Annotated in this window: 91 protein-coding genes and 2 tRNA genes (1 of these 93 running past the window's edge); 40 read left to right on the top strand and 53 right to left on the bottom strand. The window is 43.7% G+C overall.

Annotated features, from left to right (window positions below; translation table 11 throughout):
- Positions 1 to 29: 29 nt before the first annotated feature.
- Genes AC1DCV_RS28040 through AC1DCV_RS28030 form a run of 3 tightly spaced genes read left to right on the top strand, consistent with a single transcriptional unit; the run spans position 30 to position 1,184 of the window.
- Positions 30 to 599 (top strand): transposase, encoded by a 570-nt coding sequence (locus AC1DCV_RS28040; protein ID WP_477026280.1) that lies wholly within the window; start codon positions 30 to 32, stop codon positions 597 to 599.
- Positions 494 to 1,099 (top strand): IS3 family transposase, encoded by a 606-nt coding sequence (locus AC1DCV_RS28035; RefSeq protein WP_477026279.1) that lies wholly within the window; start codon positions 494 to 496, stop codon positions 1,097 to 1,099. Before AC1DCV_RS28040 ends, AC1DCV_RS28035 begins: the two co-directional genes overlap by 106 nt.
- A complete protein-coding gene (locus AC1DCV_RS28030) occupies positions 1,092 to 1,184 on the top strand; it encodes an IS3 family transposase (protein ID WP_477026283.1) in 93 nt (30 codons plus the stop codon). The genes AC1DCV_RS28035 and AC1DCV_RS28030 overlap by 8 nt, the downstream gene beginning before the upstream one ends.
- A gap of 36 nt (positions 1,185 to 1,220) precedes the next feature.
- Here AC1DCV_RS28030 and AC1DCV_RS28025 read toward each other — a convergent pair whose 3' ends face one another.
- Positions 1,221 to 1,835, bottom strand: a complete 615-nt coding sequence (locus tag AC1DCV_RS28025) for a hypothetical protein (protein WP_477026278.1) — start codon at positions 1,833 to 1,835, stop codon at positions 1,221 to 1,223.
- Positions 1,836 to 2,317: 482 nt separating this feature from the next.
- On the opposite strand from AC1DCV_RS28025, the gene AC1DCV_RS28020 reads away from it, so the two are divergent.
- The gene (locus AC1DCV_RS28020; RefSeq protein WP_477026277.1) at positions 2,318 to 2,923 is read left to right on the top strand and encodes a hypothetical protein; all 606 of its coding nucleotides are present in this window, start codon (positions 2,318 to 2,320) and stop codon (positions 2,921 to 2,923) included.
- Positions 2,924 to 3,011: 88 nt separating this feature from the next.
- Here the strand turns inward: AC1DCV_RS28020 and AC1DCV_RS28015 are convergent.
- From AC1DCV_RS28015 to AC1DCV_RS27990, 6 genes are all read right to left on the bottom strand, one after another.
- Positions 3,012 to 3,096 (bottom strand) — tRNA-Ser (locus AC1DCV_RS28015).
- A 320-nt stretch (positions 3,097 to 3,416) separates the two neighbouring features.
- A complete protein-coding gene (locus AC1DCV_RS28010) occupies positions 3,417 to 4,829 on the bottom strand; it encodes an efflux transporter outer membrane subunit (protein WP_477026276.1) in 1,413 nt (470 codons plus the stop codon).
- 41 nt (positions 4,830 to 4,870) lie between these two features.
- On the bottom strand, positions 4,871 to 8,029 hold the full coding sequence (locus tag AC1DCV_RS28005; RefSeq protein WP_477026275.1) for an efflux RND transporter permease subunit: 3,159 nt from the start codon (positions 8,027 to 8,029) through the stop codon (positions 4,871 to 4,873).
- Between the two features lie 137 nt (positions 8,030 to 8,166).
- Positions 8,167 to 9,360 (bottom strand): efflux RND transporter periplasmic adaptor subunit, encoded by a 1,194-nt coding sequence (locus AC1DCV_RS28000; protein WP_477026274.1) that lies wholly within the window; start codon positions 9,358 to 9,360, stop codon positions 8,167 to 8,169.
- A 344-nt stretch (positions 9,361 to 9,704) separates the two neighbouring features.
- Positions 9,705 to 10,592, bottom strand: coding sequence for a helix-turn-helix domain-containing protein (locus AC1DCV_RS27995; protein ID WP_477026273.1), 888 nt, complete (start codon positions 10,590 to 10,592; stop codon positions 9,705 to 9,707).
- A gap of 101 nt (positions 10,593 to 10,693) precedes the next feature.
- Positions 10,694 to 12,814: an endonuclease MutS2 gene (locus AC1DCV_RS27990; RefSeq protein ID WP_477026272.1), complete on the bottom strand. Its 2,121-nt coding sequence runs from the start codon at positions 12,812 to 12,814 to the stop codon at positions 10,694 to 10,696.
- A gap of 431 nt (positions 12,815 to 13,245) precedes the next feature.
- Between AC1DCV_RS27990 and msrA the strand changes: the two genes are divergently transcribed.
- The 4 genes from msrA to ygiD all read left to right on the top strand — a co-directional run bounded on the left by msrA (position 13,246) and on the right by ygiD (position 15,891).
- Positions 13,246 to 13,890, top strand: coding sequence for a peptide-methionine (S)-S-oxide reductase MsrA (gene msrA, locus AC1DCV_RS27985; RefSeq protein WP_477026271.1), 645 nt, complete (start codon positions 13,246 to 13,248; stop codon positions 13,888 to 13,890).
- Positions 13,891 to 14,135: 245 nt separating this feature from the next.
- Entirely contained in the window at positions 14,136 to 14,561 is a 426-nt protein-coding gene (locus tag AC1DCV_RS27980) for a hypothetical protein (protein ID WP_477026270.1), read from the top strand.
- Between the two features lie 60 nt (positions 14,562 to 14,621).
- Positions 14,622 to 15,032 (top strand): RrF2 family transcriptional regulator, encoded by a 411-nt coding sequence (locus tag AC1DCV_RS27975; RefSeq protein ID WP_477026269.1) that lies wholly within the window; start codon positions 14,622 to 14,624, stop codon positions 15,030 to 15,032.
- A gap of 37 nt (positions 15,033 to 15,069) precedes the next feature.
- Positions 15,070 to 15,891, top strand: coding sequence for a 4,5-DOPA-extradiol-dioxygenase (gene ygiD / locus AC1DCV_RS27970; RefSeq protein WP_477026268.1), 822 nt, complete (start codon positions 15,070 to 15,072; stop codon positions 15,889 to 15,891).
- Positions 15,892 to 15,980: 89 nt separating this feature from the next.
- Here ygiD and AC1DCV_RS27965 read toward each other — a convergent pair whose 3' ends face one another.
- Both AC1DCV_RS27965 and AC1DCV_RS27960 read right to left on the bottom strand, forming a co-directional pair.
- Entirely contained in the window at positions 15,981 to 18,374 is a 2,394-nt protein-coding gene (locus tag AC1DCV_RS27965; RefSeq protein ID WP_477026267.1) for an ABC transporter permease, read from the bottom strand.
- Positions 18,375 to 18,531: 157 nt separating this feature from the next.
- Positions 18,532 to 23,163: a DUF3320 domain-containing protein gene (locus AC1DCV_RS27960; RefSeq protein WP_477026266.1), complete on the bottom strand. Its 4,632-nt coding sequence runs from the start codon at positions 23,161 to 23,163 to the stop codon at positions 18,532 to 18,534.
- A gap of 191 nt (positions 23,164 to 23,354) precedes the next feature.
- On the opposite strand from AC1DCV_RS27960, the gene AC1DCV_RS27955 reads away from it, so the two are divergent.
- Positions 23,355 to 23,768 carry a hypothetical protein gene (locus AC1DCV_RS27955; RefSeq protein ID WP_477026265.1) on the top strand — a complete coding sequence of 138 codons (414 nt, stop codon included), beginning with the start codon at positions 23,355 to 23,357 and terminating at the stop codon, positions 23,766 to 23,768.
- Between the two features lie 95 nt (positions 23,769 to 23,863).
- Here AC1DCV_RS27955 and AC1DCV_RS27950 read toward each other — a convergent pair whose 3' ends face one another.
- The 5 genes from AC1DCV_RS27950 to AC1DCV_RS27930 form a co-directional block, all read right to left on the bottom strand.
- Positions 23,864 to 25,720, bottom strand: a complete 1,857-nt coding sequence (locus tag AC1DCV_RS27950; protein ID WP_477026264.1) for an outer membrane protein assembly factor BamB family protein — start codon at positions 25,718 to 25,720, stop codon at positions 23,864 to 23,866.
- 39 nt (positions 25,721 to 25,759) lie between these two features.
- Positions 25,760 to 26,002, bottom strand: a complete 243-nt coding sequence (locus AC1DCV_RS27945) for a hypothetical protein (RefSeq protein WP_477026263.1) — start codon at positions 26,000 to 26,002, stop codon at positions 25,760 to 25,762.
- A 147-nt stretch (positions 26,003 to 26,149) separates the two neighbouring features.
- Entirely contained in the window at positions 26,150 to 27,715 is a 1,566-nt protein-coding gene (locus AC1DCV_RS27940) for an FAD-dependent monooxygenase (protein ID WP_477026262.1), read from the bottom strand.
- 40 nt (positions 27,716 to 27,755) lie between these two features.
- Positions 27,756 to 28,574: a DUF6597 domain-containing transcriptional factor gene (locus AC1DCV_RS27935; protein WP_477026261.1), complete on the bottom strand. Its 819-nt coding sequence runs from the start codon at positions 28,572 to 28,574 to the stop codon at positions 27,756 to 27,758.
- A gap of 296 nt (positions 28,575 to 28,870) precedes the next feature.
- Positions 28,871 to 28,944, bottom strand: a tRNA-Arg gene (locus AC1DCV_RS27930).
- A 135-nt stretch (positions 28,945 to 29,079) separates the two neighbouring features.
- Here AC1DCV_RS27930 and ung point away from each other — a divergent pair.
- Both ung and AC1DCV_RS27920 read left to right on the top strand, forming a co-directional pair.
- The gene (gene ung / locus AC1DCV_RS27925; RefSeq protein WP_441571744.1) at positions 29,080 to 29,751 is read left to right on the top strand and encodes a uracil-DNA glycosylase; all 672 of its coding nucleotides are present in this window, start codon (positions 29,080 to 29,082) and stop codon (positions 29,749 to 29,751) included.
- An 11-nt stretch (positions 29,752 to 29,762) separates the two neighbouring features.
- Positions 29,763 to 30,509, top strand: a complete 747-nt coding sequence (locus AC1DCV_RS27920) for a lysophospholipid acyltransferase family protein (protein WP_477026260.1) — start codon at positions 29,763 to 29,765, stop codon at positions 30,507 to 30,509.
- Positions 30,510 to 30,623: 114 nt separating this feature from the next.
- On the opposite strand, the gene AC1DCV_RS27915 is transcribed toward AC1DCV_RS27920, so the two are convergent.
- Complete coding sequence (locus AC1DCV_RS27915) at positions 30,624 to 33,254, bottom strand: putative LPS assembly protein LptD (RefSeq protein ID WP_477026259.1); 2,631 nt, start codon at positions 33,252 to 33,254, stop codon at positions 30,624 to 30,626.
- Positions 33,255 to 33,583: 329 nt separating this feature from the next.
- On the opposite strand from AC1DCV_RS27915, the gene AC1DCV_RS27910 reads away from it, so the two are divergent.
- The 8 genes from AC1DCV_RS27910 (at position 33,584) to AC1DCV_RS27875 (ending at position 44,780) form a co-directional block, all read left to right on the top strand.
- Positions 33,584 to 34,816, top strand: a complete 1,233-nt coding sequence (locus tag AC1DCV_RS27910) for an N-acetylmuramoyl-L-alanine amidase family protein (protein WP_477026258.1) — start codon at positions 33,584 to 33,586, stop codon at positions 34,814 to 34,816.
- Positions 34,817 to 34,942: 126 nt separating this feature from the next.
- Positions 34,943 to 35,941: an MlaD family protein gene (locus AC1DCV_RS27905; RefSeq protein WP_477026257.1), complete on the top strand. Its 999-nt coding sequence runs from the start codon at positions 34,943 to 34,945 to the stop codon at positions 35,939 to 35,941.
- Between the two features lie 9 nt (positions 35,942 to 35,950).
- Positions 35,951 to 37,837, top strand: a complete 1,887-nt coding sequence (locus tag AC1DCV_RS27900; protein ID WP_477026256.1) for an OstA-like protein — start codon at positions 35,951 to 35,953, stop codon at positions 37,835 to 37,837.
- A 132-nt stretch (positions 37,838 to 37,969) separates the two neighbouring features.
- A complete protein-coding gene (nhaA, locus tag AC1DCV_RS27895) occupies positions 37,970 to 39,181 on the top strand; it encodes a Na+/H+ antiporter NhaA (RefSeq protein ID WP_477026255.1) in 1,212 nt (403 codons plus the stop codon).
- An 88-nt stretch (positions 39,182 to 39,269) separates the two neighbouring features.
- Positions 39,270 to 39,803 (top strand): hypothetical protein, encoded by a 534-nt coding sequence (locus tag AC1DCV_RS27890; protein ID WP_477026254.1) that lies wholly within the window; start codon positions 39,270 to 39,272, stop codon positions 39,801 to 39,803.
- Between the two features lie 100 nt (positions 39,804 to 39,903).
- Positions 39,904 to 41,421, top strand: coding sequence for an NAD(P)H-hydrate dehydratase (locus AC1DCV_RS27885; RefSeq protein WP_477026253.1), 1,518 nt, complete (start codon positions 39,904 to 39,906; stop codon positions 41,419 to 41,421).
- A gap of 183 nt (positions 41,422 to 41,604) precedes the next feature.
- Complete coding sequence (locus AC1DCV_RS27880) at positions 41,605 to 43,818, top strand: sodium-translocating pyrophosphatase (RefSeq protein ID WP_477026252.1); 2,214 nt, start codon at positions 41,605 to 41,607, stop codon at positions 43,816 to 43,818.
- Positions 43,819 to 44,150: 332 nt separating this feature from the next.
- Positions 44,151 to 44,780, top strand: coding sequence for an NAD(P)-dependent oxidoreductase (locus AC1DCV_RS27875; protein ID WP_477026251.1), 630 nt, complete (start codon positions 44,151 to 44,153; stop codon positions 44,778 to 44,780).
- A 51-nt stretch (positions 44,781 to 44,831) separates the two neighbouring features.
- Here AC1DCV_RS27875 and AC1DCV_RS27870 read toward each other — a convergent pair whose 3' ends face one another.
- The gene (locus AC1DCV_RS27870; RefSeq protein ID WP_441571755.1) at positions 44,832 to 45,830 is read right to left on the bottom strand and encodes a helix-turn-helix transcriptional regulator; all 999 of its coding nucleotides are present in this window, start codon (positions 45,828 to 45,830) and stop codon (positions 44,832 to 44,834) included.
- Positions 45,831 to 45,937: 107 nt separating this feature from the next.
- Here AC1DCV_RS27870 and AC1DCV_RS27865 point away from each other — a divergent pair, with 107 nt between their 5' ends.
- The 7 genes from AC1DCV_RS27865 (at position 45,938) to AC1DCV_RS27835 (ending at position 54,674) form a co-directional block, all read left to right on the top strand.
- Positions 45,938 to 46,150, top strand: a complete 213-nt coding sequence (locus tag AC1DCV_RS27865) for a hypothetical protein (protein WP_441571756.1) — start codon at positions 45,938 to 45,940, stop codon at positions 46,148 to 46,150.
- Positions 46,151 to 46,351: 201 nt separating this feature from the next.
- Entirely contained in the window at positions 46,352 to 48,733 is a 2,382-nt protein-coding gene (locus tag AC1DCV_RS27860; RefSeq protein WP_477026250.1) for a TonB-dependent receptor, read from the top strand.
- Between the two features lie 21 nt (positions 48,734 to 48,754).
- Positions 48,755 to 49,621: a DUF4249 domain-containing protein gene (locus tag AC1DCV_RS27855; protein ID WP_477026249.1), complete on the top strand. Its 867-nt coding sequence runs from the start codon at positions 48,755 to 48,757 to the stop codon at positions 49,619 to 49,621.
- 24 nt (positions 49,622 to 49,645) lie between these two features.
- Positions 49,646 to 50,611 (top strand): sterol desaturase family protein, encoded by a 966-nt coding sequence (locus tag AC1DCV_RS27850; protein ID WP_477026248.1) that lies wholly within the window; start codon positions 49,646 to 49,648, stop codon positions 50,609 to 50,611.
- A gap of 100 nt (positions 50,612 to 50,711) precedes the next feature.
- On the top strand, positions 50,712 to 51,101 hold the full coding sequence (locus AC1DCV_RS27845; RefSeq protein ID WP_477026247.1) for a BlaI/MecI/CopY family transcriptional regulator: 390 nt from the start codon (positions 50,712 to 50,714) through the stop codon (positions 51,099 to 51,101).
- Positions 51,102 to 51,111: 10 nt separating this feature from the next.
- Positions 51,112 to 53,433 (top strand): M56 family metallopeptidase, encoded by a 2,322-nt coding sequence (locus AC1DCV_RS27840; RefSeq protein ID WP_477026246.1) that lies wholly within the window; start codon positions 51,112 to 51,114, stop codon positions 53,431 to 53,433.
- 113 nt (positions 53,434 to 53,546) lie between these two features.
- Positions 53,547 to 54,674, top strand: a complete 1,128-nt coding sequence (locus AC1DCV_RS27835; protein WP_477026245.1) for a C1 family peptidase — start codon at positions 53,547 to 53,549, stop codon at positions 54,672 to 54,674.
- 346 nt (positions 54,675 to 55,020) lie between these two features.
- Here the strand turns inward: AC1DCV_RS27835 and AC1DCV_RS27830 are convergent, their stop codons facing one another.
- From AC1DCV_RS27830 to AC1DCV_RS27760, 15 genes are all read right to left on the bottom strand, one after another.
- Entirely contained in the window at positions 55,021 to 55,308 is a 288-nt protein-coding gene (locus tag AC1DCV_RS27830) for an acylphosphatase (protein ID WP_331961360.1), read from the bottom strand.
- A gap of 451 nt (positions 55,309 to 55,759) precedes the next feature.
- Positions 55,760 to 56,356 carry a 2'-5' RNA ligase family protein gene (locus AC1DCV_RS27825; RefSeq protein WP_477026244.1) on the bottom strand — a complete coding sequence of 199 codons (597 nt, stop codon included), beginning with the start codon at positions 56,354 to 56,356 and terminating at the stop codon, positions 55,760 to 55,762.
- A 135-nt stretch (positions 56,357 to 56,491) separates the two neighbouring features.
- The gene (tpiA, locus tag AC1DCV_RS27820; RefSeq protein ID WP_477026243.1) at positions 56,492 to 57,253 is read right to left on the bottom strand and encodes a triose-phosphate isomerase; all 762 of its coding nucleotides are present in this window, start codon (positions 57,251 to 57,253) and stop codon (positions 56,492 to 56,494) included.
- A gap of 13 nt (positions 57,254 to 57,266) precedes the next feature.
- On the bottom strand, positions 57,267 to 58,445 hold the full coding sequence (locus AC1DCV_RS27815) for a putative sugar nucleotidyl transferase (RefSeq protein ID WP_477026242.1): 1,179 nt from the start codon (positions 58,443 to 58,445) through the stop codon (positions 57,267 to 57,269).
- A 70-nt stretch (positions 58,446 to 58,515) separates the two neighbouring features.
- Positions 58,516 to 58,767, bottom strand: coding sequence for a type B 50S ribosomal protein L31 (locus AC1DCV_RS27810; protein WP_079473370.1), 252 nt, complete (start codon positions 58,765 to 58,767; stop codon positions 58,516 to 58,518).
- Between the two features lie 74 nt (positions 58,768 to 58,841).
- Positions 58,842 to 59,333 carry a YajQ family cyclic di-GMP-binding protein gene (locus tag AC1DCV_RS27805; RefSeq protein WP_477026241.1) on the bottom strand — a complete coding sequence of 164 codons (492 nt, stop codon included), beginning with the start codon at positions 59,331 to 59,333 and terminating at the stop codon, positions 58,842 to 58,844.
- A gap of 93 nt (positions 59,334 to 59,426) precedes the next feature.
- Positions 59,427 to 60,161 (bottom strand): head GIN domain-containing protein, encoded by a 735-nt coding sequence (locus tag AC1DCV_RS27800; RefSeq protein ID WP_477026240.1) that lies wholly within the window; start codon positions 60,159 to 60,161, stop codon positions 59,427 to 59,429.
- A 41-nt stretch (positions 60,162 to 60,202) separates the two neighbouring features.
- A complete protein-coding gene (locus AC1DCV_RS27795; protein WP_477026239.1) occupies positions 60,203 to 61,288 on the bottom strand; it encodes a hypothetical protein in 1,086 nt (361 codons plus the stop codon).
- On the bottom strand, positions 61,272 to 61,829 hold the full coding sequence (locus AC1DCV_RS27790) for a hypothetical protein (protein WP_477026238.1): 558 nt from the start codon (positions 61,827 to 61,829) through the stop codon (positions 61,272 to 61,274). Before AC1DCV_RS27790 ends, AC1DCV_RS27795 begins: the two co-directional genes overlap by 17 nt.
- On the bottom strand, positions 61,829 to 62,395 hold the full coding sequence (locus AC1DCV_RS27785) for an RNA polymerase sigma factor (RefSeq protein WP_441571769.1): 567 nt from the start codon (positions 62,393 to 62,395) through the stop codon (positions 61,829 to 61,831). The genes AC1DCV_RS27790 and AC1DCV_RS27785 overlap by 1 nt, the downstream gene beginning before the upstream one ends.
- A 337-nt stretch (positions 62,396 to 62,732) precedes the next feature.
- Positions 62,733 to 65,210, bottom strand: a complete 2,478-nt coding sequence (locus tag AC1DCV_RS27780; RefSeq protein ID WP_477026237.1) for a TonB-dependent receptor domain-containing protein — start codon at positions 65,208 to 65,210, stop codon at positions 62,733 to 62,735.
- A gap of 333 nt (positions 65,211 to 65,543) precedes the next feature.
- Positions 65,544 to 66,479, bottom strand: a complete 936-nt coding sequence (locus AC1DCV_RS27775; RefSeq protein ID WP_477026236.1) for a DUF2167 domain-containing protein — start codon at positions 66,477 to 66,479, stop codon at positions 65,544 to 65,546.
- A gap of 169 nt (positions 66,480 to 66,648) precedes the next feature.
- On the bottom strand, positions 66,649 to 67,080 hold the full coding sequence (locus tag AC1DCV_RS27770; RefSeq protein ID WP_477026235.1) for a hemerythrin domain-containing protein: 432 nt from the start codon (positions 67,078 to 67,080) through the stop codon (positions 66,649 to 66,651).
- Positions 67,081 to 67,089: 9 nt separating this feature from the next.
- Positions 67,090 to 68,412 (bottom strand): prolipoprotein diacylglyceryl transferase, encoded by a 1,323-nt coding sequence (locus tag AC1DCV_RS27765; RefSeq protein WP_477026234.1) that lies wholly within the window; start codon positions 68,410 to 68,412, stop codon positions 67,090 to 67,092.
- A 127-nt stretch (positions 68,413 to 68,539) separates the two neighbouring features.
- A complete protein-coding gene (locus AC1DCV_RS27760; protein WP_133811681.1) occupies positions 68,540 to 68,953 on the bottom strand; it encodes a BrxA/BrxB family bacilliredoxin in 414 nt (137 codons plus the stop codon).
- Positions 68,954 to 69,190: 237 nt separating this feature from the next.
- Between AC1DCV_RS27760 and AC1DCV_RS27755 the strand changes: the two genes are divergently transcribed.
- Positions 69,191 to 69,643, top strand: coding sequence for an Hsp20/alpha crystallin family protein (locus tag AC1DCV_RS27755; RefSeq protein ID WP_477026233.1), 453 nt, complete (start codon positions 69,191 to 69,193; stop codon positions 69,641 to 69,643).
- A gap of 341 nt (positions 69,644 to 69,984) precedes the next feature.
- Positions 69,985 to 70,818 (top strand): hypothetical protein, encoded by an 834-nt coding sequence (locus AC1DCV_RS27750; RefSeq protein ID WP_477026232.1) that lies wholly within the window; start codon positions 69,985 to 69,987, stop codon positions 70,816 to 70,818.
- 379 nt (positions 70,819 to 71,197) lie between these two features.
- On the opposite strand, the gene AC1DCV_RS27745 is transcribed toward AC1DCV_RS27750, so the two are convergent.
- Together AC1DCV_RS27745 and AC1DCV_RS27740 are read right to left on the bottom strand one after the other, a co-directional pair.
- On the bottom strand, positions 71,198 to 72,598 hold the full coding sequence (locus AC1DCV_RS27745; protein ID WP_477026231.1) for a type III PLP-dependent enzyme domain-containing protein: 1,401 nt from the start codon (positions 72,596 to 72,598) through the stop codon (positions 71,198 to 71,200).
- Positions 72,599 to 72,859: 261 nt separating this feature from the next.
- Positions 72,860 to 73,489 carry a WbqC family protein gene (locus tag AC1DCV_RS27740; RefSeq protein WP_477026230.1) on the bottom strand — a complete coding sequence of 210 codons (630 nt, stop codon included), beginning with the start codon at positions 73,487 to 73,489 and terminating at the stop codon, positions 72,860 to 72,862.
- A 415-nt stretch (positions 73,490 to 73,904) separates the two neighbouring features.
- Between AC1DCV_RS27740 and AC1DCV_RS27735 the strand changes: the two genes are divergently transcribed.
- Positions 73,905 to 74,360 carry an LEA/WHy family protein gene (locus tag AC1DCV_RS27735; protein WP_477026229.1) on the top strand — a complete coding sequence of 152 codons (456 nt, stop codon included), beginning with the start codon at positions 73,905 to 73,907 and terminating at the stop codon, positions 74,358 to 74,360.
- 4 nt (positions 74,361 to 74,364) lie between these two features.
- Here AC1DCV_RS27735 and AC1DCV_RS27730 read toward each other — a convergent pair whose 3' ends face one another.
- The 3 genes from AC1DCV_RS27730 to pyrE all read right to left on the bottom strand — a co-directional run bounded on the left by AC1DCV_RS27730 (position 74,365) and on the right by pyrE (position 76,045).
- Entirely contained in the window at positions 74,365 to 74,778 is a 414-nt protein-coding gene (locus tag AC1DCV_RS27730; protein WP_477026228.1) for a hypothetical protein, read from the bottom strand.
- Positions 74,779 to 74,979: 201 nt separating this feature from the next.
- Positions 74,980 to 75,357: a heavy-metal-associated domain-containing protein gene (locus AC1DCV_RS27725; protein ID WP_441571780.1), complete on the bottom strand. Its 378-nt coding sequence runs from the start codon at positions 75,355 to 75,357 to the stop codon at positions 74,980 to 74,982.
- A gap of 52 nt (positions 75,358 to 75,409) precedes the next feature.
- The gene (gene pyrE / locus AC1DCV_RS27720; RefSeq protein ID WP_477026227.1) at positions 75,410 to 76,045 is read right to left on the bottom strand and encodes an orotate phosphoribosyltransferase; all 636 of its coding nucleotides are present in this window, start codon (positions 76,043 to 76,045) and stop codon (positions 75,410 to 75,412) included.
- Between the two features lie 187 nt (positions 76,046 to 76,232).
- On the opposite strand from pyrE, the gene AC1DCV_RS27715 reads away from it, so the two are divergent.
- The gene (locus tag AC1DCV_RS27715) at positions 76,233 to 76,853 is read left to right on the top strand and encodes an NUDIX hydrolase (RefSeq protein WP_477026226.1); all 621 of its coding nucleotides are present in this window, start codon (positions 76,233 to 76,235) and stop codon (positions 76,851 to 76,853) included.
- A 90-nt stretch (positions 76,854 to 76,943) separates the two neighbouring features.
- On the opposite strand, the gene AC1DCV_RS27710 is transcribed toward AC1DCV_RS27715, so the two are convergent.
- From AC1DCV_RS27710 to AC1DCV_RS27695, 4 genes are read right to left on the bottom strand one after another with little or no spacing between them, the layout of a single operon-like run.
- Positions 76,944 to 77,375, bottom strand: a complete 432-nt coding sequence (locus tag AC1DCV_RS27710; protein ID WP_441571783.1) for a hotdog fold thioesterase — start codon at positions 77,373 to 77,375, stop codon at positions 76,944 to 76,946.
- An 18-nt stretch (positions 77,376 to 77,393) separates the two neighbouring features.
- Positions 77,394 to 77,870 (bottom strand): pantetheine-phosphate adenylyltransferase, encoded by a 477-nt coding sequence (coaD, locus tag AC1DCV_RS27705; RefSeq protein WP_477026225.1) that lies wholly within the window; start codon positions 77,868 to 77,870, stop codon positions 77,394 to 77,396.
- A 17-nt stretch (positions 77,871 to 77,887) separates the two neighbouring features.
- On the bottom strand, positions 77,888 to 78,442 hold the full coding sequence (locus AC1DCV_RS27700; protein WP_477026224.1) for an RsmD family RNA methyltransferase: 555 nt from the start codon (positions 78,440 to 78,442) through the stop codon (positions 77,888 to 77,890).
- A complete protein-coding gene (locus AC1DCV_RS27695; protein WP_477026223.1) occupies positions 78,433 to 79,302 on the bottom strand; it encodes a DUF3822 family protein in 870 nt (289 codons plus the stop codon). Before AC1DCV_RS27695 ends, AC1DCV_RS27700 begins: the two co-directional genes overlap by 10 nt.
- A gap of 140 nt (positions 79,303 to 79,442) precedes the next feature.
- Between AC1DCV_RS27695 and AC1DCV_RS27690 the strand changes: the two genes are divergently transcribed.
- On the top strand, positions 79,443 to 80,774 hold the full coding sequence (locus AC1DCV_RS27690; protein ID WP_477026222.1) for an MATE family efflux transporter: 1,332 nt from the start codon (positions 79,443 to 79,445) through the stop codon (positions 80,772 to 80,774).
- 116 nt (positions 80,775 to 80,890) lie between these two features.
- On the opposite strand, the gene AC1DCV_RS27685 is transcribed toward AC1DCV_RS27690, so the two are convergent.
- From AC1DCV_RS27685 to AC1DCV_RS27665, 5 genes are all read right to left on the bottom strand, one after another.
- Positions 80,891 to 81,646, bottom strand: a complete 756-nt coding sequence (locus AC1DCV_RS27685; protein ID WP_477026221.1) for a hypothetical protein — start codon at positions 81,644 to 81,646, stop codon at positions 80,891 to 80,893.
- A 101-nt stretch (positions 81,647 to 81,747) separates the two neighbouring features.
- Positions 81,748 to 82,098 (bottom strand): dihydroneopterin aldolase, encoded by a 351-nt coding sequence (locus AC1DCV_RS27680; protein ID WP_477026220.1) that lies wholly within the window; start codon positions 82,096 to 82,098, stop codon positions 81,748 to 81,750.
- A gap of 104 nt (positions 82,099 to 82,202) precedes the next feature.
- The gene (trxB, locus tag AC1DCV_RS27675) at positions 82,203 to 83,153 is read right to left on the bottom strand and encodes a thioredoxin-disulfide reductase (protein ID WP_477026219.1); all 951 of its coding nucleotides are present in this window, start codon (positions 83,151 to 83,153) and stop codon (positions 82,203 to 82,205) included.
- Positions 83,154 to 83,170: 17 nt separating this feature from the next.
- Positions 83,171 to 84,049 carry a DUF4249 domain-containing protein gene (locus AC1DCV_RS27670; RefSeq protein ID WP_477026218.1) on the bottom strand — a complete coding sequence of 293 codons (879 nt, stop codon included), beginning with the start codon at positions 84,047 to 84,049 and terminating at the stop codon, positions 83,171 to 83,173.
- 158 nt (positions 84,050 to 84,207) lie between these two features.
- Complete coding sequence (locus AC1DCV_RS27665; protein WP_012793808.1) at positions 84,208 to 85,065, bottom strand: sigma-70 family RNA polymerase sigma factor; 858 nt, start codon at positions 85,063 to 85,065, stop codon at positions 84,208 to 84,210.
- Between the two features lie 328 nt (positions 85,066 to 85,393).
- On the opposite strand from AC1DCV_RS27665, the gene AC1DCV_RS27660 reads away from it, so the two are divergent.
- Positions 85,394 to 86,410: a threonine aldolase family protein gene (locus AC1DCV_RS27660; protein WP_477026217.1), complete on the top strand. Its 1,017-nt coding sequence runs from the start codon at positions 85,394 to 85,396 to the stop codon at positions 86,408 to 86,410.
- A 59-nt stretch (positions 86,411 to 86,469) separates the two neighbouring features.
- Here AC1DCV_RS27660 and AC1DCV_RS27655 read toward each other — a convergent pair whose 3' ends face one another.
- Positions 86,470 to 87,120 (bottom strand): collagen-like triple helix repeat-containing protein, encoded by a 651-nt coding sequence (locus AC1DCV_RS27655; protein ID WP_477026216.1) that lies wholly within the window; start codon positions 87,118 to 87,120, stop codon positions 86,470 to 86,472.
- 213 nt (positions 87,121 to 87,333) lie between these two features.
- On the opposite strand from AC1DCV_RS27655, the gene AC1DCV_RS27650 reads away from it, so the two are divergent.
- On the top strand, positions 87,334 to 89,985 hold the full coding sequence (locus tag AC1DCV_RS27650; RefSeq protein ID WP_477026215.1) for a valine--tRNA ligase: 2,652 nt from the start codon (positions 87,334 to 87,336) through the stop codon (positions 89,983 to 89,985).
- A 59-nt stretch (positions 89,986 to 90,044) separates the two neighbouring features.
- Complete coding sequence (locus AC1DCV_RS27645) at positions 90,045 to 90,521, top strand: hypothetical protein (RefSeq protein ID WP_477026214.1); 477 nt, start codon at positions 90,045 to 90,047, stop codon at positions 90,519 to 90,521.
- Position 90,522: 1 nt separating this feature from the next.
- Here AC1DCV_RS27645 and AC1DCV_RS27640 read toward each other — a convergent pair whose 3' ends face one another.
- The 6 genes from AC1DCV_RS27640 to AC1DCV_RS27615 all read right to left on the bottom strand — a co-directional run bounded on the left by AC1DCV_RS27640 (position 90,523) and on the right by AC1DCV_RS27615 (position 98,146).
- The gene (locus tag AC1DCV_RS27640; protein WP_477026213.1) at positions 90,523 to 93,327 is read right to left on the bottom strand and encodes a hypothetical protein; all 2,805 of its coding nucleotides are present in this window, start codon (positions 93,325 to 93,327) and stop codon (positions 90,523 to 90,525) included.
- Positions 93,328 to 93,476: 149 nt separating this feature from the next.
- Positions 93,477 to 94,904, bottom strand: a complete 1,428-nt coding sequence (locus tag AC1DCV_RS27635; protein ID WP_477026212.1) for an L-serine ammonia-lyase — start codon at positions 94,902 to 94,904, stop codon at positions 93,477 to 93,479.
- A gap of 109 nt (positions 94,905 to 95,013) precedes the next feature.
- Positions 95,014 to 95,493, bottom strand: coding sequence for an FKBP-type peptidyl-prolyl cis-trans isomerase (locus tag AC1DCV_RS27630; protein WP_477026211.1), 480 nt, complete (start codon positions 95,491 to 95,493; stop codon positions 95,014 to 95,016).
- Between the two features lie 68 nt (positions 95,494 to 95,561).
- Positions 95,562 to 96,044 carry an FKBP-type peptidyl-prolyl cis-trans isomerase gene (locus AC1DCV_RS27625; RefSeq protein ID WP_477026210.1) on the bottom strand — a complete coding sequence of 161 codons (483 nt, stop codon included), beginning with the start codon at positions 96,042 to 96,044 and terminating at the stop codon, positions 95,562 to 95,564.
- A 129-nt stretch (positions 96,045 to 96,173) separates the two neighbouring features.
- The gene (groL, locus tag AC1DCV_RS27620) at positions 96,174 to 97,811 is read right to left on the bottom strand and encodes a chaperonin GroEL (protein WP_477026209.1); all 1,638 of its coding nucleotides are present in this window, start codon (positions 97,809 to 97,811) and stop codon (positions 96,174 to 96,176) included.
- A 53-nt stretch (positions 97,812 to 97,864) separates the two neighbouring features.
- Positions 97,865 to 98,146, bottom strand: a complete 282-nt coding sequence (locus AC1DCV_RS27615; RefSeq protein WP_079473337.1) for a co-chaperone GroES — start codon at positions 98,144 to 98,146, stop codon at positions 97,865 to 97,867.
- Positions 98,147 to 98,460: 314 nt separating this feature from the next.
- On the opposite strand from AC1DCV_RS27615, the gene nusB reads away from it, so the two are divergent.
- The 5 genes from nusB (at position 98,461) to AC1DCV_RS27590 (ending at position 101,309) form a co-directional block, all read left to right on the top strand.
- Positions 98,461 to 99,390 (top strand): transcription antitermination factor NusB, encoded by a 930-nt coding sequence (gene nusB / locus AC1DCV_RS27610; protein WP_477026208.1) that lies wholly within the window; start codon positions 98,461 to 98,463, stop codon positions 99,388 to 99,390.
- Positions 99,391 to 99,428: 38 nt separating this feature from the next.
- Entirely contained in the window at positions 99,429 to 99,872 is a 444-nt protein-coding gene (locus AC1DCV_RS27605) for a DUF1573 domain-containing protein (protein ID WP_441571802.1), read from the top strand.
- Positions 99,873 to 99,901: 29 nt separating this feature from the next.
- A complete protein-coding gene (yajC, locus tag AC1DCV_RS27600) occupies positions 99,902 to 100,246 on the top strand; it encodes a preprotein translocase subunit YajC (RefSeq protein WP_441571803.1) in 345 nt (114 codons plus the stop codon).
- A gap of 101 nt (positions 100,247 to 100,347) precedes the next feature.
- Positions 100,348 to 100,944 (top strand): dephospho-CoA kinase, encoded by a 597-nt coding sequence (gene coaE, locus AC1DCV_RS27595; protein ID WP_477026207.1) that lies wholly within the window; start codon positions 100,348 to 100,350, stop codon positions 100,942 to 100,944.
- Positions 100,945 to 101,012: 68 nt separating this feature from the next.
- A complete protein-coding gene (locus AC1DCV_RS27590; RefSeq protein WP_477026206.1) occupies positions 101,013 to 101,309 on the top strand; it encodes a HesB/IscA family protein in 297 nt (98 codons plus the stop codon).
- 419 nt (positions 101,310 to 101,728) lie between these two features.
- Here AC1DCV_RS27590 and secDF read toward each other — a convergent pair whose 3' ends face one another.
- Positions 101,729 to 104,884, bottom strand: coding sequence for a protein translocase subunit SecDF (gene secDF / locus AC1DCV_RS27585; protein ID WP_477026205.1), 3,156 nt, complete (start codon positions 104,882 to 104,884; stop codon positions 101,729 to 101,731).
- Positions 104,885 to 105,098: 214 nt separating this feature from the next.
- On the opposite strand from secDF, the gene AC1DCV_RS27580 reads away from it, so the two are divergent.
- Positions 105,099 to 106,286, top strand: partial view of a serine hydrolase gene (locus AC1DCV_RS27580; protein ID WP_477026204.1) — the 5' portion only. Its footprint extends 30 nt past the window's final position; only the first 1,188 of its 1,218 coding nucleotides appear in the window; its start codon is at positions 105,099 to 105,101; its stop codon lies beyond the right edge, outside the window.

The following is a 106,286-nucleotide window of genomic DNA, read 5'->3' as shown; positions in this document are numbered from 1 at the left end:
TGTAGTGCCCCCCAAAAGTTAGACACTTCTTGGGGGCATTTTTTATGAATAAAAGGATAAAATACAGCTTAAAGCAAAAGTTAGCTGCAATCATCGCCGTAGAAAAGGGGAATGAATCTATACGTTCAGCAGCTAGCCGTCTTGGTTGCTCTCCATCCAATGTTCGACAATGGATTGGTCACTACAAACAACATGGAAAAGCGGGCTTGAACTTACATATTGGGACCTATTCAGGAGATTTTAAAGTAGATGTTGTGCAACATATGTTGAATAACAGGTTATCTTTGATGAAAACATCGATCCTCTTCGGCATCCCTAATATCAGTACTGTTTACAGCTGGTTAAAGATCTATGAGGATAAGGGAATCTCAGCTTTGATGCATGAGAGTAGAGGAAGGAAAAAGTTATCTATGGGCAGAAAGAAACAAAGAATAGATACGAACTTAACAACAACTGAAGCACAGGAACTTGCTGCCCTGAAGGCAGAGGTGGAGTGGCTACGTGCCGAAAATGCTCTTTTAAAAAAGTTAGAGGCCTTAATCCAGGAAGAAGAAGCCCGAGTACAAGGAGGCATACAGCAGAAGCCATCAAGGAATTAAGGCACAGTCACTCTCAGGAACTACTCCTGAAAATATCAAAGATGGCAAGAAGCACATTTTATTACTATCTCAAGCAGTTGAAACAAGTGGATAAATGGGCAACGTTAAGAGCAAAAATTAAATTGATTTATCATCAACATAAAGGCAGATATGGCTATAGGCGTATTACACTTGCTATAAGGCAACAGGGGCAGATTATTAATCATAAGACGATACTACGAATCATGAATGAATGTGGGTTGAAATCTTTGGTTAAAATAAAGAAGTATAAGTCTTACAAAGGGGAACAAGGAAAGGTCGCACCTAATTTTCTTCAGCGTAATTTTTATGCGGCAAAGCCTTATAAGAAATGGGTTACTGATGTGACTGAATTTTCTGTGGGAGGCAAAAAACTCTATCTGTCGCCCATAATGGATCTATACAACAGTGAGATTGTAAGTTATAGTCTCTCAGATCGTCCAACTTCAAATCTAACCATGTTTAAAAAGAGATATTATTAAATATATCTATTATTACAATAACGACAGAATCAAATTAAAACTAAACGGCTTTAGTCCAGTACAATACCGAACTAAAGCCGCTTAAATTAGTAATCATTTTTTGTCCAAACTTTTGGGTGCACTACATTTTTGGTGACTTGTTTAATTTTGACGCATAAAAAGCAACGTCATGATGTTTGAGGAAGTAGGAGTCGACCAGATAATTAAATTCCCTGACGATATCTAGTTGTTTTTTCTCCAGGTTTTGTAAATAGGTCGATTTACTTATAATCCTGACAGAGAGAATTAGCATTCTCTTAAGCATAGTTTCTAACATTTCTTTCTTCAGGAGATTTTCCTTAAGCATTTCTTTAGAGAAAATTTTCCATGAGATCTCAAAATCCTCGGCTTCACTTGCATTTAAAACCAAACTTGGGACGTGTGTTGCACTATAAAACAACAAGCCTTTGCTCCCCACCTGACTATCTTGATCAATCATGCAAAAAAAAGATTTATTGAACCGAATCATGCGGGCACTACAGAGTCTTACATCATCGATTTTGTGAAATTCGGTTAAAAAGATAATCTCATTTCTTGAAAGTTGATAGGGAACCTTATCAATTGTTATTGCTAAACTGTCTGCTGTATTCCAGATAAAAGTCTTGTCCATTTTCTGAGCATGAAAAACACTATCCTGATTCTCACTATCAAGTTCAGTAAGGCTGAGAAACTCCTTCAAGTCGTTTTCGAAAACCATGGTTACAAATATAACTCCGTTTTTGAAACCGTCAAGTATCCTAAGGTAATTGACTTCTTCTGAAAAAACTGGAACTGCTGCTACCTTTGAGTGGGGTTCGAACCCCTTACACCTATTGCTTTTTGGTCAATTCGCAACTGATTGACGAATTTATAGCCCCCTTCCAAATCGAAACCACCAGACACACCCTCTTAAAAATGAAAAAGCGAAACAAAATCCAATATTGAATTCTGTTTCGCTCTTAGCGGAGAGTCAGGGATCTCAGTCGAACACCTGATACCGCTTTTAACTTTTCTAAAAAGGTTTAAAAATCAGGCCAATAACTAACAACCCGTAATTTGTGATTTTTTTAKATTTTAGCTTTTATAAATCCTTCTACTTAATTCTATTATTTTAAAGATTTATATTTATTGGGGGTATCACTCACCCGTTGAAAATAACGGTAAATTAAAGTTGAATGTAAATAAAGAAAAATTATATAAATGAGTAACATACCTCATAAGATACAAAAGAATATTGATAACATTGAAGTGTTAAAAAAACAAATATCTCAGTGGAGAAAACTCAGTATCGAGGATCTTTTTCAAAGTGTAAAGGAATTTGAAAAGACCCCAAGACTAGAAGTATCGATTTATTATAACGACCTTTTTAATGATGTAAAGTTTTCTGAAATACTTTTACATATTTATAAAAGCAATGCTGATAATGCCAAAATGGTGCTCCTTCTTATTTCTGCAATAGGAAATATGATTCAAAGATACAACTTGCCGGAATCACAGGATATGTATGAGTTTATGGTCGAAAATGCTTACAAAAAAAATGTAGGGCCTTATGTGGCGATATTTTTTCCAAGACTGGAGCATTTTAAAAATTACAGCAAAAAATGGCAGTATTTTATGAATGTGAAGGAAATGTCTCCTAAAAAAGTAGCAGAAAGCTCTTTCGAGGCCATTATGGATTTGCATGGTAATGAGATACCTGAGGAAAATAAAGAAGAGGTAGTCCATTATTTCAAGAAAAAATCTGAAAAATCAAACAATGAATATGGCAGACAACACTATCTAGATTTAGCAAATAAATTTAAATAATGCTGATCCGCGATCAAACAAAATTTTGAAAATCAATTTATTGACCGCATAAAAAAAGGAGACGATCAATATTGATCGTCTCCTTAAGCGGAGAGTCAGGGATTCGAACCCCGGGACCTGTTACAGTCAACAGTTTTCAAGACTGCCGCAATCGACCGCTCTGCCAACTCTCCGTGTGGGACGCAAAAGTATAAAAGGAATTGAAAATAAAAAAATTTTTTGCAAAAAATTTTTAAATCAGCCACCAGGGCGGGGCCGATAAATTTCAAATGACGAACTACGGACCGAAAGCGCTGTTTATTGTTCTTTTATTGATTCAAAAATTCGTCTGTCAGTCTTTCGCTTTGCTCCGTAATTCGTCATTAATTATTCCTACTATTTCCGTCTACCTGTTAAAAGGTAGTGTTGTAACTTATTCCAGCTACCATAAAGGCAGTATTGTAACTATTTCCAGCTATCCCCGGGGGGATAATATCGTTATGATCGTTATGGCTTATTTCCAGCCACCACCAAGGGAACGGTACAAATCTACCATTGCGCTTAAACGCTGACGGTCGATGTCTGCCTGCGCCAGTTCTGCCTGCAGGGAACGTCCCTGTGCAGTAATGACTTCCAGGTAGTTGGCCATACCGCTGCGGAACAACATTTGGGCTTGTTGTACTGCCAGCTGTGATGTATTTACCTGCCGTTGGGCAATTTCCTGTTGTACTTTCACTTTGTCCAGCTTTACCAGGGCATCGCTCACCTCTCCTACTGCATTCAAGGCAGATTGCTTGAATTGGATCACGGCCTGTTCACGCTGTATTTTCGCTACTTCCAACTGTGTTTTTAACGCACGGCGCTGGAAAATAGGTTGGGTTAAGCCACCCGCTACGGTACCAAACAAAGAGGCAGGCAGGTTAAACCAGGTGCTGGCTTTGAAGGCATTCACACCACCGCTGCCGGTGATGGTCAATGTAGGATACATGTTACCCTGTGCAGCGCCTACCAGTGCATTAGCTGCTACCAGTCCCATTTCGCTGGCACGTACATCCGGGCGACGGCTGATCATCGTTGCAGGAATACCTGTTGGCAATGAATCCGCTACCTGGAAATTACTCAGTTGACTACTACGTGTAATCGTTGACGGTAGTTCACCTGTTAAAATACGCAACGCGTTTTCCTGGATAGCGATACCCTGTTCCAGCTGTGGTATCAGCAGTTCTGCTGTCTGTTGCTGTGAAATAGCCTGTTGTACACCCAGCTCGGTTACTTCACCTGCAGCTTTCTGTAAACGGATCATTTTTACAATGGTATCACTGAGTTGCAGGTTTTTACGGGCAATACTTAACTGGTTGTCCAGCATCAGCAGGTTGAAATAGCTGTTGGCTACTGCTGCTACCAGTCCTGTTTGTACGGCATGCTCTCCTTCATACGACTGCAGGTAATTAGCCAGTGCGGCTTCTTTCTGACGGCGTATTTTGCCCCAGATATCGATTTCCCATGACATCCCTACTCCAAGGTTAAAGTCTTCGATATGATCTCCCAGGTTATTCACGGAAAGGTTCAAACCATTGAAACTATTTTTGGAAGGAAAGTTGGTACTTGCGGATGCGGTGGCGTTAAAAGCCGGCAACCAGGCAACTTTCGCCTGCTTGAGGTAGGCTTGTGCTGATTCCACTTTTTTCACGGCCAGTTGCAGGTCATAGTTGCCGGTAATGGCTTTATCTATCAACTGCTGTAAGGTGGCATCTGTAAAAAACTTCTTCCATTCTATTTCTGCTATGCTGCTATCTGATGGAGCAACGTTTCCAAACTGCTGGGGAAGCGCCACCGGGGGCCGCTCGTAATTGCGGCCAACCCGGCATGCTGCTAACCCTACAACTAAGGACAACAGAATTAAAAATGAGCTATAACTTGTTTTCATTTGTCTTTTTTCTGATTCTGATAATAGATAATGCTAATATTTTAGTGTACCAGCTTTGCCTCATGTTCTGCTTCCACTATCGGCTTACGGCTGATTTTCTCTTGCAGGAACTGGAAAATTACAAACAACACAGGTATGATGAATACCCCCAGGACCACCCCGGTAAACATGCCGCCTACAGTACTCCAGCCGATCGAATGATTGCCTTTGGCAGATGCACCTTGTGTAAAGATTAATGGCATCATACCAACAATAAAGGCAAAGGAAGTCATCAATATTGGACGAAGACGAAGCTGTGCTGCTTCCAAAGCCGCCTCAACAAGCTTATAGCCCGCCCTTCGCCGTTGTAGGGCAAACTCCACAATCAGGATCGCATTTTTAGCCAATAATCCTATCAGCATGATCATACCTATTTGTACGTAGATATTGCCCTCTATGCCGCTAAAACCAATGAAACTATATACACCTAATATACCCGTAGGCACAGTAAGGATTACTGCCAGTGGCAGGATATAGCTTTCATACTGTGCAGCCAGCAGGAAGAATACGAACAATACACTCAATAAAAACACGAACGCAGTTTGGTTCCCTGCTCTTATCTCTTCCCTCGTAATACCCGTAAACTCATAGGCATATCCTTGTGGCAATGCCTTTTTCGATACTTCTCCAATGGCTTTAATTACATCACCGGTACTATAACCTGGTTTGGGGGTAGCATTAATGGTAACAGCACTATACAGGTTGTTTCTTGTAACTGTTTCCGGGCCATATACACGTGTGAATTTGGCCACTGTACTTACCGGTACCATCGTACCCAGGTTGTTCTTTACATAAATAGCATCCAACGAACTTTTATCCATCCGGTATGAAATATCAGCCTGCGCCATTACGCGGCTATATTTCCCGAAACGGTTAAAGTCTGAAACGAAACTACTACCATAATATGTTTGCAGCGTACTCAACAAATCACCAACAGATACACCCAATTGTTTCACTTTTATATCATCTATATCAATTGTGTATTGTGGATTCCCCGTATTAAAAGTAGTGAACGCACTTGCCACTTCTGGCCGCTGACTTAATGCACCAATAAAACCCCATGCCGTTCCTGCTAATTTCTCCAGTGATCCGTTTGTTCTGTCCTGCAACATCATTTCTACTCCGCTCACATTACCGAAACCCTGTATTGTTGGAAAACCAACAAAAAAAGTTAAGGCATCATGTACTTGCATTGACTTGCCTAACAAACCGCCTGCAATAGCATTCGGGTCTTTTACAACACCTCTCTCCTTACGATCTTTTAACCTTACAAATACCGCAGCATTAGGGGAAGCGTTCGCATTTGTTACGAAGTTCATCCCATTTGCAGCCCATACGTCACTCACACCCTCATCTTTCATCACAATTTTACTAATCTGGCTCGTTGCATTCTCCGTTCTGCTAAGTGAACTACCAGGAGGTGTTTGGGTTATACCAACTACGAACCCTTGATCCTCATCCGGAATAAACCCGGTAGGTGTTGTTTTGATCAGCCAAACTGTTGCAACCACCACAAGCAATAATCCGGTAATGGCCACCCATCTGTTCTTCATCAGGAATTTGATGCTCCGTATATATCTTGCCGTCATTGCATTAAAAGCGGTATTAAACGCATCGAAGAAGCGGGCTCCAAAACCTTTTTTCTTTCCACCTTCGCCTATATGCTGGTTCTTTAAGAATAAAGCACACAACGCCGGACTTAACGTTAATGCATTCACCGCAGAAATAACGATAGCAATGGCCAGTGTAAAGGCGAATTGTTTATAGAATACACCTGCAGGACCTTGTACAAAGCTCACCGGTACAAACACTGCTGCCATTACCAATGTGATCGAAACAATCGCACCGGATATCTCATTCATCGTTTTAACTGTTGCCTCTCTTGCCGGTAAATGCTCACGTTCCATCGTTGAGTGTACGGCCTCTACAACCACAATGGCATCATCCACCACAATACCAATAGCCAGTACCAATGCGAACAATGTAAGCAGGTTAATACTAAAGCCGAATAATTGTAAGAAGAAGAAGGTACCTATAATCGAAACAGGAACTGCAATGACCGGGATCAATGTAGAACGCACATCTTGCAGGAAAATGAAAACCACGATGGCCACAAGAATGAATGCAATGATCAGTGTTTCTTTTACCTGGTCGATAGATGCATCCAAAAATTCCTTCGAGTTGTACATTATCTTAAACTTCATACCACCGGGTAACGCCTTATCAAATTCTCTAATCTGTCGTTCCAGTTCGGTAAGAATTTCATTGGCATTGGAGCCCGGTGTCTGCACAATACCAAAACCAGTAGCCGGTTTGCCATCAAGCAAATTCGAGGCAGTATAAGTATAGCCACCAAGTTCAACCCTGGCTAAATCTTTAAGACGAAGAACAGAACCATCGTTGTTTGCCTTAATCACCATATTCTCATACTCTTCAGGCTTATTTAACTTTCCCTTGTATTTAATAATATACTCGAAAGATTCTTTACTACTTTGTCCCAAACGCCCTGGTGCAGCTTCTACGTTCTGATCTCTGATCGCATTCATCACTTCTGCTGTAGAAAGATTATTAGCAACAAGCCTGTCGGGTTTCAACCAGATACGCATCGAATAATCTTTTGAACCAAATGGCTGTACCTGTGCCACCCCTGGTATACGTTGTAACTGAGGGATGATATTAATTCTTGCATAGTTATTTAAGAACAGTTCGTTATACTTAACGCTATCCTCGCTATATAACGCCACAAACATCAGGAAGCTGCTCTGTACTTTCTGTGTAGAAAGCCCAGCTTGTAATACTTCGGGAGGTAGCTGGCTATTAGCTTTAGATACGCGGTTTTGTACGTTTACCGCCGCAATATCAGGATCTGTTCCTTGTTTGAAATAAACTGTCAAGATGTAGCTACCATCGTTGTTGGAATTGGAGGTCATGTACGTCATGTTCTCCACACCGTTTACCGATTCTTCAATCGGGGTAGCAACTGTACGGGCTATCACCTCCCCGTTGGCGCCAGGGTAATTGGCAATAACCTGTACAGATGGCGGCGCAATCTCAGGAAATAAAGCCGTAGGCAGGGTGAATAAAGACAACCCTCCCAGTATAACCAATATGATAGAAATAACCGTAGATAACACCGGCCTTTCAATAAATCGTTTTAACATAAATAACAATTATGGGTTGCGGTATGTCCGCACGAACACAAACAGTGCATGTGTGTAACAACACTGCCTGCGTCGCAATTTGAATAATGTTTTGTGTAAACGTTCTTAACACCAGCGTGCTTTCACGCTCAATTATTTTAAAGCAGCGGCTTTACTTTCAACAAACTATCTATAGATACCATCTGTGGCTGAATAACAACGCCATCTCTTAAACCGCCCATCATCAGGGTAGATTGAGAAGATAATACAATCTTATCCCCCTCCTTTACGCCATCAGTAACAAAATAATAATTAGACGTTTTGCCAGAAATGGTGAGTGGTTTTGTAACGATTTTATTACTATCGGCCACTGTATAAACCAACACTTTGTCCTGCAATTCAAACGTGGCTTCCTGAGGAATTACCAATGCAGAAGCATGTAAAGTAGGTACCCTGACTTTACCGGTACTACCACTTCTAAGTACTCCCTGTGCATTAGGAAAGCTGGCACGTAAACTAATTGCACCAATAGTTTTGTCAAACTGCCCTTCCACTATTTCAACTTTTCCTTTTTCAGGATAAACACTTCCATCTGCCAGGATTAATTCTACCGCTGGCATTCCTTTTACTTTTTCAGCAACACTATTACCTGGATATTTCTCCTTGAATTTGAGGAAATCGGTTTCACTCAAAGAAAAATAAACACGCATATCCTTTACTTCGGAAATAATAGTCAATGCGCCCGCCATTCCCCTGCTAATAAGGCTTCCCGTTTTAAAGGGAATACTACCTACATAACCATCGCTGGGTGCGCTGATATTTGTGAACCCAAGATTGATACGGGCGGTTTCTACCTGGGCCTGTGCCTGGGCAACATTAGCTTTCGCTGAATTGTAACTTGCTTCGGCCGATTTTAATTGAACATCCGATACCACATTATTACTAAGTAGCGGTTTCAATTTATCAACGTTGATTTGTGCATTCGCTAATGCCGCTGTTGCAGCCTGTAAATTTGCAGTGGCATTGTTGAGTTGCTCTACATATGGTCTTCTGTCGATCGTGAAAAGCGTTTGACCTTTTCTAACGTAAGCACCTTCATCTACTGAAATATTCGTCAGATAACCGTCTACCTGTGGTCTTATTTCCACATCACGGGTTCCTTCTACCGAAGCAGGGAAATCCTGAAATGTTGTAGCAGGTAATGTAACTGCTTTAATTACCGGTAAAGATGCTGGTGGCGGTGCCTCATTTTTTGCCTGCGATGCACTACAGGCAGACAATACCGAAAGAACAAAAAAACTATAAAGTAAGCCTGCCGGCAAATTTGTAAATGTTGATTTCAATGGTTTCATACTACATTTTTTTTAACGACTAAAAATAAAATCCCCCGGCGCGACTCAGGCCAATAAAAAGCAGCCTTGCTTCGCAGCAATCAATATCAATGACAGCAATCGGGTTGTGGTTATACAGGTAGATAGTCCCGCAATACTCAAGGACATATAATGTTACAGCACATTATACGTTTGAGTACAGCAATATGTTACTACTGTAAAAAAGAAAATGAAGGTTTGCGGTTGGCCGCTAAAAAATTCTCATCGGTTTTCAAATTTTGAATGATGCACGGGCGACATCATTATTTTAAACACTCTGCAAAAATAGATATTTAATGTTAACGGGCGTTTAAATTATTACGGGTTTAATTGTACTTTTCACGGATACTCTTTTGAAAAGAAGCCGGAGTGAATCCGGAATGCTTCTTAAAAAAGCGATTGAAATAGGCATCATCCTCAAAATTCAACTGTGCTGCAATCTGCTTTATTGAGTGCTCACCCCAATACAGTAGCCGTTTTGCTTCCATAATGCGCTTTTCATCAATGATGAATTTTGCATTTCTTCCCAGCAATGCCTTCACCGTGTCATTTAAATGCCCCGGTGAAACGTACAACATCTCTGCATAGTCAGATACCTGGGCTTTCTCATGAAAATGCTGATCTACCAGTATCTTAAACTGTCTGGCCATATTATATTGTGAACTCTCTGCATTCATCCAGTTACCGGTTGGTTCAGAGATACGTCCACAGGCAATCACAAAAGCATTCAACAGATTACGGATAATCGCTTCCTTACGCAACTTACTGCTGTTATATTCCTTCCGGATCAGATCTGCATAAGCCAGCACCTCTTCCATTTGCTCATGATTCAACGGTACCATCCCCGAACTGAATACACAACGCCAACAACTAACGACTCCCTGCATTTCCGGTACCAGGAAGTCGTTAGTGAAGTAAATATTTATCAGCTCGGCATCCTCACTCATCTCATGCTGATGCACCTGGTTAGGCTCCATCAACATCAGGGCCGGCGCTTCCATATCATAATGCTTAAAATCAATAGACTGCCGGATGCGGCCCTTGATTAATATATCTATACTATATCCGTTATGCCGGTGAGGCACATTCATATCTCCTACACAAACTTCGGAACCATTCCACTCTCCCATGAAAAAGTTAGCACCATCCGCATAATCACAGTTATAAACCGGTACATCCGAAATTCGTGTTACAACACGTTCTAATACTTCCATTGGTTTAATACTTTATCGGTAATCCACTTTTATTTTGAATAGATAAAGATAGATGATTCTGATTTGTTTGTCCATCTATACGGGTATAGATATTAAATATATCATTTCCCCTCATCTACCTTTTCAGCCGGCTTTTCCTGTACCAGCACCAGATCACTCAGCTTCACGTTGATAGGAATATTTCCAATCTTCACGATAGCGCGCTTATCACGGATCTCCAGCACTTTGCCTACCTGTCGGTTAGTCACAATTTTCACCTGCATACCTACTTCTACCTGTCCTTTTATTTCCAGGAATTTGTCCTGCACCTTTTTATTGAGCTGCTCGGTATGCTGTTTTTCACGGCGGCGGAACAGGAGTATTTCGGCCTGCTTCATCACTTTCTCTTTGTCATCTGCACGTTTCCACTCTATCACAATCTGCTTCAGCTTGCGCTCCATATCTTTCAGATACTGCAGGTCATCTTCCTTTATCTGGTTCTGTAATTTTAACAGGGTATACTGCTGCTGTTTGCGTTCTTTATCTGCCAGTATCTCATACTCCTTCTTCAAACGCTCATTTTCCTTCAGTAATTTCTGCAGGTCTTTTTCCTTATTTTCTACTTTCTGCAGATCCTGTTCGGCCTTATTCAGCAATTTATCCAGCTGGAAATGACCTTCATCTACCAGGCTCTTGGCCCGGGCAATCAGCGAAGGATGCAGCCCGATACGCTCCGCAATGGAGAATGTATACGAGCTTCCCGGCTTACCAACCATGAGTTTATACATGGGCAGCAACGTTTCCTCATCAAAGCCCATCGCACCGTTAATGATACCCTTTACCTTATTGGCCATCACTTTCAGGTTAAGATAGTGTGTGGTCACTACGCCATAAGCATGTTTCTTGGCCAGTTCCTCCATAATCACTTCGGCAAAAGCACCACCCAGGTTAGGATCGGATCCACTACCCAGTTCATCTATAAAGAACAGCGTTTTACCATTGGCGTTTTCCATGAAATACTTCATGTTCTTCAGATGAGAACTATAGGTACTCAGCTCAAACTCCAGCGACTGCGTGTCTCCGATATGGATCATCAGTTGTTTGAAGATGCCCATCTGGGAGGATGGATGCACCGGCACCAGTAATCCCGATTGCAACATCAGCTGTATCAGTCCGATGGTTTTCAGGGTAACGGTTTTACCGCCGGCATTCGGTCCGCTGATCACAAGGATATGCGCATCCTTATCCAGGTTAATATTGACAGGTATTGTCGGCTTCTTGTTTTTCCGGTTATAGAGCAACAGCAACGGGTGGTACGCCTGTATCAGGTTTAGCTGGGCATGCGGCAGTAACATGGGGTAATTGGCATCCATGTCCAGTGCCAGCTTGGCTTTACCCCTGATAAAATCGAAGGTGCCCAGTATTTCGTGATAGCTGTTCAGTAACCCGGAATAGCCACTCAGCGCCGATGTCATGGCTTTGAGGATACGATATACCTCCCGGCCTTCTTCTCTTTCGAGCGATTGTATATCGTTATTGAGTTCTATGGTTTCTTCCGGCTCCAGGAAGGACGTTTTACGGGTATCTGATTCCCCGTGAATGAGTCCTTTTACCATCCGCTTATTTTCCGCATAGATGGCCACTACCCTACGTCCGTTCAGGAAAGCTTCCTCCTGGTCCGCCAGGTAATTGAGTTTCTGCAGCTTCTGGAGAATACGGTCAAATACCCGGCGCAGTTCCGTGCGTTTGCGAAACAACGACATCCGGATTTTGGCCAGTTCCTGGGAAGCATTATCCCTTACCTGTCCCAGTTCATCCAGCACCTCATCAATGGTGGCGGTGATCTTCTTTTCGTAATGGGTGTCTTTGATCACCTCAAAAAGCCCTCCGTACTGGATACGGCGGTCGTGATCGAAAAAGCGAACAATGCTGTGCATGCTTTCTGCCAGCTTACGCAGCAGCATGGCCTGTTCCCCGGTAAGTACGGCGCCTTCGATAGACAGCAGCCGCAATTCCCTCTTCAGGTTCAGGATGAAATCGTTCGGGAAATTCTCTTGCAACAGGGTAAGTTGCTTATATTCATGTGCCTGTTGGAGGGCAGATTTAACGTAATCTATATGCGTGTGCAGGCGCAGTTCTGAGGCCATTTCCTTGCCTAGTTCTGTTTTACAATGCTCTTGCAGCAATGCCTGTACTTTGTCGAATTCCAACTGCATTAACGCAGATTCAGGAAAATATTTCAAGTGTTATTTATTTAAAGTAAGAAGGCACAAACAATCGTCCGTTGTTTGTGTCTGCGTAAAAGGTTTACGATCAGGGCGCGTAAATGCGCTGCCATCATGGTGGCGGGGAAAGCGTTATCCGGGAAATCTTAATTCTTGTTCATCGTATTTGTCATTATGCTATCAAACGTATCCGGTTAATGCCGGCTTATTATATCTATTCCTGCTGCTGCTGCTGACGTATGTTTATATGGCATCCATGAAGCCCCACGGGTTCCTGGAAACTCCAAAAGAATGTTAAAGTTACTTAACTTGTCGTACTCCTGCATCATATATTACGTAAATTATAATGGCTGCAGGCAATATAAAGATGCTCAGATAGACTGCAATCCCTCTACAGTGCTGATTTTGAGTCATATAAAGAAAAGCTGCATCTTTAAAATTTTATTTTTATGAGAAAATATTCAATCTTCATTTGTCTGATCGCACTGGCGCTTTTTGCCTGTGCCCAAAACAAAGACAAAGTACCCGGTGATATGGAGGTAAGCAAAAATCAAAAAACGGCCACCGCTACCTTTGGAGGCGGCTGCTTCTGGTGTACAGAAGCACAATTTCAGGAACTGGAAGGGGTTATCAAAGTGGAATCCGGCTTTGCCGGTGGAACAGTACCTAATCCAACCTACGAACAGGTATGCACGGGTACTACCGGTCATGCAGAAGTGATCAGGGTTACCTACGACCCTGCCAAAATCAGCTATGAAGAGCTGCTGCAGGCGTTCTGGCTCAGTCACGATCCTACCCAGCTGAACAGGCAGGGCAATGACGTCGGTACCCAGTACCGCAGCGTGATCTTTTATAATAGTGATGAGCAGAAAGAAAAAGCGGAGTTATACAAGAAAAAACTGCAGGATTCCGGTGCGTACGACAAACCTATTGTGACGGAAATAGCCGCCATGGGCACTTTCTACGAAGCGGAAGACTACCACCAGAACTACTATAATCAAAATGGTTCTCAGCCTTACTGTACCTTTGTGATCAAACCCAAACTGGAAAAATTCAGAAAGGCATTTGCAGGACACCTGAAAAAAGGACTGTAAACCTAAAGAAATACCTGACTGCCGCGGGGAGCATACCATATGCTTCCCGCGGCATTTTTATTACCTTTTACCGCCATACTGCCATAAAAGCCGCTAAAAAGGCTTAAATGTATTACTAACGGCTACTGCCTACTCGTAAAAAGCCTATATTACACCCTCTGTTACATTTTGCCAGCAGCCAAAAGATAAAAGCTAAAAAACTTTTATTAACTTATACAATAGTAAAATAAAAAGTTCCACCATTAATGAGCACTGAACTAACCTGTCCCTGGTGTGGGAGTCCTGATGTCATACGTACTATTCCAGAAAAAGACCCATTCCATGTAATGATGGTCTGCCAACAATGCCAGCGGGTAATTTCCGGTTCCGACACGGACCACAGTTCTATCCAGAGAAATAAGACTGCCAAACGTAACATCGAGGAAAAAGTGCTGCAGCTTTGTATGAATGCCGGCAAAATAATGGGGATAAAATACTACCTGGGAGAAATGAATAAGCTGCCTGGTAATAAAATAGGGCTCCAGGAAGCCAAAGAGGCCGTAGAGGCCCTGCTGAACGCCCGCGGCCTTAGCAGCGCAGTAAAAAAACCTAACAGAAACGGCTGCGTCATCGCACTGATTGTGCTGGTACTTATTATTGCCAGTATTGTTTACTTCTACACCAGCCGCTGAGAAATTTTTCCATTTGCGCTGATTATCGTACTTTTGTACTGTAATAAAGACAATTACAGAATGAATAACGGCAGATTTCCCATTTCAATGCATATACTTACACTGCTCGCCAGTGCGAACGGGGAACTGTTGTCGTCTGACTTTATTGCCGGCAGCATTAACATCAATCCCGTACTGGTACGCAAGGAAATCAGTAACCTGCGCAACCACGGACTCATAGAAAGTAAAGAGGGGAAAAACGGCGGAGCTACCCTGGCCAAACCAGCGGATAAAATTCAGCTCTCAGAAGTATTCCATGCCGTACAACAAGCTTCACTACTGGGAAACAGTAAAAACAGCCCCAACCCGGACTGCCTGGTGGGCAAACAAATCAAACAACACCTCGATCACCTCTATATAGAAATTGAAGGCGCCCTGCTGCACAAATTAGAAAAAATGAGCCTGGCCGACTTCTTAGGTCAGTTCCAATAATTTTATCATCAAAGGCATTGCTGCCAGGAGGAATAGCATGCAACTCAACGATCTCAGGAATATTACCAGCGAATTTAAAAGTACCAGCCAGATGCCCGTCATGTTCATAGGTCATGGTAATCCTATGAATGGCATCAGCGACAACGCTTTTACCCGTAGCCTGGGGAAAATGGGACAGGATTTGCCCCAGAAACCCAGCGCCATCCTCGTCATTTCCGCACATTGGCTGACCAAAGGCACACATGTACTGGTAGCCCCGCACCCGGAAACCATCCACGATTTTGGTGGCTTCCCGGAAGCATTGTACGCTGTACAATACCCCGCTCCGGGCGCACCGGAACTGGCCAGGGAAACAAAACAACTGATCACATCCACCAATGTAACGGAAGATGACCAGTGGGGCCTGGACCATGGCTCCTGGACGGTATTGAAACATATGTATCCCATGGCGGATATCCCGGTATATCAGTTAAGTATCGACTATCACCAGCCACCGGAATATCATTTCAAACTGGCCGCGGAACTGAAAGCCTTACGCAACAAAGGCGTATTGATCATGGGTAGCGGCAACATTGTACACAATCTCCGGCAGATCTCATTTTCCGAAAATGCCAGGCCATTTGACTGGGCAGTTTCTTTTGATGCAACCGTAAAACAAAAGCTGGAACAGGGCGCGTTCAACGACCTCGTAAATTACCACACCCTGGGCAGGGAAGCACAATTGTCTATCCCTACCAATGATCATTATCTTCCTATGATCTATACTCTCGGCCTGGTAAATAAAAATGAAGAAATACAATTTACTTACGAAGAAATACAGAACGGCAGTATTAGTATGCGCTGTTTTAAAACAGCGTAAGGCTAAAGGCATAAAGCAAAAAGCTATTGTAGCGGGTAATCATCCGCCACAATAGCTTTTTGCTTTATATCATTAGTTTTATATCACTCTTACTCCGCCCGCAAACTCTTTACAGGATTAGCCATGGCAGCTTTTAACGCATGAAAACTTACGGTTGCCAGCGCAATCACTACAATAGCGCCTCCGGTCAGCACAAATACCCATATACTGATACCTACATGATAGGCAAAATGACTAAGCCAACGATCCATGATCCACCAGGTAATCGGGAAAGCCAGGACAGCCGCTATTAACAACAACTGAAGAAAATCTTTCGATAACATACTAACGATGCTGCCGGCAGAAGCGCCCAACGTTTTACGTACCCCAATTTCCTTGGTGCGTTGTACTGCCGTGAAAGCCGCCAGCCCAAAGAGTCCCAGGCAGGCAATAAATAATGCCAGCATGGCAAACAACATAAAAATAACTTCCTGTTTCTGCTCTCCGGCATATTGCTTCGCAAAATTCTGATCAATAAAACTATAACTGAAATTATGCGCAGGGTCAAAAGTATGAAACACCTTTTCTATATATGCAACGGTAGCAGGAACACTGGTTTTACTGACTTTTACATACACGTTATCCTGGTCCCCCGCCCTGGCAGGCATCTGTAGCACCAGTGGCGCTATTTTATGCTGCAGGGAGTAAATATGAAAGTCTTTCATAATGCCCACCACTACACGCTCTTCACGTGCACCGGAAGCATCCTTCAATAACTGCACCCGCTTTCCCAAAGGCTGATCCCAATGCTGCGCCTTCACCAGCGTTTCATTTACCAGTACTGCATGAAGCTGATCAGATTCACCCGTGTCTGAAAAATTACGCCCGCTCTGCAATGTAATGCCCATTGTTTTCAGATAATCTGCATCTACCATATAATTCTGGGCCATATAGGTAGATGTCTGCATACCATTATTACCTTCGAAAAAGTAACCATGTCCGCCAATATTATTTCCGCCAATCGGGTTGCTTGCCGCCGAAACCTGCTGTACCATAGGATTACGGAGTAACTGCTCTTTCAACGCCGGCAGCCTGTTACGCATCTGCTGATCAGGCACATGAAAAGACAATACCTGATCTTTATTAAAGCCCAGATTTTTCTGCATCACATATTGCAGCTGATCATACGCCACCATAGTACTGGCGGTTAATACAATCGCAATAACAAACTGGAATGTCACCAGCCCTTTACGGAAACCAGCATGGCTACTGCCTCCCAGCTTACCTTTTAAAGAATTGATGATCCTGAAACCTGACATAAATACCGCCGGATAAATACCCGCCAGCAAACCGGTTAATACAGACAACATCGCCATCACACCCAATGTTTTAGCGACGCCAAACTGCCAGAGTATTATATGAGAATTGGTAAAAGTATTGAACCAGGGCAGTAACAAAGCTACCAGTCCGGTAGCCACCATCGCGGAGAAGAAGGTGAGCAGCATAGATTCTACCAGGAACATCCGTGCAATATCTTCTCTGCCGGAACCCATACTCTTACGCACCCCTACCTCTTTAATACGACCACTGGCCCGGGCGGTGGCGAGGTTCATATAATTGATGCAGGCAATCAACAGCGTAAGTAATCCAATACAAAGAAAAATATAGATGTAAAGAATATTTCCATTGGAAGACATTTCATAATCAAGATGGGAATACAAGTGAATGTCCTCTACCGGTTGTAACTCCATTTTATAAGTGGCATTACCCATGCGTGCCTTCAGATACCGCTCAAAAAACGTTGGTAGCTTGGCTTCCAGCTTTTTCACGTCTGCGCCTTGCTGTAATAACAGGTACGTGTATACGTTAAAATCCTGCCAGCCATTTTCATTATAGTGAGGTGGTAATAACCGTAATGCACTGAATGAAAAATGTGAATTACCAGGAACATCCTCCATCACTGCAGTGACGGCATAAACAGTACTGTCTTCTGTTAACACCGTTTTTCCAATCGCATCAGATGCATTGCCCAATAGCTTTTCCGCCAGACTGCGTGTTAACACCAATGAATTAGGCTGGGATAAAGCACTGATAGCATCACCAGCCACGAAAGGAAAATCAAATACGTCGAAAAAAGTGCTGTCCACAAAAAGCATATCCCCTACCTCCAGTTTCTTTTCGCCATACTTTAATGCAGCCCCCCCTTCCGGATCTACCCTCGTGGTTTGTTCTATTTCCGGATAATCCTTCTTTAATACGGCGGCAAAAGGTGCGGAAGTGGTAGCCAGGTTGAGGTTCCCGCCAGACCAGGTAGCACGGTTAACAGCCCGGTATATGCGATCGGCATTCGGATAAAAATTATCGTAACTGGTTTCCCGATGTACATACAACAGCAACAACCAGCACGCAGCTAAACCAATAGCCAGACCAGCTATATTGATCAGTGAATAATATTTATAACGAAGCAGGTTGCGCCAGGCAATAAGGAGATGATTACGAAACATCCTGATAAATTTAATGATGAATCCAACCCCACAAATCTTTCTTCCCGAACACATGGAAAGAAAAAACATGCCATGCCTGCCAACCTTTCAATACCAGGATTAAATAAATATAAATTTATTAGTACGTGTTCGGTTTTGATACAGCCCCTGTACGATATTATGGTTTCAGCAGCTCTCCTTCCAGTTGCACCCCTTTATTTTCCACACTCATATCAATAGCTTTCAGGATTTCTTCTTTCATTTCTTCTGTCACCCGGCTATAGCCAAACATTTTAGCGATAAAAGGCACGGCATCTTCCCGCTGGATAGCAACGGCATCTTTTACTACCTTCTCCAGCGCTACGCCGATTTCTTCCGCCGCAATGTAATTGATCTTACGGGCGGCAGCCGGCAAATGGCTACGGTTACGCACCACAGGTGTACTAAGCGCAGTATCCCAAAGGAACTGCCCCTTTATTTTTATTCTTTTACTGGCATCAGAATGCCGGACCGCATGACGTAATATCTCCCGGATACGGGGACCTACCCTTGTAATGCCGGCCGCTTCTACCATACGCCTGGCTACTTCGTCAAAATGCACGGGGCTTTCCACTACCACTACCTGCTCTATCCAGTTACATAGCTGGCCAATGGGAGAAAGATGGAATTCCTGCGCCCTGATTTCCTCTGGCAGCACCGCCGTTTCATATACCGGTATGGTGGCTTCTGTTGTTGCCACGGCTTCCCGCGTCAGGGCCGGCGCCGTTTCCCTGATCACATCTGCGGCCACCTGATCATCAATCGCCACGGCGGCCTTCACTTTTTCAATAGCCGCTACCAGCCGGTTCAATTCCCGCTCCGGATTCCGGAACCAGTCCGTACTCCACACCCGGTATATCTTCCAGCCGATTGCTTCCAGCACCTGCTGCCGCAAACGATCACGGTCACGGGCAGAACGGGCAGAATGATAAGCAGCACCGTCACATTCAATGCCCAGTAAATAACGACCCGGATTTTCCGCATCTACAATAGCGAGATCAATAAAAAACCCTTTTGATCCTACCTGTTTACGTACAATATATCCTAACGCTTCCAGCTTGGCAGCTACGTTTTCCTCAAAGGGACTATCCGCCGGCAAACCCGTTTCCGCCGTCATATACAGCTTACCATGCTGTGCGAAATAGAGGAAGTTCTTCAACGACTGAATACCATAGCTCTTGGTTTTGCTTACATCAATATCATCTGCGGTGATATTGGTAAACACTTCACAACGCGTTTTCGCCCGCGTAATCAGTACATTGAGCCTTCTTTCCCCCCCTTCATTATTCAGCGGTCCGAAAGACATGGCTACATATCCTTCCTCCGTACGTCCGTAACCGATAGAAATAAAAATCACATCCCGCTCATCTCCCTGCACATTTTCAAGGTTCTTTACAAAGAAAGGTTCGTCCTGATGCCCGCTGAAAAAGGATTCCAGCTCCGGCGATTTCCTGCGGCGTAATTCCAGCGCATCACTGATGGCTTGTCTTTGTGAAGTGCTAAACGCCACCACACCTAAACTCAGCCCCGGATTTTTGCGGGCATGTTCCATCACCGCATCCGCTACTATCTCCGCTTCCTTAGGATTGGTGCGTGTTTTACCGCGATCATAGGCCGTATCTTTCAGATGATGAAAAACCAGTCCTTTCTGTTCTTTAGAGCCGGGGCTGGGGAATATGACTAACTTATTTTCGTAAAATTCATGATTGGATAAGGTGATCAGTGATTCATGTCTGCTCCTGTAATGCCAGCGCAGCATACGTTGCGGAGCGCCTTGTGCATCGCATAATCCGAGAATGCTCTGCATATCTGCAGTTACATTTTCTTCATCATCTACCTCTTTGGTCAGTGAATCAAAGAAACTGGTAGGTGGTAATTGTTTGTTATCGCCTACTACTACTAATTGTTTGCCGCGCAGTATAGCGCCCAAAGCTTCTACAGGCTTCACCTGGCTGGCCTCATCAAAAATGACGAGATCAAATTCCAGTGTTGCCGGAGGTAAAAAATTAGCGATAGACAAAGGGCTCATCATAAATACCGGCTTAATGGCCTGTATGGCCAAACCCGCTTCCTGCATGAGTTTGCGGATAGGCATATGACGCGCTTTCTTATTAAATTCTGTGCGGAGCATATTTACCTGTCCGCCGGCATCTACACGTGGCATTTGTTCCCAGTGCTGCAAAGCCGCACGGGCACGGTTATATTGCAGGTTCAGCACATCTAATTTGCGGAACTGCTGTACCATTTCCTCATGACCACCGCGTTCAAATTTACGCAGGGCAGGCTGCGACTTCACCGCTGTTTCTACCAGGTATTCATACCAGGTTTTCAGCAGGGCAGTTTTTAGCAGCAGATGCGCACCATTCCAGTCCTTCACCGGTGTAATCAGGCATTCCAGGTTTTCCTGTATAGCCGTATCCGTTATATTGTTCCAGGAAATAAGGTGATGTATTTCCGGTAATTTATCTGTCCATGTTTGCAGCGTAGTTTGTTGTTCGGTAAACAGTACCGGGTAATGGCCGCTGTTCATTTCCAGTTTTTGTAAGACAGCTCCGCTGCGTTGCTGCTGCTCCTGCAATAAGCGTAACAATTGCTCTTTGTCTGCCAATGCCTCGGCCGCATCCCGGTTACCTTGCAGGTAAGTGGCTACTGCAGTCGGGCAACTACCTGCTGCAATACGTTTATGCATATCCGTGAGATATGCCGTAGCAGTCTGCAATGCTTCCCAATCGGTCTGCGATTTCTGCCAACGACTGCCGAACAGCGTTTTACCCAGTGCAGCATGTTCTTTCAGCAAGGCATCCTGTCTCCGGAATTCCATGATGGCATCTACATACTGTAGCTTTTCTTCATTATCGCCAGGAAGCGGATGTTTACACAATGCGGCGAGTTGGCGATTGCTCCTTTTATAGGCGCCAATCAGGAATTTATACCACTTACCACCATGCGCCAGCAGATCCTGCCGGATCTCCATCATATTTTGGTCCCAGGCTTCCGGAATAAAAATATCCTGGTATTGCTGTTGTACCGCTGTAGCCGCCACACCTGCTGTCAGCCACTCTGCAATATCCTGCTGATGCAACAGCCAGGCATTATTGGTGATATCAATCTCGTGCAGATCCGGCTGTTGTGACAGCAGCTCACATATGTTTATCAGCGCTGTAGTAGCTGGAACATCTTCCGGAGATGGAATCCCTATTTTTTGAGCGATCGCAGTGGTCGCCTGCAGGAGTGCTGCTAGCGCAGCCGATGCAGCTGTGAGTAAATTGGATAAAGCCACCTGCTCGTGCGGCAACAGCACCGTCAGTTCACTACCACGGAACGTTAATGCGGCAGGTACTCCAATTTCCTGGAGACAGGCCTGTATGCGTAATGCCATAGCGGTAGCCTTATTCATCGCCACAGCGTCCCAGTCTCCAATTTGCGTCAAGGATATAGCCGGTAATGTGATACCGGCAGTTTCTTCGTTTAACCGTAACAGGTAGCCTATTACCTGGTGAACCGTCAATCCGCTTTTTTCAATGGCACCATTCACAGACAGGCAATAGTCATTCAATTCTTTTTTATAACCATCTAACAGTAATACTTCTTCCTGTAATTTCTGGATAGAAGGGCGGCCCAGTTCCAGCACCCGCCGCAACTCCTGATGTAGTTCTTTTTTATTGGCTTTATGGCTATGTAATTCCAGGCAGGCTTCTCCCAGTTGAATGTTATCCAGTCTGCGTTTCACCACTTCCAACGCTGCCATTTTCTCCGCCACAAACAGCACTTTCTTACCCCGCCCAATGGCATCAGCGATAATGTTGGTAATTGTTTGAGATTTCCCGGTGCCGGGGGGACCCTGTATCACCAGGTTACGTCCCTCCTGCACAGCCAGCATGGCCATGATCTGGGAACTGTCGGCATCTACTACCTGGAACAGTTCATGAGCTTTGGTATCATGATCAATAAAGGCATCTTCCGGTATTTGCGGGGTATCATCTGAAAAGCCGCCACCAAAAAGACTTTGAATAATCGGGTGTGTGAGTATATCATCATCCTGTTGCCATTTGGAGGCGTCCAGGTCATTGTAAATCATAAACTTACCAAAAGAGAAAAAGCCCAGCTCAATGGCATCGGGCGCTACTTTCCATTTGGGCATCACATCTACTGCTTCGGCTACTGCCGCCAGGTAAGCATTAACATCAAAATCTTCTGTATCCGGCAGGTCCGGTATGTGAATATTAAAATCTGCCTTCATTTTTGCCTGCAGGGAAATGTTGGCGCCTACTTCTTCCAGAGAATATTTCAAACGGAAACGTTCCCTCGCACTAGACCTGTCCAGCGACACCGGCACCATGATTAATGGCGCCAACCGGGCTTCCTCACTACCTGCTTCTTCATACCATTGCAGCATGCCGAGGGAAATATAGAGGATATTCACCCCTTGCTCTTCCATGCTCATGCGCGCAGCATAATATGTATTCAGCAATTTAGCATGCAGATTCACCTGGTTTTCATTCGTCTGCAAACGGGTATCACTATACGCTTCTTTAGACACCGGTTCATTGTATTCCACTACTTCTTCGTCCTGCTTTTTTTCAGGCCGTCCGAGGAAGGACATAGTTTTATTTTCCCTCACCAGTATATCATAAATGGCGGCGGATTGTTCCTCTACAATATGTAAACCTTTGCCTACGGGCAACTTGTAATTCAACAATGGATTCCTGAGACCTAAATCCAGTAATTCCTTGCGGGAAGATTCAAGCCTGGTTAATATGGATGCGATCATAATAGCAATAATGAAAAACGCTACAAATATAATTTTAATAAACGGTGAACATGGGTAAGAAGTATATAAATGCAGAAAATCCTGCTTTTTATTATGCCGGAAGAATTTCCGGCGATTATTCACTAAGTGGAATATAATTATATTTGGTTCTGAAACCAAACCCCGTCCTGCGGTTCAGGACATTTACCTATATGAATACAAAATCTGTTATCTCGTTATCCAGCTTTGTACTTTTAGTTTTCATCGGATTAGTAATACTTGGATTATGGGGATGCCCTAAATACAAAGTATACTCCCAGCGTATGGAAGGAGAAGCATTGCTGGCACATGCGCAGGCATCCAAAGAAGTGGCGGTAGCGGAAGCCCGCGCCAAAATGGAAAGTGCGGCCATGCTGGCAGCTGCAGACACCATCCGCGCCCATGGTGTAGCCCGTTCCAATCAGATCATAGGTGAATCACTGCGCAACAATGAAGCTTATCTGCATTGGTTGTGGATTGACAACATCGAGAAAAATCCCCAGGCAGTTATCTATGTACCTACAGAAGCGAATTTGCCCATTCTGGAAGCAGGTCGCAGACCATGGCTGAAGGACACCGCCAGATAAAGCGGGCGAAAAAATGATATCACTGAAATTAAACATAGAAAAAGGATCAGTTCTTACGCTGATCCTTTCTATTTTTTTGTTCTTTGATAAGCGGTTTAATACCGGAGTAGCGCCAGTTTCCCATCCATGGTGCTCACCAGCACCTGCTTATCTCCTGCCGGCAATACCGCATTTACCAGGCAGTTAGATAATTTGAATTTCCATAACAGGGAATGGTCTTTGGCATTTATCGCATACACCACACCTGAGTGAGTAGGTACATAAATCACCTGGTCCCGCTCTACCGGTGCGGCCGGATCCAGCTCGTAGTCCATTTMCACAGGCGACTGCCACAACAACTGCAAACTATCTGTCCTGGTAGAAACGCCGTACAGACGCCCCTCCATCGTTTTAATGAACACTTCACTACTATCGGCGGAGAGCCCCAACGATTCCCGCATTCGTACATCAGGTCTGGATTTGCGCCATATCACTTCACCGGTAGCAGCATTAAATGCTGTCATAAACCTATCAGGCGCCACTATAAACACTTTATTATCTGCTCCTACCGGCCAGCAGGCTGCCGGAGAAAACATCCGGTTAGAAGCACCATTATTCCATTTCCATTTTAATGCACCGGTATGCCCATCCAGGGCATAGAAGTCATTGCCCCAGCTGCCAAAGTAAATATTACCCTGGTAAAAAAGCGGCTTATCTTCCACAAACCCATTCACTTCTGCATATTCCCATATCAGTTTACCTGTATTCAAATCAATAGCCCTGAAATGCCCGTCTGATGAGCCGGTGTAAGTAATACCATCCACAATCCGGGTACTGGCTACCAATGGTTTACCCGTCTCAAACTGCCATAGCAATTTACCATTGGAAGCATTCAGGCAATAAATAAAATGATCGGAAGACCCTACTACCACTTTATTACCGGCGACTACCGGAGTCGCATATATTTTTCCTTTGGTAGAAAAAGTCCATTTCTTCCTGCCACTCTTTTGCTGCAATGCATAAATTTCACCAGCGGTATTGGTAGAAATAATAAGATCTCTGTAGAGTGTCATGCCCCCGCCGATATCACTGTTGTCCTGGTAAACCCAGGCCGTTTTTACATTTGGAAAGGAATCATTCATCGCAAAAGACGGCCGGAAAAATGCCCCCTTACCCGTTCCTGCTGCGTGGCTGGACAAAGATACTTCTGCCCATGCCCTGTTCCTGGCAGCTACGGGAGTTCTTTCTTCAAAAGCGGCTTTGCCGTTGGCAATGGTGACGATATTATAACCCCCAATACTGTCTTTCGCACGGAGATTAGAACGGCACATCACACCAGGTATCTCCTCGAAATCAAATACACGGTTAGCATGTCCATGACCGCAAAGTATCAGCTGGATATTGTATTGTTTCAGCCTATCTATGGCTTCATACCAGTTATTGAGGTCTTCATTCTGTGGATAATGATTAATGTAGATGATGGGCGTGGTTTTATCTTTCCTTTTCAGAATATCATCCAGCCACACGATATTTTCACGTGGCACCTGCCCCGGTCCCATCCGCATATTAGGGCCACTGTTGGTACCAATAAAATGATAACCTCCATAGCTAAACGAAAACGTTTCGTTGCCAAATACTTTACGGAAAGTATTCCCCCCACTTTCAGACCATTTGGTATCGTGATTACCGGGAATGATATACCAGGGTTTATGCAATTCATCCAGCACAGCTTTCGCCTGTCGTAGTTCTGCATCTGCACCAAATTCGGTGATATCACCTGATATAATCACAAAAGCCAGATCGGGTTGACTGTTAATGTCGTTCACTGTACGTTGCAGGTCTTCCAATGCATGATCACTGCCTACGTGTGTATCAGATACCTCAGCAAATTTAAAAGTTGTCTGTGCCTTTACTGCGGGCAAAACGCCGGTTAACAGTAGCATCCCTGCCAATAACTTCGGATAAAATTTCATGTACTCAATTTATGTTAGTACAGTAAGCGATGATGCCCCTCAATCATTCGCCATTCTGAAGCCACTCTGCCGGGTTCTATACTTATCGGAGCTGCGGTGTTTGATTAAGTTCAAATCATCTTCCAGTTGCTTTTCATCTTCATATTTCCATTCCACGCTTTTGTCTTTGGAATAATGAAACTGAATGGATTTTTTATCTGCTGCAATTTCTATGTCGGTTACAAATTCCAGGTTGATGAAAATATGTGACTGCGGGGCGCATGATTTTATAAAGTCTGCCATGGTTATTATTTTACTTTAAATATAATCAGAAAATATTAGGGTTACTCATCACCATATCCGCTTAGTAAATAACCTCCTTGACAAAAAAAGAAAAGACCCGCACTGATGCGGGTCTTTAATCGTACCGGACAAATAGTTTTAAATGTCCTATGACTGTTTGATCACTGAATTACAGGCAAACCAACGATCGATGGCCTCCTGGAATTCGCTGCCATCCGGAGCATTGTCAGAAGCCCAGGCGATCATCCCATCAGGGCGTATCAATAAGGCGCTTACACCTAACCGGTCTTTTACACTGCCTGAAATATATTTGATTTGGTCACCGTATTCACCCGCCAAAGTTTTAAGTGAATCATTTCTATCAAAATCAAGCAGTATTCCCCTGCCATCGTGCATTAATTCGCCAATGGTTGTGCCGTCTTCGAACTCAAAGTTGGGAACGCTGTAACCCAGCAGGGGGTGGTCACCACCGAGATTATAGTGGGTGAAAATCCCCCATACCCTTCCTGCAAAATAGGTAGCGCCATCGCGTGTATTCATAAGATCGCTGATGATGGCATGCAGTGCGCGGGCTTCCGGACGTGGCATCATGATGGCTACCTGGGCACGCGACCAATCCAGCACCTGTGCACCAACCGGATACCGTTCTGTATAATAGCTGTCCAATAAGCCCTCCGGTGCTGTGTCATGGATGGTTGCAGCCAGCTTCCAGCCAAGATTCATGGCATCACCTAATCCAAGGTTAAGTCCCTGGCCGCCCAATGGCGCGTGAATATGCGCGGCATCACCGGCTAAAAGTACACGTCCGTTGCGATAGGCGGTGGCCTGCCGTGCCCGGTCAGTCCAGGTAGTTACGATATGGAGGGCGCTGATGGTAACATCAGTGTTCGATACGCGGCGTAGCACCTCCTGCACGTGTTCAAGCGTAATTGGCTTTTTTGAATGATGCGCTGCACCACCATCAAACTCTTGTATCACCAGGTAACCTGGCTGGGATTGGAGATACATGCCTGTTGGTGTCACGTTTCGGCCCGGGTTGAGCTTTTCCGGGTCGGCAATATCCGCCAGGGCAGAGTAGCCGGTGAATTCCGGCTCAGTACCAGCGAATTCAAAACCACCCAGCTTGCGAACAGCACTACGGCTTCCATCGCAACCTACGAGCCATTTACCTTTAAAAGATTGGGCGCCTGAATAAACAGTTACCTCGTCCTCCGTTTGATGAAAATCAGTAATGGCAAGCCCGCGCCTGATGACTACACCCAGGGCTTCAGCGCGACGGACCAACATCGTTTCCATCTCCTCCATTGAAGATAACAAACTGGTGTCTGTAGCGCCTGGCAGGCGATACCTCCACTGTGAGGTATCTACATCGCCCGCATGGAATGGAATGCCGGCAAAGTGCCCTAACTGACGACGGGGGCCTTGTTGGGCTTTCTGGTGAGGATTTTTAAGGACTTTATGAAGCACAAGCTCTTTTAGCAGTCCACGACGATAAAGCGTTTCGATAGTCGGCGCCGAAAGTCCCCGCATCCCGAAAGGAAGTTGTTTCAGTTGCGAATGAGGATCTTCCATTTTTTCCAGTATGAGCACTGAACATTTGGCCAGGGCAAGCTCAGAGGCGAGGAACAGGCCCACAGGGCCTCCGCCGGATATAATTACATCGTAAATAGGATGATGTTGTTCGGATTTGTTGCTGTTAAGTGTTATTGTCATATCGAATGATTGAGACACAAAATTCCGGAATGCTCCTGTCTCAATCTTGTACAAACGCGACAAAATCATTGCTTACCGCCTTTTTCCCTTTCCTGGCTTTTCGTGCAAATGCTGCAGGCGTAGTGCCGCTATAGCGCTTGAATTCCCTGCTCAGATGCGCCTGATCTGTATAGCCCAGCTCATGAGCCAGGCCGGCGATATTGGCATCCGGATAAAGCCATAGGTGATTTCTTACCTGCTCAAAGCGTATCAGACCAGACACATCTTTAACTGTATATCCGGAAGATTGTTTAAAGTTCCGCTCCAATGTGCGAACCGTTGCATGAGCCGCCGCCGCTACCTGGCTTACCGGCATAGTGCCGTTTGCCTCTCTCATAGCGACACCCGCTTTGAATAGCATACTGTTGGCAGCAACATGCGACCGTGCATCCAGGAAATACTGTTTTACCTGATCCACTGCTTCATCTATCCTGCCAGCCTGCATGCACTGATTCAAGGCAGACTGAAGCCGTGCAATAGGATGCTCAAAGATGCGCACGCCGTCTTTACCGGATGGTAGTCCGAGCAAATCGAACACGGTCCAGGGAAAGCACCTGACAGCAATAATTTCGAAGCGATTCTTAGTGTAAAAACGAACCGGCTGGTTGAGTAGCCCCATCATAAACGGTGATGGCAATGGCTGCAGGCTTCCATTGTAAGAAGTACTACAGCCGCTTCCAAAATGAAAGATAATTTCAGCGTAGCCGTCTGGCAATACCTCAAAACTCGTTGATTGTTCTCCGAAGTCTTCCCTGTTGTACCAAAAGCACTTGATGGTATCTCTCAGCTCTTCAGGAGGGTCAAATTCTTGATGCAGCATTTTTTAAAGTTAGCATAAATCTCTTCAGCATCCGCTTTATGGTCACCCATTTTATACCTTCCGGGAGAGACACCTCAACTATGATTACATGATGTAACTGATGGTATTGACTACAAAAAAATAAAAGCCGGTAATGAAAAAAAATCGATTAATAATTGGGTCATTTTCCTCGGAAAATTTCGTTTTTGACGAGGCCAATTTTTGAATTAATAGCGTAACCGAAGCCGTCAGGCTGACAGATGTTGGAGGAAATAAAAAAGGACAAACCGATGATTAAACCGATTTGTCCCAAACTGTGTCCTGGATTGGATTCGAACCAATGGCCTACTGCTTAGAAGGCAGTTGCTCTATCCAGCTGAGCTACCAAGACTTATGTATTCCTTTTCCCTTGTAATGTGAAATAAATTGTTATATTTATCTCGCGTTTTGGGAGTGCAAATTTATGTAAATTTCTCTCAATAAATCAAATTTAATTTATTTTTCTTTAAATATAGTTGTGAATACCATGGATGTACAAATAGAATCAAGCTGGAAGGAAGCGCTAAAAGATGAATTTCATAAGGCCTATTTCGATCAGATCGTCATGTTCCTTAAACATGAAAAAGCGTTGAATAAAGTGATTTATCCCGCTGGTAACCTGATCTTTAATGCATTTGACAAAACGCCGCTGGACAAGGTAAAAGTGGTCATTCTGGGTCAGGACCCGTATCACGGTGCCGGACAGGCGCATGGACTCAGTTTTTCTGTGCCTGATGGTATAAAGCCACCTCCTTCACTGGTGAACATTTACAAGGAAATGAAAACGGACCTTGGACTGGAAATTCCTACCAGTGGCAATCTTACTAAATGGGCAGAACATGGCGTATTATTATTAAATGCGTTTTTAACAGTAAGAGCCGGAGAACCTGCCTCACATAGTAAAATAGGCTGGGGCGACTTTACAGATGCTGTTATCAGAACTATTTCTGAACGACGCACAGACGTAGTATTTTTGCTCTGGGGAAGGTTTGCACAGGATAAACAATATTTGATAGACGCAACAAAACATCATATTTTGCAGGCAGCGCATCCTTCACCATTCAGTGCAGATAAAGGATTTTTCGGATGCAGGCATTTTTCAAGAACCAACGAAATACTCGGTAAAGCTGGGATTGCACCGGTAGACTGGAGACTATAAAAGTAAAAGCTATGTTGAAAAATATCCTTGGTAGAATATTCGCAGCCTGGATGTTGTTGTTATTTGCAGGCACCATGCTGATCGTATTTATTCCTATCTGGATTATCTCCTTCTGGCCGGATCCTACAAAGTCTAAAGGCTTCCTCGCTATCGGCAGGATATGGATGATTGTATATATGCCGCTGATTGGCTGCCCTGTCAGAAGAAAAGGAACCGGATATTTTGCACCAGGACAAACCTATGTGGTAGTATGCAATCACAACTCATTAATAGATGTACCAGTTACCACCGCCAAAATACCAGGCGCCAATAAAACACTCGCAAAAGCTTCATTGGGTAAAATTCCGCTCTTTGGTGTGCTGTATAAAATAGGTGGTATTATGGTTGACCGCAGTAGTGAAGCCAGCAGAAAGCAAAGTGTAACAGATATGAAAGAGGCACTGAAACAGGGCTTACATATCCTGCTTTATCCCGAAGGCACCCGCAACCGCACAGAAGAGCCCTTAAAAGCCTTCTACGATGGCGCTTTCGCGTTGGCCATTGATACACAATTACCGCTGATTCCTTCCCTGTTATTTCATACTAAAAAGATATTACCGGTAGGAAGAAAATTCTTTGCATGGCCTCATCATATCGACTATCATTTTCTGCCGCCTGTGCCTACAGCAGGCCTTACCAGGGATGATGTACCGGCACTGAAAGAAAAAGTATTTAACCAGATGTGGACATACTACTTAGCGCACAATACAAAAAATTAATACCCGGTTATAAAAAGAAAAGCCCGTTTGATAAAAATATCAAACGGGCTTTTCTTTTTATAATAAAATATTTTTTTACATCAGGATACTATTAAAATCATATATCCATCACCGTTATAAATCGTAAAACTGTCTCGATCGGTTTATTCGCAGATCACGCAGGATACCTGCTTTCGGATTAATAGTAATGCTGAACTGCCGGAAAGTACCAAACGGTATCAGGTTAATAGACATCTGCCAACAGTGCATATCCCGCGAGATATACATATTCGTATAGGCAATCTGCATATTGGTAAAATCAAAACCACTGTTTAACCCAATCTTCCATTTCGGCGTAAGACTAAAATCACCGTTGAAGCTGACATATTGTGTGATACGCTTTACAACACCACCGGAATCCGGTATAATAGTATTGGTATAAGATAAGCTGTACGAGAGATCCACACGCCATGGAATATCAAAATCCACATATTCACCCGGGTTGTTACGTACCATTGCCAACTGCCGCTGTTGCGCAGCAAAGGCAGCATCCGTGCTCTGTGCATTCTGTATAGAATCTATTGTCTGTTCTTTTGCCTTGCTCTTTTTATCCTTCGACTGGAATGAAGTACTCATGGAGATACTTGCGTTGGTTAAACGGCCCAGGCTGATCTTCCCCTGCTGCCAGACATATTTATCAAGGCGACGGCCACGGGCATCTGTCTGATAAGGATCCAGGTTACCACTGGCGGAGATATTTAATTTATCAAACAAATTGGTACGTGCGTATAAACTGAAAGTGGAAAGTTTGAAGGAATCTGCCACCAGGTTATAACTACCGTTGATACCAAAACCATCCAGCAATTTTATTTTTCGTTCATGGTTCCCCGTAGTATCCTTTTTCGAGAACACTTTCATTTCCAGGTTATTGTCCAAACCGAAGTTCAACCCTCCAAACGAACCAGGAGAAGGTACACCGATAATAGCACCATCATATACAGACACCATGGACTTGTCACCCGCATTGTTATATTGTAATTCCCTGTAGAGGTTCGGATTCAGATCCGGCCGGTAGCTGGCGCTCAAAGTAGGACGCATCACGTGACGGATGGCTTTAATCTTGGAGTGCTTGCTGAACGCATACATACCGTATAAGGCGGTAGACAAAGACATACTGGCACTAACATCACGTGCCGTAAAGAAACCAGCCTGGTAGGCAGTGTCAATAGCGCCATTGGTCCCTGTTCCCGGGTTGGGCTTACTGGGATTCCAGGTACGGTTAAATTTCTTGGTATACCAGTATTCTGTATAGTTAATACCCGGAGATAAAGTAAAGGTTTTAAATACCGGGATGGAGAAGGAGATCGGAATATTATGCTGCATGCCCGTTTGCATCGCATCAAACATGGCCTGTTTACCAAACAGGGAATCTTTGAAGTTAGCCTGGTTACGCAGAACGGTATTATAAGAAATCCCTATTTTTTCAAACCATTTGGGACTACCTATCATTTCTTTCCGTTGGAAAGGATAGATGGTATTTACCGTGAAAGTTCCATCCGGGAAGGATATCGACACATCGCGGGTACTTAAGTTCTGAGAATGGTTTAATCCCAATGTCAGGTTATAAGGCTTTCCTATCCAGGTTTTTGAAAAGGTGATGGAAGATCCGATGTTATTATTTACACGGGTATTATAATCATACACGTTGTATTTATTATAGGACGAGGTACCAAAGTTTACGGCAGCCCCGAAGTTCACACCCGGACGGGCCTTACTGTCCATACTGTGATTCCAGGTGATCCGGAAATCTTTGGAGGTGCTGAATTCAGATTTTACCGCCGGATCACCGAAGCGGGTATTGGCAAAACTCAGGTTGAGGCCTCCGTTATATTTATACCGCTTGCGGTAAGTAGGGCTTCCCGTGAGGCTCCAGCTACCATAGGAATATACGTCTCCCCGCATCGTCAGGTCAAAATTGTCGCCCAAACCTATATAGTACCCACCATTTTCAAGTCCGATCCCTTTCTGCTGGTTCACCACATACTGCGGAGGCAGAATACCCGACCGTTGACCCTGGGTGATAGGGAAAATGGCGAAAGGTATAAACAAGGGAGTAGGAATTCCTTCAATTTCCAGGTTAGCCGGACCGGAAATAACCAGTTTATCAGGTATAACCTTTATTTTGCGGGCCCGGAAGCTGAAATGGGGAGTATCCAGGTTACAGGTAGTATAGCCATTTTTAAAGCCGAAAATGGTATTATCCGCCGCTTTTTTGGTTTGTGCACTATGAATGTAGCCTTCTCCGTACTGGGACCGGGTATTATAGATCTTTGCCTTCTGGGATGTAAAGTTATAGCGGAGGGTATCCGATTCGAAGCTTTGGCCGCCGTCATTCATCACCGGGCCACCAAACAATTTACCAGCGGTATCTTTCGCGTTGGTCGCTTCCAGGATACCGGTTTCCTGGTCGAAATTCATTTTTTCGGCCGAAAGATCAATGGTTTTGTACTTTGTGTTGGCCGTACCGTATAAATAGAAGCGTTTGTCAGGCACCATCAGGATAATAGAATCCTTCGCTTTATAATTAACTGGCGCATCCAGCGTGTCTTTTGATATCTTTGGAACAAAGAGGGTATCGACAGTCACTGTTCCGCTGGTATCCGTCCCTTTTGACAGTACATTCGTGTCTGTCGCAGCAGGAGGAATCACAGCAGGTCGTTTGATTTTGCCAGTATCTTTCCTGGTCAAAGGGGCTGTATCTGCCAAACTTTTGTTAAAAAACGATACAGCGTGTGGCCTGGACCCTGCAACTGCATCTATAATAAAGGGAATGGCAATGAACATACCGGCAAAAACCAGGTATGTATGTCGAAAAAACTTTTTATAATTATTTTTGTAGCTAGCGTTCATGTGTTACGGCGGCCACAAACCTACAAGATTTTATACAATTTATTACAAATGGTAACTTGTAATGTTTGATAGACGATGTATAGAAAGGTGGTTTAAAGTCGCATGGAGCATGACAATGATTAATTTAACAGATAAACTTATTTTTTTATTTTTTGTGATAAACAGCACCCATTAAAATGAGAATCATGCGCTGGAACCGATTTTGGATTTTAGGACTGGGAACACTATTCACCTGTACCTTTTTTATTCAGGCCAAAAATGATCCTGTTCCTACTAAACAGGATAAGCCTATAAGAACGATTGTTATTGATGCCGGCCACGGCGGTACAGATCCCGGCGCCAAAGGCAGCTACTCTACCGAAAAACAAGTAACCCTCGAAGTAGCACTGAAACTGGGAAAGATCCTGGAAGAAAACATGCCTGATGTAAAGGTAGTGTATACACGAAAAAGTGACCGGTTTGACGATCCCCGCGTAAAAGCCCAGATTGCCAATGACAACAAAGGAGAACTGTTCGTGTCTATCCACTGTAACTCAACTGGTAAGATCCGTAAAGTAGTAGACTATAAAACCGTATACCGTAAAAAAGGAAGAAAGAAAATAGCCGTTAAACAACCGGTATATGCCTACTACCCCAGCAACGCCAAAGGCACGGAAACATATATATGGGCTACCAGTAAGAACAACGCCAAAATGGAATCCCTTAAACAAAATTCCGTTATCGTACTGGATGACAACTCAGAAGAAAGCAAACAACTGCTGGGTGATGACCCGGAAACATTCATCCTGCTGAATACCCTGAGAAACTCCTATTTCGATCAAAGCCTTCGCCTCTCTACCCTTATTGAGGACGAATTTACCCGGGTAGGACGTATCAGCCGCGGAGCAAGACAACGAAATGAAAAAGGTATCTGGGTACTATCTGCCACTGCAATGCCAAGTGTACTGGTGGAACTCGGATTCATCAGCAACCCTGAAGAAGAAGATTACCTCAACTCCAGCAATGGACAACAGGAACTGGCCAACTGTATCTATAAAGCGATTAAGCGTTACCGTGATGAACTCGACAGGTTCACCAACAACCGCAATTCACAGCCAGCTACCACCAGCACCTCCTCTAAAAACAACAATACACACGCTTTCCTGAAACCTGGTAAAACCTCCAATGGCAAGCCAGGAACACCGCAACAGGAAGACCGCTATTGCGTACAACTGCTAATTACAGATAAATTTTATAAACCAGGAGCTTCCATTTTCAGGAAGCTCCATGGTGATATCAACCGCCAACAGGTCGTGATGAATAAAAAAAAACTAAACAAATATATGTGGGGGCGTTTCAAAACAGATCAACAAGCCTCCGGTGCCCTGCGTAAGGCCCGTAAACTGGGATTCAAAGACGCTTTTGTTACCTCCTGCTAGACTGCCCCACTCCCCCCATCCCCCTCTATAGTTTCCCCCTTTCCTCTTTTTTATTACTAACATTTTTACACGAGCACTTCCCGTGCATGCTTTTTGATTATTTTTGCGTGAACGTATACGAATCTCATGCTCAAATTATCTAATGAAACCAAAGTTGGTATATTAACGGTGCTGGGTATAACCTTACTTGTGCTGGGCTTTAATTTACTGAAGGGAAAGAGCCTTTTTTCACATAATAAAACCATTTATGCTGTTTGTAAGCAGGTAAACGGTTTACAACCCGCCAACGCTGTACAGGTAAATGGTTTGGTGGTAGGTAGTGTATCTAACCTGGAAGTTATGGATAAAGATGCCTCCAGGATCCTGGTATCCATCACCATTACCAAAAAGATTGACATTCCCCGCAACTCTGTAGCCCGCATCAGCAGCGACCTGTTAGGCACCAAAACAGTACAGATGGAACTGGGTAACGCCAGCGAATATCTGAAAAGCGGTGATACCATCTACGCAGCTGTAGATGGCTCCATGACTGATGCACTGAAAGCACAGCTTAGCCCTCTGGTAAAAAAACTGGAAGGTACCCTCACCAATATTGACTCTGTATTAATGTCTGTGAACGCCATCCTGGATACTACCGCAAAAGGTAACCTGCAGGATGCTATCCGCAGCCTCAATACTACCATGCGTAACTTCACGCACACCTCTGCATCCCTGAATGGTATGCTGGATCCAAACACAGGTAATATCCAGAAAACATTCAACAACCTGGCTGCAGTAACCGGTAACCTGAAAGATAATAACGCAAAAATTACCGGTATCCTCGACAATGCACAGAAAGCAACAGATGCACTGGCAAAAGGTAACATCGACAAAACACTGGCGCAATTACAGCAAACAGCCACTAACCTGAATGCCACCATTGCCAAACTGAATACTACAGATGGCACTGCCGGCATGCTGCTGAACGACAAAAAAGTGTATAACAATCTTCAGTATTCATTGGGAAATCTGAATAAGCTGCTGGAAGACCTCCGCGTCAATCCAAAACGCTACGTACACTTCTCCCTGTTTGGCAAAAAAGATAAAACGAAGCCGTTACCTTCTGATACAGCAGCGGCACAATAATAAGAATCAATGCATCGATACATAAAATCAGGGATTTTTCTGGCCGTAATATGCCTGCTGGCATTTACGGCCAGCGCCCAGTTTCCGGATAAACCAGCTCCGAAAACAGGGTCTGTTATTGAAATTATTCATGCGGACTCACTTATCATGAACCAACGTGATTCTGTTGACGTAACCCGCTTCCTTGGTCACACCATCTTTAAACAGGGCACCACCCTGTTTAACTGTGACAGCGCCGTGAAGAACAACAAAACCAATATTATCGACGCCTATGGCAATATTCATATTAACCAGGCTGATAGTGTACACATCTACGGTAATTACCTTAACTATGATGCCAACACCCGCATCGCCCTGCTAAGAGACAATGCCCGGCTTACAGATGGTAAGGTAACCATCACCGGCCCCGAACTGCAGTATGATATGAACGCTAAAATTGGTTCCTATGTGAAAAGCGGAAGACTGGTAAATGGCAAAAGTGTACTCACCAGCGATGAAGGCTACTATTATACAGAAACAAAAGAAATGCATTTCATGCGGAATGTATTACTCGTAGATCCGGAATACACCCTAAGCACCAGTGAACTGCTATATAATACCGATACTAAAATAGCCACCATCATAGCCCCAACCACTATCAACAATAACGATAAAAGCACCATGTATGCTACCAGTGGTTATTATGATACAGAAAAAGGCTACGGCAATTTTGGTAACCGGCCTACCATTGAAGACAGCACCGGTACCATCACCGCCGACAATATTGAAATGGACAAATTAACCGGTATGGCTTATGCCACCGGCAATATGGTATACAAGGATACCGCCCGCAAAATGTCACTGCTGGCCAACAAAGGTGTGGTTAATCAACGTGAGAAAACCATCCTCGCCACGCAGAAACCACTGCTGATCATGGAAAAAAATAAGGATACCCTGTATATGGCCGCCGATACCCTGTTTTCAGGTGTGATCCGTCCGGACGACAGCTTATCTATTCCATCTGTAGCAGGACTGAAGCGCGTTCCGGATTCTCCCACCAAAAACCTGCGGGCACTCAAAACCATACGACCGCCGGAGAGATTCACTGCCACTATTTCCCCCATCACCAAAGGCGACTCCATTGCCCGGAAACAACAGGATAGTATAGCCGGCAACGTTATGATGTTCATGGCCGACAGCGCCCTGGCTAAAACCAGGCAAAAACTCGATACCTCCCTGGTGAAAAATGTGAAAATAGCTGCCATCCCCACTGTAGTGATCCAGGATTCCCTGCCGGGTATCAAACATCATGCAGACAGCATGGCGCTGCAAGCACCTAAAGACACCGCAGAACAACGTTATATACTGGCTTATCACCACGTAAGGGTGTTTTCGGATTCCCTGCAGGCAGTGGCAGACAGCGTATTCTATTCTTCCAAAGATTCCATCTTCCGCTTCTACCGCAACCCGGTGATCTGGTCCAACAATACCACACAACTCAGTGGCGACACCATTCTGATGTTTACCAAGAACCAGACCGCTGATAAAATGCTGCTGAAAAATAATGGCTTTATTATCAATGAAGCAGGACCAGGCATGTTTAACCAGATCAAAGGTAACCTCATCACCGGCTACGTGGCAGGTGAAACCCTCGACTGGATGCACGTGGAAGGAAATGCGGAAACAATTAATTATATCAAAGATCAGGGGGGCGCCTATATGAGCGTCAACAAAGCACAATGCGCCATCATCAATATCTTTTTCAAAAAAGGAGAAGTAGATAAAGTAGTGCTGATCAAAGATCCGGAAGGCGTGGTTTATCCGTTTACACAACGTCCTAAAGACCAGCTACAACTGGAAAATTTCAAATGGGACATCAAACGACAACCGAAAAGTAAGTACGAGTTAATGCAATAATTTTTGGGATTCCCAGCAGTTGGAATTTGATCCGGTAAATAAAGACTATTTGAAATACGGATAGTATATTTTACCCGAACAAATTCCAACTTCATTTAATCCCATCCCATCTTCTCACCAAAACCGACAACTGTGATTCAGAACTCTATTAACATTATCCGGAAAACACTGATTTCTCCTATCCACCAATTCCTGAAAGATAGCCGTGCGGTAGGTATTGTACTCATCGTATGCACACTTGTGTCTATGATACTGGCCAATTCAGCTGTTCAAACGGATTATGTGGGATTCTGGAATACCCTGTTCGATCCGGCTGGCGGACATCATTATCAATACCGGGCTTTGCACCTTCCCAACTCCTACCTGTTATGGATAAACGATGGCATGATGGTACTGTTCTTTTTCCTGGTAGGTATGGAAATAAAACGGGAACTGACTGTAGGAGAACTTTCCTCTGTCAGAAAATCTATCTTACCCGTGCTGGCAGCCGTTGGTGGCATGCTGTTTCCCGCACTCATCTTCGCCCTCTTTAATAAAAACACCCCATATGCACATGGCTGGGGCATCCCCATGGCCACTGACATTGCTTTCTCCCTGGGCATTTTATCCTTACTGGGCAAAAGAGTACCGGTAGGTCTAAAAATATTCCTGATGGCCCTGGCCATCATCGATGATCTGGGGGCAATATTAACCATTGCAGTATTTTATACCCCGCATCTGGATGTAAAATACCTGCTGATTGGCGGCGCTGTATTATTAATACCCTTGTTACTGAATTATTTTAAAGTACAACGACTCATATTCTATTATATCCCCGGGCTGGTATTATGGTACTGCCTTTTTAATTCCGGTGTACATGCCACTATTGCAGGTGTGCTGCTGGCATTCTGCATTCCACAGGACCGGATTGCCCACCTGGTGCATAGTTTACACGACCCGGTAAATTTTGTCATCATGCCCGTTTTTGCATTGGCCAATACTGCCATACAGTTGCCTTCAGATATTGCCGGCGCACTGCACAATAATATCAGTTATGGCATCATAGCCGGACTGGTACTTGGCAAACCATTGGGAATTTTTACACTTTCTTTTCTCGCAGTAAAATTAAAACTGGCCGCACTTCCTTCAAAAGCGGGCTGGCTACAGCTGATAGGCGTTGGACTTATTGCCGGGATAGGATTTACCATGTCTATATTTATTTCTTCACTAGCTTATCAAGAGCGGGAATTACAGATCATTGCTATCATTTCTGTAATAGCCGCCTCCCTGCTGGCTGGTGTTGCAGGATTTATTTTTCTTCGCTTACTAAAGCCGGTTGGCATTGTTATTGCAAGGCAACCGTGATTTAAATTTCGTCGTGCATATATACTTTAGAGAAAAAGCCAACGTTTCTTAACGTGTATTTTTAAGTTTCAATTCAAACAACACATCTATGAAAAAAGTCGTGTTACTTTTCAGTCTGATCGCTATGCTCGCAATTCAGGCCAACGCGCAGAAGAAAAAGAGTTACAAGAACAGCGATCCGTCCAACTACAGCACTGCGCTGGGCGTACGTTTAAACCCATGGATAGTAGGCTTCACCATCAAGCATTTTATCCAGGGCCCTCATGCTATTGAAGGACTGGTAACCACCAATCACTCTCACAGAAATAACCTTACTATTACCGGATTATATGAATACAACTGGAATATAGGTTTACCTGAACTGAACATGTATGTTGGTGGTGGTGCACATCTGGGCTTCTACGACCGCCGGGATTATGACTGGAGTCGTTATGAAGACCACCACTATAAAAATGGCACTTACGTATCTCCAGGTCTGGACGGTATCATTGGTGTTGAATATACTTTCAAGAAATTTCCTTTAAATATCAGTGCCGATCTGAAACCTTACGTACAGTTTGTTGGACCCACCAACTATATGGGTGAGGAGATTGGCGGTGTGTCTGCCAGGTATACTTTTTAAGCCGGGCGACCACTTCATTTACAAACGGATCATGAGGCAAGCATGGTCCGTTTTTTTATGTTCCTTATTTTGAAGTATTTTTAATGTTCAACTATCGGACATGAAAATCTTCACAGCAGCACAAATCAGGGAGGCAGATGCTTTCACGATCGCTCACGAACCCATCAGCAGCCCCAACCTGATGGAAAGAGCTGCAGGCAAATGTGCTGCATGGCTGGAAGATCATTATTCCTCCCGACACCCCATTTATATTTTTTGCGGAAAAGGAAATAACGGAGGAGATGGATTGGTCATCGCCCGTTTACTGCTCGATCATGGCTACAAGGTTAGTGCCGGCATATTGCAACATAGCAGCAGAGCCAGTGCAGACCAGCAACTCAAGCTACAGGCCTTGCAGGAACATTATCCCTCGGTGATCTATGAAATTGGAGATGTATCTGACTTTCCTGTTTTACCTGCCGATGCTGTAATTATAGATGCCATTTTTGGTACAGGTATGAGCCGGCCAATAGAAGGATGGGTAGCCGGCGTGGTACATCACCTCAATGACCAGCGACAAAAGCATACCATTGTAGCAATAGATATGCCTTCCGGTTTGATAGCAGACGACAGCAACCGACATGCCGCCGTGGTTCGGGCACATCATACCCTTAGTTTTGAATTTTACAAACTGGCTTTCCTGCTACCTGAAAATGCCCCTTATGCAGGCGAGGTACATATTTTACCCATTGGCCTTCATCCGGATTATATAACACAAACGCCTGCACGGTATCACCTGTCTGATAAAGAAATCATGCGGACAATTTACCGTCCCCGTGACCCGTTTGCCCATAAGGGCACCTATGGTCATGCGTTGCTGATTGCCGGTAGTCATGGTAAAATGGGTGCTGCTGTATTAAGTGCCAAAGCCTGTTTACGCGCGGGTGTGGGGCTACTCTCCTGTCATATTCCGCAATGTGGCTACAATATTATGCAGATCAGTGAGCCTTGCGCCATGTGTATTACAGATGAAGATACCCACTACAACACGAACTTTCATCCGGATATTAACACCGCTTCCTATAAAACAATCGGTATCGGCCCGGGCCTGGATACACAACCAGGTACCGCTAAATCGCTGGAGTTGTTGCTGGATAGCTGGCAGCGCCCTATGGTTATTGATGCAGATGCCCTCAATTTACTTTCCGTATATCCATACCTGTTATATAAGGTACCCGCAGGTTCTATACTCACACCGCATCCAAAAGAATTTGAACGACTTTTCGGCACCAGTGCAAACGATACTGCGCGACTGGAATTATTATCAAAGCAGGCCGTAAGTCTGCAGATTTATATTATATTGAAAGGCCGGTATACCGCCATTGCCTGTCCTGATGGCGCTGTATATTTTAATAACACCGGCAATCCCGGTATGGCTACCGGCGGCAGCGGAGATGTACTAACGGGTATATTAACCGGCCTGCTGGCCCAGGATTATTCCCCCAAAGCGGCGGCGCTGCTGGGTGTATGGCTACATGGCTATGCAGGAGATCTGGCCGCTGCCCATCTTTCGCAGGAAGCAATGACAGCGGCCGATATCATCAGTTGGCTGGGTAAAGCATTCCAGGAAGGTATCTGACAGTGCATGTTATTTTTTTTTGCCCGAAACACTTACTCATGGGGCATGTGTGCAATAATTTTATTTATTACGTACACAATTAATAATTTATGTTTTATATTCATTTGAATATTTTTTTTGGAATCCTATTTTTATTCATTATTAAACTTTTTTGTCAACCACGTATTTATAAATTTCGCTTACATGAATATAGTTTACCTCGTACCGTGTTTTGGATTATTGGCTTTGTTATATACGGCCGTCAAGAGTTCCTGGGTTACAAAACAGGATGCTGGCAACGACAAGATGAAAGAGATAGCTCAGCACATTGCTGAAGGCGCTATGGCATTTCTTAAAGCTGAGTATAAAGTCCTTATTTACTTTGTTATTATTGCCGCCTTGCTACTAGGTTATATGGGGGCAACACATGAAAATTCCCATTGGTCTATTGCATTGGCCTTTGTGATAGGTGCTGTATTTTCAGCAACCGCAGGTTTTATAGGCATGAAAATCGCCACCAAAGCCAATGTACGCACTGCACATGCCGCACGTACCAGTCTCGCGAAAGCATTGCAGGTATCTTTCACCGGCGGTTCTGTTATGGGGATGGGTGTTGCCGGTCTCGCGGTACTCGGACTCGGATCGTTGTTCATTATATTGAAATCATATTTCGGAGCGGAAGCCAATACAGCGGAGATGATTAAGACCATTGAGGTACTCACTGGTTTTTCATTGGGTGCTGAAAGTATTGCCTTATTTGCCCGTGTGGGTGGTGGTATTTATACCAAAGCCGCCGATGTGGGTGCTGACCTGGTAGGTAAAGTAGAAGCCGGTATTCCGGAAGATGATCCCCGTAACCCTGCCACCATTGCGGATAACGTAGGAGACAATGTGGGTGACGTTGCCGGTATGGGCGCCGATTTGTTCGGTTCCTATGTAGCTACTGTATTAGCCACCATGGTACTGGGCTCTGAAACTGTATCACACGATACTTTCGGAGGCATTGCGCCAATCCTGCTGCCGATGATCATTGCAGGTGCAGGTATCATCTTTTCCATGATCGGAACTTTATTTGTAAGGATCAGCGATACCGCAGGTTTAAGCACTGCGGTGGTACAAAGAGCTCTGAACATGGGAAACTGGGGTTCCATTATTTTAACCGCTGTTGTTTCTTTCTTCCTGGTAAACTGGATACTGCCGGATAATACCATGGTTTTACGTGGCCATGAATTTACCCGCGGACAGGTATTTGGTGCGATCATGGTGGGCCTGGCCGTAGGTACCCTGATCAGTATTATTACAGAATATTACACCGCTATGGGCAAACGCCCGGTGAAATCCATTATCCGTCAGTCAGCCACCGGTGCTGCTACCAATATCATTGGTGGTTTATCTGTAGGGATGGAGTCCACTACCTTACCTATACTGGTACTGGCAGGGGGTATTGCAGGTTCATTCCACCTGGCAGGATTATACGGAGTAGCTATTGCTGCTGCCGGTATGATGGCCACTACTGCTATGCAGCTGGCGATTGACGCCTTTGGCCCTATTGCCGATAATGCCGGTGGTATTGCCGAAATGAGCGAACTGCCCAAAGAAGTAAGAGAAAAAACCGATATCCTCGACGCCGTGGGTAACACTACTGCCGCTACCGGTAAAGGTTTTGCCATTGCTTCTGCTGCTTTAACTGCACTGGCACTCTTTGCGGCCTTTGTTGGTGTAGCGGGTATTCAGGGCATCGATATTTATAAAGCAAATGTACTCGCCGGTTTATTTGTAGGCGGTATGATTCCATTCATATTTTCCTCTCTCGCCATTGCGGCGGTAGGTCGTGCTGCCATGGCCATGGTAGAAGAAGTTCGCCGTCAGTTCCGCGAAATACCAGGCATTATGGAAGGTACCGGCAAACCAGAATACGACAAATGTGTGGCCATCTCCACCCAGGCATCTATCCGTGAAATGATGCTGCCTGGCGCTATTGCCCTGATCTCCCCTTTACTGGTAGGCTTTATAGCCGGTCCGGAAGTACTGGGCGGATTCCTGGCAGGAGCTACTGTAACTGGTGTATTAATGGGGATCTTCCAGAATAACGCTGGTGGCGCCTGGGATAACGCAAAAAAATCATTCGAAAAAGGCGTGGAAATTAATGGCGAAACCTACTATAAAAAGTCTGAGCCACATAAAGCATCTGTAACTGGTGATACCGTTGGTGATCCGTTTAAAGATACTTCCGGTCCTTCTATGAACATCCTCATCAAGCTGATGTCTATCGTATCATTGGTGATTGCGCCTACCCTGGCGGAGATGTTCCATACCAAACAACCACCGGTGCCGCCTACTGCTAAAACAGAAATCGTACAGCCTGCAGCCAAAACAGTTAGCAGCAAGGCAACCGCCTACCTCCTTGAAAAAAAGTAATAGCTTTTTTATAAAATCAAAAATCCCGTCAGGTTTGTTCCCTGACGGGATTTTTTGTTTTAAGGCATCGTTAATAGAAGCTGAGCACAGGTTTAGCCCTGGCGGACAGCTGTCTTCCCATAATAACCATCTTCTTTCTCCCCTTCTGCAATAAAAAATTATAATTCCTTTTGGTGTTTAAAATAACTTTCCTACATTTGTACTGTAATTAAAATTATTACAGATTAATTATCTGTATTTTTTTACTTCAAAACTGTAATAAATATTGTAACAATTAAAACAATCAGCACGGGCACGCTGTATTATTATTAATTACCATAAAAACTAAAAAAATGAAAGTAGCTATCATCGGAGCATCAGGATTTATAGGATCAGCCATTTTAAACGAAGCACTCAACAGAGGTCATGAGGTAACCGCTATTGTTCGTAACCCGGAAAAGATAACTGTTCAAAACCCCCATCTGACCATAAAAAAAGGGGATGTGACCAATGAAGCAGAAGTGGCGGCGCTGGTAGCGGGCAATGAAGCAGTGATCAGCTCTTATAGTGCTCACGATAAAGTTACCTACCTCAAAGCCATACACGCCATTATTAATGGAACAAAAAAAGCAGGTATTAAAAGACTGATTGCTGTAAGTGGTGCTGGTAGCCTGGAAATCGCTCCTGGCGTACAACTACTGGATACACCAGAATTTCCGGCAGAATGGAAAGAAGGTGCTTCCGCTACCCGTGACGCTTTTCACGTGATTAAAGCAACCAATGATCTGGACTGGACCGTATTAAGCCCGGCTATGATGATCCAACCCGGCGAACGTACCGGCAAATTCCGTTTGGGTAAAGATCAGGTAGTATTTAATGATAAAGGTGAAAGTAAGATCTCCACTGCAGATTATGCCATCGCGTTAATTGATGAACTGGAACAGCCTAAACATATTAAGCAACGTTTCACGCTGGCTTATTAATATAACTTATTGTACGTACAGGATTAGCAACAACGCTAGTCCTGTACTTTTTTAATTTCTCATTTTTCCCGGACTCGTACCAAATTTCTTACGGAATGCCGTACTGAAGTGTTGTGGAGATGAATACCCCGCCTCTTCCGCAATCATCGCCATACTTTGATGTCCACTCAAAATCATCTCCCGCGCCAGCTCCAGCCGGTGATCATTCAGGAAACCAAATACCGTATTATCAAAAACAGCCTTAAAACCGGACTTCAGCTTAAACTCATTCAATCCTGCTTTCCTTGACAACTGCTCCAGACTCAACGGCTGTTGTACATGCTGCAGCAACAGGTCACGGGCAAAATATAATTTCTCCACATCACTGGCGGAGATCTTATGTTTTGCAGGGGCAGCAGAAAGATGGTCTGTTTCCATCTGATCACATTGCAAGGCCAGCAGCTCTATGGCTTTTGACTGCAGGAAAAGCTTTTTAAGGCCTCCCTGAAACTTACACTGACGTACTTCTTCGATCACCATCCGCATACGGGGCGTAATACGGGGGTTGAACTTTGTTGCCAACGCCGCAGTGCGGTTTCCTGCCACATTATCAGCCAGATCGCCCAGCACCTTACCATTGTTTTCCGCCAGTTCAAGGAAACGACCAGGCATAAAATTCAATCCAAAAAACTGGATGTCCCGCTGCTTCTTTACTCCTGCGGTCTCTGATTCGTAAGGATTGAACAGGAGGTTATGTTCCAGGGTGCTGAACTTAAAATGGTCGCTCACCCCTTCCAGGGAAGTACTAACATCTCCCTGCTCCATAAACATCATGAATACCCTGGGTTCCTGAAAGTCTGTGTGGATATGAATATTTTCATACACATCGGCCTTACAACAGGCGATACTGATACCATCAAAACAATATTCCCGGAAACTGGCCTCCCCGAAATCATGTTTCATTTCCTGGGTTTCCTCAATAATAGCCCGGGACCGGATTTTCTGATAGTCAAAAGGCGTGTCCTCCGTCAGCAGTACATGGTTGGCATCATTTGTAATAACTATGCCCATAAAAAAATCCGTTTCGTATAAGTGTTAATCCGTTTCGTGTAACAGTTATATGGGATAACAGCAGCAAATTTGCATAAAAATATTCCGAATACTAAATTAATTACGCCATGATGGGAATATTCCGTACCAATATTACAACTGTTAAGGATAGAAACAATGTCATAAACGCAATTTCCGCACAATTTACCGTGAACGCCTGTAGTGTAGATCTGGAAGACTGTGACAAAGTATTGCGTGTTGTCAGCCCTCAATCGTTAGCTGAACAAACAATCATAGAATTTGTGACCCGGCTGGGGTTCAACTGTGATATTCTGGACTAAATAAATATACTGCACAACATATAAAGCTACCTAATGGAAGAAATAACAACGGTTTAGCCCTGTTATTTCTTCCATTAGGTAGCTTTATTCTATTTATAAAAAAAATAATTTATTCGCGTAGGGGTATAATATTTTTGCCACGTCTTATATGCACATGCTCGAAAAAGCAATGGAAATTATAATAAAAAGGACTTAATTTTTATGAAAACTAAGGCAACCATGTTGCTGTCTCTGCTCCTTCTCCTCCTAGCAGGACAAACAACAACCGCACAGCAGCAACGATATACCGTAAGCGGCTATGTAAAAGACAAACAAAACGGAGAAAGCCTGGTGGGTATCTCTATTGGAAAAAGCGGCACCTCCGTTGGTACCGTGAGCAACCAATACGGATTTTACTCCCTCACGCTTCCGGCAGGCGAACACGAACTGCAGTTTTCTTATATGGGCTACGGAACTTATAAAACAACTGTCAACCTAAAAAAGAATGCAACTGTAGACGTCAGCCTGGAAGCTACCAGCAGCCAACTGAATGTTGTAACGGTAAACGGTCAGAAACAGGAAAGGACCGTAAATACCCTCAATACCAGTATCAATAAACTGGATATTGCCCAGATGAAAAAAATGCCCACCTTCATGGGTGAAGTAGACGTACTGCGTGCTATTCAGACCCTCCCCGGAGTAAACACCGTAGGTGAAGGTGCTTCCGGCTTTAATGTACGCGGTGGTAACAGCGATGAAAACCTCATCCTCCTGGATGAAGCTCCCGTATACAACTCCACCCACATGCTCGGCTTCTTTTCTGTGTTCAATCCGGACGCCGTAAAAAGCCTGAACCTGATTAAAGGTGGATTCCCCGCTGAATATGGTGGCCGTACCTCTTCTGTACTGGATATACGTATGAAAGATGGTAACAACCAAAACTTCGCCGTAAACGGTGGTATCGGTAATATTTTCAGTCGCCTGTCTGTAGAAGGACCACTGGTAAAAGATAAAGCCTCTTTCATTGTGGCTGCGAGAAGATCCTATATAGATCTGCTGATGAAGCCTTTTGTAAAGGGAGATATGAAAGATACCAAACTCAATTTCTACGACATCACTGCCAAGGCCAATTACAAATTCAATAAAAACAACTCCCTCTTCGTAAGTGGCTACTTCGGAAGGGATGTATTCGGATTCGGAAAAGACGTGAACATGAACTGGGGTAATAGTACTGCCACCGTTCGCTGGAACCACGTTTTTACCAACCGCCTGTTCCTGAACCTGACTACTTATTATAGTAAGTATGATTACAGTCTCGCCTTCAGCAACGACTCCAAGAGAAAGGCCAATGAAGAATCCCAGGCCTACGACTGGACTTCCAATATCATTAACTACGGCTTAAAACCATCTTTCACCTATTATATCAACTCTTCCAACAGCCTCCACTTTGGTGTACAGGGTATCTACTATACCTTCAAACCCGGAACTGGTACCAGCACGAATGGTGATGTCAAACATGTAAAAGAACTGAATGATCAACATGCACTCGAGTCTGCGGTGTATATTGATCATGAGTACAAGCCCTCTAAAAAATTCGGTATTCAGTACGGCGGCCGCCTTTCTGCTTACCAGTTTCTTGGCAAAAGCACCGCTTACTTCTATGCTGACACCACCCCTGGTATCCGCAAAAGGCTGACCGGAACGAAAGACTATAGTGACAATGATCTGATTAAGGGATATTACTACTTTGAACCAAGAATCAGCGCCCGTTATGCTTTTACAGACGAACATGCGGTGAAAATAGCTTACAGCAGAACTACCCAGTTCATGCACCAGTTGTCTAATACTGCTTCTCCTACCCCACTGGATATCTGGACACCCAGCACCAACAACATCAAGCCAATGGTGTCGGATCAGTATACAGCAGGTTATTTTTATAATGCTCCTAACGATGCTTATGAATTATCTGCCGAAGTATTTTATAAAACAACCGATAACCAGGTGGATTATATAGATAATGCCAACCTGCAGCTGAACCCCTTGATCGAAGCAGATTTATTGCCTTCACAGGGACGCGCTTACGGATTGGAATTGTATGTTAAAAAAGATATCGGCAAAACTACCGGCTGGGTAAGTTACACCCTGTCACGTACAGAAAGAAAAACACCAGGTATTAGTATGAATGAGTGGTTCCTGAACCGCTACGATCGCACCCACAACCTGAACCTTGTATTAACACATACCTTCACGAAACGTACCTCTCTGTCTGCCAACTGGGTATTTGCATCAGGCACACCAGGTACTTTCGCGGATAACAGACTGGAGTTCCAGGATTGGGACATCCCTTATAACAGTACTGAAAAGCGTAATAACTATCGTTTACCAGCTTATCACCGCCTGGATCTGTCTATGACCCTGAAAGGCAAACAACTCAAGCGCTGGAAGGGAGAATGGGTATTTTCATTGTACAACGTATATGGTCGCAGAAATGCCTACACCATCTACTTTAAACAAAATGAAGATGATCCAACCCAACGTGAAGCAACCCGCCTGTCTATCATAGGTTCTATTATCCCGGGTATCACGTACAACTTTAAGTTCTAATTGTCCAAAATTCAAGATCAGATGAAAAAATCATTCTTTCTCATATTATTTGCTGCCATTGCGGGTTTAACCGCCTGCGAAGACAAGATAGACCTGAACATTGCGAAAGGCACCTCTTTTCCTGTACTGGATGCATGGATTACCAACGAGCCCGGATTGCAGAAAATAAAGTTCACCATGTCTGTACCATATACGGATAACAACCCGGCTCCCATCATTGATGATGCCCAGATCACGTTATATGACCTGACCACCGGTGCTACCTATCCGTTTTTGTTTAAAGACAAAATGTATAGTTACGATGCAACAGCAAAGCCCATTGGTGTGATAGGACATGCGTACAAACTGCGGATTTTATACAAAGGAGAAACCTTCGAAGCATTAGACAGTATCAAAAGAGTACCCCGTATTGATTCTATCTCTTATGAATTCAAAACAAAAGAAGAATCGATCAGTAATAAAGAAGGCTACTATGCCAGGTTTTATGCCCGGGATCTCAAGGATACCGTAGATTATTACTGGATCCGCTCTTATCGCAATGATACCATTAAACGTTTAGAAGATAACTTCTCAATAGATGGTTCTTATGATGCCGGTGTTTCTGATGGAGATCCGTTTATTTTACCGATAGAAGAAGGAATAACCAACTACAGTAAGCCTTTCCTGAAAGGAGAAAAGGTGATTGTAAAATTGATGTCAGTAACCTATCCTGCTCATGATTTCCTGACCCAGGTAGATGCCCAGGTAAATGCCGGTGGGTTATTTGCCAAAGTGCTGGAAAACGTGAAGAGTAATGTAAAGAACACCACCCCGAAAGGACAAATAAGGATATTAGGTTGGTTCGGCACTTCTGCGGTCAGCAGGGCGGAACAAAGCTTTGGTAAGTAAGTTTTAGGTATAGTTTTAGTGAAAATGCAGCGGAAATTTCCGCTGCATTTTTTTATTAAGCCGATTCCATCCAATGGCTCCAAAAAATCGTTAACTTCAGTAGCAGAAAGTTACAACGATATGCCTCCCGACCTGATTACATATGCCATTCCCGGATTTGTGCTGCTCTTATTGCTGGAGATCATCTTCACCACTATCGATAAGAAGAATATGTATGAGCCCAAAGATGCCCTCAGCAGCATTGCGATGGGGCTGGGCAATGTATTCATCGGTATTTTTACCAAAGCCGTCATTTTCGGGATTTATCTTTTCCTTTACCAGTTCCGGTTGTTTACATTAGGCTTTACCTGGTGGGCATGGGTTTTATGTTTTTTTGCAGATGATTTCAGTTACTACTGGTTTCATCGCAGCAGTCATACCATCCGGTTTTTCTGGGCTTCTCATGTCATCCATCATTCCTCTGAAAAATATAACCTGGCCACTGCCCTGCGGCAAAACTGGACAGGAAACTTAACCGGCACATTTACGTTCTGGCTCTGGATGCCATTGCTGGGATTTCATCCGGTAATGGTGATGAGTATGCAGGCTATCAGCCTGATTTACCAGTTCTGGATCCATACAGAAGTCATCAACAAATTGCCGGCGCCCATAGAATACGTTTTCAATACGCCTTCCCATCACCGGGTACATCATGGTTCTGACCTGGATTACCTGGATCGCAACCACGCGGGTATACTGATCATATGGGATCGCCTGTTCGGAACTTTCACACCGGAAAAACAACGGCCGGTATATGGTCTTACTAAAAATATACATAGCTATAATCCCTTCCGTATAGCCACCCACGAATGGGTAGATATATGGCAGGACGTGCGGCATTCCCATTCCCTTCGGGAAGCATGGCATTACATTTTTGATGCACCAGGCTGGAGTGCGGATGGTAGCAGGAAAACGACCAGGCAGCTGCGGCAGGAGCAAAATCGCATCTGAAAGAAATAATCCTTCAAATTATTTGGCAATTACGAAAACTATCGTACATTCGTTTACGAAGATATTCGTACAACAATAATCATCATTAATACACATTGTTTTGAAACAGATCCGGCCTACAGAAAGTGAATTGGAAATTTTGGGTGTACTCTGGGAAAAAGGCCCCAGCACCGTTCGTGAGGTACATGATATCTTATCTCAAACGAAAGATGCCGGTTATACCACTACACTTAAGCTAATGCAGATTATGCATGAGAAAGCGCTGTTGCAACGCGATACCAGCAGCAAAACCCATGTGTATACCGCCGCCGTTTCACAGCAAAAAACACAGGAACAGTTACTCAATAAAATGATAGACACGGTTTTTGGTGGTTCAGCTTCTCAGCTGGTCATGCAGGCCCTTGGCCATCATCAGTCATCAGACGAGGAATTGGAAAAGATCCGTGAGTATTTGTCAGCAATAGAAAAACAACAAAAGAACAACAGGTAAATCTGGTACCATGAACTTATTACCTATTACGGGCGACTTTGTACGCGCCCTGGGATGGACGATCCTTCATTCCATGTGGCAGGCATTCTTTATCTATGCCTGTTTGCGGATAGTATTAAAACTTTGGCCGCTGGCTGGTGCGAGAATCAGATATAACTTATCGCTCTTATCACTCTCCGGCATTTTTACCTGGTTTCTCGCTACGTTGTATATGCATGTACAGCGGCTGCAGGAAGCAAGAGAAACCATTATTCAGATTCGCGGCAATATTCCACTGCAGGGTCCTGTACCCATGCAGGCGGTATATCCCAGCCAGGATCCGTTGATATGGCTGTTTCCCAATCTGGAGTTGTGTTTTCCTTTGCTGGTAACGCTTTACATAGTGGGCATGACAGGTATGACCATTAAACTGTTCTCCGATCTGTTTCAGCTTCACCAGATTCGCACTACCAGGATAGAGCCTATGGGCGCCGCATGGGATAAACACCTGGATAAACTGGCGGCTCAACTTCAAATTCCCCGCAAGGTGAAACTGTTGATCTCCAGACATGTACAGGTACCCGTTATGCTGGGCTTTTTAAAACCACTCATCCTGTTGCCGGTGGCGATGGTCAACAATCTTACTGAAGAACAGCTGGAAGCCGTGTTACTACACGAACTGGCGCATATCAAACGCAATGATTATCTGTTGAATATCTTCCAATCAATTGTTGAAACAATTCTTTTCTTTAATCCCTTTGTATGGCTGATTTCCAAAACCATCCGTATAGAAAGAGAACACTGCTGCGATGACCTGGTAATAGCGAATACCGTACAACCGCTGCAATATGCGCATGCACTGGTAGCGCTGGAACAATACCGGTTGACCGCCAACCGGCTTACCATGGCTGCTGCAGATAGTAAACAACATCTGTTTCACCGCATTAAACGCATCATGGAAATGAAAACTAAACACCTTAATTATAGTCAGAAATTTTTAGCAGTATTAATCATTGCCACCGGCCTGGTATCCATCGCCTGGTTAAACCCTGCCAAAGGGAAGAGCAATGAAACTGAACAAAAGAAAATAGCAGAAAAACAATATATCGATTCCGTACCACGCAAAAATGTTACTACTGCTATAGATTATGTTGTGGAGCCATCCAGCGCCGGAACCGATCGTTTCAAACAACAGTTGGATAACGTGATCATCGATACTGCAGATCCCGCTATTCCGGTACCACGCACACCTGCAAAACCGGATATTATGCCGGCAGCAGCTCCTGCGGCAGCCCCTGGTCCAGCTCCGATGAAGCCATTGGCACCGATAGCTCCTTTAGACGGAGCATTGTCTGCCGACTTCACGCCGATAGCACCACAGACCTACAGTTATAATTATAGTTTCCATAAAATCGGAGACAGCACACCTGTTGTGGTATCTTCAAAAGTAAATGTCAATACAAACACCAATGTACACACGGACGTGTATAGTACCAATGATGTGCAGGTTAATAAAGAAGAGATCCGTAAACAAATCAGGGAAGCACAACGCAGCGTTCAACAGGCTATGAAGCAGTTGAAAGAAGTGGATATGAAGAAAGTACAGGCGGAAATCCAGGCAGCTACTAAAAACATCGACTGGCAAAGTCTATCTGCTGAAACCCGCAAAGCACAGGCTGAAAGCGTGGCCGCCCTTAAAAATATTGACTGGAACCAGATCAATAAAGCCCAGGCTGAAGCAGCAGCTGCACTGAAAAATATTGACTTCGCTTCCATCAGTAAAAATCTGGCCCAGGCTTATACCAGCCTGAATGTAAGTGAACAGGTGCGGAAAGAACTGGACGAAGCCCGCAAAATGGCTGGCAATGCACAGGAATACACGTCTAATCAATTGGAGGAAGTACGCAGACAAAGAGCAGAAGCCCTGGCAGATGCCGCCAGAACAAGACGGGAAGCCGGCAAAACAAGAGAAGAAAATGGTCGGTCAAGAGAAGATCTCAAAAAAGAAGCCGCTGAACAAGCCAGGAAAGTAGCCGCTGAACAAAGGGATGTTGCAGACAAAGCCAGGAAGACAGCCGCTGAACATAGAGATGTTGCAGACAAAGCCCGGAAAATAGCAGATGAACAACGAGTAGTCGCTGACAGCTACCGGGAAATGCTACGCAGAATGGAGGCCGACAACCTGCTGGATACAAAGAAGGATTACAGTGTGGAAAAAAATGATAAAGGCTTATTTATCAATGGTGTAAAGCAATCCGATAAAGTAGCTGATAAATACAGCAAATACCTGAAAGCAAAGCGTGTAAATATAAAAGGATCTTCAAACACTTATAATACCGATATAGAAAACTAATTACTGCCATTCTATTGCAGATTGCATCCGTACCATTACCGTTCATACGGTAATGGTATTTTTTATTATAGCGGTTCACTTATCTTTAGGTTAATTATTTAACGATATAGTATATGAAAGCATTTTGTATTACACTTGCCATGTTTACCGCCATCATGGCGAATGCACAGGAAAAAAGCGTAGTGATCAACAACCTGGTAAATGGGAAAATCAACGCAACTACCCCAGTAAAAAATCAGGGAATGACCGGCACCTGTTGGTCATTTTCATCTACTTCTATGGTAGAATCGGAATGTTTGCGCAAAGGTATGCCAGAGCTGGATCTCTCTGAAATGTTTACCGCCCGTAATGTTTATATAGAAAAAGCAAAAAACTATGTACGGCGGCAGGGCTTCGCACGTTTTGACGAAGGCGGTCTGGCACATGATGTAATTCAATCTATTGCTGCCTACGGCATAGAACCTGAAAGCGTGTACAGTGGGCTGAAAGGCAACGCCACTACCCACAACCACGGAGAGATGGTGGTTGCCATGAAGAAATACCTGGATAGTATCATTAAGGTTTCACCGGTGCCTGATAACTGGGTGACACAATTTACCGGTATACTGGACAATTACATGGGACAGCCCCCTGCTTCGTTTGAGTACAATGGCAAAACCTATACACCACAAACCTTTGCGAAAGAAGTAGTGAAGTTCAATGCGGATGATTACGTATTTCTCACTTCCTTTACGCATCACCCTTTCTACAAATCTTTCATCATAGAAGTACCGGATAACTTCTCAAACGGCGCCTATTACAATGTACCGTTAAAAGAACTCACCGGTATTACCGAAACTGCATTGCAAAAAGGTTATACAGTGTTGTGGGACGCAGATGTGAGCAACAGAGGATTCGCTTCCAGCAAAGGCTTCGCGTTACTACCTGAACCAGGTGCTTCGCCGAAGAAAGATAGCATCGATCCCGATATGGCGGAACCTTCCTATACACAGGACTCACGCCAACAGCTATACGAAGAACTGATTACGCAGGATGATCACCTGATGCATATTACGGGGATTGAGAAAACTCCCAAGGGTAAAACCTTCTTCCTGGTAAAAAATTCATGGGGTGCTAATTCCAGTCCATTTGGTGGTTATGTAAATGTTTCAGAGGCTTATTTTGCCGTGAATACAATTACAATAGTAGTACCTAAAGCTGCACTGGACAAGTCTTTACAGAAGAAGTACAGTATTAATTAATACTTATTACAGAATATACTTTGCAGTATTATCACTCATGCAGTATCCGCTGCCTGGGTCGCAACAGCTTTCAATTGATGTTTTACAGCAAACGCTTGTTACACATGACGAAAGCGTTGTATTTTACAGCAAACACTTATTATATCACCCGATGATAGTGCAGCATTTCATAGCAAGCACCTACTATATCACATGACGAAAGCGCAAAGAAATTTATACGGTCGTATTCAGTTGCATTGCCCCGTTAAATTTCTTTGCGCCTGTTGTCAACAGGTCACGGTTAACTTTTTCTCTGCGATTGATTGACATAGGTATCTGAACACCCGCTGTAAACCGGACCAGGGATTTATGAATAAAGGATAGTAAAGCCTTTAATATGTTGTACGTCGCCAGTTGTAATTTCCAGCTCTTTTACTGCTGCCATAGCAGGCCCTGATTTGCACCAGTCAATAAAATCTTCCATTGCCTGTTCTTCTGCTTCTGCCAGGATCCAGACGTTTCCATCCAGCAGATTTTTTACTTGTCCCTGTACATTCATTGAATCGGCTACACGTTTTGCATTAGCCCTGAATCCTACTCCCTGCACACGGCCTTTCACAATAATTTCCTTGTGTACAATTGTCTTAGTTGTCATAAATTTTATTCGATTAACGCGGTAATTGCCCAATTCCTGACTGCATATTATACACAAATGGAGAAGGACACTCTCAAAAAACATTCTAAATTTCCGCTAAGATACAAACAACTAAAAACTTATTACAAAAGGGAATGAATGGAATAAAGATGAGGAAAGTATTCATTCATACAAACATTAATCTGAACCAGGGTTTACCGGATAATGGATACGCAGCATTACATGAAATTGGGGTACTAACGGATCAATAACGGCTGCAGCTGGCTACCATCCTAGGATAGCAGCTAAGGACTGCAACGCAACGGTATGAAAGGATGGTTAACTTGAGAGAAACAAACACTGATGAACATTGATATAGGGAAGGGATAACAAATTATTTATCCGTCCCAAGTCCATCAATTCTGCGAATCTACCACCCGGCAATCCCTGAATCAGACAATTTTATGGTTGCTTATGCAGCATAATTAAACAACGAACCAACCATGTGTTCAATATCTCCAAATACAAAATCTTTTACGCGTTCGTATTTACCACCGGCAGCAGGCCTTTTCAGCAAACTAAAACAATGACAATTAAAGCTGCGTACAAATATTTGCTGCGCCAGTAATGGCATGACCATATTGACTTCTGCATCATGTAATCCTCTTGCCAGCATAATATGTGGCTTGAAAGTCTGCGGCTTCAATTCAAAAGCCTGCAAAATACTACGGTGCAACTCAATCAGAGGCTTGGGGTTAGCTACATTGATGAAAACACTGTTGTGTCCATCTGCATGTCTGAACGCATCCATTTTAGACGTGTAAATGGCAAAACCTGCCTGTTTACGCGCTACCTCTTCCAGCATGGTAACAAAATCTTCCTGAAAACGCTCCGGGAAGGCTGATCTGAACAATGCCACATGAACTGGTGCTCCCGACATTCCTGTATCGTTTAACTCCGCAGCTACAAACTGCCGGATACGGGTCACGTCTTTAGATACCAAAGCATCCGGATTCACTACCAATAAATAATCAAATAACTCTTCCGAAATTTCATAATTCGTATTCATAACCTGATATTTTAATTCTCCCTGTTAGAATGACAATACGAATATACAACCTTTTTTCAGAATTACTAATTTTTTTAGCATTTTTTACTAAAAAAATACGCAGCTTTACTAACTGCGTATTTCTCAATTATTTATTTATGACAGCTTTTCTATAATCGCCACAAAATCAGCGGCCACCAAAGAAGCGCCACCAATAAGGCCCCCGTCTACGTCAGGGCAGGAAAACAGCTCTGCTGCATTGCCTGGCTTCGCACTGCCTCCGTATAAAATAGAAGTATGTAAAGCGGCTTCACGGCCAAATTTATTAGCAATCTGCGAACGAATGAATGCGTGCATGTCCTGTGCCTGGGCAGAACTGGCCGTAAGACCCGTACCAATAGCCCAGATAGGTTCGTAAGCAATCACCACCTGCTTCAGTTGTTCTTCTGTCAGATGAAACAGGCTCTCTTCCAGCTGCTTCGCTACATAGTCATTCTGTGTTTCCGCCTGTCTTATTTCCAGGGGTTCACCACAGCAGAAAATCGGTTTCAGTCCATTGGCCAGTACCTGGTCGATCTTCTTTGCCAGCACTGCATTACTTTCCTGGAAATATTCTCTTCTTTCAGAGTGACCCAGAATCACATAATCCACTCCTATTGATTGCAGCATTTCAGCAGATACTTCACCTGTATAAGCGCCTGACTTTTCACTCGCGCAATTCTGTGCAGCTACGTAAAAACCAGGATAGTTTTTCAGTAATGCCTTTGCTTTCAGCAAATAAGGAAAAGGGGTAGCCACTACTACTTCCTGTCCTTCTTTCAATGTCAGTCCTGCCTGCAGAATGTCATTGATCAGCTGCTCGCCCTGTGCCAGCGTAAGATTCATTTTCCAGTTACCTGCAACAATTTTCTTTCTCATAAATACTGTGATATTAAGTTTTAAGGTCTTTCTGTTTTACTAATTCATATACCGCTTTCAATACCTCACTATCCTTTTCTGATAAGGCTTGTCCTTTTAAAACCATCCAGTTACCGGCATCTTTCAGGGCTTCTTCCAAACGGTAAGTATCGTTGCCGCCCCAACTGAAAGAAGGCACAAATTTAGGCGGGAAATGCCCTCCAAATACGTTGCTGGACACACCTATCACCGTCCCGGTATTCAACATCGTATTAATGCCGCAACGGCTGTAATCCCCCATCAGCACCCCACATTTCATGCCTGCTGATACCGCCTCTCCATGCGCCTCCATCCATACTTTTACAGTGGATACATTGTTTTTCAGATTGGAACAGGAAGTATTAGCCCCCAGGTTGCACCACTCTCCTATTACAGCATCTCCCAGGTAACCATCATGCCCCTTGTTGGAATAGCCAAACAGCACACTGTTTTTGATTTCACCACCACCGGTCGAAAAGGGTCCCAGGGTAGTAGCCCCGTATATTTTTGTACCCATTTTCAACACCGCCCCTTCTCCCAGTGCAAAAGGTCCGCGGATAAGACAACCTTCCATCACTTCCGCATTCTTCCCGATATAAATAGGCCCTGTGCTGGCATTGAGTACACTGCACTCTACTTTAGCGCCTGGCTCCAGGAAAATATCCGTATGATTGATTTGTTGATTGGTGTGTGATAAGATAGCCGATGTCCGGCCTGCTGTCAGTAGCTTATAATCTGCCCTGATTGCTTTGTCGTTGAGCGCAAAGATATCCCAAGGCTTATAAATTCCCAGTACTTCTCCCGGATAATTTTTCCGGTCGCCTGCCAATAACGTAGGCCCCCCTGGTCCCAACACCGCTTTGGCCAGTAACTGGTGATCTTTATACAGCTCCTGATCCGGTTGCAGCGCCGCAATGGCTGCTACCAACCCGGCATCCGGCAATATATGTCCACTCAATAATATGTTTACAGTCTGGCTGTCTTTGTGCAGCAAAGGATATTTATCCTGTAAGTGCGGTACAGTAAAATGACTAACTCCCGTACCCAGCCAGAGTTCCCATTTCTCCTGTATCGTGAGTATTCCTACTCTGCAGGCGGCGATGGGTCTTGTATGTGTAAAAGGGTATAACAGTTCACGTACGGGCGTGTCAAAAAGAATATAATTACGCTCCATAAGGGGCTAAAATAGAAAATCCCATCGATAAGCCGATGGGATTTCCCTAAAAAAATATTTTACTTAGAAACTATGCTTTCTTAGCGTAGCGCTTGTTGAATTTGTCAATACGTCCTGCAGTATCCACCAATACGTTCTTACCAGTATAAAAAGGGTGAGAAGTATTGGAAATTTCCAACTTGATCAACGGATACTCATTGCCGTCTTCCCACTTTGCAGTTTCTTTGGAAGGAGCAGTAGAGCGGCTTAAAAAGCTCTCACCGTTTGACATATCTTTAAATATCACAAATCTGTAACTTTCTGGATGGATTCCCTGTTTCATATCAAAATTATTGTAAATACAGGGTGCAAAGTTAACTAATTTTCTTTAACACCCAAAGATTATTCGTAAAAAAATCAGGATTTCATGTTTATATACTGCAAAGGTATGCCCAGATTGGATTCCTTCGCTTTCTGTATAACTTCCTGTAAGTCATCAATTTTTTTGCCGGTTACCCGTACAATATCGTCCATAATGGCCGCCTGTACCTTCAACCCGGCATCTTTAATCATTTTCACTATCTTCTTGGCATCTTCCTGTTTGATCCCGTTACGCACAGGTATCTCCTTTTTAAATACCTTCCCACTCTGATAAGGCTCCTTGCTGAGATCGTAAATAGAAGCATCCAGCCCCTGACGCATTGTGCGACTCACCAATACGTCCAGCACCTGCCCCAGCTTCATGTCACTATCTACTTCTATATTAAGCACCAGTTCTTTCTTATTCAGCTCTATTTCCACATGTGAACCCTTGAAATCAAACCTGTTGGTAATTTCTTTCTTCACCGTGTTAATCGCATTATCCAGTGTCTGTAAATCTACTTTGCTAACAATATCAAAGGACGGCATAACTAAAAATTTTATATTCGAACAGCAAATATAAAAAAGAAAAAGCAGGTAGAGAACTACCTGCCGCATATATACTCTAAATCTAACTTGTTATTAAATCTTACTGATCCGGCCCATGCCTGATATGGCCTTTGTTACGCCCGGATCACCTTTATATTTTACGTTACCCATACCGGAAATGCTTACATCCAGTTTCTTCTGGGCAAACACCTTTGCTTTACCGGTACCGGAAATGCCGATTTTTACATCATTGACAGAGAAATCCAGTGCCTCGATGTCTGCTGAACCAGAAATACCATATTCGGCACTTTCCGAACTCCCTTTCAGTTTTACATTACTGGCGCCGGATAATCCTACTTTCAGCGATTGCACTTTGATATCCAGATTGGCATCTGCAGCGCCGCTGAATTGCAGCCGAATCTGATCGCTGCTTAAAACACCAGTACTGGTAAACCCACCCGCACCACTGGCAGACAACTTATCAACCTTCTGCAAGGTTACATATACCTTAATCTCTTTGGTAGGTTGAATATTATATCCCTTTTTAGAATGGATACTCAGCTCACCACCGGAAATATCTGTAATAATATAAGGCAGCAGGTTTTCTTCTGCTTCTATTTTAATACTATGTGTGTTTCCCTGTGTGATGATTACTTTATATACACCGGAAGTACCGATATCTGTAAAGGCAGATGCATCCCTCGATTCCTGTTTCACATTTCCATTACCCCTGATCCTTTCCTCTGTAATATGTTTAAAGGAAGCAAATACACCGGCGGCCAACAGCAATGGCAGCGCGATCATCAAATACGTGGCTAATCGTTTCATAGTGTAACTGTATTTTTAAGATTTTAGAATGATGCTATATTTTAAAAAATATCAAGATTAACATCGGAGTTTGTTCCCTGTATTTTTATATAAGGAGATGACTCACTCCCACCCCCTGCCTGTGCTGAAAAATTCAGCGTGGAGCCTCTCTTGTTAGATACGGTATTCTTCAGCTCCAGTCCGCCTGTATCCAGGTCCCCATTGACCAGGTTTGCGTGAATACTCAGTGGTTGCCTGCGGGAAAAAGCCATTTTTAAGTCAGAATAGGTCAGCTGGAAATCAGCCTGTTTAAAGCCACTCCCCACTTTCAGCACCTTCACATCTCCATACGTCATTCTCATGTTCATCCCCTGCTGCAGTTCGGCTACCCTTACATCAGAGTAGGTACAACGGCCCTCTACCCAATCTGCCGATTCTACTTTATAATCATCATAGTTAGCGGCTATCTTCAGACTTCCCAGTTTGCCCACCGTATATTCGCTGTAGTTAGAGCTGGTTTCGAGTGCATCCAGCTTATCGGCACGTATTGTAGAATAATTGCCTTTCACATTCACTTTACCGGCTTTCCCGATTTTGCCTTTATCACAGTAATTGATTCTAAAGGTGAGGTCTTCGGCTTCCCGGATATCAAACGTACAATAGTTCATATCCAGCATGGCAGGGAAGGTGAACTTGTCTGCTATCACATCTCCGAACTGATTCTCTACTACCAGTTTTTGCAGACTTTGCGGAATATATATATCGTAGTCAATATTCACATAATCTTTGGAATCCATTTTACCACCCCAGGAAAACCAGCTGGAACCTCCTTTGCTAGGGCTGTAAGCGGTACGCATAGATATTGCCGTGCTACTGCTTTTATCAGTGTCAATATCTACCAGTTCTGCGATAGACCGGGCCTGCTCATCTGTTTTGCCGAAGCCGGTAATGGTAATGGTAGCTTTAATTTCATTCTTGTTCCAGGCATGAAAAATAATCTTACCATATTTATTCGCAATGCTTAAAGTAGCATTGTCGCTTACTGTAAAATCTTTAACGATTGTTTTCTTGTAAGCCGTTCCTCCATTGTGAGCCTGTGCCAGTAACGGAAGCAACAGGAATAACAAGCATTTAAATCTCAGCTTCATATTGCTTTTTTGTGTGAGCGGGAGTTACACGTTTGTGCTGCAACTCTTCCAATATTTTGTCAAGTAAATCCAGCTTCAGCTGGTAGTAGCGTACAAGTGCAGCGCGGATTCTTTCATTGCCGGGATTGTTCTTTAATTCTTTTTCCAGCGCTTTATAAGTATCGTTGCGAAGTTCAAGTTCCTTACGGGCGGCACTGTCCAGTCCCAGTTCATTCACCGGATAGGCATTGATCAGCTGCAGCTTTTCGTTTATACGTGAGGTATAGTATGCTTTTGCTTCCTGCATCTCAGGCGCTATTACTGCCAGTTCCTGCTGCTGATGCTGTTTATGTTTGGCAAAATAAAACAAGGCACCGGCATTTACCAGTAATACTAATATGACAGCTGCTTTAAACCAGTTTTTCTGTAAAAGCTGTACTACCCTACCTTTGCGTTGATTATTCAGTTCTTTCTCCATTGCATCCCAAACCCTTGGTGAAGGTCCGGGCACCTCAAATTCTTCACGGTGCTGTTGGATAAAACTTTCAAAATTGTCTGGCATTAACGAGTTACATTTTGCTGTTTTACAATTTGCCTTACTTTCTCTTTGGCACGCATATACTGCGTTTTCACGGTAGACTCGGTGATACCCAGCATTTCTGCTATTTCCCGGTGTGAATACTCTTCAAAAAGATAGAGATTCAATACGGTACGATATCCCTGCGGTAAACCATGGATGGCAGATTTTACAGCAGCAACGGTCCAGGTAAACTGGGCTTCGTCTACTCCCTCTTCTGTCATCACTTCCACTTCGTCTACATCTTCAAAATACACTTTCTTTTTACGAAGTGTATTCAGGCAATGATTTACCACGATCCGCTTAATCCAGGCACTAACGCTGTTATCACGTTCCAGTTTATGAATGTGCTTGTGCACCTGGATGAAAGCCTCTTGCAAGGTGTCTTCCGCATCGCTCACATTATTTGTCATCCGCAGACAGATATTATACATAGCAGCAGCGTACGCGTCGTACAATTCACGGAATGCGCGAACATCCCCCTTTTTGCAGCGGTCTACTACATTCTCTGCTATTTGCGTTTGATTCAAGTTAGTGGCTGATGCTTTCATTATAAAGACAGTAATTGTAAAAAAGGTTGCATGTCGTTGAAAGGATTTTCCGGCTTATTGTGACTTTAGCCCGTCTCCAAAACAGCTATGACTCTCTTATCTATTTAATTATTAATTATTTATAGAGATGGATGAAAATTATATCTGGTATAAAATATTTTCCAAAATTATACTAATGCCCTGTCCGTTGCTATCAAATTACACCAAAGACCTCTTTTCTGTGACGAAACCAACATATCCCAGGTCCGGAAGTTTGAAAGGAAAACGCAGCCCAATGAGAGGCTACGTTTTTCCATCCTTTATATACCTAAAAAACCATCTTTAGGACAGGGGGCTGTTAGTTACCACCCTGTTTTACACGATTTTGTTCTGCTTCCAATCCTGTCTGACGGGTACGGGCGGCCTTTACGTTTGTGTTTCCAAAACGATAGTTAAAGGTCAGTCTCACCTGCCGGCTATCCCGGCCACTGGATACAGAAGTGTATTTACCGGCATTTTCAAAAGATCCCCGGAAGTAATTGGTTTTGAAAACATCGGCTACATTCAGTTTCAGGGAGCCTTTACCTTTCAATACTTTCTTTGATACACCCAGATCCAGTGAAGACATAGATTTCATTCTAAATAATCCTTCATTGGTTACCTGCGGCGAAACATAGAAGTAAGTGACTTCAGCTGCCATATCTTTATTAATGGTAAATGTTTGTTGTGTGCGACCAAAGAACCCACCGGAAGAGAGTTTTACCGGATTATTATTTACTACCGTTTCATATTTTCCGTAGGAAACAGATACCGTGGTAAAACTCATCCACCATTTGGTAATAGGCATTGGCAAAGAGATATTCAGGTTAAAATTATCCGCATTGGCCACATTCATGTATTTATACCGGAGAATGGAAGTATCTCCTGTTGACTTATCCACGTCCGCTTCCAGGATCCTGGTCATCATATCTTTTGTACGTGAATAGCCTATAGAGGTGATCAGGAATTCCTTGAAAGTATGTGTGATTTCAAAGTTGTTGGAGTATTGTGGTTTCAGATTTGGATTACCTGCTTCCTTGGTATACCTGTCCAGGTAGAATTCAAATGGATTAAGATCCTCGTAGCTTGGACGCTCAATACGACGGCTATAGCTGAATCCAAGGGTATTGCTTTTGTTCAGGGTGTATGTCAGCGCTGCACTTGGGAACAGGTTAAAATAAGAGGAGTCATTTTTCACCACCTTATTTTCCTTGCCCTGCATGGAGGTGGAGTTACCGGTAATATGTGTTTGTTCTCCCCGCAAACCTAACTGCACATTCAATTTCTTATACTGTTTGTTGAAGTTGATATAGGCAGCATTCACATTCTCCTTATATATAAAATGATTGGAGCGGTTTTCATCCAGTATCCAGTTTCCGCTTTTTAATGAATCAAAACGTGCATCGTTATCTGTAGTCACAAAACTCACTTTCACACCTGCTTCCAGCTTGGCCTGGTTTTTCAGGGGGTGTACGTAATCAATCTTGGCAGTTTTTATTTCTATGCTGGAAGGCTGGTTATTACGGGAAGTATCCGCACCCAGTATTCTTTTTCCCTCTACATCACGGGAAATTGCATAGATACCATTAAACTGTTTGTCAGTGTTCCTTGCATAGTCCAGATCCACGTTCAGTTCTTTACCAGTGCTATCCAGGATACCACGATAGTTCACGTTGTAAGCGCCTCTTCTCCATTTAGCATCGTAGTTGGTGTTGGTATATAAAATAGAATCTACGGTTTTACCATTACCTATTTTGGTGGCGGAATAAGAAGGAAATTCACGGGTTCTGTCTGCCAGATCCACCATTACGCCAATGGTATGTCCCTTGCTGATGAAATAATCCACTCCGATTTTACCACCATGATAATCAGATGTTTGCTTCATGTTGTTTATCTGGTCGTAAACGCTGAATCCTTTATTATCCTGAATAGAGCGATAAAGGCCCAGATCCTGCTGTTGCTCACGGTGACTATAGTTATAAGAACCGAATATGTTAAACTTTTCGTTGCGGTGATTCAGGTTTAGTCCACCGTTCATGCGGGGCCATTTACCGATAGCGGCACCCAGGGTAACATTGCCATTAGTACCGTAGCTGGTGTTCTTTTTTAATTTCAGATTAATGATCCCTGCATTACCGGCTGCATCATATTTGGCGGAAGGATTGGCAATCAATTCGATCTGATCAATATTCGTAGCTGGCATACTTTTCAGCAATTCGGCCACATCTTCCGGTGTCATGTTGGTCGGTTTGCCATCTATCATAATAACCACGCCGCCTTTACCTTTCATGGAAATATTACCATCCTTATCTACATTAATAGTCGGCGATTTTTCCAGCACTTCCATTGCAGAGCCACCGGAAGCGGTGATGCTGCTTTCCACGTTTACCACCATTTTATCTGCTTTCTGCTCTACAAATGGCCTGCGTGCGGTTACATCAATTCCTTTCAATGCTTTGGAAGCAACTTCCAGCGACAGGGCGGGTACCCGAACAGCGCTGCCGGCAACATCAAATACTTTGCTATATGCTTTGGACATACCAACGGACACAGCCGCTATCAGGTATTGACCTTGTTTTACCTGTTCAAATTCATACTTACCATTGATATCTGCGATCGCCCCTTTCACCAGGGAAGAATCTTTTGCTTTTAATAAGGTTACAGTAGCAAACTCTACTGGTTTATTACCTGCCTGGTTAACTTGTCCTGCTACACCGGAGGTATTTTGAGCCATGGAGGTTAAAGCTGTAGCTAACATACTCATTGTTAATGTTATAGCTTTAAAACTTGTTTTCATATAAGGGCGATTTAGAGTGTTAGATGTTGTTTGGTCTTTTAAATACATACTTTTTTAGATCCTTAGCTTATATACTACAGTAGTTAGACTTACTACAGTAGATTAACTACTACGATGTAAAAGTAGGTATTATGTATTACACAGTACATAGCATTACACAAGCGGTCTATAGAAAGGGACGAATGGTAAAAAACTATGGAACGATTAAAAAGACGACTGAGGAGAGATAAAGTTGCACGAGATCCTGTACTATATAAAATAGCGGTGTTAATACAGGATGGCCGGTATTATAAGGGGATAAGAAAGTAAGAAGATGATAAAGAAAAGGGCTGTTTAATTCAGTCGCTCATCAAAATCTATCATTTTACGATAGGTAGACTTGCGGCGATGGTGGTAGAACTGCATCGCATATATAAATAAGACCATGCATAGGAATACCAGCAACATCGATAAGGTACTGCGTAAGCCTAATAAAAGGTTATCCACAGACAATACCCTGCTACTGATAAACACTTCTTCAGGTGTCCAGCGGGCAGATGGGTCTGTACGGGGATTAAAATCGGCATAACCATTTCCATTGGTAAAATGCGCCGAGGAGGCGATCTGCTGTAATTGTTTCCTGATTCTCCCGATGTCGCCAGCTTTACCAATAGCGGTAAAACAGAGGGAACCTCTTCTACCCAGGAGTCGTACTTCATAATTAAGTACAGGAGGAGTGATTCCATCAAAATGTAATATCCTGGCCCAGTGCAGGGTGAGATTGTTTTTATCAAAATAAGGAGGGAATGCCCAGTCCATGCTGGTAATCACTCCAGCCCCTTTGCGACTGCGTAATACATTTTCATTTTTCAGCTCCTCTTTCATATCATGGAGCAGTTTACTATAGTTGATCTTCCCGGCTTCCTGTTCATCCAGGTATCCGGAAGGCTCAAAAGAAATCACAAAACCACGGAAATCCTTATCCATAGGGCCTGCCCTTTCTGGTAACAATACGCCCAGTGTATTAGGATTTTCAGGATTACCCCATAAAGACTCTACGAGCAACCGGCTTTGGGCAGCATCCAGCAACCGGAATCCTTCCGGCACCTGTAAAGTTGCTCCTTGTCCCAGTTCCTGTTCACCCACCTTGTAAGAAAAGGATGCCACTATAATGTCAGACGAATCCAGCTTATCATACCTGCTCAGACTATCTTCCCTGGATAATCCGAGGGATTTGAGGCTGATAGTCAAACAAAAAAACGCGATGAAGCTGCAATAAAACGTACGCATAACTCTAATTAAATAGCCACAGGTTATTTATCAGCTCAACAAACAAGGATAAACCAGTAAAAGGTTACGATTAATAGTCAGATTAAAAATACAAATAGATAGTGCTACTATAACTCTGCTGAAAAATTAGTTTTAAAATTGAATCTGTACAATAGCACGTTAAATACATTTATTGGCTTTCCAGTTGCAGACCGGCCAGGAGCGCCGGTAATTCCTGCTGCAGGAGTTCAAAAAACTCCCTTTCCTCTTTACGGATATGTGTTTCCAGGGCGTTTGCCAGTATGTCCATAGAAGTATCCAGGTCCGTACTATCGGTGAGGGTACTGTACATCCGGGAAATAACCAGGTGCTCTTCCTGTAATTCCCGTATCATAGCGTCAATAGTGGCATTTTTGCCGGCGCATTTCTCGAAGAGGTATTCTTCTTTCTGGATATGTGGTACCATCAGTTCCTGGAATACCTTTACTATATATTCAAATCTGGCCTGTGTTTCCAGTGGAAAGCCTTCATACGGGGCGGCATCTTTTTTCAGGTAGCGGCATACAAATAAAAGGCGCTTGTGCTCATGCGACAAAGGAACTAAAGAAGGGTGACGTTGCATATAATAATATCAGGAAAGCTTATTTGTGGCAGTATTATTTTTACGGTAAATGACAATCAATATAATACCACCAATCACCAGGAGTGTAGATATAATTTCCGCCTGGGTAGGATGAAAGCCGAAGATGTCATAACGGGTATCTACCCTTATCTTCTCTATAAAAAATCGTTCTACACCATTTAATATAAGGTATATACCAAATATTACTCCTGGTATTTTTATCTTTTTACGAATACCCCAGAGCACAAAAAATAGTGCCAGGCATACAATGATCTCATATAACGGTGTAGGATATACGGCAATTGGTAATACTTTGCAATAGGGACCATCACAACCAGCTATCTGCACACCTTCTTTAATAACGTTATGCGGATAACCGTAAGCGAAAAGCCAGTCGGGCATAAAGCCCAGTGCAGCTGGTTTTTCGAAGGCAGCATGTGGTATCTTTTCAACGTTGACATGTTGTTGCTCAACGAACCCTGCTTGTTGCTGAAAGAATCCGACATTTTTCTGTACTGCATCCGGAAAGTTGGCAGGCGCCATTTTCACGGTATGCCCGGTATTAGTGTCGATTGTATAGGCACTGTTATAGATTCCCCAGTCGCCATCTCCTGAAAAATGACAACCCATTCTGCCGATGGCGTAAGCCAGCATCAATGCAGGAGCCGCGCTATCTATCAGTGCACGGATATTAAATTGCTTTTTGCGGGCATAGCTGATAATCACAATGGCTGCTACAATCAGGCCTCCGTAAAAGGTAAGTCCGCTGAAAGATAATAGGGCGCCAATCGGATCTTGTACAAAGTCGTTCCAGTTTTCCAGATTATGGAAAATTTTGGCGCCGAGTAAACCAGCGATAGCCGCCATTACGATAATGTCGGGTACACGGTGATGGGGCATTACCATCACTGTTTGTTCAACTGGTTTGGCCAATGCCTGTTTCTTCTTTGAATAATATTTATAACCCGCCATAGCAGCAGCTACCAGAATACCGGCGATCAGGCTGCCCTGACTGGAAAATACAAATGATTGCAGGTCAGGGGAAGCGGTGTCCCATTGAAAAAATATACCCAGTATCTTATATCCGATGATAAATCCTACCACCGCATTACCTATAATTTCCCCCTGGGTAGCAGGAAGTCCTACGACTACTTTCTCGGGAATACCTTTCAGCAATCCCTGTTGTTCATAGCGTTTCAGTTCACGCGTCAGGATGTAGGCGCCGGCCAGGAAGGCCATGGCCACAAAAAAACCAAACGTCTGTAAAATTTTAAAAACCGGAATCTCTAAGCCAAGCAGATCTCTGAACGCGTAATATAAATTAGGATACATAGCCGTAAAAAAATTGGTGATCTGAACTTTCCTATGAACAAAGCCGAATTTAATCAAAAGGAAAATCAAACCACCAAAGTACGATGCAATTTCGAATTTCTAAATTGGATTTTAGAAATGTGAATATTTAGCAATATTGTTCAAAAGCGTCGGCCAGGTTTGCAGCAATCATTTGCGCAGAACGACCTTCAATCATGTGACGCTCGATAAAATGCACCAATTCACCATTTTTAAATAACGCAATCGCTGGAGAAGAAGGTGGGTAAGGCATCAGATGAGTACGGATTTGTCTTACTGCTTCTTCATCAAAACCTGCAAAGCTGGTCGTCAGCCTGTCTGGTTTCTTTTCGCTGTGTGCTACTGCCATCAGTACGCCCGGACGAGCAGTACCTGCAGAACAACCACATACTGAATTGATTACTACCAGGGTAGTTCCGTCCTGCTTCAGTGTTTCGTCAACGCTATCTGCCGTCAGCAACTCCTGGAAACCATTATCTGTTAACTCCGCCTTTCTTGGCATTACTAATTCCGCTGGATACATATGTTATAGTTTTTTCTGTTTATATTTTTTACAAAGTTAATTATATGAACCCAGAAAGTAAAAAAATGGATGAGCAATTAGACTTTTTGACATAATAACTACAATACAAATGACATAATGTCGCAATCTGTAACCTTTTTACTAACAAAATAGCAGTTTTTACGGCATGGTATCCCATTTGATCTGTACCGGATATCAAACAAAAATTGATTTCACACTAAAAAATTTATAGAAACTATGACACACATTAAATTTAACCACAGCCCCCTTCCTAAATCATTTGGTGGAATTGTTGAAGACATTCTCAACGGCGGATTAAACAAATACGTGAAAGATGATTTTCTGACCAACGATTATTTTACCACACATCCTCCGGTAAACATCGTTGAAACACCAGAAGCCTTCTTGCTGGATGTAGTAGCACCAGGTTTCTCCAAAGAAGATTTTAAGATCAGCGCCGATGAAAAAGCGATCACTATCAGTGCAGAAAAGAAAGCTGAAACTAAAAACGAAAGCGACAAACAAGTACGTCGTGAGTTTAGCTTCAAATCCTTCAAACGCTCATTTACCATCAGTGAATTGGTAGATGCCGGCAAGATCAATGCAAAATATGATAACGGTGTCCTGAAAGTAACCCTTGGTAAAAAGGAAAACAAACAGGATGCCCCGAAAGAAATAGTAGTGGAATAAAATAGCTTTTAGCCATTAGCTTTTAGCTTTTAGGGAAATGCAGCGAAGATCATCATACATCATATGGTGGTCTTCGCTGTTTTTTTATAAAATACAACTAATGCAATCTCCGCTGCATTTCCCTAAAAGCTATTAGCCATTAGCTTTTAGGGAAATCCAGCGAAGATCATCATACATCATATGGTGGTCTTCGCTATTTTTTTATAAAATACAACTAATGCAATCTCCGCTGCATTTCCCTAAAAGCTAAAAGCTAATGGCTAAAAGCTGGTAAAATTCCCACGAACGTTGAATCTACCATAGTTTATTATACAATAATTTGCTTTCCTAAGCACGCAACAATGGCAAAGCTCTTCCGGCAAGGCTGGTTATCTATAAAAAATATTTACCTCAACACAGAGAAAGCAGTGATTGGGAATGTGATCCTTCATACGGAAAACACATACGAACAGGCAAAGATCAAACTCATTTTTGACTACGCTTTCTTCTATATCGTTCTGCTGATGAGTTTTCTTTTCATCAATATGCTCAGCCAGAACATAGTGAACATGTTGCTCATCCCACTGATGATCACCATCCTGATGGTTTGCCTTTTGATGCTGAGAAAAAGGGTCAGCGCCCGAAAAGTAGGCCTGTTAACTTCTTTCACCACCTTATGTATTCCCATCATTTCATCTTTCTTCAATAATCAGGACCTTAGTCCCAAATACACGCTGATATGGGTCATGAGCATATTACTCTGTTATATCACCGTTAATCTGAGGACTGCGCTTATCTGGAGTCTGATCCTCTGCGGGTACCTGGTAGCCATTGCCTATGTGAAACTGAACAACATAGGTGTGTATGTAAGTCCGGGGTATTCTTCTGCCTTCCAATACCTCGCCAATCCTTTGATCGTTGGCATGTACCTGTTGTTCCTGATAAGGGCACTCGGACAATATTACCGCAACATTATATCGATGGAGCAAAAGAGAACTGCGGAGAAACAGCAACAACACTTATCGCTGATTAATCAACACCTCACCAAACAATTTCTCCTGGTAAAAGGATTTTCCCGCTCCGGTAAATCTGCTTTTTTAAAGGGGGAACTGGAATTGCTGGAAGTATGTTTTACGGAAATAGAGAAGCAATGTGGTACTGCTATTGACTATCTGAATGATTCTAAGGAAGGATAGACCTACACATCTGTGTTATACAACAAAGCCACCATATTAATACTATTTATATTATATGGAGAAGTAAATATTACCATTTGCATCATTTTCGGACATAATGATAATATATTGTTGCTAATACAAGTATTTCTATTAAAATAAGATTAGAAAAAATTACAACTTTCGGGGCTTATCGATGGCTGCGGATAAGTATATCTTTACAACCTCAATATTCATCTCCTATTTTCCTTATGCCCGATGAATATCATCTAACCTATGCCATGATAGGGCTTTCAGTAAAATGAAAGCCTTTTTTTATCATACTGAGAGAAAAAAAATGAAAAAAAATAAGCCCCCCGAATAATCGGGGGGCTTTCAGTAGGATTACTAACCCATTTTTTTAATAACCCAAAATCTTTAACATGCTCTGGGAAGTCTGCTCTTTCGCATACAACCAATCTTTCAGCTGACCGTTTTTGTCGTATCCTACAATCACATGCTTAGGCGAAGGTATGAGGCAGTGTTTAATACCACCGTACCCGCTGAGCTGATCCTGATACGCACCTGTATGGAAAAATCCTATATACAGCGGCTCACCGGATGCCTGTTGCTTAGGCAGAAACACAGCATTAATATGTTCTTCAGATGTATAAAAATCGTATCCATCACAGGTAAGTCCACCGAGATGTACTTCCTGGTATTCCTGGTCCCATTTATTAATAGGCAACATCAGGAACTTTTCACCAATGCCCCATGTATCAGGTAAAGTAGTAATGAAAGAGCTATCTATCATATACCAGGACTCCCTGTCATTCTGCATTTTTTCACCAATCACACTGTAAATTACAGCCCCACTTTCCCCTACAGTAAAGGAACCAAACTCTGTGTAAATGTTAGGTACAGGTACCTTATTCTTTTTACACATGCTTTTGATGTTAGCAACAATTTCGTTTACGATATAATTATAGTCGTAATCAAAACCTAAAGAGTGTTTAATCGGGAAACCACCACCTACGTTAATGCTATCCAGTTCTGGACAGATCTTTTTCAGCTGGCAATAAAGGTTTATTACGCGGTTAAACTGGCTCCAGTAGTAAATGTCATCCTTTATACCCTTGTTCATAAAGAAGTGAAGCATTTTCAGCTCAAACTTCTCATTCCCTTTAATTTTATCTACGTAGTACTCCAGGATATCACGGGGAGGTATACCAAGACGGGAAGTATAGAAATCAAAGCTTGGCTCCTCTTCTGCTGCTACACGCAGTCCCAGCTTCACCTTATCCTTGCTTCTGATGTTCCGTTTATAGTCTTCCAGTTCCTCTTTGTTATCAAGTACTGGTATTACATTCTTAAAACCACTATTGATCAGTCGTGCAATAGACCTTGTATAAGACTTGGTCTTAAAACCATTACAGATTACGTAGGTTTCTTTATTTATCTTCTTTCGCTCATATAACTTATTGACGATGTCAATATCATAAGCAAAGGAAGTTTCTATATGCACACCATGCTTCAGCGTTTCTTCCATAATAAAGGAAAAATGCGAGCTTTTAGTACAATAACAATAGAAATACTCTCCTTCGTACCTGTTCTTCTTGATAGCATCATGGAACATTTTCTTGGCCTTGTTGATTTGCATCCCGATTTTAGGCAGGTAGGTCAACTTAAAGGGCGTTCCGTACTTGTCAATCAAAGCCTTAATGTCCAAACCATTAAACTCCAGGTAGTTGTCTTTTACTTCAAAGCCCTCCTGGGGAAATTCAAAGGTCTGTTTAACGAGGTCTGTGTAGGTGTTGTTCATTTAGTACTGCAAATGAATTTTAGGAATTAGTAATAGAAAAAAATAACAGGATAACAATCCTTTTTTCCCTCACTGGGAAACTCCTGGTTTACACACCTACGTCAGTTCGAACCCCAGCAAAATAGGTTGCAAATCTAAATATTTTGTTGATTGCCACCTCAATTTTTTTCGGGAGGTATTCATTAAAAAAGCACAATTACCCGGGCAAATATACAAACAATTACAAACCAGGCAGTTAAATAATATTATTCAATATTTTATTTATCGCTGTTTCAATACTTCCATTGCCTGTTTTCCTTCGCAAAAAAGCAAGTCGAGGATACTAAGGCCGGGAATGAAGCCGGTACGCTCCTGGAATACCTGCGTGTATTCGGGCTCTGCCTCCCGTGCTGCGGCTCCCGGTAAAATACTTTCCCGGGCATCCGTTACACCACTGACTTCTTTCTGATAGCTCTCTGTAAAGATCACCGGCATTTTAATGCCGAGCTTGCTATTCACCCATTCGAAGCAGGCTAGGTTCCAGTCAAGCAAAAATTCGAAGGGCTTTTCAAACAGTTCCTGCAGGTCCGCTTCATAATATTCGAACCAGGGAGAACGCCGATAAGCAGACACGAGCGTTTTCCAATGCTGCCCCTGCCATTTCTCCTCATTGCTGATCCGGACATCTTTCATAACAGTCCGTTGATTTTTTCCTCTCGCCAAAGGCACACTTAAAATCATACGGCCATTTGGACCAGCAACATAACAACGGTTCCTGTAACTGAGCTTTTGATAGTGCTCATATTTCTCTATCTGTAATATATCGTGTTTTACTAAAGTTTTATATGCATCAATTGGTGGAAAATACTGAGATTCAATCAGTAATACCTTTTCTCCTGCATTCTCTGTCATAATGTCAAAATTTTACTGCCATGTGTAGGAAAATGGTTCTCCTCACCTGACAATCACTTATACATAAATACTTAACAATTAACTTTAAGTAAATGATTAACAATTCATAGGATTATTAATCATATGCTAAAATAATTAGCACACCACTACTTTCGTTAAAAGTTACCGAAATGCAAAAATACTAAAGAAATTAGTCGCTTTTTTGTTCATTTTTAGCGAACAGAGGAGGAAATGTGAAGATAATCTATTTTTTTAAAGAACTATTTTATTTATATGTGTTTTATGCTTCATTCTTTAACCTTACCTCCCCGATATAAAAATCCCTCCGTTAAAAGTTTCCCAATTCAGGTTCTCTTTTTTGATAACTAAAACCTTTGCAGTAGGTTTGACATAAATTAAAATACCTGGTCAGCCGATGAAAGTTTTCCGATTGTTAGTGGCAGTTTTTATGATTTGGGGAGTAGCAAGCTCTTGCGAAAAAACAAAAGATATTCAGTTTGTGAGAGTAGCTGGTATCGATTTGGATGAGATCGGTATGAGCAAAAGTATTGTACGGATGACCCTGGCATATTACAATCCTAATAATTTTCGCCTGCAATTAAAGGACGCAAATTTTGACCTGTTTTTTGATGATACCGAAGTCGGCCATTCCATGCAGGATACCACCATTTCTATTCCAGCCAGAGATACTTTTTACTTCCCGGTAAAACTGGAAGTAAATATGGCGAACGTGTTTAAAAATGCATTGAGCGCTTTTGCCAATAAAGAAGTGACCATAAAAGCAACCGGCAATTGTAAAGTAGGTAAAGCGGGCATTTTTCTGCCCTTTCCTATTAAGTGCGAAACCAGACAAGCCTTAAATTTCTTCTGATCCCTTAATCACTCAACAAGGACATTATTTCCAAAATGTGACTGCTTTCCGCGATATTTCTAAGCGGAGACAACCTTAATCCGTTGCGTAAATAATTGAGGTCTTCCAGCAAATTTCCTGTCAATAAATCATGTTGCTTTGCCATCCGCCAGGCAAGGGCAGTTTTAAGTGCAGCCGCTTTTACGCGAAAAGTATGCGGGCTGTACCGTCCCGGATGCAGATGTATATAATTGTCCTTATCTGCTGCCAATCGTAATATCCACCTCGAAGTATCGGATAATGTCAATGTCGCATAATCATTTGTTTGCGCCAGGAACGCTTCATAATCAGCACGGTTGTGTACACCAGCCAACGCTAATTGGCTTCTTACTTCACTGAAAATAGCTGTTGTAGGAAGATCACCGGCATACATATCCATTTGCGAGCCGCCGAGGGCCAGCAGGTGAAAATTGATGTCAGATGGATCTAAAAGAGAAAGCGTTTGCTGAAGCGCAGTGAGATGATGTTTCAGCGGGTTGAACAGGATGGGAATGGTGGTAACTTTAAATGTTAAAAATAGCCTTTAGCTGCTATTCTTCCGTGTTTACCGGAGAACCAACCGCTAAAGGCTATCATTATATTAGTTCTTCTTCTCTTTTGCCATGCCGCCGCCATCTTCCGGCTTCTTACAGCAGGTAGGGAGTTTCGCGTAAGACTCAGGATTGGCAGTAATATTATCTGCGTCATATCCTGCATTGGCGATACCTGTCTTGATATTCTCAATATTGGTACGGTCTGTCCAGTATTTAACAGTAGTGATATGTTTTTTGAAATCAACTTTCACAGACTGTACACCTTCTTCGTGTGACATATATCTTTCAATACGATTCTTGCAGGATTCACACTGCACCGTTGGCGTGCTGATCTTAGCGGTTTCAATCGACTTCTGTTTCTGCTGGGCCATAGCCATACCTACACTGGCTACCAGGAACAACATTACTAATTTTAGGATGCGCATAGTTGTAATATTAATACCCGAATATACAAAAAATGTGATATACAAATATGAACTACCTCCCCCACTGATCAGGTGCACTTCTCCAGGCTTGTAAAGTGGAAATTTCGTCTGCAGAAACAATCCCTTTTTCTTCTGCCAGCGCAATCATAGCGCTATAGTTACTGAGAGAATGGAAAGGAACACCCGCTGCTTCAAAAGCTTTCACCGCCACATCGAAACCGTAGTTAAAGATAGACACCATCCCTATTACTTCACCACCTGCTGCACGAATGGCCTGTACGGCTTCCAGACTGCTCTTGCCCGTAGAAATAAGATCTTCTATTACGACTACTGACTGACCTGGTTGCAAAACGCCTTCAATCTGGTTACCCATGCCATGTTCTTTAGGCTTGGATCTCACATAAATAAAAGGCAGTTTCAATTGATCAGCTACCAGTGCACCATGCGGAATACCTGCTGTAGCTACTCCTGCAATCACTGCTGCATCCGGAAAAGTTTCGAATACCAGGTTGCACAACTCAGATTTAATATAGTCGCGCACGTAAGGAAAAGATAAAATTTTCCTGTTATCGCAATATATCGGCGATTTCCAGCCGGAAGCCCATGTAAAGGGCTGTGCAGGACTTAATTTTACAGCCTGCACCTGCAGTAATTTTTCTGCAACTTGTTTTTCGCTAACTTTACTCATACAATCGCCAAAAGTAGTTTATTTCTACTATTTTACTAGTAAACTAGTAATTGAGTAAACTGGTAAAACAGCAAAATAGCTACCAGAAAGGAGTTTTCCCACCCGGAATATTTTACTTCCATATTACCAATTCAAATTTCCACGCTCTTTTTTATCTACTTATTCTGATCCTCGTTACATTTGCGGCATGCAAGCAACTATTACTATCTATCTCAACGAGCGGCCACTCTTATTGAGTGCAGATACAACCAACATTCCGGCTCAATTTGCAAAAGCGAAAGTGTACGATAACCCTGATCCTATCAAAATGGAAAGCGTATTACAGAAGCTGGAAGACGGGAAAAAGGAAGCAGCGGTTTTTATTGCACCAGATGTAAAACAACTCTTTAAAAAAGTATCCCTTCACTTCACCACACTCGTAGCTGCCGGTGGCTTAATTACCAACCCTGCCGGAGAAGTACTGATGATGTTCCGCAGAGGTAAATGGGACCTGCCAAAGGGCAAACAGGATCCGGGAGAAGACCTGGAAACCTGCGCACTGCGTGAGGTAGCTGAAGAGACAGGCTTACATACCATTTCACTGGAAAATAAAATTATAGAAACGTATCATTATTACCCGATGAAAAATAAAAAGGTATTGAAACATACCCATTGGTACCGTATGCTGTTTACAGGTACCGAATTAACTGTACCACAAATAGAAGAAGATATACAGGATCTGGAATGGGTTAAACCGGAAAATGTAGACAAGTATCTGAAGTTTTCCTACGAAAATATCAGGGAAGTATTCAGGGCTTCTAACCTGTAGGGAGTTGTCAGCTGGTTATTTGCTGTAATAATACTGTATAAAATAACCAGCCGCTCATTACCTGTTATGAAGCCATCAGCGCTGCCAACCTTATCGTTTGGCCAGAATCGCTACTGTAAGCCGGCTTACACAAACCAGCTTATGCTGATCATCTGTAATACGGATATCCCAAACATGACTGTTGGCTCCAATATGCAAAGGCCTGGCGCAGGCATGTACATAGCCACTTCTCACACCTCTTACATGATTGGCATTAATTTCCATTCCAACACAAATCTGTTTTTCCGGATCAATAATTAGCCCCGATGCCATACTGCCTACAGTTTCCGCCAGTGCTGCAGAAGCCCCACCATGCAGTAAACCATATGGCTGTACTGTTCTGTGATCTACCGGCATCATCATTTTAAGATAATCCGGCCCTATTTCAGTGAACTCCATCCCCAGGCAGGTAGCCATCGTTGTTTCCCCCATTTCATTCAGCTGGTCCAGTGAAATTTTGGTGTTATGCCAGATCGTTTTCATATCAATTACTTTAAAAAATTATTGCTTAACGCGCTTAATACCTTCCATTACCGCTTTAGGAAGAAAAGGTGATACATCTCCCCCATAACGGTAAAGATCTCTTACCAGGGTAGAAGCGATGCTTGAATACTGCGGCACAGTCGTTAAAAAAATAGTTTCAATTTCCGGCGCCACGGTGCGGTTTACGTCGGCAATTGCCTTTTCGTATTCAAAATCACTTACATAACGAATACCCCTCAGAATGAAGCGGGCATCCAGTTTCTTACAAAAGTCAATCGTGAGTCCGGAGTAAGAAGCTACTTCTACCCGGGGATCATCTTTATAAATTTCCCGGATCCAGGCCATCCGCTCTTCCAGTGCAAACATAGGCGTTTTGCTACTGTTTACGCCAATGCCAATCACCAGGCGATCAAACAAATCAAGCCCACGGTTAATTACATCCGTATGCCCCAGGGTAATGGGATCGAATGTACCTGGGAATAAACAAATCCTCATGACTTATAAATTATTTGTCAGCGTTTTAATGCTTCCCGGTTAATAAAAATAGAGAAAACCGTAGCACCATAATTTCTTTCAGAGCGATAATAAGAATAGTCCTGGAACTTCTTGTGTTGTGTGTGCTCTACTATCAACCAGCCTTCCGGATGAAGGAGTTCTTTCTCAAATACCAGTAATGGCAGCTGGTCCAGTGTTTCCATCATATAAGGAGGGTCAGCAAAGATCAGGTCAAATTTTTCCGTGCATTGCTGCAGGTACTTAAAAACGTCCATTTTTACCGTTTTCAGGGTAGAAATCCCTAAACTCAGGGCCGTTTTACTGATAAACGCAGCCATTGCGGGATCTTTTTCTACTACTGTTATATCGGTTGCGCCTCTGGAAGCCAGCTCGTAGCTGATGCTTCCCGTACCTCCAAAAATATCAAGTGTTTTTAAAGATGGAATATCAAGGTTGTTCTCAATGATATTAAACAACCCACCCTTTGCTAAATCTGTAGTAGGGCGGGTATGCGGCATTTTTGCAGGTGGTTGTATTTTTCGTCCTCCACTAGCTCCTCCGATTATACGCATAACGCTAACGCATATAAATTATGAAAATAATAACCCGGTATTTCCTGCATTTTAGTAATGTAGCTGAAACCCGGTAATCGTTGCATCCATTCCAGGTGTGGAATGAATTTGTACATTTCCTGGTATACGCCCGCATCTGTGACTACAGCTCCTCCCAGCTTTACCTTTACCACCTGTTCATTCAGCCCCAGCTGACGAAGGATATTCACCACATTATATACCACATCCAGTCCTGTCTGGTAGTCGGACTCCTGTTGTATCAGGAGTTTACCACCGGCATATACAGTCACCGTGAAGGTGTGTTGTTCCACTTCTACAAAGGCCACCCCAGTTGCTGCATTAAAATCCAGGTCCAACGGATAGGATTGCAACAGGGCTGAATTGGCATGTATCACCACGTCTGTTGAAAACTCTTTCCGCAAAAATCCCAGCAAATCCTTATCCACGCTGTAAATATTTACCATGGGCAATCCCGGCATCAAATCCGACAGGATAGCTTCCTGTACCTTTTCGGGCATAGCCAGGTGCAGGTAATCCTTTTTCATGGATGGCATATAATACAGATGAGGCACCAATACGCCGTTACCGGTATTAAAGGCCAGCAGTATTGATTTAAAGGCGGTAAACAGCAGTTTGTCTGTATCAAATACGTTCTCTATCATTTCCAGATCGGCCAGGGCCATCTTCCGGGGAGTAAAATGATAGGACTTCAATGCCAGAAATTTCTTAGCAACCGGATCATACACTACATAACTAAATGTTCCGCTTCCTACCAGTACTAATAAATAACAGGCAGTGAGGTCAGTTTCCAGCAGGGTTTCATCGTCTACTGTAAATGCAGGATGGATGTTATAAGCCACGGGCATATTTTACCTTTCAAATGAATTACAATAATAATCTTTTTAGTTAATTGGTGAGGGCGTTTTGTTGTTTTATATGGGGCAGATGATCAACATATAGCTATATCTTTGTTTTTACACCCTCAATCAGCAAAAGATTCATGCAACTGGAAGTTACCACGCGGCAGATTATCAAAATAGCCGGACCTATATGCCTGGCACTCATTATCCCGCAGATCAATCACATCACCAATACTGCATTCCTCGGCCGCCTGGGGGAGTTTGAACTGGCAGCCAATGGCATTGCCGGGATCTACTACCTGGTTATGTACATGATTGCCTATGGTCTTAATAACGGCATGCAGGTGTTGATTGCCCGCAGAGCGGGCCAAGGCCAGTATGCAGGCATCGGACAACTTTTTTCCAATGGGATACAGGTAGGTGTTTTCTTCTCTCTATTAGCTATTTTACTAACCCTGCTGGCTGCGCCCTGGTTCTTTTCCAAAAGTTTGCATGACCACCATATATATGAAGCGGCAGTTTCGTTCATACGTATCCGTATCTGGGGGCTCCCTTTTCTGATGCTGCTGAACATGGCCAATGCGTTTTATATTGGCAGCGGACATTCTAAAGTATTGGCTGTTACATCCCTTTTCCAGGAGATGGTGAACATATTCTTTGATTACACCCTCATTTTTGGTAAGCTGGGCTTCGTGGCAATGGGGCTGAATGGCGCAGCTACCGCTTCAGTGATTGCGGAAGTGACAGGATGCAGCGTGGCTTTCAGTATTTTGTTTATCCGTCGTTACCACCTGGAATACAGCTTGTTCAGCTATCTCCGGTTGAACTGGAGCATTGTTAAGAACATCCTGAATGTATCGGCTCCATTGATTGTGCAGTTTCTTTTCAGTATTGGCAGTTGGTTTGTTTTCTTCATTTTTATAGAACATCTGGGGGAAAGGCCACTGGCTGTATCCAATATGCTCCGTAGTATTTTCGGGTTCTTCGGCATATTTACCTGGGCGCTGGCAGCCGCCTGTAATACGATGGTGAGTAATATTATTGGTCAGGGGCGGCCGGAGCTGGTGTTTACTGTTATCCGGAAAATTGTGGTCATTAGTCTGGGCTGTGCTGCTACAGTGTGTATACTCGTTAACCTGTTTCCCTACACTTTACTCCATATTTATACCAACAATGCCGACCTGATTACGGCCTCCATTCCTTCTATACGTATCATTACGCTGAGTACTATTTTGATGGCAGTGGCGGCGGTGGTGATGAGTGGTGTGATAGGTACTGGCAATACCCGTATGAACCTGATAACAGAAATCGCAGCAGTGATAGGCTACCTGCTCTATTGTGATATTGTTATTGAAAGAATGCGCAGCGAGCTGCAATGGGCCTGGGGAGCAGATTTCATTTACTGGACCATCATTTTCGGGATGAGTTACTGGTATCTCCGTAGCGGCAAATGGAAAGGAAAGGAGATATAGTACCAACAGCTTTTAGCCATTAGCTTTTAGCCATTAGCTTTTAGCTTTTAGTAAATACAGCGGTTGATCAACATAACATTATCTAAAAGCTAAAAGCTAATGGCTAAAAGCTATTTCTACTGTAGATCATCCAGCATTTTCTTGCAATCGGCTTTAATACTGGCATCATCATAAACGATATTACGGAGTGTCAATGCTTTTTTGAGTATTTCAATTGCTTTTTCCTGCTGATCATTTTCTTTGTAGGCGCGGGCCAGTTCATAGTAGTTGAGCAGGAAAGCCGGATCCAGTTGCCGGCATTTCTCATAATTGTTGATAGCGTTTTGGAGAGAACCATCGGGTAAGCCACCGAAGAGCATTTTAGCGGCACCTCTTTCAAAAGCATTCAGATTGGCCACTTCAAAATTCCATTTACCTAACACGTGATAAGCCTGTGCAAGGGAAGGATTGAATTTAATGGCCAGTTCCGCATATTTCTTTACATCTTTAGACGCAGCGACTTTATCTTTTGCACCCGAGATCAGTGCCATACGGCCCATGGCGATGGCCATAGACAGATTAGCATCCGGGCTGTTTGGATTTACTTTCAGGGCTTGCTGTGCATAGCTTTTAGCCTGATTGAAGTAGTTGATCTTTTCATCTTTGGTCTTTTGCCGGTTACCTATGCGTGCGCATAATTGGCTGGCCTGATTCAGGGCATCTAATTCTGCAGGTTGTATTTTCAGGATGTCTTTATCTTTCTCAAATGCTTCGTTCTCTTTCATTTGTTTTTCCAGCTGCCTGGCTTCTTCCACCATTTCACTGACACTCTGCGCCTTTACAAACAAGGCTGCAGATAACAAAAAGCAAACTGCCATGATCCGTTTCAACATAGGACAGGTTTTACAGCGTGAAAATTTGTTGATTAACTAGTAGCTATAAATTTACGAAAATTACAAATGAGATAATCATTCCTATTCCAAAAAACAGGGACTCAGTAATCTTTCTCCAGGGAAACAAGTGAGTTGCGGATAGTCGCGCCCATAGGCGGGTTCATTTTACGGAGACTAACAATGCTGTGTTGGATATCCGGATATCGTTGCTTCAGCGCATCGGATAATTCGTATACCACTTCTTCCAGTAAGGGCCGGGGTATTGCCATGACTGTTTTAGCGACTTCATAAATGCCCTGATAATTCACGGTTTCAGACAAATCGTCCACCGGCACGGTACCGGGTATACGAACGGCTACATCCAGTATGAAGTGGTTACCAATAATCGTTTCTTCCGGGTATAAGCCGTGATAGGCATAGAAAGTAGCCTGTTCGAGGGCAATAGTGAGCATAAAAGAGAAATTACGAATTACGAAATTACGAATTACAAATTTGTGGGGACCTACTTAAAGTTGTTTTCCCGCAAATTCGTAATTCGTAAATCGTAATTGTTCTATTATTGGTGGTGTTCTTTTGCTGATAAGTATCTTTCTGCGTCCAGGGCAGCCATACATCCGCTACCGGCAGCAGTTACCGCCTGGCGGTAAATTTTGTCCTGTACGTCACCGCAGGCAAATACACCTTCTACCGTGGTGCGGCTGGAGCCGGGTACAGTTACAATATAATCCTGTTCATCCAGTTCCAGGTAATCTTTGAAGATGCTGGAATTAGGCTGATGTCCGATGGCTACGAAAAATGCGCTTACCGGTACATCTTTCTTTTCCTGTGTTTTATTGTTCAGGATCCTGATGCCTTCTACTTTTTTATCTCCTAATACTTCATCGGTTTCTGAGTTCCAGTAAACGATGATATTGGATGTTTTCAGTACGCGGTCCTGCATTACTTTGGAAGCGCGCATTTCATGGCGGCGTACCAGCATATGCACGGTACTGCACATTTTAGAAAGGTAGAGTGCTTCTTCAGCGGCGGTATCACCGGCGCCTACAATCGCAACTTCCTTACCACGGAAAAAGAATCCATCGCAAACGGCGCAGGCAGAAACACCGCTACCGTTCAGGCGTTGTTCTGAAGGAAGGCCCAGCCATTTGGCGGAAGCACCTGTAGCGATGATGATCGCATCCGCAGTGATTTCCTTCTCTTCATCAATAATAACTTTATAAGGTTGTTTGCTGAAATCCACGGATGTAGCCATACCATAACGGATATCAGCGCCCATGCGGGTAGCCTGTTTCTCAAAGTCCACCATCATTTCAGGACCCTGAATACCTTCCGGGTAACCAGGATAGTTTTCAACTTCTGTGGTGATGGTTAATTGTCCGCCGGGTTGAATACCTTGGTATAATACTGGTTTAAGGTTGGCTCTTGCGGCGTAAATAGCAGCGGTGTAACCGGCAGGTCCGGAACCGATGATCAGTAAATGCACATGCTCTTGTTGCTTGTTTTCCATACTTTTTTGCTGTATAATTACTTGCTAATAATAATCGTTTTATAGGTTACGGTGTAACCTCCCCAGTAGCCTAATGCACCGGGTACATTCCCTAGTATTTTTGTAGGTGATGAGAATGGATTGCCATTACTGTTATATGCAAAATCGACTGTTCTCCAGAAATCCCAGGTTGCTTTGTCAATATTACAAAACTTCATGGTTACTGTATCTCCGAGGTTGAAGAATGCATATGTTGCCAGATCCAGCCTTTCATTCTTATTAACACCTGCGTCCACAGGAATTTCAAATGTTGTGCCGTTCACCAGCTGATCATCTACTACGGAGGTCAGTCCGGGTAAAAACGGCTCGTTATTACGGCTGGTAAAGTAGCGGCCATAATTACCAAATGTGGGCGAATCTGTTACCCGCACCCATAAGCGCGCCATTGAACTATCATTATCCAGCTTCACCAGCGACCACCAGATCGAGTCCAGTTTCAGTCCGGGTGTAGGGATGGTTGTCACAGACTTATATGCCTTATTGTCAGCATTAATGTTCAGGGTGTAAGTACCTGCCACTTTTCCGGTAAAGTTATTGGCTGGCTGTCTGACATCCGGTATATATGCAAAGAGCTTCATTCCTCCGGTGTCTATCGATTGTTCGACCAGCTTCATGGTTTTAGTACCATCAGCAACTGTTACCACTGCGTTATGTACAAAGGAGTTCTGTAAAGTGGCCTGATCTATTGCGGCAAAATAGTTCAGGCTGTGTGTAAGTATCACGATGGGATAATTACCATTCTCGAACCGGCCTTCTACCACCAGTTGCGGCTCGTTCCCTGGCAGGTTTACAGAGATATCTTTTTCGCAGGCGGAAAAGATCAGTGTGACCAGTATAAGGAAGAGCGTATTGCGCATAGTATGCAAAAATAAGGGGTGTGAGCTAAATAAAAACACCGGCCATGTATTTACAAGGCCGGTGTTCTTATAGAATAAAGAGGATTAGTAGATTTATTCAATTGGTTATTTTGTTATTTACCTATTTAAATATCAAAATAGTCAACGGAGTAAAAGGATTATCCCAGGTAAGATTTCAATGCGCCACTATAGCGGGCTTTCTGGAGCCTTTTGATAGCACGTTCTTTAATCTGCCTGATTCTTTCTTTAGTCAGATCATATTTCTGACCGATTTGTTCGATTGTTGCGCCGTTTTCACCATCCAGACCAAAATAAGCATTCACAATTTCAGCTTCGCGTGGACTCAGGGATTTCAGGACCCTACGTATTTCCTCGCGGAGTGAATCTCTCATAACGTCATCATCAGTAATATCTCCACCTTCCAGCAAATCGCCCATTGCTACGTCTTCTGCCTCGTGCACGGGTGCATCCAATGACATGTGACGGGTGTTGCTCTGGAAAATATTGTTTATTTCTGATTCAGACATCTCCAGGATTTCTGCGAGTTCCTCGGTAGAAGGCTCACGCTCGTTTTCCTGCTCAAATGCCATGTAAGCTTTGTTAGCTTTATTATAGGTGCCAATTTTGTTTTGCGGAAGACGAACAAGACGACCTTGTTCCGCTAACGCCTGCAGTATGGATTGGCGAATCCACCAAACTGCATAAGAAATGAATTTGAAACCTTTTGTTTCATCGAAACGTTGTGCCGCCTTGATCAAGCCAAGATTACCCTCGTTAATAAGGTCACTGAGGCTGAGCCCCTGGTGCTGATACTGCTTTGCAACAGAAACAACGAAACGTAAGTTTCCTGTAGTCAATCTTTCAAGAGCCTTTTGATCGCCCATTTTAATGCGTTGCGCCAAAACGGTCTCCTCCTCGGGTGTTAACAAAGGGATCTTCGAGATTTCCTGCAGGTACTTTTCTACCGCCTGCGAATCACGATTGGTGATCTGGGTGGCAATTTTAAGTTGCCTCATATGAAAAATTGTATTGGTTTATAAATAAAATAACAGCGAAAGAAATTTTTTGTTCGAATTTTTAAAATTATTAACTTACAAAGTTTCCCGCGCTTTATCCTTTTGATTCAAAATAAGTCTGCAAAGATCGTGCTAACCAATCACTCTACCAAATCCTTCTTATATTTGCCAGCCATATAACAAAGTACAGTTTTATAACGGAATTTTATAGTGCTTTAGTCGCTGTATTGCGATGGTTTATACAAATTTTAACAATTGATAAAGAATCATATTTAAATTAACATCTTAACTAATTTAATTGTTAAGCCGTTGCAAAATTTTCAATAAAATGATTGACTTTAGAAGCGACACTTTTACACGTCCCGGTCCTGGCATGTTACAGGCCATGCTACAGGCTGAAACCGGTGATGACGTTTTCGGTGAAGATCCCAGCATCAATAAATTGGAAGCCATGATGGCAGCTTATTTTGGCAAAGAGGCAGCCTTGTACTGCCCTTCCGGCACAATGAGTAACCAGATTGCCATTAAAGTACATACGTTGCCAGGTGACGAAGTGGTTTGCAGTAATCTTGCTCATGTATATATTTATGAAGGTGGTGGCATTGCATTCAACTCTGGTGCACAGGTACATGCCCTTATCGGCGACCGGGGCATGATCCGTGCTGCACAGGTAGAAGCAGCCATCAATCCGGATGATGTACATAAAGCACGTACCAGTCTCGTATGTATTGAAAATACTTCCAACCGTGGTGGCGGATGCTGCTACGATTGGGAAGAAATGGTAAAAATCGGCGACGTTTGTAAAGAACACGGACTCGCACTGCACCTGGACGGCGCCCGTCTCTTCAACGCACTGGTAGCCACCGGCCAGGATCCAACCACCTACGGCCAACTATTTGACAGCATCTCCGTTTGCCTTAATAAAGGAATGGGCTGTCCCATGGGTTCTGTATTAATTGGCAGTGAAGCCTTTATCAAATCTGCCAGACGTATCCGCAAGAAACTGGGCGGTGGCCTCCGCCAGGCTGGCTTTATGGCAGCCACCGGCATTTACGCCATGGAAAACAATATAGCACGACTGGCAGAAGATCATCAGCATGCCAAGCAACTTGCACAGGCTTTGCTGGAAAAATCTTTCGTAGGTCATATGCTGCCGGTAGAAACCAATATCATCATCTTTGAAGTAAAGAACGACTGGACGCCACAACACTTTGCTGACTATCTGAAAAGAGAAGGCATCCTTGTGATGGCCATCTCTCCCACACAGGTAAGAATAGTAACGCACCTGGACGTAACTCCGGAGATGATTAATACTACCTGCGAAGTGATTGCTTCAATGGCATAAATACTGATATCCCAAATATACGATCAGGCTGCTCCACACCTGATCGTATATTTTTCACCCTAATCCTTCAGGTTGTAATATTGGGCGACTGCTTGATAATCACTCAGATCAACACCGCTGCCAGCCCTCGCTGCGGCAGTTCCAGGAATGATCACATATTTGTAATCATAGGAAGGAATCACCGCTGTACTGATACTGGGAACAGCTTGCGCCGGCGCACTATCCGTTTGCACATACATATAATAAATCCTTAGCTTCCCTGATTCATAGTTAAACTTAATGGCGGTATAATAACCCACATTAAAACCACGTATATCGTAAGGCAAAGGTGTCCATACAGTGGCCGTGGTATTCAGGTTAACCGGTGTTTTTAAATATACCAGCACAGTTCCTGTATTAAAAACATCCGCTGTTATTCCAGGTAAACTTTTCACTACCACTCTGGCAGTTATTCCCATTGCGCTTCCGGCTCCGGTGCTTATTGTCCAGTAATCAAGCGTATAGTCGGCGTTGGCCAGCGTAAACGTTCCGGTGATAGCACCAGGCCCCTTCGGCCCCACCGGACCTGCAGGCCCCTGGGCGCCATTCGCTCCGGCTGGTCCGGGATCACCTTTTTTAGCACATGCTGAAATAATTAATAGGTTGGCAACAAGTAGAATAGCCAGCAACAACCGGGGCTGCCACTGCTTTTCGGGGAGAATTCTTTTCATGATATTGTAATTGGGGTATAGAATGAATCCTCCAAAATAATACGGCATACTGCTACCAGGTAGTATAAAATCGCAGCTGGCCATAAATACTTATTATCTGGTACATTTCCCGGGATAATCGCATGCTGTAACGGTATGATTACTATTATTGCCCTTTAAATTTCCATCTCTCCCTAATCTCCGTTATTTTTGCAACCTTATATTATGAATAGCATGGAACTATCGAAAAATTACCTGCCTGCAACGGTTGAAGAAAAATGGTACCAACAATGGATGGACAAAGGTTATTTCCGCTCTAAGCCGGATGGCCGTCCCCCCTTTACTGTAGTTATTCCCCCTCCCAATGTGACCGGGGTCTTACATCTTGGCCATACCCTCAATGAAACCGTCCAGGACATCCTGGTGCGCCGTGCCCGTATGAGTGGGTTTAACGCCTGCTGGGTTCCAGGTTCCGACCACGCTTCCATTGCTACTGAAGCCAAAGTGGTTAATATGCTCAAACAGGAAAAAGGGATTGAAAAATCTCAACTTACCCGCGAAGAGTTCCTCAAATATGCCTTTGAATGGAAAGATAAATATGGTGATATCATCTACCACCAGATAAAGAAACTCGGCTGCAGCTGCGACTGGGACAGGGTTACCTTTACCATGGATGATCACTACTACAAAGCAGTCATCACCGTTTTTATTGACCTCTACAAAAAAGGTGTGATCTATCGCGGCGCCCGCATGATTAACTGGGATCCCAAAGCCAAAACAGCTTTGAGTGATGAAGAGGTAGAATACAAAGACCTGCAGGGTAAGCTGTACCATGTTAAATACGCGATTACGGATGCTGCCGGTACACCAACCGGTGAATTCATCACCATCGCCACCCAGCGCCCCGAAACCATCATGGGTGACACCGCCATTTGCGTAAACCCTGAAGATGAAAGATATACGCACCTGAAAGGCCATTTCGCTACTGTACCGCTGGTGAACCGCCGCGTTCCCGTAATCTTTGATACTTATGTAGATAAAGAATTTGGTACCGGCGCGCTGAAAGTAACGCCTGCACACGATATCAATGACTATAACCTCGGCCTGAAACATAACCTGGAAATAGTAGACACCCTGAATGATGACGGTACACTCAGTGCTGCCGCTATCGTATTTGTGGGTGAAGACCGCTTTGTTGCCCGTAAAAAAGTAGTAGCTGCACTCGCTGAAGAAGGCTTACTGGAAAAAGAGCAGGAATATACTACCCGTCTGGGTTACAGTCAACGTAACCCCGACACCGTAGTAGAACCCCGCATTTCCACCCAGTGGTTTGTGAAAATGGCGGAAATGGCCAAACCGGCCCTGGATGCTGTTGTAAACGGAGATGTGAAAATACATCCCGGCGACCGTTTCCTGGCGACCTACAAATACTGGATGGAAAATGTAAAAGACTGGTGCATTTCCCGCCAACTCTGGTGGGGACAACAAATACCAGCCTGGTACGCACCGGATGGTACTTTTGAAGTAGCTTCCACTGCTGCCGAAGCAGTACAACAGTTTGCTGCACGCAACATCACCATCTCCGCCGCTGAACTGACACAGGATGAGGATTGCCTCGATACCTGGTTCAGCTCCTGGTTGTGGCCAATGGAAGTATTCAATGGTATCTCTCAGCCAGATAACGAAGACATCAACTACTACTACCCTACTTCCGTACTGGTAACAGGACAGGATATTATCTTTTTCTGGGTAGCCCGTATGATTATGGCCGGCCTGGAATTCAAAGAAGTGAAGCCTTTCAGCGATGTATACTTCACTGGAATGGTACGCGACAAACTTGGACGCAAAATGAGTAAACAGCTGGGGAACTCTCCGGATCTGCTGGAACTCATCCACGCCTTTGGCGCAGATGCAGTACGTTTTGGGATCATGATTTCCTCACCTGCCGGCAACGACTTGCTCTACGATGATTCCAGCTGCGAACAGGGACGTAACTTCTGTAATAAAATATGGAATGCCCTGAAGCTGATAAAGATGTGGGAACAACGTCAGGAAGATGACAGTGCTACCAATGCAGCCGCAGACCACTTTGCCGTGAAATGGTTTGAAAGCAGACTGAATGAAGTACAGGCAGAAGTAGCCGCATTGCACAAAGATTTCCGCCTCAGCGAAGGGCTGAAAGCTATCTACAGCCTGGTATGGGATGACTTCTGCAGCTGGTACCTTGAATGGGCCAAGCCTGGTTTCGAACAACCAATTCCTGCGTCTGTATACCGTAAAACTGTATATTTCTTTGAACAACTCATGCAGTTGTTACATCCGTATATGCCATTTATTACGGAAGAAATTTATCAGCAACTGACCGTGCGTGCCGGAGATGACTCCCTGATGATTAAACAGTTTACCACTCCGGAAGCACCTGTACACGCTACACTGCTGGAAGGTTCACTGGCGAAGGAAGTAATCAGCAGTATCCGTGATGCACGTGTTAAAAACCAGATCAAACCTAAAGAACCGATTGTACTGCATATAGAAACCAAACATGAAAATGCATTCAAACGAATTGAAAGCACGCTGATTAAACAAGTGAATGCATCTGCTGTTCATTATGTGCAGGCACCTGTTACAGGTTGTATCACAGTAGTGATCCAGAAAGATAAATTCTACCTGGGTACTGAAACTGTACTGGATACCACTGCGCAAAAAGCTACATTGCTGAAAGACCTGGAATACCTGAAAGGATTCCTCGTATCTGTTCAAAAGAAGCTCTCCAACGAAGGTTTTGTACAGAAAGCAAAACCAGAAGCGGTAGATGCAGAGCGTCAGAAAAAAGCAGATGCAGAAGCAAAGATTGCGGTAATAGAGGAAAGTTTAAAGACCTTATAATTTTTATGATCGCCCGGTCGTTACTATACCGGGCGATTTTTTTATATCCCCGTACTACCATGCAAAAACACCTGTTACTTAGTTTCCTGTTTGCCGCTGCACTTTCTTCAGCATTTGCACAGTCTCCTAAAAAGACGGCTGCAAAACCTGCTGTTGTTACCAATAAAAGACCAATGAAACTGCGTAGCAGCTGGGGCATTTACCTGAGTGATACACTGCCAAAAAATGAAGTAATAAAACTACTGGACTCTGCACTAATAGTACGTGACGAAAAAAACATCAAATACCCCGTGCTATCATTTGCCTTTACGTATGAAAGGCATGAACCTTATCTGAACGACACCACCGGCCAACCAGCACTTTATAAAGATTTTACCGGTGACAACTTCAAAGCAGCGGCCCTCTCCCCTGTGTGGAGCAAAGGTTTGAAAGAATCCCTGCAAACCGGCGATGTATTATATTTCGATGAGATCATCATCAAATATGCAGAAGATAAATTCTACAAAGCACCTTCTCTTAAGATCAACGTAAAATAATTTAGTAATTAAACAGCTGCTGAATCGGGACAATAAAGTCTACCCTGTTCTGCGCATTATCCACCGGATCCTGATCAAACAGGTGGCTGAAACGCACGCCAAATGTGAATGGCAGCGCATTGCCTATGCGGGTATCGAAGAATAATTCTGTACCAGCAGACGTGTAACGGGTATTAATATTTTGTAGCGCATAATTGGCCATACTGTAATCATAGAACAGGTTGGCCCTGACCCTGTTAAAATAAAGTATCTGCGCAAAGCCCCAGTCTGGATATGCCAATGGCAGGTGATAATTGGCGCCCAGCTTATAGATACGGGTATAGAATGGTGTATTATACCCTCTCGCATATACGAAGTTATCTGAGAATGAATAATTAAAAGATTTATCACGCTGCTGAAAAGCCGCCTGCAATACCAGGCTATGATTTTGCCATAAACCTGGCAGATACTGGTCCAGTCGTGCATACAGCTGCTCGGCATACAAACCATTTACAGAAGTATTGTACTGCACAGCCAGGTACTGCCCGAAATGCGTGAATATATTTTGTGTACCCTTCATCCGCTGATTGCTGAAGATGAGCGTATTACTGAGGAATTGTAAATCGTTCCCTTTGTACTTACTGTCGAGGTAACGATGACGGACATTATAGTTACTACCCACAGAAAGACTGCGGCTATAGAGGCCTCCGGAGAAATTGAGAGGAATGCTAATGCCCACATGAGCGGTCGCTTCATTCCAGTATACCCGTTGCCGGTTCTGATCCAGTCCATTACGGTTGATGGCGTAATCGGCTCCTACAGACAATACCGGAAACCAGCCACCGAAAGTGAAACCGGCTGCTATATCGGAGTAGCCTTCATTCCGGTTGTACGTATAGCCGATACTGGTAGAAGTAGTACTCAATATGTTTTCTCCTATCAGGGAAATACCGTAATCCGGATCATTAAAAGAAGGTACCCAGCTATGGATATTAAATGGATGTGTTAACTGCCGGTATTTCTTTACCGGTAAAGAATCATGGGGCACAACATCCAGGATATCCCCCCCTTCTTTAAAGTGTGGCTGCAGCCAGGCGCTGCGACCATCGCCACTCACGGGCACTTCTTTCCAGGAGGATGTGTTCAGTGCAGCATGATACAGCTTATACCCTTTTATAGTGAACTCACTGAAAATAAGACTGTCTTTCTGCGCATCTATGGCCATGTGTAATGCACTGTTGCCTCTGTCGGTTACTTCGTATGTTTTTTTATCTGCTAACGTAATAGCATATACGTTGTTTACATCTTTATAGCCACTGGTGAAATAAACAGTATCCCCACTTACGGCAGGTGTGCCGATGACGGTGAAGCTGAAAGGTGTCAGCACCGTGCTTTCGCCGGTAGTGAGCGACTGCTGTACCAGCGCCATTTCTCCTTTTGTATTACGTACTGCACTGATCACCGCCTGATCATTGGCTGCAAAACGCGGATAGGTATAGTACCAGTTTTCCGGGTTAGGCAGTTCTTTTTCAATGGTACCTGTTTGCGCGTTGATCAATTGCAGGTGGTACTGCATAGCAGGAGTGGTAGCTACTGCAATAACCTGCTGACCGTTTGCACTAATATCCGGGGAGAAGAATTTGCCTCTGGGAGATATTGTTTTCGTATGTCCGGTAGCGTTATCCCAAATACGGATCACTGAAAAATCTTTCCAACCCCAGCGCGCATCAAAGCGGGCGGCTGCCCATACTATGCGGCCATTGCGATAGCTGAAAAAATCATCGTATACAATACCGGGTCTTACCAGTAAATGTTCTTCGCCGGCGGCATTCAGCTGATAGATACCCGGCACTTTGTTCCAGGCATTCTTTAGTACAATCCATTCATTATTACCGGCGCTGTATACATATTTATAGTTAGTAACAGGTTTAGCTACCGGCAGTATGGCTACCGCCGGAGTAGTGTCCGGGCGGGCAGCATAGTTATTCCATAATGGCTGGTATTCGGCCAGCATGGCGTGATAAAAACCAGTTATATTTTTACCTGTTCTCTTTTTCAGGCAATGTGACATGGGATAAAAGAGACCACGGAAACGTACTGCATCGGTGGTAACATCTTTCCAGAATGTTTGCCCATAATGGCTACGGCCGTAGCTGGCCATCAGATATCCCAGTGGATAATGATCAGGCACATAATCTACATAAGAGCCATTCCGGATTTTCATATAGGCGTATTCTTTACCTGCCAGTGAAAGTCCGCGGAAACCATCGAAGAAACCTGGTAGTCTGCCCCTGCCCTGCGGCGTCAATGCGGTTTCCATCACCACGGCATCTCCTTCCCAAAACCAGTTGGGTACAGCAATATTAGTGATGGCAGCTTGTCCCAGCTGACCACCGAGAATTGAAAATACTTTAGATAAGCCCTGCCGGAAGTTCATGTTCTGTAACACGTGTCTGTATTCATGTACAGACAGTTGCTCAATCCAGTTAAGTGAGCCCAGGTCCAGTGAGGAAGGGGAAGGTGTCAGATAAAATTCCGAGCGAAAGGGGCCCAGCTGCACATAGCCGTTGGATTGCATCGTTTGGTTCTGCAATACCATATTGACTTTTCTTTCCAGCGGACCAATAGAGGTGCGGGTATAGCGATTCAGATAATGTACGATGTTGGCTACTCGTTCTCCCTGTGGTGCCATGCCTTTGGGAAAAATTACCCGTACGGTATCCGTATTTATTTGCTGCCATTTCAGCGAGGGTGGGTTGCCCCCGAATTGCTGTGCTGATAAAGAAAGAGAAAGGGCAAATAGAGAAATAGTGGCAAGGATACGCATAAGAGAATTACGAATTTCAAATTACGAATTACGGATAAGCGGATGATGATACCGTATAAACGAAAATATGTTTCTTTCCTTATATTATCACATCAAATCGCTGATATCTTCCTTTTTATCCGTAGTTCGTAATTCGTAATTCCTTTTCGTTAGCATTCCGGTAAGCTGATCGGAATATTTACCGCCAGGCCTCCATCAGAAGTTTCTTTGTATTTGGAATTCATGTCCTGGGCTGTTTCCCACATGGTTTTCACCACAGCATCCAGCGAAACTTTTGCCAGTTCCGGATTACTTTGCAGGGCCAGTTGAGAAGCCGTGATAGCTTTAATGGCGCCCATCGTATTTCTTTCGATGCAGGGAATCTGTACCAGTCCGCCGATTGGGTCGCAGGTAAGACCAAGGTGATGTTCCATCGCTATTTCTGCTGCCATCAACACCTGGCGCTGAGAACCGCCCATACATTCTGTGAGGGCTGCAGCAGCCATCGCAGAAGACACGCCGATTTCGGCCTGACAACCGCCCATAGCGGCGGAGATAGTGGAGCGTTTTTTAAAGATGCTGCCTATTTCGGATGCGGTGAGGATGAACTGTTGTATTTTATCATCATGGAAACCATCGCAGAAGGCAATGAAATACTGCAATACTGCGGGTATTACGCCAGCGGCGCCGTTGGTGGGCGCAGTAACTACGCGGCCGAAGGAAGCATTTTCTTCATTTACTGCCAGCGCAAAGCAGCTTACCCAGTCAAGTGTATAACTGAAATGCTCGCCGCCTGCTCTGATAGCAGTAATCCAGGAGGCATAATCTGTATAGGTACGTCCTTTCAGTAATTTCTTATTAAGAGCTGCAGCACGACGACCTACTCTCAGTCCGCCGGGCAATTCGCCGCTGGTATGGCATCCACGGAAAGTGCATTCCTGCATCACACGCCAGGTATTGAGTATTCCTTTCCTGGTTTCTTCTTCCGGGCGCCAGGCCTGTTCATTCTCCATTACCAGTTCAGAAATGCTGTATCCTGTTTTGATACACCATTGCAGGAGCTGGCGGGCGGTATCAATAGGAAAAGGCAGATCTACCTGCTGTGCACCACTACCCTTCTGTCCTTCCTGCACTACAAAGCCACCACCGATAGAATACCAGGTAGAAGCGATCTGTTCTCCATCCAGGAACGATACCAGGAATGTGAGGGCATTCGGATGAAAAGGCAAAGATTCTTCAAAAAGGAAGTCAATATCTTCAACGGGATCAAAGTCTATTTCATATTTACCTGCCAGCAACATTTTACGGCTGCGGCGGATATCGTCCATTTTAGGGGTGATCTGGTTTACATCAAAGGTTACAGGATCATCTCCACACAATCCCAACTGTACTGCAATATCAGTACCGTGTCCATGGCCTGTTTTAGCGAGGGAACCATATAATAACACCTGTACTTTGCTGACAGCCGGTAATCTGCCATCCTGTTCCAATTCTGCCAGGAAGCGGAGTGCCGCCCGCCAGGGGCCCAGGGTATGGGAACTGGAGGGACCAACGCCTATCTTAAAAATATCAAATACTGAAATACATTCGTGTGCCACTATTTTATAGTTTATCTGTAAAATTAATGGAAAGCAGGCGAATAAAACAATAACATAAAAAAGCGGTGCTGGCTGAGCCGGCACCGCTTTTCCTTTATCTTGTCAACAATTATTTATTCTGAAAATCTTTCAGTTTTACATTAAAGACCAATACGGTGTTGCCCGGAATCTGGCTTCGCCCCTGAGGCCCGTAAGCGAAAAAGGAAGGCAGCAACAAATTAATTTCTCCACCTCTTCCTATTTTGGGAATACCTATTGTCCAGCCGGTAATCACTCGGTTCAGATCAAAACTGGCATTATAGCTGCTATCGAACACCGTTTTATCCAGGAAAGTACCAACATAGGCTACGTTTACATAAGCCGCAGCGTTGGCGGTATCTGTTGTTGTACCTCTCTTGATGATCTGGTAAAAAATACCCAGTGAATCATGTTTTAAGTCAGTGATATTATTAGCTGCCGCATACGCAACAATCTTAGCGGAGTCAATGCTATACTGCGCTCTCACATCATAAGGGGGTGTATCATCTTTTTTTGAACAGGCAGCGAGCACTAATAGAAATAATCCTCCCAACAGAAAAACTTTCTTCATACAATTACAGTTTCGGTTTTATTATGAAATTAAAAGTTGACAATACGGTAGATAATAGTAAGGATTTTTTACCTGAAATTTATTAATTCCAGGTCAGAAATCAGGACGGCATTGGGTGGAATKACACCAGGTATACCGACAGGGCCGTAGGCCAGGGCTGGTGGAATATATAACCTGATTTTCCCTCCCTTGGAAATTTTCTGTAGTCCTATCTGCCAGCCTGGGATATGATTTTTCAGTTCCCGCTGATCAAAGTCAGTGGGACCAAATGAAGTACCTACTATTTCTCCGGAGAGCAGTTGGGTAGAATAAATGACGGTGGGAACAGAGGTCGCTTTCACAAAGTGAATGCTGTCACCTGGCTGCAGGATCTTATAATAAAGACCTGAGGCATCTTTGATGGCAGTTTCGTTATGGGCGCTGAGATAGCTGAGGATTACATTTTCCATCTGCACATCTCCCGTACTCATTTCCAGGGGCCCCTCGTTTTTAGTACATGCCGCCAGTAATATAATAAGGCAGGCACTTAATAGTTTAACAGCTGTATTCATCCGCTTCTGTTTACGATCCTGGTTGTTTAACGGATATCCGCCGCGAAAGTTACAATTATTCCGTTACTGGCATAAAAAACTCCTGCCAGCCTAAGCCTGCAGGAGTTCCTTTTATAGTAATAATATAGATTAGTAATCCATACCCATACCGTGGCCACCGCCGCCCATTGCAGGAGCAGAAGACTTAGGTTCTGGTTTATCAGCGATTACACATTCTGTAGTCAACAGCATAGAAGCGATTGATGCAGCATTTTCCAGTGCAATACGGGTTACTTTAGTTGGATCGATTACACCGGCAGCCAGTAAGTTTTCGAAAACTTCTGTACGGGCGTTGAAACCGAAATCACCTTTACCTTCTTTCACTTTCTGTACTACGATTGAACCTTCGATACCTGCGTTAGCAGTGATCTGACGTAATGGTTCTTCAATAGCACGTTTAACGATAGAGATACCGGTTTGTTCGTCATTGTTTTCGCCTTTCAGTGCAGCCAATGCTTCGATAGCGCGGATGTAAGCCACACCACCACCAGGAACGATACCTTCTTCAACGGMAGCGCGGGTAGCGTGTAAAGCATCGTCTACGCGATCTTTCTTTTCTTTCATTTCTACTTCAGTAGCAGCACCAACGTAAAGCACAGCCACACCACCGCTTAATTTAGCGAGACGTTCCTGTAATTTTTCGCGGTCGTAGTCAGAAGTAGTTACTTCGATCTGCGCTTTGATCTGTCCGATACGGCCAGTGATCGCATCTTTTTCACCTTTACCACCTACGATGGTAGTGTTATCTTTATCGATAGTGATAGATTCTGCTTTACCAAGGTAAGTCAGGTCTGCATTTTCCAGTTTGTAACCTTGTTCTTCGCTGATCACGATACCACCGGTGAGGGTAGCCAGATCCTGCAGCATATCCTTTCTTCTGTCGCCAAAGCCAGGAGCTTTAACAGCAGCAACTTTCAGGGTACCACGCAGTTTGTTTACAACCAGGGTAGCCAGTGCTTCACCTTCCAGATCTTCGGAGATGATCACCAGTGGAGCGCCTTGTTGAGCTACTTTTTCCAGGATGTGCAGGATATCCTTCATAGTGCTGATCTTTTTATCGTAGATCAGGATATAAGGGTTAGCCAATTCAGCCTGCATTTTTTCGCTGTTGGTAATGAAGTAAGGAGACAGGTAACCGCGGTCAAACTGCATACCTTCTACTACTTCAACAGTAGTGTCAGTACCTTTAGCTTCTTCTACAGTGATAACGCCATCTTTGGTTACTTTCTGCATTGCCTGGGCAATCAGTTTACCAATTTCGTTATCGTTATTAGCGGAGATAGATGCTACCTGTTCAATTTTCTGGTTGTCGTTTCCAACACTTTCAGACTGTTTTCTCAGGTTTTCAACTACCGCTTTAACTGCTTTGTCGATACCACGTTTCAGATCCATTGGGTTAGCACCGGCAGCTACGTTTTTCAAACCGTCGCCGATGATAGCCTGTGCCAGAACGGTTGCAGTGGTAGTACCATCACCTGCCAGGTCAGCAGTTTTGGAAGCTACTTCTTTCACCATTTGCGCACCCATATTCTCGATAGCGTCTTCGAGTTCAATTTCTTTTGCAACGGTAACACCATCTTTAGTTACACCAGGAGCACCGAATTTCTTTTCGATAACTACGTTACGACCTTTAGGGCCCAGGGTTACTTTAACGGCATCAGCCAGAGTGTCAACGCCTTTCTTCATTTTGTTGCGGGCGTCTATATTGAAGAAAATTTGTTTTGCCATAATACTTTGTAGATTTTTCTATTTAGGAATTAAAACATATCCGTGCTGCTATCTTAAACGATAGCCAGGATATCAGATTCACGCATGATTAAGTAATCTTCGCCTTCAATAGGGAGTTCCTGACCAGAGTATTTACCATACAGAACAGTATCACCTACTTTCACAGTGATTGGTTCATCTTTTTTACCAGGACCAGCAGCCACTACGGTGCCTCTCACTGGTTTTTCTTTTGCAGTATCCGGGATAATGATACCACCAGCTGTTTTCTCTTCTGCTGCTGCAGGTTTCACAATTACCCTGTCAGCTAAAGGTTTAATACTTAATTGTTTAGCCATAGTAGATTTTATTTAAAAAAGATGTTTATATTTTGTTCCTTCCCGTCCACGAGAATTGTGCCAAGGCGGTTTTCGGGTCAAATTTGCAGTTCACGAAGGTATTGACTGGATTCCATACTGACAAATCATGACAGGCAACCCGAAAAAATGACAGAAATGACAGGAAATGAAGCTGTCTTACCAGGAAAAAATCAGCAGTATCCCTAAAATCCCGGGTAACACAAATCCGCTCCAGGGGCTATCCCTGCCAAATATCCTTAAATATGAATTTTTTTCTCTAGTTTTGCGCCCTTATACCAGTTCTTTTTTATACGATGATCAGTAGAAGAAACATCCGGGTAAAAGTAATGCAAACACTTTACGCCCTGGAAACGATGGATGAAAGCAGTATTAAGCCAGGCACGGCCACCAGACTTTTGAACGAAAAGCTGGACCAAACCTGTCAGATCTTTACCTACTTACTTAATTCAGTGGTACAGGTGGCGCAATACGCAGAAATTGATGCGCAGGCCCGTGCCTCCAAACACTTACCCTCAGCCGAGGATCTGCAGGTAAATACCAAGATTGCAGGTAATGAATTTATTTTCCAGATAACCAATGACAAGGGGTTCCAGGTAAACCTGGAACAATGGAAGATGAAGCTGCAAACAGATGATGATCTGCTCAGAAAGCTTTATAACCAGATGGCCGTTACGGATACCTACAAAGCTTATATAGCAGACGGCACCCGTACCAAAGCCGGTGAAAAGGAAATACTCGAATTTATCTATAAAGAAGTACTGGGTAAAAGTGAGCTGTTTATACAGCATATGGAAGATACCTTCCTCCACTGGGGCGATGATGAAGAAATGATGAGCATTCTGATCAACAATTACTTCAACAAGCCACATCTCTTCAACTTCCTGCAGCTGATCAGCAAAGAAAAGCTGGACTATGCAAAAGAACTGTTGCTGACAGTAATTGACAAGAAAGATTACTGCCTGGAACTGATCAAGCCCAAGTTACAAAACTGGGATTCTGAGCGTATAGCAGCGGTAGATATGTTACTGATGGAGATGGGTGTATGTGAGTTCCTTTACTTCCCTACCATTCCTACCAAAGTAACGATCAACGAATATATCGATCTGGCAAAAGCATATAGCACACCACAGAGCGGACAGTTTATCAACGGTATTCTGGATAATATCCTGAAAGACCTGGAAAAAGAACAATTGGTTCAAAAACAGGACCGTCCCAAAAAGTAAGTGGGAAAAGTTATTTTTACCTAAAAAATAGCAATACCATGAAAAAGCTGTTCTGTTTATTCGCCTGTGGAAGCCTGCTGATAGCGGCTTGTAACAATAGTGCAAAAACTAATACCACTGCCGCAGGGGCTGCCGGCAGCGGACAGGTAAAAGAAGATGGGCAATCCTCTGCACTGACTTTTGAAGAAAAGGTGCATAATTTCGGAGAAATTGCAGCTGGTGAAAAGGTAGAGTACTCCTTTAAATTCACCAATACTGGCACCAGCCCTCTGCTGATCGAAGATGCTATCTCCAGCTGTGGTTGCACAGTACCGGAATGGCCGAAAGAACCGATCAAACCCGGACAATCCGGCTATATGAAAGTTATTTTCGATAGTCATGGTAAATCCGGTTATACAGAAAAAGAGATTTCTGTCAAAATCAACAATAAAGACGGTTATGTGGTAGGACCTAAAATCCAGTGTAATATTATTACCAAATAGACCCGAATAAACTATTAAATCAATTATAGATGAACATCCTGAACATTTTATTAATGGCGCCTCAAGGCGGTGCCTCAGGCGGCGGTAACTCCTGGGTTTCTTTCCTGTTTTTTGGTGGTATGATTGTCGTTATGTGGCTTTTTATGATTCGCCCTCAGACTAAGAAAGCAAAACTGCAGAAACAATTTATCGACAACCTGAAAGAAGGCGATAAAATTGTTACCATCGCAGGTATTCACGGTAAAGTGAAAAAAATGAACGATAACAATACTGTATTAATGGAAGTTAGTCCTGGTACCAGCTTTACCATTGAGCGTTCTGCTATCAGCATGGAATATACTTCAGCGCAACAGAAAGCAGCTGAAACCAAATAAAGATTACGGATTACCTTTTTATATTACGGAGTTGTGGACAGATATGCCCGCAACTCCGTAATTCATATGGGGTAATTCGTATTTTTTTTTAAATTGGGATTATGTTAAAGATAGGAATCACCGGAGGCATAGGCTCTGGCAAAAGCACCGTTAGCAAAATATTTGAATTATTAGGCGTGCCCGTATATTATGCGGACGAAAGAGCAAAAGATATACTGGTACGTGATCCGGAGCTGGTGGAGCAGGTAAAGCAACACTTTGGCGCCGAAGTATATGATGCTAATGGCGTCCTCAACCGAAAATACCTCGGCAATATTGTATTCAACGACAAAGACAAGCTGGCCATCCTCAACTCACTGGTACATCCGGCTACCATCCGGGATTCCGACCAATGGGCCCAGCAACAGCATACCCCTTATGTTTTAAAGGAAGCTGCTCTCCTTTTTGAGACAGAATCCTTCCACCACCTCGATAAAGTAATCGCCGTTTTTGCCCCCCAGCCACTGCGGATACATCGCGTCATGAAACGGGACAATGTTACCCGCAATGAAGTGCTGGCACGCATTTACAAACAAATTGATGAAACCATCAAAATGCGCTTAAGCGATTATATCATACACAACGATGAGCAGCATATGGTCATTCCGCAGGTACTGACATTACACCAGGAACTACTGGCGCTGGCTGCTGCGCATTAAGGTTACCTCGGGGATACCAGTGCGGGTGCCCCCTGTTGTTTTGCCTAACTTTGATAAAAATATGGATAATGGACAAGGCGAATAACTCCCCCATTCAACTGACAGCCAGTGCTGTAGATCAGGTGAAAAAATTATTACAGGGTGCTACAGAGGCACCTTACCTGCGGGTGGGTGTGAAAGGCGGGGGCTGCTCCGGTGTAGCTTATATGTTAGGATTTGATGCTATGATGGAAGATGATGACATATTTGATATTGCCGGTATACCAGTGATCATGAAAAAAGCACATGGCATGTACCTCATGGGCATGGAAATAGATTATCAACAGGATACTGCCGCAACGGGTTTTGTATTCAGAAACCCTTGATGAATAAACCCTTTATACCTGCTTCTTTTAACAATAAATCTCTTTCCGCAGCTAGAGTCTGCTACAACAGCCCTGCTATGGCCGGTTCTGACCTCCATTCATCGTCTGATTCGGTTGTACATCCGGAAGTCATCCGCGCATCAAGTCCACCTCAAGTCCACATCAAGTCCACCTCAAGTCCATATCAAGTCCACCTCATCCCCGCATCAAGTCCACCTCAACGGCTGTGCCGCTACAGGTACTTAGCGGGCGCTAAGTATAGCATAGACGGAGCCTACATAATGAAAAGGCAATGCTGACTATAATGACGGGTGTTCTTAATGCACTATAATAACCAGCTCTTAAATGCTTACACATAAAAAAACCTCCTGGCAAGCCAGGAGGTTTTTATTTATCAAACATTATTTCAGTTATCTCACTTATTTAGTAGCAGGAGCTGCTTTCTGAGCAGTTACTTCTACTGATTCACTTTCATTTCCCAGTTCGTTCTTTTTGTCAAAGTCAACCAGTACCGGAGCAGCCACGAAGATAGAAGAGTAAGTACCAGTGATCACACCTATCAGCATCGCAAAGGCGAAACCGCGGGTTACTTCACCACCAAAGATAAATAATATCAGGATGGTCAGGAACACCGTGAGGGAGGTCATAATAGTACGGCTCAGGGTATCGTTAATCGCTTTGTTGATAACGGTATTTCTGTCGCGACCATGTTTACCTGTTCTGAAGTATTCACGGATACGGTCAAATACGATCACGGTATCGTTCATGGAGAACCCGATCACTGTCAGGATCGCAGCAATAAAGTGCTGGTCAATTTCGAGTGTGAACGGTACAAAAGATCTGCACCAGGAGAATACTGCCAGTGTTACCAGTACGTCATGCAGCAGGGAGAATATAGTACCGATAGAGTACTGCCATTTGCTGAAACGCAACAGGATATACAGGAAAATCACTACGAGCGACAGCACGGTAGCTTTTACGGCACCAGCGCGTAAGTCATCGGAAATGGTAGGTGATACCGTTTGTGATCCAACAATATAGCGGCTGGCAAATACTTCAGGTGTTACAGAACCGTCATAGAACTGCTTCAGGCCACCATATAATTTATCAGCTACTTCTTTATCTACTGCCAGGCTCTGTTGTTCAATTTTGTATGCAGTGGTGATGTTCAGCTGGTTAGTACTTCCGATTGTTTTAACGAAGACTTCTGATGCGAATTCTTTCTTCAGTACATCAGCCACTTGCTCTCTGTTCATCGGATGTTCAAAGCGAACAGTATAGCTACGTCCACCAGAGAAATCGATACCGTGGTCGAAACCATGGAAGAAAGAAGATACACCTGCCACCATTACAAATGCAGAGATGATATAAGCATATTTACGTTTACCTACGAAGTCGAAGGCAGCGTGTTTAAATACTTTACGTGAAATAGGGGTAAAGTATTCGAAATGTCTTTTTCTCTTCATCCAGAAGTCAGTTACCATACGGGAAACCAGGATACCACAGAACAGAGACAGGAACAAACCTATGATCTGAGTGGTAGCAAAGCCCAGTACAGGCCCTAAACCGAAGTAAAACAGGATGAATGCAGTGAGGAGGGAGGTAACGTGACCATCCAGCACCGGAGCATAAGAACGTTTGTAACCGTCTGCTACTGCATCATGGTAGGACTTACCGTGGGTAAGTTCATCCTTGATTCTTTCGAAGATGATTACGTTGGTATCTACCGCCATACCGATTGTCAGTACCATACCGGCAATACCGGCCATTGTTAACGTAGCCCCCATAGATGCCAGGATACCGAAGGTAAACAGCAGGTTGAGTACCAGTGCAATGTTAGCTACCCAGCCGGCTGAGTTGTAATACACCAGCATGAGTACGAAAATGATTCCGAAGGAGATCATGAAAGACTTGGCACCAGCAGCGATAGATTCAGCGCCGAGGGTTGGTCCTACGATCTGTTCCTGTACGATCTGGGCAGGAGCCGGCATTTTACCGGATTTCAGGATATTGGCGAGGTCATTTGCTTCTTCGATGGTAAAGCTACCACTGATAGAAGAACGGCCACCGGCAATTTCGCCCTGTATAGAAGGTGCAGAGTAAACGATATTATCCAGTACTACCGCAACATAGTTTAAGGTAGCAGGATCTTTTGGATTGGTTGGAGCCAGTTCGCCGGTCAGTTTTTTCCATTCATGGGCACCTACGTTGTCCATGGTCATGCTGATTTCCGGTTGGTTGTTCTGGTCCATATCCTGACGTGCATCTACGATCCTTTCACCACCAACGCGGGGAGCAGGGTTAGCAGGATTCACTTTCAGGAGGTAAACAGCCATTGGGCCGTGTTTATCTTCTTTATTTTCAGGACCGAATGCAATCACGCCATCTTTAGGCAGAACAGCCTGAACAGCTGGCAGGCGAAGGTAACGGTTGAAAGTAGCAGTATCTTTAGGAAACACTCTTCCGATAGACGGACCAGGGAAAATGGTACCGGACTGAGGATCTGCGTTAGGGATAAATACCATGAACAGCGGATTTTGTTTCTGCTGTTCTTTAATTTGCAGTTCCTTGCTGGCATTTTTGCTGGTGTCTTTCTTTGACAGGTATTGTGTCAGACTGGCATCTTTACTGGTATCGCCGGCAGCAGGAGTAGTTGCTGCGTTTGCAGTATCTGCAGCGGCAACAGCAGGAGTGCTGGTGGTATTCAGTGAATTTTTGATGGCCTCATTTACAGGAAGCAATACATTCTGGAAAAATTCCGGACTGTTCTTGTACACTTCTCTGAATTCGAGGTTAGCAGTAGCCTGCAGATATTTGTGTACACGGGCAGCGTTATCAACACCTGCGAGTTCCACAGAGATCAGGCCTTTGTTTTCATCCAGGCTGATGTTAGGTTGTGCCACACCAAATTTATCAATACGTTTTTGCAGTACGATATAGGTATTTTTAATGGCAACACGTGATTCCTTGCGGATCATGTCCAGCACCTGCTGATTGGAAGAATTGAAGGTGATATCTTTTTGATAAGCGTTCGCAAAGATAGTCGCCAGTTTTCCTTGAGGAGCTACTTCGGCGTATGCTTGACCGAACAAAGTAACAAAATCTGACTGGTTTGTCTTTTTCAGCTCATTTGCCCTAACCAGCGCTCTGTTAAATGCAGCGTCCTTGGATTGACCGGATAAAGCGCGGATCACATCTTCCACGTTTACTTCCAGTACAACGTTCATACCTCCTACCAGGTCCAGACCGAGATTCAGTTCTTTCTCTTTGGCCTTGGTGTAGGTAACATACCATGGGAAACCTGCAATTTGCTTGCTGCTGGTACTGTCCACGATCTCTTGTCTCCTTTGCTTAATAACCCCAGCCAACGTATCTGAGTAGAAGCCCCGCAGTTCTTTCTGGTTGTCAGCGGGATATTTCTTTTCAGGTGTAGGGTATTCTTTGGCCACATCGTTCTTGGCCTGCTGCTCTATCTTCTTCTCATAGTTCCGCACCAAAAACGTGAAGGACAATTGGTACAAAGAGATAAGGATCAGTGCGATGGCAAAAAATCTTACCAGTCCTTTAAGTTGCATACTGTTTGTTTCGGGTTTATAAAAAAAATTTTTAAGAGTTGCAAAGATAGAATTTAAATCGATATATTAAAGCCCTTGTTAAAAGACGTGCAAAATGAGTATGCGCCTGCATTTGCAGGTAAGTTGGCATACTTTTTTATAAATCTGCTGATCCTGGATTCTGGTCTTTTTAATATTATTCCTTTGCTTTACAATCAATAACAACGACAAATATATGCAAACCCAACATTATCCGGCAACAGATAATTTTCTGGATGCTTTGCTGAAAAGTCAAAAAAGCCAGTTAGGCGCCGTTTTCAGCGACCCTGCCTCCTACCGTTTACAGGTAATTTTCACCCGGATAGACCGGGATGAGCAGCAATTGCCGCATTTCACGGACTATTTCTATGGTGTTCCTCCGGATACCTACTTCTACCCGGCTTCCACGGTGAAATTGCCGGCAGTAGCCCTGGCACTGGAAAAGCTGAATGATCTGGGGCTGCCGGGCCTTCACCGGAACACGCCTTTATTTACGGATCCGCTACCGGATATTAATACCGGGGTTCGCCGTGATCATTCCGCAGCTTCCGGATTACCGTCGGTGGCTCATTACATCAAAAAAATATTTCTTGTCAGCGACAATGACGCCTTTAACCGGCTATATGAACTAATAGGACAGGAACATTTTAACCGGCGGTTATGGGAAATGGGGTATGATCAGGCCCAGATCCGGCACCGGGTAGGGCTTCCCCTCTATGAAGCCGCCAATAAACACACCAACGGCGTGGTATTTCAAACGGGGAATGTGGTCCATTACCAGCAACCGGCACAGCTTAGCGGGCTTACCTTTCCACTACGGGAGGACTTCGCCGGAAAGGCGCATTACAACCACCTGGATAAGCTGGAACGCCAGCCCATGAACTTCTCCCATCGCAACAAACTCCCACTCATTCACTTACACAACATATTACGCAGCATAATTTTTCCGGAGGCTGTAACAAATCAACAGCGTTTCCGTTTAACAGAAGAAGATTATCATTTTTTGTATCAGAGTATGTCACAATATCCGGAGGAATCAACCGATCCAATATATGATCCGGAACAATATTACCAGGCATATACAAGATTTTTGCTTTTCGGAGGAGAGAGAGATAGCCGGATACCACCACATATCAGGATATTTAATAAACCAGGATGGGCATACGGATTTCTGACCGATACCGCTTATATTGTAGATTTCGCCAACAATACCGAGTTCTTATTATCGGCGAGCATCTTTGTAAATACAAGCGGGATACTGGGAGACGACCAACAGGCTTTTGAAGAAACAGGTAAGCCCTTTCTCAGGGCATTGGGACAAGTGATTTATACAGCGGAAGTGGCACGTCATAAAAACATATTGCCAGACCTTTCCCGCTTCAGA

This window comes from Chitinophaga sp. 10T418 (assembly GCF_056394125.1).
The sequence above is the reverse complement of the archived record's forward strand: the minus strand, read 5'-3'. Positions and strand labels throughout refer to the sequence as shown.

What these genes read in the sequence shown, in the direction of transcription:
- AC1DCV_RS28025 (WP_477026278.1), bottom strand. Translation starts at nt 1,835, where the DNA reads ATGGTTTTCGAAAACGACTTGAAGGAGTTTCTCAGCCTTACTGAACTT.
- AC1DCV_RS28020 (WP_477026277.1), top strand. Translation starts at nt 2,318, where the DNA reads ATGAGTAACATACCTCATAAGATACAAAAGAATATTGATAACATTGAA.
- AC1DCV_RS28010 (WP_477026276.1), bottom strand. Translation starts at nt 4,829, where the DNA reads ATGAAAACAAGTTATAGCTCATTTTTAATTCTGTTGTCCTTAGTTGTA.
- AC1DCV_RS28005 (WP_477026275.1), bottom strand. Translation starts at nt 8,029, where the DNA reads ATGTTAAAACGATTTATTGAAAGGCCGGTGTTATCTACGGTTATTTCT.
- AC1DCV_RS28000 (WP_477026274.1), bottom strand. Translation starts at nt 9,360, where the DNA reads ATGAAACCATTGAAATCAACATTTACAAATTTGCCGGCAGGCTTACTT.
- AC1DCV_RS27995 (WP_477026273.1), bottom strand. Translation starts at nt 10,592, where the DNA reads ATGGAAGTATTAGAACGTGTTGTAACACGAATTTCGGATGTACCGGTT.
- msrA (WP_477026271.1), top strand. Translation starts at nt 13,246, where the DNA reads ATGAGAAAATATTCAATCTTCATTTGTCTGATCGCACTGGCGCTTTTT.
- AC1DCV_RS27980 (WP_477026270.1), top strand. Translation starts at nt 14,136, where the DNA reads ATGAGCACTGAACTAACCTGTCCCTGGTGTGGGAGTCCTGATGTCATA.
- AC1DCV_RS27975 (WP_477026269.1), top strand. Translation starts at nt 14,622, where the DNA reads ATGAATAACGGCAGATTTCCCATTTCAATGCATATACTTACACTGCTC.
- ygiD (WP_477026268.1), top strand. Translation starts at nt 15,070, where the DNA reads ATGCAACTCAACGATCTCAGGAATATTACCAGCGAATTTAAAAGTACC.
- AC1DCV_RS27965 (WP_477026267.1), bottom strand. Translation starts at nt 18,374, where the DNA reads ATGTTTCGTAATCATCTCCTTATTGCCTGGCGCAACCTGCTTCGTTAT.
- AC1DCV_RS27960 (WP_477026266.1), bottom strand. Translation starts at nt 23,163, where the DNA reads ATGATCGCATCCATATTAACCAGGCTTGAATCTTCCCGCAAGGAATTA.
- AC1DCV_RS27955 (WP_477026265.1), top strand. Translation starts at nt 23,355, where the DNA reads ATGAATACAAAATCTGTTATCTCGTTATCCAGCTTTGTACTTTTAGTT.
- AC1DCV_RS27945 (WP_477026263.1), bottom strand. Translation starts at nt 26,002, where the DNA reads ATGGCAGACTTTATAAAATCATGCGCCCCGCAGTCACATATTTTCATC.
- AC1DCV_RS27940 (WP_477026262.1), bottom strand. Translation starts at nt 27,715, where the DNA reads ATGACAATAACACTTAACAGCAACAAATCCGAACAACATCATCCTATT.
- AC1DCV_RS27935 (WP_477026261.1), bottom strand. Translation starts at nt 28,574, where the DNA reads ATGCTGCATCAAGAATTTGACCCTCCTGAAGAGCTGAGAGATACCATC.
- ung (WP_441571744.1), top strand. Translation starts at nt 29,080, where the DNA reads ATGGATGTACAAATAGAATCAAGCTGGAAGGAAGCGCTAAAAGATGAA.
- AC1DCV_RS27920 (WP_477026260.1), top strand. Translation starts at nt 29,763, where the DNA reads ATGTTGAAAAATATCCTTGGTAGAATATTCGCAGCCTGGATGTTGTTG.
- AC1DCV_RS27910 (WP_477026258.1), top strand. Translation starts at nt 33,584, where the DNA reads ATGCGCTGGAACCGATTTTGGATTTTAGGACTGGGAACACTATTCACC.
- AC1DCV_RS27905 (WP_477026257.1), top strand. Translation starts at nt 34,943, where the DNA reads ATGCTCAAATTATCTAATGAAACCAAAGTTGGTATATTAACGGTGCTG.
- AC1DCV_RS27900 (WP_477026256.1), top strand. Translation starts at nt 35,951, where the DNA reads ATGCATCGATACATAAAATCAGGGATTTTTCTGGCCGTAATATGCCTG.
- AC1DCV_RS27890 (WP_477026254.1), top strand. Translation starts at nt 39,270, where the DNA reads ATGAAAAAAGTCGTGTTACTTTTCAGTCTGATCGCTATGCTCGCAATT.
- AC1DCV_RS27885 (WP_477026253.1), top strand. Translation starts at nt 39,904, where the DNA reads ATGAAAATCTTCACAGCAGCACAAATCAGGGAGGCAGATGCTTTCACG.
- AC1DCV_RS27880 (WP_477026252.1), top strand. Translation starts at nt 41,605, where the DNA reads ATGAATATAGTTTACCTCGTACCGTGTTTTGGATTATTGGCTTTGTTA.
- AC1DCV_RS27875 (WP_477026251.1), top strand. Translation starts at nt 44,151, where the DNA reads ATGAAAGTAGCTATCATCGGAGCATCAGGATTTATAGGATCAGCCATT.
- AC1DCV_RS27870 (WP_441571755.1), bottom strand. Translation starts at nt 45,830, where the DNA reads ATGGGCATAGTTATTACAAATGATGCCAACCATGTACTGCTGACGGAG.
- AC1DCV_RS27865 (WP_441571756.1), top strand. Translation starts at nt 45,938, where the DNA reads ATGATGGGAATATTCCGTACCAATATTACAACTGTTAAGGATAGAAAC.
- AC1DCV_RS27860 (WP_477026250.1), top strand. Translation starts at nt 46,352, where the DNA reads ATGAAAACTAAGGCAACCATGTTGCTGTCTCTGCTCCTTCTCCTCCTA.
- AC1DCV_RS27855 (WP_477026249.1), top strand. Translation starts at nt 48,755, where the DNA reads ATGAAAAAATCATTCTTTCTCATATTATTTGCTGCCATTGCGGGTTTA.
- AC1DCV_RS27850 (WP_477026248.1), top strand. Translation starts at nt 49,646, where the DNA reads ATGCAGCGGAAATTTCCGCTGCATTTTTTTATTAAGCCGATTCCATCC.
- AC1DCV_RS27840 (WP_477026246.1), top strand. Translation starts at nt 51,112, where the DNA reads ATGAACTTATTACCTATTACGGGCGACTTTGTACGCGCCCTGGGATGG.
- AC1DCV_RS27835 (WP_477026245.1), top strand. Translation starts at nt 53,547, where the DNA reads ATGAAAGCATTTTGTATTACACTTGCCATGTTTACCGCCATCATGGCG.
- AC1DCV_RS27830 (WP_331961360.1), bottom strand. Translation starts at nt 55,308, where the DNA reads ATGACAACTAAGACAATTGTACACAAGGAAATTATTGTGAAAGGCCGT.
- AC1DCV_RS27825 (WP_477026244.1), bottom strand. Translation starts at nt 56,356, where the DNA reads ATGAATACGAATTATGAAATTTCGGAAGAGTTATTTGATTATTTATTG.
- tpiA (WP_477026243.1), bottom strand. Translation starts at nt 57,253, where the DNA reads ATGAGAAAGAAAATTGTTGCAGGTAACTGGAAAATGAATCTTACGCTG.
- AC1DCV_RS27815 (WP_477026242.1), bottom strand. Translation starts at nt 58,445, where the DNA reads ATGGAGCGTAATTATATTCTTTTTGACACGCCCGTACGTGAACTGTTA.
- AC1DCV_RS27810 (WP_079473370.1), bottom strand. Translation starts at nt 58,767, where the DNA reads ATGAAACAGGGAATCCATCCAGAAAGTTACAGATTTGTGATATTTAAA.
- AC1DCV_RS27805 (WP_477026241.1), bottom strand. Translation starts at nt 59,333, where the DNA reads ATGCCGTCCTTTGATATTGTTAGCAAAGTAGATTTACAGACACTGGAT.
- AC1DCV_RS27800 (WP_477026240.1), bottom strand. Translation starts at nt 60,161, where the DNA reads ATGAAACGATTAGCCACGTATTTGATGATCGCGCTGCCATTGCTGTTG.
- AC1DCV_RS27795 (WP_477026239.1), bottom strand. Translation starts at nt 61,288, where the DNA reads ATGAAGCTGAGATTTAAATGCTTGTTATTCCTGTTGCTTCCGTTACTG.
- AC1DCV_RS27790 (WP_477026238.1), bottom strand. Translation starts at nt 61,829, where the DNA reads ATGCCAGACAATTTTGAAAGTTTTATCCAACAGCACCGTGAAGAATTT.
- AC1DCV_RS27785 (WP_441571769.1), bottom strand. Translation starts at nt 62,395, where the DNA reads ATGAAAGCATCAGCCACTAACTTGAATCAAACGCAAATAGCAGAGAAT.
- AC1DCV_RS27780 (WP_477026237.1), bottom strand. Translation starts at nt 65,210, where the DNA reads ATGAAAACAAGTTTTAAAGCTATAACATTAACAATGAGTATGTTAGCT.
- AC1DCV_RS27775 (WP_477026236.1), bottom strand. Translation starts at nt 66,479, where the DNA reads ATGCGTACGTTTTATTGCAGCTTCATCGCGTTTTTTTGTTTGACTATC.
- AC1DCV_RS27770 (WP_477026235.1), bottom strand. Translation starts at nt 67,080, where the DNA reads ATGCAACGTCACCCTTCTTTAGTTCCTTTGTCGCATGAGCACAAGCGC.
- AC1DCV_RS27765 (WP_477026234.1), bottom strand. Translation starts at nt 68,412, where the DNA reads ATGTATCCTAATTTATATTACGCGTTCAGAGATCTGCTTGGCTTAGAG.
- AC1DCV_RS27760 (WP_133811681.1), bottom strand. Translation starts at nt 68,953, where the DNA reads ATGTATCCAGCGGAATTAGTAATGCCAAGAAAGGCGGAGTTAACAGAT.
- AC1DCV_RS27755 (WP_477026233.1), top strand. Translation starts at nt 69,191, where the DNA reads ATGACACACATTAAATTTAACCACAGCCCCCTTCCTAAATCATTTGGT.
- AC1DCV_RS27750 (WP_477026232.1), top strand. Translation starts at nt 69,985, where the DNA reads ATGGCAAAGCTCTTCCGGCAAGGCTGGTTATCTATAAAAAATATTTAC.
- AC1DCV_RS27745 (WP_477026231.1), bottom strand. Translation starts at nt 72,598, where the DNA reads ATGAACAACACCTACACAGACCTCGTTAAACAGACCTTTGAATTTCCC.
- AC1DCV_RS27740 (WP_477026230.1), bottom strand. Translation starts at nt 73,489, where the DNA reads ATGACAGAGAATGCAGGAGAAAAGGTATTACTGATTGAATCTCAGTAT.
- AC1DCV_RS27735 (WP_477026229.1), top strand. Translation starts at nt 73,905, where the DNA reads ATGAAAGTTTTCCGATTGTTAGTGGCAGTTTTTATGATTTGGGGAGTA.
- AC1DCV_RS27730 (WP_477026228.1), bottom strand. Translation starts at nt 74,778, where the DNA reads ATGGATATGTATGCCGGTGATCTTCCTACAACAGCTATTTTCAGTGAA.
- AC1DCV_RS27725 (WP_441571780.1), bottom strand. Translation starts at nt 75,357, where the DNA reads ATGCGCATCCTAAAATTAGTAATGTTGTTCCTGGTAGCCAGTGTAGGT.
- pyrE (WP_477026227.1), bottom strand. Translation starts at nt 76,045, where the DNA reads ATGAGTAAAGTTAGCGAAAAACAAGTTGCAGAAAAATTACTGCAGGTG.
- AC1DCV_RS27715 (WP_477026226.1), top strand. Translation starts at nt 76,233, where the DNA reads ATGCAAGCAACTATTACTATCTATCTCAACGAGCGGCCACTCTTATTG.
- AC1DCV_RS27710 (WP_441571783.1), bottom strand. Translation starts at nt 77,375, where the DNA reads ATGAAAACGATCTGGCATAACACCAAAATTTCACTGGACCAGCTGAAT.
- coaD (WP_477026225.1), bottom strand. Translation starts at nt 77,870, where the DNA reads ATGAGGATTTGTTTATTCCCAGGTACATTCGATCCCATTACCCTGGGG.
- AC1DCV_RS27700 (WP_477026224.1), bottom strand. Translation starts at nt 78,442, where the DNA reads ATGCGTATAATCGGAGGAGCTAGTGGAGGACGAAAAATACAACCACCT.
- AC1DCV_RS27690 (WP_477026222.1), top strand. Translation starts at nt 79,443, where the DNA reads ATGCAACTGGAAGTTACCACGCGGCAGATTATCAAAATAGCCGGACCT.
- AC1DCV_RS27685 (WP_477026221.1), bottom strand. Translation starts at nt 81,646, where the DNA reads ATGTTGAAACGGATCATGGCAGTTTGCTTTTTGTTATCTGCAGCCTTG.
- AC1DCV_RS27680 (WP_477026220.1), bottom strand. Translation starts at nt 82,098, where the DNA reads ATGCTCACTATTGCCCTCGAACAGGCTACTTTCTATGCCTATCACGGC.
- trxB (WP_477026219.1), bottom strand. Translation starts at nt 83,153, where the DNA reads ATGGAAAACAAGCAACAAGAGCATGTGCATTTACTGATCATCGGTTCC.
- AC1DCV_RS27670 (WP_477026218.1), bottom strand. Translation starts at nt 84,049, where the DNA reads ATGCGCAATACGCTCTTCCTTATACTGGTCACACTGATCTTTTCCGCC.
- AC1DCV_RS27665 (WP_012793808.1), bottom strand. Translation starts at nt 85,065, where the DNA reads ATGAGGCAACTTAAAATTGCCACCCAGATCACCAATCGTGATTCGCAG.
- AC1DCV_RS27660 (WP_477026217.1), top strand. Translation starts at nt 85,394, where the DNA reads ATGATTGACTTTAGAAGCGACACTTTTACACGTCCCGGTCCTGGCATG.
- AC1DCV_RS27655 (WP_477026216.1), bottom strand. Translation starts at nt 87,120, where the DNA reads ATGAAAAGAATTCTCCCCGAAAAGCAGTGGCAGCCCCGGTTGTTGCTG.
- AC1DCV_RS27650 (WP_477026215.1), top strand. Translation starts at nt 87,334, where the DNA reads ATGGAACTATCGAAAAATTACCTGCCTGCAACGGTTGAAGAAAAATGG.
- AC1DCV_RS27645 (WP_477026214.1), top strand. Translation starts at nt 90,045, where the DNA reads ATGCAAAAACACCTGTTACTTAGTTTCCTGTTTGCCGCTGCACTTTCT.
- AC1DCV_RS27640 (WP_477026213.1), bottom strand. Translation starts at nt 93,327, where the DNA reads ATGCGTATCCTTGCCACTATTTCTCTATTTGCCCTTTCTCTTTCTTTA.
- AC1DCV_RS27630 (WP_477026211.1), bottom strand. Translation starts at nt 95,493, where the DNA reads ATGAAGAAAGTTTTTCTGTTGGGAGGATTATTTCTATTAGTGCTCGCT.
- AC1DCV_RS27615 (WP_079473337.1), bottom strand. Translation starts at nt 98,146, where the DNA reads ATGGCTAAACAATTAAGTATTAAACCTTTAGCTGACAGGGTAATTGTG.
- nusB (WP_477026208.1), top strand. Translation starts at nt 98,461, where the DNA reads ATGATCAGTAGAAGAAACATCCGGGTAAAAGTAATGCAAACACTTTAC.
- AC1DCV_RS27605 (WP_441571802.1), top strand. Translation starts at nt 99,429, where the DNA reads ATGAAAAAGCTGTTCTGTTTATTCGCCTGTGGAAGCCTGCTGATAGCG.
- yajC (WP_441571803.1), top strand. Translation starts at nt 99,902, where the DNA reads ATGAACATCCTGAACATTTTATTAATGGCGCCTCAAGGCGGTGCCTCA.
- coaE (WP_477026207.1), top strand. Translation starts at nt 100,348, where the DNA reads ATGTTAAAGATAGGAATCACCGGAGGCATAGGCTCTGGCAAAAGCACC.
- AC1DCV_RS27590 (WP_477026206.1), top strand. Translation starts at nt 101,013, where the DNA reads ATGGACAAGGCGAATAACTCCCCCATTCAACTGACAGCCAGTGCTGTA.
- secDF (WP_477026205.1), bottom strand. Translation starts at nt 104,884, where the DNA reads ATGCAACTTAAAGGACTGGTAAGATTTTTTGCCATCGCACTGATCCTT.